Below are 102,507 nucleotides of genomic sequence, written 5' to 3' on the forward strand. Positions count from 1 at the left end.
GTGACGTGAACAATCACCAGCCTGCCATGACCGCCCCCTCTCAGCGAATTTGCAGAACTCTCAGCACACTACCGTCTCGAATGCCTCTCCACAGGCCCGACCGACCCAAGAACTCCGCCACATTCCTGCCCGGTTCCGGACACAATCGATTAATACGCTGATAAACAATTCCTGCGCACAAGGGATGGGGATTGGCGCGTCGCAGGCATTGCTCATCTGGCTCCGCCGAAATTCTAGAAGCGGCGCCTGTGTCGAGACGGTAGGGACATCGGAAAACATGCAGACCACGACGCATCGGCGTCTTCGTCGCGCTCCTGCTTTGGTGTTGTGCGCTCTTTCGGCTGCGTTGCTGGCCGCGTGCGCGTCGCCGCAGTCCGAGCCGAAAGCCATGGTCTACAAGAAGCCTCGCTCGAAGGAATATTTTGCCGAGACCGAATACGGCGTGAAGGCCAGCCCGCGCGTTCAGTACATGCGGCGCGGCGGCGGCCGCGACCAGTTGGGCAAACCCTATCAGGTGCGCGGCAAGTGGTATTACCCCAAGGAAGACAAGCGCTACGCCAAGGTCGGTCTCGCCTCCTGGTATGGCGATGCCTTCCACGGTCGTCTCACAGCCAATGGCGAAGTCTACGACATGACCCATCTGACCGCGGCGCATCCGACCATGCCGCTGCCGAGCTATGCCCGTGTCACCAACACCGAGACCGGAAGCTCGGTCATCGTGCGCGTCAACGACCGCGGCCCCTATCACGAGGGACGCATCATCGATGTCTCGGAACGCGCCGCGCAAATGCTCGACTATGCCAAGGTCGGCACGGCCAGGGTCAAAGTGGAATATATCGGCCGCGCGCCGCTCGACGGCGACGACGACCAATATCTGGTCGCCTCCTATCGCCCGGGCAACAACCGCCCGGACCCGTCCGATGGCTTGCCGACCGGCGTCATGGTGGCGATGAACGGACCTTCGCCGAGCCTATCTGTTGGCGCACCACCTGCCGCAGTGCCGTTTCCTGGTCAGTTGACGAATTCCGACACACAGCCAGTGATGTCGATGCAGGCACCGGGCTCAAGCGATGTGACGCTGCCGGAATTCGGGCCGATCGTGCCTCAGCGCCCGGAATCGCCCTTTGCCGTGGCTTCGCTCTCCTATGCGGATGCACGCGTGCAGCGCGCCGACGTCTTTGCAGCACTCGATGACCAGGGCATGTCACCAGCCGACATCCTGCAATCGTGGAAGAAATCCAACCCGCAGGCGGCGCCTGCCGTTTCCGACTATGTCGCCGCCGGCTCCTTCGACGATGCCGCCGAGGCAAAGCGGGTGGCTGCGGCCCTAAAACCCTTCGGCAGGACGGAAATCCAGAGCACCGAGCTCGACGGCAATGACTGGTACGCGGTCAATCTCTATCCGGATGGCCACGGCAATGTCGACGACCTCTTGCGCGCGGCATGGTCGCATGGCGCGCCGGACGCGCTGGCTGTGCGCAACTGACCAACAAAGGCACGCCGGTTTTGTGATTGCGCGGTTGATCCGCCGGGAAGAAGCCTGATAGCGTTGCGGCAAGTTTCTGCCGGCTAACAGGTCGAGCCTCTTCATGCGATTTCGCCTTTTCCACCCTTTTGCCGGGCTTTTTGGCCTTGGCTTCTTGCTTGCCGCGCTGGTTCCGGCCAACGCGCAGCTTTTCGAGACCAAGGCCACGCAGGCTTTCATGATCGATGCCGAAACCGGCACGGTGCTGTTTTCCAAGGATGCCGACCAACCGATCCCGCCGGCCTCGATGGCCAAGCTGATGACCATGGAGATGGTCTTCAACGCCATCAAGTCGAAGCGCATGAGCCTCGACGACACCTTCGTGGTCTCGGAGAATGCCTGGCGCAAGGGCGGCGCCCCGTCGGGAACGTCGACCATGTTCGCCAAGCTTAAATCGGCGGTGCGGGTCGAGGACCTGATCCAGGGGGTCACCATACAGGCCGCCAATGACGGCTGCATGGTGCTGGCCGAAGGCATGGCCGGCTCGGAAGAGAATTTCGCCGCTCAGATGAACGATCGCGCGCGCCAGATCGGGCTGCCGAAATCGACATTTGTCAATTCCACCGGCCTGCCGGCCGACGGCCAGCAGACGACAGTGCGCGAACTGGCGCAGCTTGGCCTGCATATATGGCGCGAATATCCGGATCTCTATCTCTATTACGGCCGGGCCGATTTCACCTGGAACAAGATCTCGCAAAAGAACCGCAACCCGTTGCTGGCCATGGGCATCGGCGCCGATGGGCTGGCGGTCGGGTCGAGCGAGGCGGGCGGTTTCGGCATTGTCGGCTCGGTCAGCCATGACCGAACCAGGGTGTTCGCGGCGATGAGCGGATTGGCCAATGATCGCGAGCGCGCCGAGGAAGCTCGCAAGCTGCTCGAATGGGGCGTCCGCTCCTTCGAGAAGACCGAGATTTTCGCTGGCAACGAAGTCGTCGGCGAGGCCCAGGTGTTCGGCGGCGCCAAATCCAGCGTAGCGCTGAAGGCAAAGGCGCCGATCGACGTCCTGCTGCCGATCGCCAACCGCGACAAGCTGACCGCCAGGATCGTCTATCAGGGGCCGGTATCGGCGCCGGTGGAGGAGGGGCAACCCGTCGGCGCGCTGCGCGTCTGGATCGGCGATACGCTGAGCCAGGAAACGCCGCTTTTCGCCGCCGAATCGGTCGGCGTCGGCACACTGCCGCAACGCGCGTTTGATGCCGCCAGGGAACTGGCCGTAGGCTGGCTGCGTTGAGTTCCTGCGGCGTGGACCTTTTCTCGGGCGCGGACTAAGACACCAGCGCAAAGCAGGACAAAGGCCTTTCGATTGGCAAGCGGATTTTTCATCACCTTCGAAGGCGGCGAGGGCGCCGGCAAGTCGACGCAGATCGAGCGGCTGGCCCAGAAGATGCGCGCCAAGAAATACGATGTCCTCCTCACCCGCGAACCCGGGGGGTCACCCGGCGCCGAGGCGGTCAGGCACGTGCTCCTGTCCGGCGCCGCCGAGCCTTTCGGGCCGAAGATGGAGGCGCTGCTGTTTGCCGCCGCACGCTCCGACCATGTCGAGCAGGTCATCCGGCCGGCGGTGGAGCGCGGCTCCATCGTGCTTTGCGACCGTTTCCTGGATTCGTCGCGCGTCTATCAGGGCGTCACCGGCGGCCTCGATCCGGCTTTCATGGAAGCTCTGGAGGAGGTCGCGGTCAACGGCATGATGCCGGACATGACGCTGATCCTTGACATTGACCCCGCCGAGGGCTTGCGGCGCGCCGCCGCGCGGCGTGGCGCCGAGGACGGTCCGGACCGCTTCGAAAAGGAGACGCTGGACATCCACCAGCGCCGCCGTGACGCCTTCCTGGCGATCGCAGCCGCCGAGCCGGACCGCTGCATCGTGATCGACGCGTCGGCGCCTCCCGCTGCGGTGGAGGATGTCATCACCGCGGTGGTGTTCGCCGCACTTGAGGCGAGGGCGCCCGCGCGCAACCGACAGGCGGCGCCCGCATGATCTTCGAACGCATCGCTCCCGAGCAGCACGACACACTGGACGGTGTACCGGAGCCGTCCGAGACGCTGCGCCTGGTCGGCCATGAGCAGGCGGCCGCGATGCTCGCTGCCGCCTATCGCTCGGGAAAACTGCCGCATGCGTTGATCTTTGCCGGGCCGGTCGGCATCGGCAAGGCGACGCTTGCCTTTCACCTGGCGCACCATCTGTTGAAGCATCCGGCCTTCGACCAGGCGCCGGATGTGTTTGCCGTTCCCGATCCGGCCTCACCGCTGTTTCGCCAGATCGCCACCGGGGCGCATCCCGGCGTGCTGCACCTGACCCGGCCGCTGAACGACAAGACCAAGAGTTTCAAGACCGTCGTCACCGTCGACGAGATCCGCAAGGTCAACCGCTTCCTGTCGCTGACCTCGCATGACGGCAGCTACCGGGTGGTGATCGTCGATCCGGCCGACGACATGAACACCAACGCCGCCAATGCCTTGCTGAAGAACCTCGAGGAGCCGCCGAGCCGCACGCTGTTCATCCTCATCGTGCATGCGCCGGGCAGCCTTTTGCCGACCATCCGTTCGCGCTGCCAGATGGTGCGGCTGACGCCGCTCGATGCCGGCAGCCTGATGAGTGTTCTGGAGACCGTCGAGCCGCCGCCACCTTCCGATCCTGCCGCGCGCGCGGCACTGGCGGAACGGGCAGGGGGCAGCGCCCGCAATGCGATCCTTCTGACCCAATATGGCGGGCTGGAGATTGCCGGCACGCTCGACGCCCTGGTCACGTCGGGCAAGAGCGACATCGCCGGAGCCTATCGGCTTGCCGATGCCGTCGCCGGCCGCGACCAGGCGATCCAGTTCGACATCTTCAACCGCCGCGCGCTCGATCTGCTCTCCACTGGCGCCAGTGAAGCCGCGCTGGCCGGGGATCTCGCGCGGGCGAAAACGCTGTCCGACACTTGGCACGAGGCGCTGAACGCCATATCTGAGACCGATACCTACAATCTTGACAAGAAGCAGCACGCCTTGACCATGATCGACCGCCTGAATTCCGCAATGCGAATGTGACCGGTTTCGGCATTGGGTCGGGATGGCAATCGCCGTCTCGATGCGATATCCACCGCTCACACTCAATTCGGACATTCATGACGGTTCATTCATGTCACGCGACACATTCTACATCACGACACCGATTTTCTATCCGAACGGCAAGCCGCATATCGGCCACGCCTATACGGTCATTGCGACCGACGCGCTGGCCCGCTTCCAGCGCCTGGACGGCAAGGACGTGCTCTTCCTCACCGGCACTGACGAACACGGCCTCAAGATGCAGCAGACGGCCGAGAAGGAAGGCATAACGCCACTCGCGCTTGCCGACCGCAACTCGGCGATCTTCCGTTCGATGACAGAGGTCCTGGGCGGCTCGAATGATGATTACATCCGCACGACGGAACCACGCCACTACGAGTCGTGCCAGGCGATCTGGAAGGCGATGGCGGCCAATGGCGACATCTATCTCGACCGCTACAGTGGCTGGTATTCGGTCCGCCAGGAAGCCTATTTCGAAGAGAGCGAAACCACGCTCGGCGACGACGGCGTGCGCCGCGAGCCGCTTGGCTCGCCGGTCGAATGGAATGAGGAGGAAAGCTACTTCTTCAGGCTTTCCGCCTATCAGGACAAATTGCTTGCGCTGTACGAAAGCCAGCCCGATTTCGTCGGTCCGGCCGAGCGCCGAAATGAGGTGATGAGCTTCGTCAGGTCCGGCCTCAAGGACATCTCGGTCTCGCGCACGACCTTCAATTGGGGCGTGCCGGTGCCCGGCGACGACAAGCATGTGATGTATGTCTGGGTCGATGCCTTGACCAACTACATCACCGCTGCCGGCTATCCCGACACCAAGGCCGAGCAATGGCGCTACTGGCCGGCCACGCACATTATCGGCAAGGACATCGTCCGCTTCCATGCCGTCTACTGGCCGGCTTTCCTGATGTCGGCCGGCATCGAACTGCCGAAGCGCGTCTTCGCGCATGGCTTCCTGTTCAACCGCGGCGAGAAAATGTCGAAGTCGGTCGGCAATGTCGTAGACCCCTTCACCATGGTCGAGCATTACGGCCTCGACCAGGTGCGCTATTTCTTCTTGCGTGAGGTGCCATTCGGCCAGGACGGCAGCTACAGCCATGACGCGATCGTCAACCGCACAAATGCCGATCTCGCCAACGGTCTCGGCAATCTGGCGCAGCGCTCGCTGTCGATGATCGCCAAGAACTGCGGCGGCGTGGTGCCGCATCGCGGCGAGCTGACCGAAGCCGACAGCGCGATCCTCGACCAGGCGGTGGAAGCGCTGGGTACCGCGCGCCAGGCGATGGCGGAACAGGGCATCCATCTCGCGTTGGCGGCGATCTTCGGCGTTGTGGCGGAAGCGGATCGCTACTTCGCCTCGCAGGCGCCCTGGGCGCTGAAGAAGACCGATCCGGCGCGCATGGAAACAGTGCTGTGGACGACCGCCGAACTGGTGCGGCGCGTGGCATTGCTGTGCCAGCCCTACATTCCGGGGTCGGCCGGCAAGCTGCTGGACCTGCTGGCGGTGCCGGCGGACAAGCGTGACTTCGCGCATGTCCATGCCGACTATGCGCTGGTGCCCGGCACGGCGCTGCCCGCGCCGGAGGGCGTGTTTCCGCGTTATGTCGAAAACCCTGAGGCGAGCGCCTGATGCTCGTCGACAGCCATTGCCATCTCGACTTTCCGGATTTCACCGAGGAGCGGGCGGCCATCGTCGCCCGCGCAAAGGCTGCCGGTATAGGTCACATGGTGACCATCTCGACACGCGTGAAGCGGTTTGCGCAAGTGCTTGAGATTGCCGAGAGTTTCGACGAAATCTATTGCTCGGTCGGCACCCATCCTCACAATGCCGGCGAAGAACTGGATGTGACGGCTGAGGACCTTGTGCGCCTGTCCGCGCACCCGAAGGTGGTGGCGATCGGCGAGGCCGGGCTCGACTATTTTTACGACAAGGCGCCACGCGATGCGCAGGCGCAGGGCTTTCGCACTCACATAGCGGCCGCGCGCGAGACCGGCTTGCCGCTGGTGATCCATTCGCGCGATGCCGATGACGACATGGCTGCCATCCTCGAAGACGAAACAGGGAAGGGCGCCTTCCCCTTCATCCTGCATTGTTTTTCGTCGGGGCGACGGCTGGCAGAGGTCGGCGTGGCGCTTGGTGGCTATGTGTCCTTCTCGGGCATACTGACCTTCAAGAACTCCGCCGATTTACGCGCCATCGCAGCCGATGTGCCGCATGACCGGCTGCTGGTCGAGACCGACGCACCGTATCTGGCGCCGGTGCCGTTCCGCGGCAAACGCAACGAGCCGGCCTATATCGCGCATACAGCCAAGGTGCTGGCGGAGACGGTCGGCGTTGGCGAAGCCGAGATCGCGACGCTGACGACGGCGAACTTCTTCCGGCTGTTCGGCAAGATGCCGCGGCCCGCCGGGCTCTGACGCATGAGCGACCGGCTGCGCCTCACCATCCTCGGCTGCGGCTCGTCACCTGGCACGCCGCGGATCACCGGCGATTGGGGCAATTGCGACCCGGCCAATCCGAAAAACCGGCGTACACGCTCAGCCGCGCTCGTCGAGCGGATAGCAGCCAACGGCGCCAGAACCACGGTCGTCATCGACACCGGGCCTGATTTCCGTGAGCAGATGCTGATGGCGGCCGTCCGGCGCATCGACGCCGTCGTCTATACGCATCCGCACGCCGACCACATCCACGGCATCGACGATCTGCGCGGCTACGTGCTGGAGCAGCGCCATTTGATCGATGTCCATGCCGACCAGCCGACCATGCTCAGGCTGCGCGAAGCGTTCGGCTATTGCTTCGAGACGCCGTTTGGCAGTTCCTATCCGCCGATCGTCAGGCCGCACATCATCGATCACGTAAGGGCGGTGACGATCGAAGGCGAGGGCGGTGCCCTCACCCTCGAGCCGCTGCCGCAGATCCATGGCGACATCATTTCGCTCGGCTTCCGCATCGGCGGGCTGGCCTACTGCCCCGATATAAGCGACTTCCCGGATGCCACCGCCGAGCGGCTGCGCGGCCTGGAAATGCTGGTCATCGATGCCTTGCAGTACCATACCCATCCCAGTCATCTGTCGCTCGGTCAGGCGCTTGGCTGGATTGAAAAACTGGCGCCGAAACAGGCCGTGCTGACGCATATGCATGTGCCGCTCGACTATGCCACGGTGAAGGCCGAGGTGCCGGCCAACGTCACTCCGGCCTATGACGGCATGGTGATCGAAATTCCTTTATGAGACAGCATGATACGAGCAGATCTTTATAAGGACGTTCGGTTCTTCGGCGCGAAGATCAGCAGCGTTCCAATCCGCTCATAGCCCATGCGGGGATAAAGCAGCGCTCCGGCACGCGTCGCCAACAGCATCGAGCACCGCGACCCATGCGCTTTGTCGTCATGCAGCATTTTGGCCATCAGCGCCTGGCCGATGCCTCGACGCCGGTGCGAAGGCTCGACAAACATTGCCGAGCACCATGTGGCGCCGACGGCGTCTATGCTGCGCACACGCCCGACGATGGCGTCGCCATCGAGCGCCACATACTGGCGAAACGGCGCATCGTCGCCGAGTTGATCGTCTGGAAGTGGCCGCCTGCGTATGACCTTTCCCAGTTGTGCAGCGCGTTCAGCCGTCCTCACCCGTTCGATAGAGACGATTGCTGGCGGGTCTGGAATTTGGCGCAGCGACTGGATGAAAAAGCCTTCCGTCCGCAGCAGCCGGTAGCCGAGCGCCTTGTAGGCCGTTCGCGTTGGTTCGTCCGGGCCGTCATTCGCGATCACGACCGAAACGGCAAAGCCCGGCCGCGCATGCTGCCGCACGATGGCATCGGCTTCCTCGGCGGCGACGTCATGGACGATCCATTCTTCGCCACGGTAGTCGCGTGCATTCTTGCGCTCGGCATCGCGCATCAGCCACAAGGGTCCGACGCGGCTGGCTTCGTATGGAAAGGTGCGGCTCTTATCGGTACTGAAGCCGTGCACGAACACTTCGATCGCCGCTTCGATGTCACGCGTTGCTGTCGTCATCGACACAGCGTAGCGTTGGCCATCGGCTCAAGGCAACACGCGTCGATCATGCCAAACCCGTGAAAATCGCAGCAATTTCCAGCTTCAGTCTAATGCACAAGTTCCATAATCTATCTTATGCGACTTTCATATGTGGCTGCTGCTTCCATTAGCGGCGTGCCAATATACGCCCTGCTGACTGAGATGCAGGCCGGCGGCTCTGATTGCTTGGCGGGAGGAACGTTGACGAAGCAGTGGCGAAATGAGTTGGCGTGGTCTTCATTTCTCAAGGGATGGCGCCTTTCGCAAAGGCCTCGACTTCCTGCTCGACGGGCTGGCACCAGGATAACGAACAGGAGCGTCATCCCGAAAAGCTTTCCAGGAGGCCGCTGAAGGCTGCTGCGATTGCAACAAGATGGAAGACGCCAAGGGCCAGCCATCTGGAGCCGCCGGCGCCCGCAACAAATGCCCCATAGGCAGGAAACTGCAGCGCAGCCAATCCGATGGAAAGGCCGGTGATCGTTGTGTTGGTCAACAGCGTTGCCAGCATGGGGACCGGATAGAGAAGTCGCGCCAGCCCATAGTCGCCATGCCCGGCTCCGGCCGAATAGAGCGCCAGGAAAAAGGCGACGGGCGTGATGCCGAGGCCGACAAGGAACCCTGCCCGCGAGGAGAATTTTGGCGACGTCATCTGGCCATGGCCATGGCGGCCGGTGGGTCGCGGTCGTCAGGCGCGAGCTTGGACGAAGTGACAAGCAGATTCTCCTGATCGGCCCGCGACTTCGGCTCGATCGCGATTTGCAGCAGAGCCCAGGGCGCGGCAGACTTCTCCATCATGACGCCATGGTTGCAGATTGATCGGGTGGCCGCAACGGAGGGGTCTACGCCCGGCCGGCCGCCCGGCCCGTCCCTTTCGCTTCCTGACTGTGGACGCGCGCCAGAAAATCGCGCACCAGGGGAAGCGCCTCATCGAAATGGGTTTCGAGCAGCCAGTGGCCGGCGCCGCCGATGAGATGAAGTTCTGCTTCCGGCAAATCGCGGTGGTAGGCATGCGCCGATTGTGCCGGCATGTAACCATCCTCGGGGCCCCAGACAATGAGCGTCTGCGGTTGGTGCTCGCGCAGATAGCTCTGATAGCGCGGGAACCAGCCGAGGTTCGCCTCCAGCTTCTCCATCAGGCCGACCGCGAGCCGCCGGCGGATCGGCGTGTCCATCAAAGGCCAGTGGAGTTTCCAAAGATCGGGAGGCACGCGCTCGGCTACAGCGTAATCCACCTCTCCGACAAACTCGTGCCGGAACCCCTCCTCGCTCACCGCCTCTTCCAACGGCCGGTGCTTTTCGGGCGTCTTTTCCTTCCAATAGGCTTTTATCCCAGCGTATTTCGGCCCGAGAACATCCTGGTATATATCGCCGTTCTGGATGATGAGTGCCGCGATGCGCTCGGGATGTGCGATGGCGTGGCGCAGTCCGATCTGCGAGCCATAATCGTGCAGCCAGAGAGCATAGCGCGACATGCCGAGCGCATCGGCGAAAGCTGTCAGAAACTCGGCATAGGCATCGAAATCATAGCCAAAAACCAACATTTCGGGCGTGGCGCTATAGCCAAAGCCGGGAAAGTCCGGCGCGAATGTATGCCAGCGATCGGCAAGTGCCGGCATCAACCGTCGGAATTGATAGGACGAGCACGGATAGCCGTGCGGCAGGAGAAGGACGGGAGCATCAGGCGGGCCGTCTTCGCGATAGAAGATGCTGTTTCCGTCAATGTCGATCCGGCGATGTTGCAATTCTACCTCCTTGCTCAAAGCTTGCCCGCCACTTTGTTTACGGTGCTCCGGCAAGAAGGTTCCCTTGAAGTCAGGGCGTGACGGCTTCCGGCTGTCCATTCCCCGACAGGATCTGCAGCGTTCCGCGCGTGGCGTTGCGGAACGCATCGTCGAAACTGACGCCACGTACCTGCCAGCGATAGTCCTTATCCTTGAAGCTGAGCCGCCAGTCGCCGACCCAGCCCAGCGCTTCCTGGCGCCATACCAAAGTGCCGGCAAGCAGGGCGTCCCCATCCAGCGTGTTGGCCACGTCGGCGAGCGCGACGTCGGACGGCCGAGGCAACTCCAGCGGCAAACCGGTCCGGTGCGCCGCGTCCGCCAGCGCAACGCGCATATCCGCCGCAAGCTCGCCGCCGCCATCGCGCACCAGCGTGAAGCCGTCGCCTTTCATCGGCCTTACATCCAGCAGTGCGACGATTTTTGGCCGCGGCACCGCCCACGGTTTGCGCCCGAGCGACGCCAGCAAGGCATCGATCTTGTCCGGGTCGAAATCGGCGGTGATGTAATGCGGCCGGTCGTGGGTGCCCTGCTCGTCATGCGGCGGGCGGTTGTTGAGCAGGTCGCGGTAGCCGACACCAGTGACATAGTCGGCCGCGTGCCGGCTCATGTCCGCAACACGCGGGTCGCCGATCAGCCGCGGGTCGCCGGAAACCTTGACCAGCACCTCTTCAAGGCACGGCGCCAGGCCCCACGCCCGGTTCTCCTCGCCAGTGCCGCTGGTCACCGACTGCGCGCGGTAGATGCTGGCGCGGTCGATGTCGGCGGCAGCGACCGGAAAGACAATCAGCACAGCCAGCGCCGCTGCCACAAAGCCCAATTTCAAGCATCCAGGCACCCGCCGACCCTCCCGAAACGGTCCGGAACATCCGTTGGAGCCATACTCCTGATCATCAGGGAACTTCAAGGTGCCGCCCATCAAGGCGTATCGCCGACGATGCGCCGGTGTACGCCGTCCAGGCTCTCGGTGAGCGCCTCGAACACGTTTCGCGCCGTCAGTTCGCGAAGAACCTGTTCGTTGATGCCGCCGCGCGTCGCATAGTCCTGCGCCAGATGCATGAAGTCGGCATCCGGCGACATATCAGGAGCGCTTCCCAAGGCTTTGAAAAGCGAGGCGATGTAATCGCGCCCCTTCCCTTCCTCCACGCCATTCCTCTTGAGCCAGCTGTTGATCGTATCGAGATATCTGAAGTAGCTGGCATAGGTTGCGGTGGCCACGCTCAACGCGTTGAATTCGGCTGAGTTCTCGACCTCGATCACTTTCCCCAGATTGCCGAACAAGGCAGCGACAGTGGCATCCGGCGGGCAGATGATCGTTGCCCCCAGCCGGTGGGCGATCATCGGCATGGGCAGCGCTTTCGTCACCTGGTGCGCGGGTGCGGTCAAGCGGGCAATCTCCTCGCGCGGCAGCGTGGCGATCAAGCTGATGAGGTGATGCTCGCGCCGAAACCGCAAACCCGGCAGGACGTCATGCGCAATTTGCGGCCGGACAGCCAGCATGACCAGGTCGCATTGATCGAGAACCGCCTGATTGTCATCAGCGATACGCACATCCGGATAACGGGCTGCCAGCTCTGCGGCGATCTCTTCATTGCGCGGCGACAGCAGCACGGAGACGGAGTTATCCGCGACGGATTTGAGCCCGCTGACAATGGCCGCTGTAAGGGCACCCGTGCCGATGAAGCCAGTTTCATCGCGCCTGTCTCTGGTTCATCGGTCACAGCGGCGCATGCTCGAGCCGTACCTGATAGCTCAGCACGCGCTTTTCACCGGGCGCGATCAGCATCACGCCCGGCTTGTCCGCGAACTCGCCATCGAAATCCACGGGGCTGGCAAGCCCGTGCCAGGGTTCGATACACAGGAACGGAGCGCCGCCCGGCTTCGACCAGATGCCCAATTCCTTAAAACCCTGCCACGACATCTCGATCGCCGCACCGTTCGCGGCGGCATAGCGCACGCTGGTGCTGGCCGGCCGGTCGAGGATCACGGCGTCTGCCTCGAACAGCTGTTCGGAAAGCGCCAGCGTTTTGCCTTCGATGGGCGTCGGCCGCGGTGCAGCCAGCACCAGGCCATCCTTCAGCCGGCGGATCGGCGCCGGCTCGTCCTGGGCAAAGGTCAGGTGGTAGTCGGTCTTGGCGAGCCCCGGCTGCAATGGCCAATTGAAAGCCGGATGTGCACCGATGGAGGCTGGCAGCGTCTCGTCGCCGGTGTTGGCAATCTCGAAGCTCACACCAAGTTCGCGACGCTCGAGCGTATAGGTGATGGCAAGGCGAAAGGCGAACGGATAGCGCGTGCGTGTATCGGCATCGTCGGTCAACACCAGCGTGCAAGATCGGGGACTCGTCTCAGCAGCCCACACAAATGGCTTGTCGCGCGCAAATCCGTGCTGCGTCAGGGGATAGACCCGGCCCCCATGGCGGAGCTGGTCGCCCTTCAGCCGGCCGACGATCGGAAACAGCACCGGCGAATGCCGCCGCCATTCCGGCCCGGCCTGCCACAAAAACTCCAGACCCTCGGCATTGCGCAAGGAGACGAGCTCGGCCCCCTGCCCGACAATGGTTGCCGAGATGCCGTCGCCGTGAAGCGTCACTTGTTCCATGCGTTCTCGCGGAAAGCTGCGTGCGAGCGGCAGGTTAGCAAAAGCCCGCATGGACTCAAGGGCGCAGCGACATCGCGCTGATAGAGGAGCGATGTCTCGACGGCAAAAACGACAGTGGCCGGAGATTCTCCTCCGGCCACTGCGAGATCGAGATTGTTGCCCTGCTACGGTTCGACTATTCGCGTTCGCCGGTGAAGTTCAGCAGCAGCTGGAAGATGTTGACGAAGTTCAGGTAGAGCGACAGCGCGCCGAAGACGGCGAGCTTCTGCTGCGATTCCGCGTCGAAATTCTCCGCATACTGTTCCTTGATCGTCTGCGTGTCCCAGGCGGTCAGGCCAACGAACACCGCGATGCCGATCACCGAAATGGCGAACTGCAGCGCGGTCGAGCCAAGGAAGATGTTGACGACGCTGGCGATCACCACACCGATCAGGCCCATGATCAGGAAGGACGAGAACTGGGTCAGGTCGCGCTTGGTCGTGTAGCCGTAGAGGCTGGTGGCGCCGAACATCGTGGCGGTGATGAAGAAGGTGCGCGCGATGCTGGTGCCGGTGAAGACCAGGAACACCGAAGCCAGCGACAGCCCCATCACCGCGCAGAAGGCCCAGAACATCAACTGGGCGCTCGCCGCCGACATCGTCTGCATCTTGAACGAGAACAGCAGCACGAAGGCGAGCGGCGCCAGCATCACCACCCATTTCAGCGGGCTGGAAAAGATCGGCACGTAGAGGGCCGGCGTCGAAGCGACCACCATGGCGACGATGCCGGTGACGACGAGGCCGATGCCCATATAGTTATAGACACGCAGCATGTGGCTGCGCAGGCCCTCGTCATAGACGGCGCCGGCGCGCGCGCCAGTGCCCATGCGGTATCCGAGGTCAGGGGTATTCATGCGGGTTCTCCTTATGTGGTCTCAGTAAAGTGTCCTGATCAGTAAAGTGTCTTGGCAAGCGTCTCGGCCGCGCGGTCGAGGTCGTGGACATCGCTGCGCGCGACGACCGCGTACGCGACCTCGCCGATCTGGAAATAGGCAGAGGAGATGTCGCCGGAGGGCGCGATGGCAGGCTTGACCACGTCGAAGGTTCCGGGCCGGATCGCAAACAGCGAGACCAGCCCCATATCCTTCGTCTCCAGCGCCACTTCGACGCTCGGCCCGAAGCGCGACGGATAGATCTGCACGTCGCGGACCTTCCAGTCCTTGGGCAGCGATGGCATGACGATTGCGGTGGCGGCGCGGATTTCGTCGCCATTGTAGTTGGGCGCCTCCAGCTGCGAGGGCATCGCCTCGCGCATGAGCGTCGTCTTGTGCGCCCGGATCGCTTCTTCGACATAGGCGGGCGGCGGCGGCGAAGCCACGACCTTGGTCACCAGCAGCGGCCCGAAGAGGCCGTTCGCCAGCCAGCCGGCAGCGACAAAGACGGCGACCGCGGCCACCCGCTGCAGCACGGCGAAGACGCGGCGACTGGCCAGTCCCCTGCCCAGCCGGCGCGCGACTTCAGTCGTCGCCGGCCGCGCCATGCCTGTGGAAGCAGCCAGCGCCAGGCGCAGTTCGTCGCGCGTCCTCAAGTCGGACATCACCCGCGCCGCAGCCTCCGGACGAACCGAGAGGAACGCCTCGACCTCGATGCGGCGCGCGACATCCAGCTGGTCGTCGACATAAGAATCGAGATCGGTATCGGTCACCGGGTCCCGCAACAGGTCGGTCATGACGGGTCTCCCACGATCCTCAGATGGCTTTTGGCCGGCGAAGGTGCAGCGTTTTCCATCTCGCGCAGTGCTGCGCGCGCCCTGCCGATGCGCGACATCAGCGTGCCCAGCGGCACCCCGCTGGCGTCGGCGGCCTGCTGGTAGGAAAGGCCCTCGATGGCGACCAGATGCAGCGCCGAACGCTGCTCCTCCGGCAGACTGAAAAAGGCCTCGCGCACCTGCGCCAGTCGCACGGAATGTTCCTGAGGCGCCGGCGTGCTGGCATCGGTGAGATAGCCGGCCTGCTCGACACGCGCTGCTTCCGACCGGCGCGAGCGCATCTTGTCGATGAAAGCGTTGTGGACGATCGACAGCAACCATGCCCCCAGATTGCCGCCCGAGCGGAATGTGTCGCGCCGCTCGTAGGCGCGCACCAGCGCATCGTGCACCAGATCCTCGGCGTCAGTGCCGTCGCGCGTCAGCGAGCGTGCGTAGCGCCTGAGCGAACCCAGCTGTCCGACAATATCGAAGCGTGGCATCGACCGTTTCATGCCCCGTTTACGAAACAGGCGGGGATCTTAATCCATCGCCACCAAAACTTTTTTGCGTCGCCACAATAGGCATCATGCAATCAGAAGTCCGCTGCGCACTTACCCATCTCCCGTGCGGCAGATGTTTGCTTTATGGATGAAGTCTAGCCTTATCCGTCTGTCCCAGGAGCAAAAGATGGCCAATGGTAGTCGTGTAACGGGTTTTGCAGCGTTGCCGATCGTCGGCAGGGTGTTCATCATCTTTGGCATTGTCGGACTGATCGCTTCCGGCGTGCTGGCCATCGTCGAGATGTACGGCCCTCGTACCGCTTCGGCGACAGGCAGGATTGTCGCCGCCGAATACAATCCCCGCATCGAGTTCTCGACCGCCGACGGCACCGTCATCCGCTTCAACAATGCCGTCCACAGCTCGTTCTGGGGTGATGGCGACAGCGTCCCTGTCGCTTACGACCCAACCAATCCGCAAAATGCCTCCGTCGACAGCTTCGCCGGACGCTGGTTCCTTGCCGGGCTGGCCGGCATGCTCGGCGGTTTCTCCCTGCTGACCGGCATCGGTCTCGCCGTGATTGGACGGGTGCTTATCCGGCGGATTGGAATGAACCCGTCGCCATAGCCGCCGACCCCTGCCGTACAGACAAAGCTTGGCGTAACGGTCCAGTACGCTAGCGGACTGGCGCAGATGGAAGCACTGGCGAAACGCGGCCGCTTTGCGTATTACTCCGCCGCCATTGGAGCCGTATTGATGTTCGAGACCCTGCAACCTGCCCCGGCCGACAAGATCATCGCCTTGATCGGCCTCTATCGCGCCGATCCGCGCCCCGGCAAGATCGATCTCGGCGTCGGCGTCTACAAGGACCGCGACGGCAGGACGCCGGTCATGCGCGCCCTGCGCGAGGCCGAGAAGCGGTTGCTGCAGGACCAGGACACCAAGACCTATCTCGGCCTTGCCGGCGACACCGGCTTCAACACGGCGATGGTCAAGCTGGCCTTCGGCCCCGCTGCCGACATGACGCGCATCCGCGCCGCGCAAGCGCCTGGCGGTTCCGGCGCGCTGCGGCTGGTGGCGGAGCTGTTGAAGCGGACCCGCCCCGACGCAACCGTCTGGCTGTCGGACCCGACATGGCCGAACCACCCGCCGGTGATGCGCGGGGCCGGCCTCAAGGTGCGCGATTATCCCTATTTCGATGCCGTTTCCGGCGCGGTGCGCTTCCACGAGATGCTGGCAACGCTTGGCGCAGCCGAGCCCGGCGATATCGTGCTGCTGCATGGCTGCTGCCATAACCCGACCGGCGCCAATCTCGATATCGCGCAATGGGCCAGCGTCACCGATCTTGTCGTCGAGCGCGGGCTGTTGCCCTTTGTCGACATTGCCTATCAGGGCTTTGGCGAAGGCCTGGACGCCGATGCGGCCGGCTTGCGCCTTCTCGCGGGCAAGGTGCCTGAAATGGTCGTTGCCTCGAGCTGCTCGAAGAACTTTGCCGTCTACCGCGACCGCGTCGGCGCGGCGATGATCCTGGCGAAGGATAGCGCGCAAGCCGATGTCGCGATGAGCCAGATGCTGGCGGCGGCGCGCGCCATGTATTCGATGCCGCCGGACCACGGCGCCGCCGCCGTGCGCACGGTGCTGGAAGATGATGGCCTTCGCGCCGACTGGGAGGCGGAGCTGGAGGAGATGCGGCTGCGCATGCTGAGGCTGCGGGTCCAGTTCGCCGACGCGCTGCGCCGGCAGTCCAACTCCGACCGCTTCGACTTCATCGCCAGCCATCGCGGCATGTTTTCCAGGCTTGGCCTGACCGAGGCGCAAGTCGAGCGGCTGCGTGCCGAGTGTGGCGTCTACATGGTCGGCGACAGCCGCATCAACGTCGCCGGCCTGCCCGAGGACGGCATGGATGACCTCGCCAAGGCGGTTGTGTCGGTACTCGGCTGAAGCTCGCTGTGGACAATCTCCCCTCTCCGGCTGACGCCGTTGGCCGCACGACAGGCAGCGGGATAGCATTCGCCGCATGAAACCTTCGCGCGACATTTCCCGGCTGATCGAGATCATGGCGGCGCTCAGGGCGCCGAAGACCGGCTGTCCCTGGGACATCGAGCAGGATTTCTCGACCATCGCGCCCTATACGATCGAGGAAGCCTATGAGGTGGCGGACGCCATTGCGCGCGGCGATCTCGACGATCTGCGCGACGAACTCGGCGATCTCCTGCTGCAGGTCGTCTACCACGCGCAGATGGCTGAGGAAGCCGGCGATTTTGCCTTCGGTGATGTGGTCGAGGCCATCACCACCAAGATGATCCGGCGCCATCCGCATGTCTTCGGCGACGAGAAGGCGCGCAGCGCCGGCATGGCAAAGGGCATGTGGGAAAAGATCAAGGCTGAGGAAAAAGCCGAAAAGCGAAGTGCGCGCCTCGCCCGCGGCCTCGACCCCGAAGACCATGGCAAGGGTTTCCTGGACAGCGTGCCCGTCGCCCTGCCCGCTTTGACGCGGGCGCTAAAGCTGCAGGAAAAGGCAGCGCGTGTCGGTTTCGACTGGAGCGAGGCAGCACCCATCCTCGACAAGATCGAGGAAGAGATCGGCGAGCTGCGCGAGGCACTGGCTAAGGGCGAAACGGCTGAGATCAAGGACGAATTCGGCGACATGCTGTTTGCCGTCGTCAATCTGGGGCGTCACCTCAAGCTCGATTCGGAAGCGGCGCTTAGCGGCACCAACGAAAAGTTCCGCTCGCGCTTCCACTATGTCGAGCGCGCGATCGATGCATCGGGAAGCACGCTCGAAAAAGCCACGCTGGACGAGATGGAAGTGCTCTGGCAGCAGGCCAAGGGCGTGAAATAATCAGGCTTACTGCCTGTTTTTGCGGTGCAATCGGCTTTCGATCTCTTGCCGGGCGGTGTGCGTGGCCTTGAGTGCGATGGTCGCGCTGCCATCCTCATTGTCTACCCGCGAAACGACGTCGCCATTGCGGTATAGCCAGTCGACAAGGCCGAACTGCGGCGGTTCGATCGTCACCGTCAATTCCTCGAGTTCGCCCGACATCCTGGTCTCGATCAGCGCCTTCAGCGCATCGATGCCTTCGCCGGTGACCGCCGAGATGGCGATCGGCGGCGCCTTGTTGGCGTCAGTGCCGTCGGCGAGCAGGCGCTCCCGGTTGCCGTCGTCGAGAAGGTCGACCTTGTTCCACACTTCGACGACGCGCTTGGCATCGCCGGCATCGACGCCGAGATCGGCGAGAATGCGCTCGACGTCCTCGGCTTGCGCTGCGGTATCCGGATCCGAGATATCGCGCAGGTGGATGACCAGATCGGCCTCGACGACCTCTTCCAGTGTGGCCCGGAAGGCGGCGACCAGATGCGTCGGCAGGTCCGAAATGAAGCCGACTGTGTCCGACAGGATGATCGGCGTGCCGTGCGGCAGGCGCACGCGGCGCAGCGTCGGGTCGAGCGTTGCAAACAGCATGTCTTCGGCCAGCACGTCGGCCCCGGTCAGCCGGTTGAACAGCGTCGACTTTCCGGCATTGGTGTAGCCGACGATCGCCACCACCGGGAACGGCACCTTCTTGCGCTTGGCGCGGTGCAGGTCGCGGGTGCGGCGCACCGTTTCCAGCTCATGCTTGAGCTTGATGATTTTTTCCTGCAGCTGCCGCCGGTCCGACTCGATCTGGGTTTCGCCGGGGCCGCCGAGGAAGCCGGCGCCGCCGCGCTGGCGTTCAAGGTGGGTCCAGCTCCGCACCAGGCGGCCCTTCTGGTAGTTGAGATGGGCAAGTTCGACCTGCAGCGTGCCCTCCTTGGTCCGCGCGCGCTCGCCAAAAATCTCCAGGATCAATCCGGTGCGGTCGAGCACCTTGGCATCCATTTCTTTTTCGAGATTGCGCTGCTGCACCGGCGTCAGCGGATGGTCGACGATGACCACCTCCGCGTGACCCTCTTTGACGATCTCGGCGAATTCCGCGACCTTGCCACTGCCGAGCAAGGTTGCCGGGCGTGGATCGTTGACGGTGACCACCGCCGTGTGGATCAGATCCAGGTTGATGGCGCGGGCAAGGCCGACAGCTTCGTCGTGGCGCGCATCCGCCGAACGCGTCAGCCGTGGACGGTTCGTTTCGTCATCGTTGCGCTGATGCCGGGTAAGCACCGGCACAATGACAACCGCCCGGGTCGGACCTGTGGCTTCCGTCCCGGAATTATGTGCTGGTTTCCCGCGGACGCCGCGGTCCGCGTCTTTTTCACGTGCCAATCAGGCGCCCTGGCTTTCCTCGCCATCGAACATCTGAACCGGCTGGCTCGGCATGATCGTGGAAATGGCATGCTTGTAGACGAGCTGGGAGTGGCCGTCACGGCGCAGCAAAACACAAAAATTGTCGAAGGAAGTGACCACGCCGGTCAGCTTGACGCCGTTGATGAGAAAGATGGTGAGTGGATTTTTGCTCTTGCGAACAGAATTCAGGAACAGGTCCTGAAGGTTTTGCGATCGTTCCGCCATTGTTCTTGTCTTTCGCCGATCCCCTTCGGTTTGCAGGCTAATGCGCCAAATTAGCGGGCACATGTCAAGCTTGCAAACACCCCCTTGCCGTCAGTAACGACAAGCAGAACGAGATATATTGATGTGCAGTCCGTCTGTGCGGTTATCAGGCTGGACTTTTTTCCGCAACGTCAAAAAAGGCTTGCCGCAATGAAAGTGTTATCGAACCGGGGTGCCCATTGGCGACCGCGGCACCGTCGATTGCCACGACCGGCATGGCGATTGTCGTTGCCGAACTGATGAAAGCTTCTCGCGCCGCCTTGGCTTCAGTGACTGAAAACCCGCGCTCCTCGATCGTCAACCCGAGCTTTGCCGCCACTTCGAACATGGTCGTGCGGGTGATGCCGCGAAGGATGCCATGCTCCGCCGGCCGGGTGACCAGAACGCCGTCCCTTGTAACGATCCAGGCGTTGGACGAGCCGCCCTCCTTGACGTTGCCATCGGTGTCGACGAACCAGGCTTCCTGGGCGCCGGCCTCCTTGGCCTTCTGCTTGGCCAGCACGTTGGGCAGCAGGCCGGTGCTCTTGATGTCGACCCGGTCCCAACGGTTTTCCGGCACGGTGATGACCTTGATGCCCGCCTCGGCTCGCTTGGCGGCCGCCACCGGGTCGGCCTTTCTGGCCGTAATCACCAGCGATGACGGTGTATCGGCCGGGAAAACGAAGTCGCGGCTGGCAACACCGCGCGTAACCTGGACATAGACCAGGCCGTTGACGACGTGGTTGCGCCGGACGATTTCGCGCAGAAGAAGCGGCAGCACGCCCTTGGTGACCGGCCAGTCGATCGACAATTCGCTAAGCGAGCGGTTCAGCCGGGCAAGATGGCGCGGCATGTCGACGACAAAGCCCTGCGCCACCTCGCAGACCTCGTAGACGCCGTCGGCGAACTGATAGCCGCGATCCTCGATATGCACGGCAGCGTCGGCATGGGCGACATAGCGCCCGTTCACATAGGCAATGCGCGGCATGGGTTATCCCTCAGAACAGTCTCGCTATTTCTAGGCGATTCCGCCGCTGCCGTAACCGGCAATTGCACGGGCCACGGCCCGCTGGACCAACAACAATGGGGATCAGACCCCCAGCGACTTCAGTTTCCGGTGCAGCGCCGAGCGCTCCATGCCAATGAATTCCGCCGTCTTCGAGATGTTGCCGCCGAAACGGTTGATCTGGGCGATCAGATAGTCCTTCTCGAACTGTTCGCGCGCCTCGCGCAGCGGCAGCGCCATGATGTGCTGGTCGGACTGGTTCGGCGTGCGCGGCATGACATCGCCGATCTCCGACGGCAACAGGTCGGCGGTGATCGGCGCATCGATATCGTCGCCACGCGCCAGGATCATCAGCCGTTCGACATTGTTGCGCAGCTGGCGGACATTGCCCGGCCAGTTGTGCGCCTGCAGCACGGCAAGCGCATCGTCGCCGATGCGGCGCGGCTTGATACCGGCCTGGCGCGCGATCTGCTTCATGAAATTGTCGACGAGGTAGGGAATGTCCTCGCGTCGCTCGGCCAGTCCCGGCACCATGACCGGAACCACCGCCAGGCGGTGATAGAGGTCTTCGCGAAAACGGCCGTCGGCGATCATCGCCTCCAGGTTCTGCGAGGTCGAGGAGATGATGCGGACGTCGACCTTGACCCGCTTGGTGCCGCCGACCCGCTCGAACTGCTGTTCGACCAGCACGCGCAAAATCTTGTTCTGCGTCTCGCGCGGCATGTCGGCCACTTCGTCGATGTAGAGAATGCCGCGGTGCGCCTCTTCAAGCGCGCCGACCTTGCGCTCGGTGCCGTTCGATTCGGTGCCGAACAGCTCGATCTCCATGCGCTCGGGCGTGATGTTGGCCGCGCTCAGCGTCACGAACGGCGCGCCCTTGCGCGTCGACAGCGTGTGGATGGCGCGCGCGGCGAGCTCCTTGCCCGAACCGGACGGACCGATGATCATGACGCGGCTGTTGGTCGGCGCAACGCGCTCGATGGTCTGGCGCAGCTGGCTCATCGCCGACGACATGCCGATCAAGTCGAAAGTTTCGCCGCTGCGCTGCTTGAGGTCGGACACCTCGCGCCGTAATTTCGAGGTTTCGAGCGCCCGCTCGGCGATCAGGATCAGCCTGTCGGCCTTGAACGGCTTCTCGATGAAATCATAGGCGCCGCGGCGGATGGCCGACACCGCTGTCTCGATATTGCCGTGGCCGGAGATCATCACCACCGGCAGGCTCGGATGCATCGTCTTGATCTCGTCGAGCAGCGCCAGCCCGTCGAGGCGCGAGCCCTGCAACCAGATGTCGAGGAAAATCAGCCGCGGCGCCCGGTCGGCGATTGCCGCGAGCGCGCTGTCGGCATCGAATGCCGTGCGGGTTTCATGCCCTTCGTCGCTCAATATGCCCGCGACGAGTTCACGGATGTCTTCCTCGTCATCGACGATGAGAATATCAGACGCCATTACCGACCTTTTCAGTTTCTCGTTCGTGTTCCGTTTCGCCTTGACCGCGTGGCGGCGCGGTTGCGGCAGCTGGCGGCAGGATGATCGAGATCATCGCGCCGCGTCCACCGTGGAAATCCGCGGGCGCATCGTGCAATTCGAGCCGCCCGCCATGGTCCTCCACGATCTTCTTGACGATGGCGAGACCGAGCCCGGTGCCCTTCTCGCGCGTCGTCATGTAGGGCTCGAGCAGCCTTTGGCGGTTCTCGCGCGGCAAGCCTTTGCCATTGTCGATGACGTCGATTCTGATCGCGCCATTCTGCCGGGCAGCTTGAATCCGGATTATGCCGTGCGAACCGTCCTTTTGTTCCAGCCCGTCAATCGCCTCGGCCGCGTTCTTGATGACGTTGCCGAAAGCCTGCGCCATCAATCGGCTATCGAACGTGCCCTTGAGCGGCTCGTTGCCGAACACGCGTTCGAAAGCAATGTCGGCGCGGCTGACTTCGACCAGGAACGACGCCTCGCGCAGCGATTCACGCAGATCGATGGCTTTCATCTCGGGCTTGGGCATGCGGGCGAAAGCCGAGAACTCGTCGACCATGCGGCCGATATCCTCGACCTGCCGGATGATCGTGTCGGTGCACTGGTCGAAAATCTCGCGGTCCTCGGTGATGACCTTGCCGAAGCGTCGCTTGATGCGCTCGGCCGAGAGCTGGATCGGCGTCAGCGGGTTCTTGATTTCATGTGCGATACGCCGCGCCACATCCGCCCAGGCCGACGAGCGCTGTGCCTGGACCAGATCGGTGATGTCGTCGACAGTCACGACGTAGGATTTCTCCTCCTCGCCGTCGTCGCCGGCCTCGATGGTGATCTGCACGTTGAAGGTACGCTCGGCGCCGGTGCGATAGAAGGTGACCTGCTCGCGATAGACCGGCTTGCCGGATTTGCGGCCGATCTCGAAGACACGGCCGACATGCGGTAGCACGGCGGACAGGTTCTGCCCCAGCGCCGCCGTGGCCGATATGGCCAGCATCGTTTCGGCCGATTTGTTGACGATGGAGACGATGCCGTAGGGATCGACGCCGATGACGCCGGCGGTGACGCCGGCCAGCACCGCTTCCGAGAAACGACGCCGTTCGTCGATCAAATCCTTGGCCGACAGGATCTCGTTGCGTTGCGATTTAAGCTCCAGCAGCATCTTGTTGAACGTATCGCCAAGCGAGGCGACATCGCCGTCGGAAGGCCGTACCGGCACGGCGACATCGAGATTGCCGGTCGCAACCTCGTCAGCCGCGCCGATGAGCTGACGGATGGGCCGCACCAGACGGTCGGCCACCGCTATGCCGGTCCAGATGGCCGACAGGATGATGATCAGCGTCAGCGACAGATAGGGCAGCGCGAACGCCACCTGCGACGTCCGCCTGTTGTCTTCCAGGCCGCGATATTCGGCGGTGTTGGACTGGACGATCGCCCTCGCCTTGATCACTTCGGGGTCGACCAGGCGATTGGTGTAGAGGTAGAGGCCTTCGATCTCCCGCAGCTTGATGATGGCGCCCATGATGTTGCGCGTCTTCGGCTCGATCAGCACCGGCTTGCCGTCGGCCGCACTTGCCACCGCGCCCTCGGGCGGTGCCGGCATGGCGAAATTGGCATCGGTCTGGGCACTCACGACAAAAGAGCCGTCTTCCCTGACCAGCGCCGCATGCACCAGGCTTCTGCCGACGGCTTCCTTGTTCATCAGGTCGAGAAAGCCGGTTCGATCGAGGCCGTAAAGCGTGCGCGAGGCGTCGAGATCGTAGGCCATCGACAGCGTCGTGCCCTGAAGATTGCGAGCGTTTTCCTGCACATAGGCGTCGGCGATCGACAGCGACGAGTTGACGATCGCCTTGGTGCGGATCTCGAACCAGCGGTCGAGGCCGATATCGAGCGTGATCGACGCGATGATGGCCACCATGATGGCGGGGATGGCCGCGACCAGCGCAAACATCGTCACGATGCGCACATGCAGCCGCGAAGCCGCCTTGCCGTGCCGGCGCGCCATGGTGATGCGATGCACCTCTCGGCCGACCAGGGCGATCAGCGCCAGCACAAATAAGGCATTGGCCGCAATCAGCGTCAGCGTTGTGTTTGCGTCTGGCGTGATCGGCGTGGCGCCGACAAGAATCGCAAACGAGATTGCCGCCGTAACCAGCGCGCCGGCAATTGCCACAACGCCAGGCAACGCAAGCAGCCGCCGTCCATCCCTCTGGCCGGGTCTGCTGAAAAGCGGTTCGTTTGATGTGAGAGCTTGCGAAGCCATGTCGCCGTCTAAGAGCCAGTGATTGCGTCGGATGTATGCAACGCATTGTGGCGATTATGCAACAAGTGTGGCCGTGACGGAAATCTTTCGGCCGCCGATCCCCTGAAAAGGGGACGACCTCGCGTCACTTCGGGCGCCAGGCGCTCATGATCTCGACGATTTGTAGACGTTGACGCCCAGTTCGCGAATCTTCTTGCGCAGCGTGTTGCGATTCAAGCCGAGCAATTCGGCCGCCTTGATCTGGTTGCCGCGCGTTGCCGTCATGGAAGCGAGCACCAGCGGATATTCGACCTCGGACAAGATGCGCTGATAGAGACCTGCCGGCGGCAACTCACCGGCGAAAGAGGCAAAATAGCGCTGCAGGAAGTGCTCCACCGCCTGGCCGATGGATAGATCGTCCGGGATCAAACTGCCGCCGCCGGGAACGACCGGTCTTTCGCCTGTCTTCAGCTCGGCTTCAATGATCTCGGCTGATATTTCGTCCTGCGAATAGAGCGCCGCAAGCCGGCGCACCAGGTTTTCCAACTCGCGCACGTTTCCCGGCCACGGATAGCGCTTCATCAATTCGATGCCGCCGGTCGAAATTCGCTTGGTCTGCAAGCCTTCGCTGGCGCCGATCTTGAAGAAATGCCGCACCAGATCGGGAATGTCTTCCGATCTCTCACGCAAACCCGGCAGCCGAAGCGGCACGACATTCAGGCGATAGAACAGATCCTCGCGGAAAAGCCCCTGGTTGATCAGCGTGCGCAGATCCTTGTTGGTGGCGGCGACGATGCGCACATCGGTCTTGATCGGGGTGCGCCCGCCGACCGTTGTGTATTCGCCCTGCTGCAGCACGCGCAGCAGCCGCGTCTGCGCCTCCATCGGCATGTCGCCGATCTCGTCGAGGAAAAGCGTGCCGCCCTCGGCCTGCTCGAAGCGGCCGGTCGAGCGGTTCTGTGCGCCGGTGAAGGCGCCCTTCTCGTGGCCGAACAGCTCCGATTCGATCAAATCGCGCGGGATCGCCGCCATGTTGATGGCGACGAACGGACCGCCGCGGCGACGGCCATATTCGTGCAACGCGCGCGCCACCAATTCCTTGCCGGTGCCGGACTCGCCCGAGATCATCACCGTCAGGTCGGTCTGCATCATGCGCGCCAGCATGCGGTAGATGTCCTGCATGGCGGCCGACCGGCCGACCAGCGGCATCGCGTCAGGCTGTTCTTCCGGTCGCGTATCGATCTTCGGTCGGCGCGGCTCTGACAGTGCCCGGTTGACGATGTTGAGCAGTTCGGTCAGGTCGAACGGCTTCGGCAGATACTCGTAAGCACCTGTTTCGGAAGCACGGATCGCCGTCATGAAAGTGTTTTGCGCGCTCATCACGATGACCGGCAGCTCGGGCCGCGCCTTCTTGATGCGCGGCAGCATGTCGAAGGCGTTCTCGTCCGGCATGACAACGTCGGTGATCACCAGATCGCCCTCGCCCGCCGCCACCCAGCGCCACAGCGTCGAGGCGTTGGAGGTCACGCGCACCTCATGGCCGACGCGCGACAGCGCCTGATTGAGCACGGTGCGGATGGCCGCATCGTCGTCGGCGACGAGAATATTGCCGCGAACCGTCATTTGCGGTCTCCTTCGCCTTCATCATCGGCAGTGTCGATGGGTGTTTCTTTCCAGGCCGGCATCAGGATTCGGAAGGTGGTGCCGCGCGGCGTCGAATCGCATTCGATGATGCCGCCATGCTCGCCGACGATTTTCGCCACCAGCGCCAGGCCGAGCCCCGACCCGTTCGGCTTGGTGGTGATGAACGGATCGAACAGGATCGGCAGAATGTCTTCCGAAACGCCGGACCCATTGTCGCGCACGCAGAATTCAAGCGGTAGCGACACGCGGTCCTGGGTTCCGGGAACGGAAACGCGGATGCCCGGCCTGAACGCGGTCGACAGCACGATCTCGCCCTGCGGGTCGCCGCCGATCGCCTCGGCAGCGTTCTTGACCAGGTTGAGAAACACCTGGATCAGTTGGTCGCGGTTGGCGAAAACCGGAGGCAATGATGGATCATAGTCCTCCAATATCCTGATTCTCTTGGCAAAACCGTTCTTCGCGATTGCCTTCACATGGTCCAGCACGACATGGATGTTGACAGGATAGCGGTCAATCGGCCGCTCGTCGGAAAACACTTCCATGCGGTCGACGAGGGAGACGATACGATCGGTCTCGTCGGTGATGAGGCGGGTCAGCGCGCGATCCTCGTCGGACGCCGAGAGTTCGAGCAGCTGTGCGGCGCCACGTATGCCGGACAGCGGGTTCTTGATCTCATGTGCCAGCATGGCGGCAAGGCCGGTGACCGAACGCGCGGCACCCCTGTGTGTCATCTGCCGGTCGATCTTGTCGGCCATCGAGCGTTCCTGGAACATCACCACGATCGAGCCTGGGAATTCCGGCACCGGCGCGACATAGAGATCGACGACCTTCTCGATGCCGAGACGCGGCGACGACACGTCGACACGGTATTCGTTGACCGGCGCACGGCGCTCGCGCACCTGGTCGACCAGTTGCAACAGCGGGCTGCCGAACGGGATCAGCTTGGACAGTGTGTTGCGTGCCAGCATGTTGGCGCTGGAGCGGAAGAAGTCTTCCGCGTCGGCATTGGCGTAGGTGATGAACCCATCGGGATCGACCATGATCACCGGACGGCGGATGGTGTTGAGCACGATATGGGCAGCATTTGCCATCTCGGTGCCCGGTGCAGCAGGCGCGTTCATGCAGCGCTCCGCATGGATGCGGCCTCGCCCCCGCCGGAAAACACCTCACGCAGCACGGCCATGACGCGGGCGGGCTCGAACGAGGTGAGGATGGCTTTGCGCCCTTCATTGGTGACGCCCACAGCGTGGCGATCGAGATACCAGCCGAGATGCTTGCGCGCCTGGCGCAAGCCACTTTCGACGCCGTAAAGCGTCAGCATGTCTTCGTAGTGGGAAACGATGTAGTCCGCCATGGCTTGCGGGCTTTCCGGCACGCCGGAGGGCGCGTTGCCCGCAGCCGTTGCCGCGATGTGGCCCGCCGTCCATGGCGCGCCATAATGCGCGCGGCCGATCATCACCGCGTCGGCGCCCGACTGTTCAAGGATTTCGGCGGCCTCCGCGGGCGAGCCCACATCGCCATTGGCGACGACCGGGATCGAGACGACGTCCTTGATGCGGGCGATGGCGCCCCAATCGGCCTTGCCTTGATAAAACTGGCAGCGCGTGCGCCCATGCACGGTCACCATTTTAACACCGGCCTCTTCGGCGCGGCGCGCCAAGACGGGTGCATTGAGCGCATTGTCGTCCCAGCCGAGCCGCATCTTGACCGTGACCGGCACCTGGACCGCGCCGATCACCGCTTCGATCAGCGACAGCGCGTGGTCGAGATCGCGCATCAGCGCCGAGCCGGCATAGCCGCCGGTCACCTTCTTGGCCGGGCAGCCCATATTGATGTCGATGATGTCAGCGCCCTCGCCGGCAGCGATGCGCGCGCCCTCGGCCATGTGCTCGGCCTCGCGGCCGGCAAGCTGGACCATATGGACGGGCAGCCCGGAATGACGGATGCGCAGGTCGCAGCCGGCCCTGCCCTTGGCAAGCTCGCCGCTCGCCACCATTTCCGACACGACCAGGCCCGCGCCATGCGCGTAGGCGCGCTGCCGGAACGGCCCGTCCGTTATTCCCGACATGGGCGCGAGGAAGACGCGGTTGGGGATCGTCACGCCGCCAATGTCGAGCGGCGAAGCCAATTTTGTCACTTCAGGCATGCACAAAAACCAAGCATATCGGATTGCTGCACATTCTCTAGCCATAAGAAAGGCATTGTGCAACGCGCAATGACGTCACATTGCGGCGCATTTGGGAAAATGCTGGCCTTCGCCATAAGCCGCGACTAAGCCTCTCGGCATGACAGACGCAAGCGAAAAACCGGCCGAGGCGACGACCGACAAGGTCGGCGTGGTCATCGTTGCAGCCGGCCGCGGCGCGCGCGCCGGACAGGCCGACGGGCCGAAGCAATATCAGCGCGTCGGTGGCCGTGCCGTCATCGCGCGCACGCTGGAGACATTCCTGGCGCATCCCGAAATTGGTCCCGTCGTCGTCGCCATCCATGCCGATGACCGCGCGCTTTTCGACAAGGCAGCCGGCCTGTATGCCGAGCGGGTTACCGCCGTGGTCGGTGGCGAGTCGCGCCAGGCCTCGGTCCGGCTCGGCCTGCTGGCGCTGAGGGATCGTACGCCCGGCCGTGTCCTTGTCCATGACGCGGTGCGGCCGTTTGTCGACGCGGCCCTGATCGACCGCACCATTGCGGCCATTGGCGAGCGCCAGGGCGCGCTGCCCGCTTTGCCCGTCGCCGATACGCTGAAGCGCGAGTCGGCGACCGGCATGATCGAGGAGACGGTGCCAAGGGCCGGCCTTCATGCCGCGCAGACGCCGCAAGGCTTTCCGTTCTGGCCGTTGCTCGCCGCGCACGAAAAGGCCCATCATCTCGGCAAGACAGATTTTACCGACGATGCCGCGATCGCCGAATGGGCGCATATTCCGGTGAAAATCATTCAGGGGTCGCCGGACAATGTCAAACTGACCTGGGCAAGGGATATTGCGATGGCGGATCAGCGGCTTACTGGCGAGCGTTTTCCAGACATTCGCACCGGCAATGGCTATGACGTGCACGCCTTCGAGGCCGGCGACCATGTCACTCTGTGCGGCGTCGCCATTCCGCACGGCAAGAAGCTTTCCGGCCATTCGGATGCCGATGTCGGCCTGCACGCGCTGACCGATGCGCTGCTCGCCACTTGCGGCGCCGGCGACATCGGCACGCATTTCCCGCCTTCCGATCCGCAATGGAAGGGCGCGGCGTCAAAGATCTTCGTCGAGCATGCGGCCAGGTTGGTGCGCGAACGCGGCGGCCGCATCGCCAATGCCGACATCACGCTGATCTGCGAGGCGCCGCGCGTCGGCCCGCATCGCGAGGCGATGACCAACGCGTTGTCGGCAATGCTGGGCATTTCCAGCGATCGCATCTCGATCAAGGCGACGACCAACGAAAAGCTCGGCTTTGTCGGCCGCGAGGAAGGCATCGCCGCCATTGCCACCGCCAGTGTCGTCTTCCCCGGGGAGGTTCCCGCATGAACAACAGCGACCTCGCCAATGCCCTGCTCCAGGTCTGCCAGCAACGCGGCATCATGCTGGCGACGGCCGAGAGCTGCACCGGCGGCATGATCATCTCGGCACTGACCGACATTGCCGGCTCGTCCGCTGTCGTCGATCGCGGCCTCATCACCTATTCCGATGAAGCAAAGATGGAGATGCTCGGCGTCTCGCCCGCCACACTCGAGGCGCATGGCGCCGTCTCGCGCGAAACGGTTCTGGAGATGGCGGAGGGCGCTCTGGCGCGCTCGCGCGCCGGGCTGGCGCTTGCCGTCACAGGCATTGCCGGCCCAGGCGGCGGTTCGCCGGAAAAACCGGTCGGCCTCGTCTGGTTCGGAGTTGCCCTAAGAGGTGGGCCGGTGGCTGCCGAGCTCAATATGTTTGCCGACAATGGCCGCGACTTCATCCGCCGTGAGACCGTCAAGCATGCGCTGGAGATCGGCCTGCGCGCGCTCGGCGACACTCATGAGATGGGCGTCGTTCCGTAGATGACGTCCGCACGTTTTTCGAAGGCTTCGGAAAACATGCGGAAGGCGCGATCGAACATGGTGCCCATCAACACGCCGAGGATACGGCTCTTGAACTCGTAGTCGATGAAGAAGCGAACGTTGCAGCCGCCGCCGTCGGCCGGCTCGAAGCGCCAGATATTGCTGAGATATTTGAACGGCCCATCGATGTATTTGACGTCGATTGTGTTCTCGTCCGGCTTCAGCAGCACCTGCGTCGTAAAGGTCTCGCGGATCGCCTTGTAGCCGATGCTCATATCGGCGAGGAGAATGGTGCGGCGATCACGCTCCTTGCGAGAGCGCACCGTCAGCGCCTCGCACAGCGGCAGAAATTCAGGATAGGCCTCGATATCGGCGACCAGCGCAAACATCTGCTCCGGCGTGTGGGCAACGCGGCGTGTGGCTTCGAATTTCGGCATTGAAGCAGGATCTAACTGGCTTTTTTGAACTGCGCCTCACGCGCCGCCCGCAGCCTGGCGAAATCGTCACCGGCATGATGCGAGGAGCGCGTCAGCGGGCTCGACGCCACCAGCAGGAAACCCTTGGTCTTGCCGATCGTCGCGAAGGAGTTGAACTCCTCCGGCGTGACGAAGCGGATCACCGGGTGGTGTTTCTTCGACGGCTGCAGATACTGGCCAATGGTCATGAAGTCGACATTGGCCGAGCGCAGGTCGTCCATCAGTTGCAGGATCTCGTTGCGCTCTTCGCCGAGGCCGACCATGATGCCGGACTTCGTGAAGATCGACGGGTCGAGCTCCTTGACCCGCTGCAACAGCCGGATCGAGTGGAAATAGCGAGCACCCGGCCGCACCGTCAGGTAGTTCGACGGCACGGTTTCGAGATTGTGGTTGAAGACATCGGGCTTGGCCGCCACGACGATCTCCAGCGCGCCCTCCTTGCGCAGGAAATCGGGCGTCAGGATTTCGATCGTGGTCAAGGGCGTCGCTGCTCGGATCGCCCGGATAACCTCGGCGAAATGCTGCGCGCCGCCATCGGCGAGATCGTCGCGGTCGACCGAGGTGATGACGACATGGGTCAGCCCCATCTGCTTGACGGCATGCGCGACACGCGCCGGCTCATCGGCATCGAGCGCGGTGGGAATGCCGGTGGCGACATTGCAGAAGGCGCAAGCGCGCGTGCAGATCTCGCCCATGATCATGAAGGTGGCGTGCTTCTTTTCCCAGCACTCGCCGATATTGGGGCAGCCGGCCTCTTCGCACACGGTGACCAGCTTGTGCGACTTCACGATCTCGCGCGTTTCGGCATAGCCCTTCGACATCGGCGCCTTGACGCGGATCCAGTCGGGTTTGCGCAGCACGTCCTGATCAGGCTTGTGCGCCTTCTCGGGGTGCCGCAGGCGCGGCGCGTTGGCGATCGTGTCGAGAACAGTGACCATCTCAAACCTGACTTGTTGGCGTCTGCCCGTCGGCATTCGCCCTTCTGGCGTCATCTAGGACTTTTCGGTGCAAAGAAAAAGGCTGCGGCGGCGCATGCCGCCACAGCCTTTTTCGCATAGCGGGGATCCGGAGCAATTCCAGGAAAGTGTGACACGGTTTTCCGTCCGGAATTGCGTCAGAAGAACGAGATAAAACGGCGAGCCGTTTTATCGGCGAATGAGCCGCCCGGCAAAGATCAGCAGGCAGGCGCCGATGAAGCCGGTGATCAGGTAGGCGAGCCAGCCGACTCCGAAGGGTTCGATGTTGAGCGCCCTGAGAATTGCGTTCAGCACCACCGCGCCGACAATGCCCATAATGATGTTCATCAAGACGCCGGTATTGCTCTTCATGACCATCTCGGCCAGCCACCCGGCCAAACCGCCGATGATGATGGCCGCAATCCAGCCCACGCCATTCACGTCCATATGCCAACTCCTCCAGTGTCAGGTGAAAATGCATCCGGAAACGAACTGTCTTGCCGTAAGGTTCCTCCGGCGCATGTGTCTGAGTCTCGCGGCACCAATTTATCACGCGTTGAGCGCACGGCCATAGGCATCAAGCACGCTTTCCTTCATCATCTCCGACAGCGTCGGATGCGGGAAGATGGTGTGCATCAGTTCTTCCTCGGTGGTCTCCAGGTTCATCGCCACGACAAAGCCCTGGATCAGCTCCGTCACCTCGGCGCCGACCATATGCGCGCCGAGCAGCTGGCCGGTCTTCTTGTCGAAAATGGTCTTGATGAAGCCCTGGTCCTCGCCAAGCGCGATCGCCTTGCCGTTGGCGCCGAACTGGAAACGGCCGACGCGGATGTCCTTGCCTTCCGCCTTGGCCTTGGCTTCGGTGAGCCCGACCGAGGCGACCTGCGGGTTGCAATAGGTGCAGCCCGGGATCTTCAGCTTGTCTGTCGCATGCACGCCGGGGAAACTGGCGATCTTCTCGATGCAGACCACGCCCTCATGCTCAGCCTTGTGAGCCAGCATAGGCGGCCCGGCGACATCGCCGATGGCGTAGATGCCGGGCACATTGGTCTTGCCGTAACCGTCAATGACGACACAGCCGCGATCCGTCTTCACGCCGAGCGTCTCGAGGCCGAGATTCTCGATATTGCCTTGCACGCCGACGGCCGAGATCATGCGGTCGGCGGTGATCTTCTCGACCTTGCCGTCCTTCATCTCGACATGTGCGGTAACCGAGTTGGTGCCCTTCTCGACCTTGGTCACCTTGGCCTCGAGGATGATTTTCATGCCCTGCTTCTCGAACTGCTTCTGCGCGAATTTCGAGACCTCGGCATCCTCGACCGGCATCACCTCCGGCAAAAGCTCGACCACCGTCACCTCGGCGCCCATGGTGCGGTAGAAGGAGGCGAACTCGATGCCGATGGCGCCCGAACCCATGACCAGCAGCGATTTCGGCATCTCCTTCGGCACCATCGCTTCAAAATAGGTCCAGATCAGCTTGCCGTCCGGCTCGATGCCGGGCAGCGCGCGCGGCCGGGCGCCGGTGGCGAGAATGATGTGCTTGGCGGTATAGGTCCCCTCGCCCTTGACGCCCTTCGGCACCGGCGGCTGCGGCTCCATCGGCTTCTTCGCCGTCTTGGAGACGACGATTTCACCTGGCATTGAAAGCTTGGCCTCGCCCCAGATGACGTCGACCTTGTTCTTCTTCATCAGGAAGGCGACGCCGCCATTGAGCCTCAACGACACTTTGCGCGAGCGGTCGACGACAGCGGCCGTGTCGGCGCTGACCTTGCCGCCTTCGAGCTTCAGGCCGTAGTCCTTCAGATGGTCGGAATAGTGCATGATCTCGGCCGAGCGCAGTAGCGCCTTGGTCGGGATGCAGCCCCAGTTGAGGCAGATGCCGCCGAGATGCTCGCGCTCGACGATGGCAGTCTTGAAGCCGAGCTGGGCGGAGCGCACCGCCGTGACATAGCCGCCGGGGCCTGAGCCGATGATGATCACGTCGTAGGATTCAGCCACGGGGTTTCTCCCTGATTTTTCTCTAGAGTTCCAGCATCACGCGCACCAATGGCGCCAATGCCTCACCTATATTGCGCGTGTTTTCGGCATCGAGATGGACGCCGTCGATCGGTGTGGTCTCGGCCACCGTGCCGGCATCGAAAAAGCCGCAGCCGGCCTCGTCGGCGAGCGCGGAATATTGCGGCGCCAGCCGCTTCGAGGCCTCGTCGCCGCCGGCAAACATTTCCTTGAATTCGGCATTGTCGGTGCGGCTGACCGCGGGTGGCGCAACGATCAGGATTTGCGGCGCGGCCCAGTCGAACGGATAATCGTGGCCGCGTACGATGTCGATCAGCCGCTGCACGCCTTGCTTGGCCGCGACCGGATTGCCGTGGATCCAGGGCTTCATGTCGTTGGCGCCAAGCATGATGATGATCAGGTCGAGCGGCGCATGGCTGGTCAGGATCGTCGGCAGCACCTTGGCGCCATTGCGGTCGGCACCAGCCAGGTGATCGTCGAAAGCCGTGGTGCGGCCGTTCAGACCTTCGGCAATGACTTCGATATCATCGTCGCCCAGCGCCGCCTTGAGCACGCTCGGCCAGCGATCCTCCAGCGCATGGCGCCCGAGGCTTGCCGCGTCATAGCCCCAGGTCAGGGAATCGCCGTAGCAGAGGATCGTCTTCATGCACCCGCACCCGCCTCCGCCTTAAGCCCGCGCCGCACGCGCCATCCCACGAACAGCCACTGCACGATGACCGTGGCGATGCTTGGCAAAATCAGACCGGCGACAACGGGGAGATCGCCCGACCACTGGGCTTTGCCCGGCGGCTGAGAGAAGGTCCAGGCAATCAGCCCGATCCCGGCCAGCACGAACAACGCAACCCCAACAAGCCCCGTCAGATTGATCGCCCTTTGTAGGTTTGGCACCAATTGCGCGATGAAAAACGCCACCGTCGCAACGATAGAGACCAGCGCCGAGGCCATGAAGACAAGGATGAATTCCGAGTTCGCATTGGTGGCGATTGCCAGCCACAGCGCCACCAGCCCGCCGGCCAGGCCGGAAAGGATCAGGGCGAAAAGGCTGGTGACGAATTTCCGCACAGCCTTTCCTTCCTAGACCAGCATGCCCATCGGGTTTTCGATCATGCGCTTGAAGGCGACCAGAAGTTCGGCGCCGAGCGCACCGTCGACGGCGCGGTGATCGGTCGACAGCGTCACCGACATGATATTGGCGATTTTGATCTCGCCATTCTTGACCACCGGCCGCTGCTCGCCCGCACCCACCGCCAGGATCGTCGCATGCGGCGGGTTGATGACGGCGGCAAAGTCCTTGATGCCGAACATGCCGAGATTGGAGACAGCCGTCGTGCCGCCTTGATATTCCTCAGGCTTCAGCTTGCGGCTGCGGGCACGGCTCGCCAGATCCTTCATCTCGTTGGAGATAGTGGACAGCGTCTTTTCGTCGGCGTGGCGGATGATCGGCGTGATCAGGCCGCCGGGGATCGACACGGCAACGCCGACATCGGCGTGCTTGTGCTTGACCATGGCGCTTTCGGTCCACGATGCATTGGCATCCGGCACCGCCATCAGCGCCATCGCCATCGCCTTGATCACCATGTCGTTGACCGAGAGTTTGTAGACGGGAGCCTCGCCCTTGTCGGTCTTCTTCGTCGGAGCAGCCGCATTGATCTGTGTGCGCAGCGCCAGCAGCGCATCGAGCTCGCAGTCGAGCGTCAGGTAGAAATGCGGGATGGTTGTCTTGGCCTCGACCAGGCGGCGCGCAATGGTCTTGCGCATATTGTCGTGCGGGACGAGCTCATAGGACCCTTCGGCAAACAGCTTCAGCACCTGTTCGTCCGACATCGCCTTGGGTGCCGCAGCCGGAGCCGCAGGTGCCGGAGCGCCGGCAGGTGCGGCTTTCGCGGCCGGTGCAGCCTTGGCGCCACCGCCGGCAATCGCCGCCTCGACATCGGCCTTGACGACACGGCCATGCGGGCCGGTGCCGGTTACGGCGGACACGTCGACTCCGGCATCCTTGGCGATGCGACGAGCCAGCGGCGAAGCGAAGGTGCGCTCGCCTGACGATTGGCTGATCTCCCCCCTTGTGGGGGAGATGGCCGGCAGGCCAGAGGGGGGCGCCGTCCCGCTGGCCTGCCAATTACATGNGGCGAAGCGAAGGTGCGCTCGCCTGACGATTGGCTGATCTCCCCCCTTGTGGGGGAGATGGCCGGCAGGCCAGAGGGGGGCGCGACAGACTGAGAGGTCGGCGGGGCAGCGCCCCCCTCTGTCGACTTCGTCGACATCTCCCCCACGGGTGGGGAGATTGACGCCTTATCCTGCTTGGCATCGGCTTTCGCGGGCGCGGCATCGCCACCACCCTTTGCCGCCGCCCCTGCATCCTCGCCTTCGCCGGCGAGAATGGCGATCAGCGCATTGACCTTGACGCCTTCGGTGCCGGCCGGAACGACCAGCTTGGCGACCGTGCCCTCATCGACGGCCTCGACTTCCATCGTCGCCTTGTCGGTCTCGATCTCGGCGATCACGTCGCCCGGCGAAACCTTGTCGCCTTCCTTGACCAGCCACTTGGAAAGATTGCCCTCTTCCATCGTGGGCGACAGCGCCGGCATGGTGATGTTGATTGGCATGATGTCCTCCCGACCGGCTCAGCGATACGTGACGGCTTTGACGGCCTCGATGACCTCGCCGACATTGGGCAAGGCCAGCTTTTCGAGGTTCGCCGCATAAGGCATCGGCACGTCCTTGCCGGCGATGGTGATGACCGGCGCATCGAGGAAGTCAAAGGCGCGCTGCGAAACCTGGTTGGCGATGTGGTCGCCGACCGAACTTTGCGGGAAACCTTCTTCGACCACGATCAAGCGGTTGGTCTTCTTCACCGAGGCAATGACGGTGTCGAGGTCGAGCGGACGGATGGTCCTGAGATCGATGATCTCGGCATCGATGCCCATGCCGCGCAGTTCGGCTTCCGCCTTGATGGCGTAGGTCATGCCGATGCCGAACGAGACGATGGTGACGTCCTTGCCCTGCTTGTGAATGCGCGCCTTGCCGATCGGCAGCACGAAATCATCGAGCTTCGGCACGTCGAAGGACTGGCCGTAGAGGATTTCGTTTTCAAGGAAGATGACCGGGTTCGGATCGCGGATCGCCGCCTTGAGCAGGCCCTTGGCGTCGGCAGCCGTGTACGGCATCACCACCTTTAGCCCGGGAATATGGCTGTACCAGGCGGCATAGCACTGCGAATGCTGGGCGCCGACGCGGGCGGCCGCACCGTTCGGTCCGCGGAACACGATCGGTGCGCCCATCTGGCCGCCCGACATATAGAGCGTCTTGGCCGCGGAGTTGATGATCTGGTCGATCGCCTGCATGGCGAAGTTGAAGGTCATGAACTCGACGATCGGCTTCAGGCCGGCCATCGCCGCACCGACGCCGACGCCGGCAAAGCCGTGCTCGGTGATCGGCGTGTCGACGACGCGGCGCGGCCCGAATTCCTGCAGCAGCCCTTGCGTGATCTTGTAGGCGCCCTGGTATTCCGCGACCTCCTCGCCCATGACGAAGACATCGCCGTCGCGGCGCATTTCCTCGGCCATGGCATCGCGCAAGGCCTCGCGCACCGTAGTCGAGATCATCTCGGTGCCGGCGGGAATATCCGGATCGGCGGCAGGTTTGGCTGCCGGAGCGGCGGGAACTGCCTTCGGAGCCTCGCCGGCATCCTGGGGAGCCGCCTTTGAGCCTTCCTCGGCTGCATCGGTCCGCTGACCGCCAGCGGAAATGGCATCCTGGGTGGAGGCAGGCTTGCCGCTCTTTTCGACGTCGCCTGCACTTTCCCCGTCCTGCAGCAACACGGCGATCACCGCATTGACCTTGACGCCTTCGGTGCCGGCGGGAACCACGATCTTGCCGATCGTGCCTTCATCGACGGCTTCGACTTCCATGGTCGCCTTGTCGGTTTCGATCTCGGCGATGACATCGCCGGCGACGACCTTGTCGCCCTCGTTCTTCAACCACTTGGAAAGATTGCCCTCTTCCATGGTCGGCGAGAGAGCGGGCATGAGAATTTCGATCGGCATGTCCTTGCCCTCCCGTTACAATACGATGTCGGTCCAGAGCTCGGACGGATCCGGCTCTGCGTCGTGCTGGGCAAATTCGGCGGCGTCGGCGACGATGTCGCGGACTTCCTTGTCGATGTTCTTGAGTTCGTCCTCGGTCGCCCACTTCTTGGCCGTCAGCCGCACCTTGACCTGCTCGATCGGATCATGATCCGAGCGCATCTTCTGCACTTCTTCCTTGGAGCGGTATTTTGCCGGATCCGACATCGAGTGACCGCGATAGCGATAGGTCTGCATCTCGAGGATGATCGGACCGTTGCCGGCACGGCACCATTCGGTCGCCTGATCGCCGGCGGATTTGACCGCACGCACATCCATGCCGTCGACCTGAATGCCGGGAATCTTGAACGAGGCGCCGCGATGCGAAAAATTGGTTTCGGCCGACGAGCGCGACACCGAAGTGCCCATGGCGTAGCGGTTGTTCTCGATGATGTAGATCACCGGCAGCTTCCACAGCGAGGCCATGTTGAAGCTTTCATAGACCTGACCCTGATTGGCAGCGCCATCGCCGAAATAGGTCAGCGACACATTGTTGTTGTCGCGGTAGCGGTTGGCGAAGGCGAGACCGGTGCCGAGCGAGACCTGCGCGCCGACAATGCCGTGGCCGCCGTAAAAATGCTTCTCCTTGGAGAACATGTGCATGGAGCCGCCCTTGCCCCTCGACAGGCCACCACGGCGTCCGGTCAGCTCTGCCATGACGCCCCGCGGTGACAGTTCCATCGCCAGCATGTGGCCATGGTCGCGATAGGCGGTGATCATCTGGTCGCCGTTGATCAGCGACATCTTCATGCCGGTGACGACCGCTTCCTGGCCGATATAGAGGTGGCAGAAGCCGCCGATAAAGCCCATGCCGTAGAGCTGGCCGGCCTTTTCCTCGAAGCGACGGATAAGCAGCATGTGCCGGTAGGCGGCAAGCTCCTCGTCCTTGGTGAAGTCGGCCGGCTTGGGGGCGGAAAGCCCCGTTGATTTGGCGGATGTCGATTTAACGGATTTGGCAGGCGCTTTTTTGGCGGCGGTGGCCATGCATCACTCCCTGTTGGCGTCTCTTCGCGGACACTAAAGCAGACCATGTCTGCTCCGGGGAGGATCAGCTCCTCCCCACCGATTGGAAGGAAGCTAACATGCGAGACCGCGTTTCGCCATGCAGAAAAACGCATGGCTGGCATGCGCCTAAACGCCCAGAATCGTTAGAGATAACAGCGATTAACCGAAATTCGATTATTTCGAATTGGCCGGCAGCATGATGGTGATTTCATCGGGCTGGGACAGATTGAGCGCCCGGCGTGCCTGCTCGTCGAGCATATCCTTTTCAAGCGTGCCCTCATGCATCAGTTGGACGCGCCGCTCCAGATCGACCCGGCGCGCCTTGATGGCATCGTACTTGGCCTGCAATTCGATGCTCTGCGCTTCGAGCTGATATTTGGAATTGATGCCGAACTCGCCATGATAGGCATGGAAGCCGAAATAGGCCAGGAACGCCACGCAAAGCGACGGGATGATCAGCCGGCCGGTGTTTCTCTGCTTGTGCTGGCGTGTCCACATGGTCGCAATCCTCTGACCTGTCTATCTCGCCCGATTGTGCTTAATGGACGGTTACGGACAGGTGCATTAGCCAGCGCCCGCAACGAAAAAGGGCGGGAAAATCCCGCCCTTCGTCGTTTTCGCCAGTTCGGCAGAATTTAAGCTTTGATTACCGACTTGCCGGCGTAGCGCGCCTGCTTGCCGAGCTCTTCCTCGATGCGGATCAGCTGGTTGTACTTGGCCATGCGATCCGAGCGCGACAGCGAACCGGTCTTGATCTGCCCGCAATTGGTGGCGACGGCGAGGTCGGCGATGGTCGAATCCTCGGTTTCGCCCGAACGGTGCGACATGACGGCTGTGTAGCCTGCCTTGTGCGCGGTCTCGACAGCGTCGAGCGTTTCGGTGAGCGAGCCGATCTGGTTGACCTTGACCAGGATCGAATTGGCGACACCCATGCGGATGCCGTCGCGCAGCCGCGCCGTGTTGGTGACGAAGAGGTCGTCGCCAACCAGCTGCGTCTTGTTGCCGATCAAATCGGTCAGGTACTTCCAACCCTCCCAGTCGTCCTCGGCCAGGCCGTCCTCGATCGAGATGATCGGATAGTCGGCGGCGAGCTTGGCCAGGTACTTGGCCTGCGCCTTGGGATCGCGGGTCTTCTTCTCGCCCTCATAGACGTAATTGCCGTCCTTGAAGAATTCGGTCGCCGCACAGTCGAGACCGAGCGCGATCTCTTCGCCCGGCTTGAAGCCGGCCTTCTCGATCGATTCCATGATGAAATCGAGCGCCACCGGCGCACTCTTCAGATTGGGCGCGAAGCCGCCTTCGTCGCCGACATTGGTGTTGTGGCCGGCATCCTTGAGCTTCTTGCGCAGCGTGTGGAAGATTTCCGAGCCCCAGCGCACGCCTTCGCGCAAAGTCGGCGCGCCGACCGGCAGGATCATGAATTCCTGGAAATCGATCGGATTGTCGGCATGCGCTCCGCCATTGATGATGTTCATCATGGGCACCGGCAGCAAATGCGCCTTGGTGCCGCCGACATAGCGGTAAAGCGGCAGTCCGGCGGCTTCCGCCGCGGCCTTGGCGACCGCCAGCGAGACGCCGAGGATGGCGTTGGCGCCGAGCCGGCTCTTGTTGGGCGTGCCGTCGAGCTCGATCATGGTCTGATCGATGTGGATCTGGTTTTCGGCTTCCATGCCGCCGATCGCCTCGAACAGCTCGCCATTGACGGCCTCGACCGCCTTGAGCACGCCCTTGCCGAGATAGCGGGCGCCACCGTCGCGCAGTTCGACGGCCTCATGCGCGCCGGTCGACGCGCCCGACGGCACCGCGGCGCGGCCCATTGAGCCGTCTTCGAGAACGACGTCGACCTCGACGGTCGGATTTCCACGGCTGTCCAGGATTTCACGCCCGACAATGTCGATGATGGCGGTCATTGCGATGTCCCCGATTGATCGATTGAAAGCGTCGCGCCCCTCTTAGCCAAAGTGCCGCAAAAGGCAATCAGGAATGGCATGAAATAATGGTGACGGTCGCCCCATGCGCTCAGGCCGTGGGGCATGGGCGACGCCATCTGAACGCAAACAGCCCGCCCTGACGTCATATGTCTGGCGCCGCATGGGGCGGCTGCCCCTCCCCTTTTATCGCGGCAATGCCTTATCACGAAATACCAGGCGGCGCACAAACTCCAGCCGATGCTTCAAAAGAGGCTACCGCCAACGTGACAAACTTCACAATGCAGAGAATTCGAAGATGTTAGGGTCACATCTACAACGCGAACTATTTGGCGACCACAGTGAAATGAACAAGCTTGAACTCTTTGGGGAGGCGGCAATGGCAGCGATTTCAGGCACTGGCTGGGAACTTCTTATTAGCCGCAAAGTCGAGCATATGAGGGGCACCAGACGCAGGACAGTTGGTACCTATAAAGTCTTTCACAACGGCACGGCAGTAACGGGTCTATCGGGGTTCGTGTGTGAATCTCGCGGCCCAGGCGATAATTCCAAAGAAGACAATGGCAGGCGCATCGAGCCCGGCACCTATCCGCTGGCGACACAGGCCGGAGGCAAATATGTGACGATCGGCTACACTGGCGCCAAGACGCCACCCAAACCTGGACTCGAACTGCTGAAGACCAACGAGCGCACCGAAATCCTGATCCATCCGGGCGTCAATTTCCTGTCCAGCGTCGGATGCATCAACCCGACGAAGAAGGTGAGTGGTCCGCTTTCCGACATGGATTTCACGGAGAGCCGGACACGCGTAATCGCCCTCATCGACGATCTGAAAACCTTTGCCGGCGGTGGCTTCCCGAAAAGCAACGGCAAGCGAATACCCAATGCTTCGGTGGTCGTCGAAGGCGAACCGGTGCTGTCGACCGAGAGTGTCGAGAGCGTGCTCGAAGCCGTTGCGGGCGATCCGAACAAGGGTTTGCCGGCAGCGGTCTTCCAGAAATTCGCCCCGAGACCGGCAAGCGGTTCCAAGCGAACAATCTATGACGGTTACATCGGCGCCTTTACCTCCGACAAGGGCCTCAAGACACTTGGCGATCATGGCGTGTGCAACAACTATGATCGGCTGATGCATTTCTTCGCTCAAGCGGCGATGGAAACCGGTGGCTTCACCCTCATTCGCGAATCCCTGACCTACACGACCGTGGCGGCAATCCGGAACGCATGGAGGTCGCGAGCCGCGGGCAAGACCGATCAGTGGATCGAGGACAACCTGCTGCGCAAGCCGCAAGCCCTGGGCGACTGGGCCTATGGCGGGCGGATGGGCAATGTGAAAGGAACGTTGGACGGCTTCAATTTCCGCGGCGGCGGTACGTTCCAGACCACCGGGCGCGACGCGTACACGGCCAAGGGCAAGCTCGCCAAGGTTGACCTCGCCAATCATCCTGAACTGATCGAGGATCCGCAGACTTCGCTGCTCGCAGCTTGCGCCGAATGGAAAGGGTCAGGCTGCAATGCCTTTCCGATGCCGGCCTGATCAAAAAGATCTCGCGCGCGATCAACGTCGGCAACGCCAATTCCGCCACGCAGGCCAATGGCGAAGCGGATCGGATCGCCTGGCACGAAAAGGTTTTCAAGGCGGTGAAGAATGCCGGACTCCTCGGCTGAGCATGCCTCGGATCACGTTCGACAACACCACGTCATCATAATTCAGAGATAACAATCTCTGTGTCGACTAGGATGGTGATGCGCGGGGCGAAACAGGAGGAGTTTCGCCATGTCCGAGTTGAGCGGTATCGTGAGTTTGTTCCTGATCGCGGCGGCGTTCCTGACGTCCTGCGATACGCAGCAGCCGCCAAGGGCGGCGACGCAGCTGTCCACGCTTTACGCAGCAGAATAGAAACTGTCGGGTTACACTGAAAAGGCCCCCGTTTCGGAATTCGGGGGCCTTTTCACGTCAGGCGTCAGCGCAGCTGATCAATGCCAATACGGCGTGACCTTGTAGTAATCATAGGAAGCATCACGTGCGGCCTCGCCATCGGCGCCGGCCAGTTCATTGATCGAATAGGCAGGTGCTGCCTTCAGCTGCTCCTTCGAGAACGGCACGACATAGCCGCCCTTGTCCTCGTCATAGTCGAGGCTCGCCCACGGAATGGCGTGATACTTCTCGCCAATGCCGAGAAATCCACCGAACCCGATCACCGCGAACATGATGCCGTTCGACGTCTTGTCGAGCATGATGTCCTCGATGCTGCCGATGCTCGTGCCTTCGGTGTTGTAGACCGACGTGCCGATGACGCGCGAAGCGGCGATGGCTTCGGTGTGGCCTGTCTGGGTGGTCATGGCTGCTGCTCCTCATGTCATTGATCGATACTTTGACAATGAGGGGCGCGGGCGAAAGTTCCCGTTTTTTCGAGCGGCGGGCGGTTACTCCGCGAGGATGAACGTCACCTTCATGTTGACGCGATAGGCCGCGATCCTGCCGTCCTCGACGACGATCTTCTGGTCCTGGATCCAGGCGCCTTCCACGTTCTTCAGGGTCTTTGAGGCGCGCTCAATCCCCTTCTCGATGGCGTCCTGAAAGCTCTTTTTCGACGACGACGTGATTTCGGTGACGCGGGCGACGGACATGGCTTCCTCCTGCCAAGACGCTCATTTGCAGCAGCGAGCCTACAGCCGGCTTATGCCTTCCACACGCAGGGCAGCGCGCGCGCCATCGCCGAACCCATCAGCCTCGGTTCAGGTCAGCAGCATTCTTGGCGATGCGGTCGAATGCCATCAGTCTTTCGAGCAGCGCCGGCATGTCCTTCAGCGGCAGCATGTTGGGCCCGTCGGAGGAGGTCGAATTGTCGGGATCCTGGTGGGTCTCTATGAACACGCCGGCGACGCCGACGGCAACGGCAGCCCGCGCCAGCGTCTCGACAAAGCGGCGCTCGCCACCGGAGGAACCGCCCTGCCCGCCCGGCTGCTGCACCGAATGGGTGGCGTCGAAAATCACCGGCGCGCCGATCTCGGCCATCACGGGCAAAGCCCGCATGTCCGACACCAGCGTGTTGTAGCCGAAGGAAGCGCCGCGCTCGGTGGTCAGCACATTGGGGTTGCCGGAGCCGGTGATCTTGGCCACCACGTTCTTCATGTCCCAGGGCGCCAGGAACTGCCCCTTCTTGACGTTGATCACCTTGCCGGTCTTGGCCGCGGCGACCAGCATGTCGGTCTGGCGCGACAGGAAGGCCGGGATCTGCAGCACATCGACATGGTGCGCTACGATCGCGCACTGCTCCTCGGTGTGGACATCGGTCAGAATGGGAAGCGAAAACGCCTTGCGCAACTCGTCGAACACCGGAAGCGCCGCGTCCATGCCGGCGCCGCGCGTTGCCGACAGCGAGGTGCGGTTGGCCTTGTCGTAGCTGGTCTTGTAGACGAGGCCGATGCCGAGCTTGCCGGTCAGTTCCTTCAGCGCGCCGGCCATGTCGAAAGCGTGCTGGCGCGATTCGAACTGGCACGGGCCGGCGATCAACGCCAGGGGCCCGCTGTTGTCGAAGACGACGTTGCCGATGGTTACCGACGAATTCGGCGCCAGCGAATTGGGCCCTTGCGGCTTGCTCATGGGGTCTCCCGGAAGATGAAAGCCGCGCCCTGTCCGGATGCCGGCTGCACGACGATTTCGTTGCCCGCTATATCGTGCCCGACGGCGTTGTCTGCAAGCAGCCTCGCGACAGCGCCGACACTGCGGACTGAAAAGACAATCGCGGCGAAGCGAACTCTTGTCGGCGCACCGGCCGGAATGTCGAAGCGCGCGGTGAAAGCCGCAGGATCCAGAACGGTCAGACGCGCATTCGGCAGGTCGAAGACCGCGCTGCTCTGCTGCTCCGAGCCAACCACTGTCGAGATCAGGCTGATCTGTGTGGAAGGCACATCGCTGACCGCAACGACTTCGGCAATGCCGGTCACGCCATTGGCATGAGCCTGCAGCGCCGTACGGTCGATTTGAGGGGCGTTGATCCGCTCGCAAGCGAACAGAAAGGCGTCCATCGTCTCGGCGCCGGCGGCGAAAGCCAGTTTGAACGAGGCCATGTCGCTCTTTCCGGCCGTGTCGGTGAAGGCGCGGGAAAAGCTCAGTACGTCTCCCGCCGACAGGCCGGCTTTGATAAAGCGCGCATGGTCCGCATCGGCATCGTCGGTGGCCAGCACCACGGCGGAAAAGCCCTCATCGCCCAGCCTGGCGCGATAGAGCCGGTCGCGGGCGACAAAGACATTGCCGCCGGCGATCGCACTCGCTGCCACCTGTTCATTCCCAACCGCCAGCGGTTCGAGATAGGTGCCGTCGGCAAGGAAGACGCAGCAATTTTCGGTGCCGAAGGGATGAATGCCGGTTGGCGCGACGATGAAGCCAAGCGATGTCAGCCGCGCCCGCGCCACAGCGAGGCTCGCCGTCGGCAGCACCAGATGGTCAAGCGGATGGGTCGTGCTGGTCATGCCGGCGCGGTGTGCATCATTCCCGAAATTGGTTCAAGGCCTCTTGCCGGCCCGATCAGGCCGTCGCCACGATATCGGCCGAATAGCGCAATTCGCGCAATGGTTTGACCCGACTGGTCGTCTCGGCATAGAGCGGGTGCGCCTTGTAGGCGGCAAGCGCGGCATCATCCTCGAACTCGGCATAGACGACCACGTCGATCGCATCCGACAGCGGATCGACCTTGGTGTTGAGCGTCACCTCGAAGAGGCTTGAATGCGGGATCTTGCCCAGCGCGAGCAAGCCCGTGCGCACGGCCTCGACATCGTCCTTGCGCCGCGCGCTGAAGAAAACGATATGCCGGATCACGCCTGCCTCCACGTTCGATTTGCGGCATGTTTTGTGTGAGCGGGACCGTCGCGTCAACCGCCACGATGTCGCGCCCGGCAATGTCGGCAGGCGACTTTGCAGAGGCGCAAAAGCTAGGCTTTGCCGGTGACGTAGCGCACGACGCGCGACATTTCCCTGACCGTCGTGTCGAGATAGCGGCCCTGATTATAGAGGCCATCCCAGATCAGGAAAAAGGCGATGGCGACGATGACGATGACGTAACGCATGGCTGAAACTAACGTATGTGGCTGTTCCTAACCATAGCGATTTCACCGGCGGTCGCTCGCCCTCACCGATTCTGGCCCCAGGCACGCCACCTGGGCCAGTGCCGGGCACGGCTTGCCTCTTGAAGTTCCGGTCGATGCGGTGGAAGATTGTGGCGAAAATTTAAGCAGGCTACGGCGTTCGCGCCTGGCGAATGAAAGTGGAGGATGTGGAGGCCGGCAGATCTTGCGCCGCCCCCGCGGAAGTCCAGGGGGGTGTGAGATGGCTGTCAGGGAATACAAAGGCATCGGCGACGCCATCAGGCTGGACGAACTCAATTTCGCCGAGATCGTCAAGGGCCTGCCGGCCAAGGCGCGCATGGTGCTGTCGGCGGCGATGAAATTGCCGCGCGGTTCGCTGAAGGTGAGGATGCCGGATGGCCGGGCGGTGCTTGTCGGCGGCAACGGACCCGGGCCGGATGCCGAGCTGGTGTTGAAGAACTGGCGCCTGCCCGGCCGTGCCTTTTCCGGCGGCACCATCGGCGTTGCCGAATCCTACATGGACGGCGACTGGGAAAGCCCTGATGTAACCAGCTTCCTCGAACTGTTCGTCGTCAACTCGGCCGTTGGGGAACGCATTGCCGGCGGCGCCAACTGGCTCATCAACACGGTCCAGCGCATCCGCCACTGGTTCAACGAAAACACCCGCACCGGCTCGAAGCGCAACATCTCGGCGCATTACGATCTCGGCAACGCCTTCTACAAGCAATGGCTCGATCCCAGCATGACCTATTCGTCGGCGCTCTATGCGACCGGCGCCAACGACCTGGAAAGCGCTCAGGCCGCCAAATACCGCGCGCTGGCCAAGGATACCGGCATCGGCAAGAAGGACCATGTGCTCGAGATCGGCTGCGGCTGGGGCGGTTTTGCCGAATTTGCCGCGCGCGAGATCGGCTGCCGCGTCACCGGCCTGACCATCAGCCGCGAACAGCACGATTTCGCCAAGGCGCGCATCCAGAAGGCGGGACTGTCTGACAAGGTCGACATCAAGCTGCAGGATTACCGAGACGAAACGGGCACTTACGACCGCATCGCCTCGATCGAGATGTTCGAGGCGGTCGGCGAAAAATATTGGCCGGTATTTTTCGGCAAGATGAAGGCGTGCTTGAGGCCCGGCGGCACCGCCGGCCTGCAGATCATCACCATCAACGAGGCCGCCTACGACACCTATCGGGCGAGGCCGGATTTCATCCAGCGCTATGTCTTCCCAGGCGGCATGCTGCCGACGCCGTCGATCCTGAAGACGCTGGGCAGCGACCATGGCCTTGCCCATCTGCGCGAGCGCGTCTTTCCGGACGACTATGCCCGCACGCTTGCCGAATGGCGCAACCGCTTCTGGGCGTCGTGGGAAAAGATCGTCCCGCTCGGCTTCGACGACCGCTTCAAGAAGCTTTGGGAATTGTATCTCCACTATTGCGAAGCCGGCTTTAGAGCCAGCTACATCGACGTGCGCCAAGTGGTCTACAAAGCCTGATCCGAAGCGTGATTGAGCGGGCGTATGCCCGCTCGTTTTCCCTGTTAGCTGCACGATGCCTCAAAGCAGGATGCGATACTTCGCAAACCCGGATTCGCCCTCGCCGGCCGGCTCGATCTTGAGCGATTTCACTCCCGATATAAAATCCTTCGCTTTGGGGCCGGTCTCGAACACGACGCTGGTGCCGGGCAGCGGCGTGAACGACCAATTGTCGTCGGCCGAGGGATTGATCGTGCCTTCGCTGACGACGTAGCGCACGATCACGTCGCGGTTGGTGTCCGGCGCCTCGTAGATGATCTTCGAGGCATTGATGTCGGGGAAATTGCCGCCACCGCCGGCGCGGTAATTGTTGGTGGCGACGACGAATTTCGCTGCCGGATCAATAGGCTTGCCGTCGAAGCTGAGGCCGACGATGCGGTTCGAGCCGGCATTGGCGACGCCACCCTTGGCATCGTATTTCGGCAGCTGCGACAGGTCTATTCCGTAGCTGACGCCATCGATCACATCGAAATTGTAGGACGGGAATTCGGTGTCGATGAGCGCCTGGTCGGCCTTGCCCGGCTCGATCTTCCTGAAAATGCCGGCCGACATTTCCAGCCATTCCTTCACTTGCGCGCCGGTGATTTCGACGGCGCGCACCGTGTTCGGATAGAGATAGAGGTCGGCGACGTTCTTGATGGCGATGTCGCCCACCGGCACGTCGGTATAGTAGTCGGCGCCGTTGCGCCCGCCGGCCTTGAAGGGTGCTGCCGCCGACAGCAGCGGCACATCCTTCCACTGCGTGCTCTTCAATATGTCCTTGAGGTACCAGCTCTGCGCCTGGTTGACGATCTGCACCGACGGATCGTCGGCGACCAGCGCGAAATAGGAATAGAGCGGCGCCGAGGTCTTGCCGACCGGTCGGCGGACATAGGCAAGTGTCGCCTCATGGTCCGCCTTCAGCGCATCGACGACGCGCTGGTCGTCCGCCACCGTCGGCTTGTTTGCCTTGTCGACGCGCTGGTAGATCGGCCTTGCCTCCGATGTGGCCGAGGCTACGCGCCATTTCGATCCGTCCCGTTCCAGAAGCAGATCGATCAGTCCCATATGCGAGCCCCAGAAACCGCCCATCACGGCGGGCTTGCCCTGCAGCGTGCCTTTCTCGGTGTCGACGCCTTCGAGCGCCTGAAAATCCTTCTTGCCGGGGAAGACGAGATGCTGATGGCCGGTGAACACCGCATCGATGCCTTCGACGCCGGCGACGAAGAAGGAGGCGTTCTCCATGCCGTCGCCCTGCTTGATATCGATGCCGGAATGCGAGAGCGCGATGACGATGTCGGCGCCCTCCTCCTTGATCTGCGGCACCCATGCCCTGGCCGCCTCGACGATGTCGCGCGTCCTGACATTGCCTTCCAGGTTCTTCAGGTCCCAGACCATGATCTGCGGCGGCACAAAGCCGATGATGCCGATCTTGATCGGCTGCTCGGCGCCCGACCCGTCCTTGATCTTCTTGTCGAGGATGACATAGGGCTTGAGGTAGAGCTTGTCGTCGCGCGGTTTGGCGGCAAGCTCGGTGCCGCGGATCAGATTGGCGCAGACGAAGGGGAAATTGGCTCCGGCCAGCACCTTGTCGAGGAACGACAGGCCGTAATTGAACTCGTGATTGCCGAGCGTCGAGCATTCATAGCCCAGCAGGTTCATGCCCTTCATGATCGGATGCAGATCGCCTTCCTTGAGGCCCTTCTCATAGGCGATGTAATCGCCCATCGGATTGCCCTGCAAAAGATCGCCATTGTCGATCAGCATCGCATTGGTGGCTTCCTTGCGCACCGCCGCGATCAGTGAGGCCGTCCGTGACAGGCCCATCGTGTCGTTGGCTTTGTCGGCGTAGTAGTCGTAAGGCAGCACATTCACATGGATGTCGGTGGTCTCCATGATCCTCAGATGCGCCTGATTGGCCTGCGCGCGGGCGGAAAACGGATGGAGCATGATCAGCGCCCCGCTGGCGGCCGTACCGGCAAGAAAACTACGGCGGGAGACGGGGTAATTGAGATGCGGCATTGGTTTTCCCTCCCAGCGACGTGACAAGATCCCAGCCCCGGGCGGAAGCTTCGCGCCGAAAACCGGCCATGTCCATCGGGAAGTCAGTCGATCAGCAAAAGGTGACGGCTGGATGAATATCCTTGGCCGCGGTTGAGAACCTCAGCCCTTGTCATCGTCGCCCTGGGTGATCAGCCGCGCGCTGCGCTGGCCGGTGAAATAGATCCATAGCCAGCTAAGCGACACCGAGAGCCGGTTGCGGAAACCGATCAGGAAGTAGATATGCGCCACGCCCCACAGCCACCAGGCAAGCCATCCCGTGAGCTTGATCGAGCCGAAATCGATCGCGGCTGCCCACTTGCCGATCGTCGCCAGGTCGCCGGCATGTTTGTAGCGGAAAGGCCGCGGCGCGCCATCGCCGGCCAGCCGCGCCCTGATCGTCGCGGCGACATGCTTGCCCTCCTGCTTGGCCGAGGGCGCCACGCCGGGCACCGGTTTGCCGTCCGGCCGCAAGACATGCGCGGTGTCGCCGATGACGAAGATTTCAGGACTGTTCGGCACGGTCAGATCGGGCTCGACCATTACCCTGCCCGCCCGGTCCACCGGCGCGCCCAGCCACTCTCCCGCGGGCGAAGCCGCCACGCCGGCGGCCCACAGGATGGTTCGCGCCGGCAGATGCGTATCGCCAAAGACGACGCCTTCGGCATCGAGGCGCGTGACGGCGCGGCCAAGCTCGACCGTGACGCCCCGCCGCTCCAGCGCCTTGCGCGCATAGTCGGACAGCTTTGGCGCGAAATTGGCTAGGATCCTGTCTCCGGCCTCGACCAGCACCACACGCGCCTCACGCGTGTCGATGTTGCGGAATTCGCCGCGCAGCGTTTCATGCGCGAGTTCGACAATGGTGCCGGCAAGCTCCACGCCGGTCGGGCCGCCGCCGACGATGACCAGTGTCAGCAGTGCCTGGCGCTTGGCCGGATCGGTCTCGCGCTCGGCCTGCTCGAAGGCGAGCAGGATGCGCCGCCGAATGGTGGTTGCGTCTTCAAGCGTCTTCAGCCCGGGCGCGAAAGGCTCCCATTCGTCGTGGCCGAAATAAGCATGACGCGCGCCGGTGGCGAGCACCAGCGTGTCGTAGGGAACAGAACTGCCGTCCTCAAGCAGCACGCGTTTGCCTGGACGGTCGACGCCGGTGACGTTGCCGAGCAGGGTCGTCACGTCCTCGCGCTTGCGCAGCAGATGACGGATCGGCCAGGCAACTTCCGAGGTCGCCAGCGAGGTGGTCGCCACCTGGTAAAGCAGCGGCTGGAAAAGGTGATGGTTGCGCTTGTCGATCATGGTGATGCGCACGGGTGCGCCGGCCAGCGCCCGGGTGAGTTCGAGACCGCCGAACCCTGCGCCGACGACAACGACATGATGGCTGGTTTCACTCATCGCATTCACCCCTGTTTGTCTCTCTTTATCTAGTGATTTTTGTGCACCGCAACAATGTCGCGGCGCGCTAGACTGCCGCGCGTAAGGCTGCCCAGGACTCGTCGCCGGATGTCGCGAATGCCTATGTCGGCAAGCCTGGACGGGTATAGCCTTGCAGGGGCTGGAACCACGGGAGTGAAGCATGGCCAACGACGATGACAAAGATCGCAAAGGGCGGGCGCAATATTCTTCGCCGCCTTGCTTCATGCACGAACTCGATCCGGAATTTCGCGCGCCATTGACCGACTGGACCGATGTGCGCCGTTGGCGCAAGGCCGAGCGCGAGCGTCTGATCGCGGCACGGTTGGCGGTTTCCGCCGATGCGCGGGTGGCGATGTCGCGGGCTATCGCCGAAGGGCTCGACGCGACCATCGGCGACATTGCCGGCCGCATGGTCAGCCTCTATTGGCCGTTTCGCGGCGAGCCGGACCTGCGGCCGTGGATGGCGTCGATCAACGAACGCGGCGGCCGCACGGCGCTGCCCATCGTGATCGAGAAGGGCCAGCCGCTGATCTTCCGCGCTTATGTGCCTGGCGACCGGCTGGAAAAAGGCGTCTGGAACATCCCTATCCCCGCCGAAGGCGACCCGGTGCTGCCCGACATCGTCATCTCGCCGATCGTCGGCATCGACCCGCGAAACTACCGCCTGGGCTATGGCGGTGGCTTCTTCGACCGCACGCTGGCTGCCATGCCGTTCAAGCCATTGGTCATCGGAGTCGGCTACGAACTGCAGCGCATAGCCACCATCTACCCGCAGCCGCACGACATCCCAATGGATAGGCTGGTGACCGAGACTGCTCAGGGCTAGGCCAGTTCCGGCTTCATGCCCATCGCCGTGCGATCGACGATCTCGCGCAGGGCAAACGACGAATTGATCTTGGTCACGTGCGGCATCGCCGACAGCCATTCCTTGTGGATGCGCTCATAGTCGACCAGGTCCTTGGCGGCGATGCGCAGGATATAGTCATATTCGCCCGACATCAGGTGGCAGGACAGCACATTGGGGCAGCGCTTGATCGCCGCCTCGAAATCCGACAGCGTCTTTTCGAATTGTCCCGACAGCGATATGTGCACGATCGCCGTCATCTGGTGGCCGAGCGCTGCATTCGAAAGCCGGGCGTGATAGCCGCGGATGGTGCCGGATTTCTCCAGATTGTCGAGCCGGCGCGAACAGGCCGACTGCGACAGGCCGACCCTTTCGGCGAGCGCCGCATTGGGTATGCGGCCATCCTTCTGCAGTGCCTCGAGAATGGCGATATCGATCCTGTCGAGCGGCATTTCTCGTGATTCCTGCGAAATTTCCTTGATTTCGCGCAACGATTATCGAAACGCGTGACCCCGCGCAAGCGCATTCGCAAACACCTGCGCAACGATTCGTGGTTCACTCGGTTGATACAGGGAACGAGCCCGAAGGGCCGGATCAGGAGAAGACTATGCGCGTCGGTTGCCCCAAGGAAATCAAGAACCACGAATACCGCGTCGGCCTGACGCCGGGCTCCGTCCGCGAATATGTCGCGCATGGCCATGAAGTGCTGGTCGAAAGCGGCGCTGGCGCCGGCATCGGCGCCGATGACAATGCCTACCGCGCCGCCGGCGCCACCATCGCCAGGACCGCCGCCGACGTGTTCGCCAAGTCGGACATGATCGTCAAGGTCAAGGAGCCGCAGCCCAACGAATGGGCGCAGCTGCGCGACGGCCAGATCCTCTACACCTATCTGCACCTGGCCCCGGATCCGGAGCAGACCAAGGGCCTGCTCGCGTCCGGCGTCACCGCAATCGCCTATGAGACCGTAACCGACGACCGCGGCGGCCTGCCGCTCTTGGCGCCGATGTCGGAAGTTGCCGGCCGCCTGTCGATCCAAGCCGGCGCGACCGCGCTGCAGAAGGCCAATGGTGGCCGCGGCGTGCTGCTCGGCGGCGTGCCCGGCGTACTGCCCGGCAAGGTCACCGTGCTCGGCGGCGGCGTCGTCGGCCTGCATGCAGCCCGCATGGCGGTCGGCCTCGGCGCCGACGTCACCATCATCGACCGCTCGATCCCGCGCCTGCGCCAGCTGGACGACCTCTTTACCGGCCGCGTCCACACCCGCTACTCCACAGTCGAGGCGCTTGAGGAAGAATGCTTCTCGGCCGACATCGTCGTCGGCGCCGTGCTCATCCCGGGTGCTGCTGCACCCAAGCTGGTGACTCGCGAAATGCTGTCGGGCATGAAGAAGGGCTCGGTGCTGGTCGACGTCGCCATCGACCAGGGCGGCTGTTTCGAGACCTCGCACGCCACCACCCACGCCGAGCCGACCTATGAGGTCGATGGCGTGATCCACTACTGCGTCGCCAACATGCCGGGCGCCGTGCCGGTGACCTCGGCCCACGCGCTCAACAACGCGACGCTGCATTATGGTCTGCAGCTGGCCGATAAGGGCCTGAAGGCGCTGGTCGACGACCACCATTTGCGCAACGGCGTCAATGTCCACAGGGGCAAGATCACCAATCGCGCCGTCGCCGAAGCACTCGGCTATGAGCTGGTCGAACCGAAAGTGGTTCTGGCTGCCTGACCCCACCTAAATCCTGATCTCACCTAAATTGGGAAGACTTGCTCCCGTCAGCCCGCCGGCTCATCCCGGTGGGTTTTTTCTTGCGGGCAAAACGCCGGCAACAAAAAAGCGGAGCCAAAGCCCCGCTTCCTCGATATCGAGATCCCCGCCGGTTCATCCGCGGTCGGCAATCCATCGACACTCACCTTTTAACGTATGAATGCGACGGCAGTACGACAGTTCGCCGCCAGTCGGCGCGCCACCGTGTGCCGGCGATAGTCGCGGGCGCTGTGTGAAGCGTTTCACATCAGCCATCCGAAAAACCTGCACAGACAGGGGTGCCAACTTGACGGATCGAGCCGTCACACGGTTCCCAACTGCCCGCCAGACCAACGGCGGGCATTTTTTTGTCAGGCACGTTCGATTCGGCACTGATAGCAATTGTTGCGTGCCGAGCGGACATGGACGTAGGCGATATCGTCGCGTTCGAGCAGGGTTTCGGCCCGCGCCGTGATTGCTGAGGTCAGGATGACGCCGCCACTGCCGTAGACGATGCGATTATCCCCGTCATAGCCACGCACGATGTAGTCGGGGCTTTCGAGCACCTCTGGCAGCTGCTCGGTCTCGGGGGCGCGTTCGCATTCTTCCGCATGCAGGAAGATCGGACCAGTTTCAGCGTAAGGCTGCAGATCCGGGAATGGGCGATAGGCCAGAACGAGATAGACGTCGCCCGCGGCGATGTTCTTCAGACAGTGCCGGCAAGGGATGCCGTCGCCGTCGGAAATCTTTCGCTCGGGCGTGTGGCCGTAGGCATCCGGGCCTCCAAACTGCAAGGCTCTGACCTCCTGGGTTGGCAGGGCTTTGAACTGAATGGTCATGGCAGAAATCTCCGGTGTCGTTGACCAGAAATCATGCATCCAAGCCGATGCTTCCCACCCGATTCCTGCCAAGTATCGAAGCGTCAATTGGGTATCATCAGCCGGTGCTATCGAAATCTCGATGAATCTGCGATGGCGGTCGGTCTCGCAAACAAGCCGGCTAATTAGGATGTCATGGCCTCATGACGCTGGCCGAGCGCTCGGAGAACGACAGCGGATGCACGATCTCCTTCTTTTGCGCCACCGGCGCAAAACCTAGCTTCTGGTAGAGCGGCAAGGCCGCCGGATGGTCGAGCGTGCAGGTCTGCACCGTCACCCGCTTCGGCTGATACGACCAGGCGGCGGCGATCGCCGCGCCCAGGAACCAGCGGCCGATGCCTAGCCCGGTCGCATGCTCCATCATGCCGAAATAAGCGAGCTCGACCTCTTCCGGCAGATGCGGCTTGAGGTCGAAGAACCCGGCCGGCGCGCCGTCAAGATAAAGCACCCGGATGTCGCGGTCCTCGCGGTGAATGCCGGCCGCAAGCTCTTCATCGTGCAACCGCAGCACATTGACCCAATGCCATTTGCGCCCCACCCGATCCATCAGATAGCGGTAGAAATGCAGCGGAATGTCCTTGGTCTTCAACAGCGCGATCTGCCTGTTGTAGGGCAGCGGCGGTGAATAGGCCGGCGGCACATGCATTTCCAGAAACGTCACCGTGACTTCGATGTCTTCCAGCACACCGTTTTCCATCGCCGTCATTCCTTGCCCGTTGCAACGGGCGTATCTGATAGCCCGCCCCATTCCGTCCATGAGCCGTCATAGAGCCGGTTGTCGGTGTGACCGAGCGTCTCCAGCGCCAGCGTGATGACCGCCGCCGTCACGCCGGAACCGCACGAGGTCACGATCGGTTTCGACAGATCGATGCCGGCATCTTCAATGGCCTTGCGCAACTGGTCCTTCGACAGCAGCGCGCCGTCCTGCGACAGCGCCGAATAAGGCAGGTTGCGCGCACCAGGCATGTGACCGGAGCGAACGCCGGCGCGAGGCTCAGGCTCGGTGCCGGCGAAACGGCCGGCGCCACGGGCGTCGGCAATCTGGCTTTCTTTCGTTTCGACGATGCGACGCATGTCGGCTAGGCTGGCGAGGCGGGCGGCGTCGAAATCTGCGTGGAACACGTTTGGCGCGATCTTGGTCGGCTCCGCCGTCACCGGCCGGCCGGCCGCCTTCCAGCGGTCGAAGCCGCCATCCAGCACATAGGCCTGGAACACGCCCATGACACGGAACATCCACCAGGCGCGCGGCGCCGAGAAGAAGCCCGGACCGTCATAGACGACGATGGTGTCGTCGGCCGAAATACCCATGGCGCCGACATATTGCGCGAAATGCTGCGGCGAAGGCAGCGTGTGCGGCAGCTTGGCATCTGGGTCCGAGGCCGCATCCTGATCGAAGAAGCGCGCACCCGGAATATGCGCGGCCTCATATTCGGCGCGTGCATCGCGCTTCTGCGCCGGCAGGTACCAGGACGCATCGACGATCGTCAGGCCGGGCTCGCCAAGACGGCTCTGCAACCAGTCCGCATCGACTGTGAAAGGGCTGTCATCGGCCATCGTTGTTCTCCTGCCTTGTTGGCCGACTACTATATTTTGGCGGCCATTCGGTTCCGGATCCTGTTTGGCCCGACAATCTGAATGCGCAGCGAGCGCACGACGTAGTCAGCCGCAGCAGGTGTGTTGATTCTGATTGTTTTCGTGTTTCGTGGCGAGTACGGAGTGATGGTTATGATCTGGGATGGGCGGGGTCAATAAAATCTCGACATGAGCAATCTCTTGTTTTCCCGAACTCCGAGCAATCCGGCTTCGCTCGGGCTTGTTTGCAATTTTCTTGCACACTATCCGCCTTTCGATGGTTACGAGTTCGGCTTGATGGTGAAGACGCTACGCTATCAAATGGATCAGCAGACACATATGATCGGCTCGATCGACGACGTTATCGTGGCCTACGTTGGATGGATCCAGACCAGTCGCGAGATAGCGGAGGCATGGGCGAAGAATGGCGGTCCGCTCAATCCTTTTCCCGGCGGCGACGCTACCGCCGTCACGGTGCTGGCGACGCGGTCTTCGTCCCATATCCTGCCACTTATCAAGAACGCCAAGCTCATAAACCTTGACAAGTCGGTGTTCTGGAAACGCGACTTCATTGACAACCGCGGCTCGGTCAAGCGTGCCGTCCGCAAGCGCGACATCTGATGAGTTCGGCCAAGCCTGCCGAGGCACTGACGCAAGAAATACTTATCCGGCTGGATGACCGGTATGCCGCAATGTTCGTGCGCATCTGGCGGCCAGCCGGCACGCCTCACGCCACAGTTTTCTGCCTTCACGGCTTCACCGGCAATGGTGCCGATTTTAACTACCTCGCCACATTCTTGTGCCGCAATGGTTTCCTGGTTGTCTGCCCAGACCTGTTGGGGCGCGGGCGTAGCGCCTATCTGGGCTCCGGCTACGACATCAACGTCTATTCCAAGTGCCTGCGCGCGCTTGGCGAGTTCGCCGGCACGGAGAACCACTTCATCGGCACTTCGTGGGGCGGCACGATCTTGCTGTTGTTTCTGCACATGACTCGCTCCAAGGCCACGAAAATCGTTCTCAACGACGTTCCAATGCTCGGCGGGCCTAAGGTCGACGCTATGAGAGACGCCGTCATGAAGGAAAGTGCGCTTAAATTTGAGAGCCGTGCGGCTGCCAAGGACTATCTGGCCACCACCAGATCCCTCATGGGGCCGGTCGAGGACGCAGTGTTCAATCGCTATGTGGAGAACCGGATCGCAGCCGGTCCCGAGGGCTTCCGGCTCGCCTATGACCCCGCAACGACGGGAAATTTTGGCGCACTGACCGGCCGCCAATACGATCTTTTCCCAATCGCTGCCAAGATCGACGCCCGCGTTCTGTTGATGTACGGCCGCGACAGCCAATTCGTCGACCGGCAGGCCATCGAGCGCACACGGCTCGCACGGCCTGATCTGTGGCTTGTCGACAACATCGATGCTGGCGATCCGCCATCGCTGATGACGCTGGACCAGGCTCTGCTCATCCTGGGGTTCCTGTCTGCGGCCTAAATCTGGCGTGTGATTGTGGGTTGGTTCCGGATATGCATTTCGACGATTTGTACAGTGAATACATCTCGGCGACCTATGATCGCCAAAGCTCAACCGAAAATCCCGCCAAGATCCTGATTTGCACCACTCCGCGAACGGCCGGGCATTCCTATTGCCAAACCTTGCAACAGTTCGGCTTGGGAATCCCAACCGAGTATTTTCAGTGGCAGTATGCCTTGCCGCTGATGATACGCTGGTCGGCCGACAACACAATTGATCTTGAAAAACTCAACGAGCGGGCAATGGCCTATGGTCGCCAGCTCCTGGCGAAAAGGACTGAGAACGGTGTGTTCGCCGCCAAGATTTTTTTTGAAAACCTGCCATTCGCACGCAATTCAATCGGCAACGACGACGGCAACTCGTTCTATGTCTTCCTCTCAAGAAGAAACAAGGTGGATCAAACCATAAGCCTGCTTTCGATGCTCCATACTGGCCAGCCGTTCGACAGTCGGGAGACGCTGCCTGGAATCCCCAAGGTGACAATTTTGACCGAGAGGGTTGCCAGGGATACCGCCCAACATATTTTCGACAGCGAAATCAGGTGGAAAAATTACCTGAACACCCTTGATCAGAGCAGAGTGGCTGAGGTCTGCTACGAGGACTTCATCGCCAACCAGCAGGAAAACGTTTCCGCCACGATGAGCAACTGGTTCCCAGGTTTCGAGTTGAAATCAAAAGCCGTATCGACGGGTGCGCGCTATGCGCATGATGCCGAACTCAAGGCGATGATCAAAAGGCAATTTGGGGACTATGTCGCTCGGTTTTGGCAGGACCATGCCTGACCCTGCGTTTCATCGACGCGAAACACTGACGGAGGCACCCTGCGCCGGGCGCAGTGCCAGCGCATAGTCGAACCGGATGACATCGTCGGCCCGGCTAAAAGCAAACTGGCGCACAATGGCAAGGACTGCCTCCCGAACTTCCAGCCGGCCGAGACGTGCGCCACCGCACATGCGCGGTCCGGTGAGGAAAGGAATGAAGGCCCTCCGATCAAAGCTGTTGTCGAGGAACTCCTTCCGGCTGGCATTGAAGACACGCGGGTTTGACCAGAAAGCCGGGTTCTGGTGCACGCCGACGATCGACACCATGATCAATTGTCCGGCGTAGAGACGCCGACCTTCGAGAACCGTATCGGCACCGACTTCCCGGGTCAGGAACGGAATCGGAGGGAAAAAGCGCATCGTCTCGTTGATCATGCAATCGGTATACGGCGTCTGCGCATCGCCCGAGAGAACCTCGGCATGGATACGGTCTTGCACCTGCTGGTTTGCCCCCAGTCGATCGATCACCCAAAGTGCGGTCGTCACCGATGTCTCGACGCCTGCGAAGAAGTTCATGACAAACTCCTCCACCGGCGAGAAGCCTTCGATATCTGTGGCTTCGCTTCTAAAGCGGTCCATCTCCGCAGCGGCGCGGGGATCCGCCATCAGCAGCGATGCGAAATCGGCGACCACCGCGCGAGCGTCCTGGATAGCGTTCCCACGTTCGGCGGTCGTCGGCGTNGCAGCGATGCGAAATCGGCGACCACCGCGCGAGCGTCCTGGATAGCGTTCCCACGTTCGGCGGTCGTCGGCGTCACCCAGGAATAATATTGGAGACGCCTCAGAACGTCGCGGACCCTGTCGAGCAGCAACAGCGTCGCCGCCATATCGGGAACAAGGCCGAAAGCCCTGTAAAATATGGTCATCGACGCGGCGAACAACGATTGCTGGATGGCTGGTAGCGTGGCGTCGCTACTGGACAGACAGGTGGCGAAGATTTCCGCAACGGGGTGCTGCTGCGCCGGCTTGGCGGCCGCCAAATAGACGTCCTGGGTGATGGTACGCCGGACCGACCAATCCTGATCGTTCGTGTTGAAACGGCTGAAACCGAGCGCCGAGATCAGGGAGAAGTTCTTCCGAAAGAGCTCCGGCGCCTTGACGATTGTGTCGACGGCTTCCGGATTGTCAAAGACAACCATGTTGCCGAAGTCGCTGGGCCGACCACTCGTTTCCGCCTGCCCGCCATGAGCAAAAAGCGCATAGACGAGGTTGTTGAGAACGCTTTCGATTTGTATCCGGTCGTCCATCGATGCCCCCCGCGCAGCCGTAGACACCAGGCGGCCAGCGCCGACATCTCGACCAGAAACTCCTACGCTATCACATTCGATTCGCAGAGATAAAACGGGTTCTGTGGCAAACGCGTAACACTGCCCGATAAATGATTATGGCAGCTATGACGAAAGGTGCCGCTGCGGTAGTGTGCGAGTGGGCTAATATCAATTCAGATCGATTCCAGGCGGGGAAAAATGCGAAATCAGGTTTCAAGTAAGCTTCTTGCTACGGTTGCAGCGTCTGCCGCTTCGGTGACATCAGTTGGTGTGGTCGCGGCTCATGCCGCCGATGCACAGGTAACCGATCCTGCAGTGGTCGATTCCCGCATCAAGATTGCCTTCGAAGGCGCGGTCTATCAATCCAACGTCGACAAGCTTGGCGATACCAGCGACAAGCTCGGCAGTGGCAATGATTTCGGCGATCTCTACGGATCAGTGGCGCTCACCAAAGCGATTTCTTCGGATGTGGACTGGAGGCTCGCTGGTACTTTTCACGCCGGCCAGGACAACGACTTTAGTCTGAATGTCCCGCAAAGTGGCGGCGTCATCGGCCTGTCGTTCGGCAACAGCTACAATTTCCAGACGCTCGACTTCGATATCGGCAAGCATGTCGAGGCGCAGGGCGCCGACATCCGGTTCTTCGGCGGTCTGCGCTTGCTGCACTCCAAGGAGAAGCTGAATTTCAATGTGAGCGCCACTCCCAATGATCCGGCCGACAAGGGCGGCAACGCTGACAAGCTTGGCTCATCCGAGTTCTACGGCATCGGTCCGCGCCTCGGCGCCGAAGTCTACTATCCGCTGGGTGAGACGTGGGGTCTTACCGGTGCGGTTTCGGGCTCGGCTATGTGGGGCCGACGGACGGACAAGTTTAGCCTCCACGAACATGAGAGCGATCCAAGCGATCCTACTCCTGATCCAGATATCAACGTCAGCGAAAGCCAGCATTCCAACAAGGTTGTTACCAGCATAGACCTTTCCGGTGGCGTGACTTTCAAACCGTGGGAAGATACCACGTTCACCGCAGGCTATCGGGTCGAACAGTGGCACAATCTGCTTGAGATGGCGGACAAGAGCACCCAGACATTCAACGGCCCGTTCCTGCGCCTCGAAGTCAAGATGTAGGCCGGCGGTTCGAGCCTCCCAACTCGGTCTACTGCTTCGAATGGATTGCAATTGACGGAACAGGAAGTGGCGTTTGAATCTAGGGTTGCCGTCAATGGCAACGTCAAACTGCACTACACAGCGGCGGGCTCAGGCCCGCCGATTGTGTTTCTGCATGGCATTCCGGATCACGGAATGGGCTGGCGCCGGCAGATGCAAGCGCTCTGCGACCGATATCGGGTGATCGCGCCGGACCTGAGGGGCTTCGGACAAAGCGATGGACCACAAGGCCATGGCAACTATGCGCTGACCCACCTGGTCAACGACGTGCTGGCTGTTCTTGCAGCGGAAAAGCTGACCCAGGCCGCTATTGTCGGCCATGACTGGGGTGGCATCATCGCATGGTGGCTGGCCGTACGCGTGCCGCAGGTCGTGCGCCATCTCATCCTGCTGTCGGCACCGCACCCCCGCAACTATCTGCGTGCGGTCGCCGATCCGGCCAATGCCGAGATCATCGGATATGTACGTGGCTTCCAGGTCCCGGGCGCCACCCAGATGCTGGACATCGACAAACTCGCCACCTGGGTCGCCGATCCGCAGGACAGGCAGGCCCTGACAGATTCGCTCAGGCGATCCGATCCGGAAGCGATGCTGGGCTACTACAGGGCCAACATACCGCTTGGCAGGGTGCCGGATCTGGGCCAGCTGCCTTTGGTCAAGGCGCCGACCCTTGTGCTGTTTGGCTCCGACGATCCCTATGTGCCGTCAAGCGCTTTTGACGGGACCTTCCGAGAAGTCGACAACGTTACCGCCGTGATTGCTTTGCCCGGGGCTGGCCACTTCATCCACCATCAAGCAGCCAAGTTTGTCACCGAGCAGATCGAAGCATGGGTTGAGCGATCACCGTCCAGTTTCCGACACCTTGGTTAAGCCAAGGTGTCTCAGACCGGCTGAGCAACATAGAGGCCACGTGCTATTTGACCCTAATTCGCCGGCATTGGTCCGAAGCGAATGCGAAAACGCCGGTTTTCGCGGCCCTTCTTCTCGATCTTGCCGATATGGATTTCACCGACTTCGCCGGTGCTTTTGACATGGGTGCCGCCGCAGGGCTGGCTGTCGATCGAAGCGTTGTCGCCGATGCAGACCAGGCGGATCTTGCCGGTGCCGGCGGGCGGCCGGACATTCTTGGATTTCACCAGGCCAGGATTGGCTGCCAGATCCTCGTCGGTGATCAGCCTGATGAAGATCGGATGATCGGCTCGCACCAGCTCCATCAGCCCGGCGGTGACGTCTTCCCTCGTGAAGCCGGCATCGGGAGCGTCGAAGTCGACGCGGCTGTCATCTTCGGAAACCGCAGCACCGGTAATCGGAAACGGACAGACTACGGTGAGCAAATGGCAAGCTGCGTGCATGCGCATCAGGAGATGCCGCCGCTCCCAGTCGATGGCGAGTTTCACCCGCTCGCCGACCTCGGGTGCCGGCTGCTCCGGCGCCGGTACATGGATGATCTCGTCCTTGGTCTCGCCGGTGATGGTGGCGGCAATGGCGATGCGGCTGCCGTCGGCGCGCTCTAATGTGCCGGTATCGCCAGGCTGGCCGCCCGATGTGGCATAGAAGATGGTCCGGTCGAGAATGATGCCGCCGCGCTCGTTGATGGCGACAACAGTGGCGTCAGCCGCTCTGAGATAGGCGTCGTCGCGAAACAGCGCTTCTGTTCTGTGCGCCATCAGGCGACCTTCTCATACGGCACCGAAATTGCGCTGCGCTCATCCATCCAGCCCGGCACCGGCAGGTTCTTCTCGCGCAGGAATTCCGGGTTGAACAGCTTCGACTGGTAGCGCGTGCCATAGTCGGCAAGGATGGTCACGATGGTGTGGCCGGGGCCAAGCTCGCGCGCCAGCCGTATCGCGCCGGCAATGTTGATGCCGGTCGAACCGCCGACGCACAGGCCTTCTTCCTGGATCAGCTCGAAGACGATCGGCAGCGCTTCCTCGTCCGGCACCTGGAACGAGAAGTCCGGCGTGAACCCATCGAGATTTGCCGTGATGCGCCCCTGCCCTATCCCTTCGGTGATCGAGCTGCCGTCGGACTTCAATTCGCCACTGGTGTAGAAGGAATAGAGCGCCGCACCTAGCGGATCGGCGAGCGCGATCTTGACGTTGCTGCTCCTGGCCTTCAGCCCGAAGGCGACGCCGGCCAGCGTTCCGCCCGAACCCACCGCCGAGACGAAACCATCGACCTTGCCGCCGGTCTGCGTCCAGATTTCTTCCGCCGTGGTGCGGATATGGCCGTCGCGATTGGCAACGTTGTCGAACTGGTTGGCCCAGATCGCGCCGTTCGGCTCCGACCTCGCCATCTGCTCGGCTAGCCGCCCCGACAGTTTCACGTAGTTGTTGGGGTTCTTGTAAGGCACCGCCGGCACTTCGATCAGCTCGGCGCCAAGCAGCTTGATCGTGTCCTTCTTTTCCTGGCTCTGGGTGTCGGGAATGACGATCACTGTGCGATAGCCCAGCGCCTTGGCAACCAGCGTCAGGCCAATGCCGGTATTGCCTGCCGTGCCTTCGACGATGACCCCGCCCGGCTTCAACAGCCCGCGCTGTTCGGCGTCGCGGATGATGAACAGGCCTGCGCGATCCTTGACCGACTGGCCGGGGTTCATGAACTCGGCCTTGCCCAGGATCTCGCAGCCGGTCTGCTCCGAGGCCTTGTTGAGGCGGATCAGGGGCGTGTTGCCGATCGCTTCGATCACAGAACGGGGCATCCGGGATTCCTTATGTAGCTGCGGCGAGACCCTAGAAACCCGAAGCGTGCGTTTCAAGGTAAGAATTCGCCTGGTCCAGTCGCATTTCGGGCACTGCAATCTCCCGCGGCCGGACAACGCGCGATGACGATCATTTCAACCAGGACGGAAAAGCGCTCTTTTCATTCGATTTTTTCACCGCTAGAGCACTAATGACAGATCGGCAGGGCGCAGAATGACACTTTACCGGGCCAACCCGAAGCACGGCGTCGCCTGGATAACCGGCGGCAGCAGCGGCATCGGCCGTGCGCTGGCAAAGGACCTCGCGGCAAAGGGCTTTGTCGTCGCGGTCACCGCACTCGACGGCGACCCACTCGACGCGCTCATCGTCGAGACTGCGCAGATGCCGGGACGTGTCGTCGCCTACCCTTGCGACGTCACCGATGAGCCGCGCATGGCAAGCACGGTGGCGGCGATCGAAAAGGAGCTCGGCCCGATCGTGCTCGCCGTCTTCAACGCCGGCAACTACATCGCCACGCCCGGCGAAGACCTCAGGGTCCGCGACTTTCGCCAGACCTTCGAGGTCAACTATTTCGGTATCATCAATGGCATCGTCCCGCTCATGGAGCGCATGCGCATCCGTGCGCGCGGCCATATCGTGCTTGTCGGGTCGGTCACCGCCTATTTCGGCTGGCCGACCACGGCGGCCTATGGCGGCTCGAAGGCGGCGATCAACATCTTGGCCGAGTCGCTGAAATACGATTTCGACAAGATGAATGTACGCATCCAGGTGATGAACCCGGGCTTCATCGACACGCCGCTGACCGAAAAGAACATGCTGCCGATGCCGGGACTGATGCCGGTCAACCGCGCCTCGCGCCGCATGCTGCGCGGCATCGAGCATGGCGGCTTCGAGGTCACCTTCCCTCACCGGCTGAGCTGGGGGCTGAAGCTGCTGGCACTGCTGCCAAGGCCAGTCTGCCGGTGGTTCATCAGCACGGCGACCCGCTGGACAGGGCGGCCGCTGAATTTCGACCGCAAGCCGCCGAACGAATAGCTGTCCACAGCCCGGCTGTTGCCTGACTGCACCGGCCGCCATAGGCTTTAGAATTGTTGTGGAGTCTGAGATGGGGCGACGGATCGTGCTTGCGGTGCTGGGCGTCGTCATCATCCTTGTCCTGGCCCTCCTGCTTGGTCCGCGCGTTCCCGTCGACACAACAATCAGCTTCGACCCCAAGGTGATCGGCGACGATCCGCAAGCGTATATCGCGCGTGAAGAGGCTACCGTGCCCAACGTCCGCGACGCCCTCGAGAAAGAAATCATCTGGGCCGATCCGATGGTTCACGCCAGGACGCCATTGGCGATCGTCTATATCCATGGCTTTTCGGCATCGAAGGGCGAGGTTCGCCCGCTGGCCGACGAGGTCGCCGACCAACTCGACGCCAACCTTTTCTACACCCGCCTCACCGGTCATGGTCAGGACGGCGCTGCTATGGCGCAAGGCAGCGTCAATGCCTGGATCAACGACTATGAGGAGGCGCTCGCCATCGGCCGGGCCATCGGTGACAAAGTCATCGTCGTCGGCACCTCGACCGGTGGCTCGCTGGCGGCATGGGCGGCGACCGAGCCTGGCGCATCGGACGGCGTCGCTGCAATCGCATTCATCTCGCCGAATTTCGGCATCAGGGCTTCAGGCGCCGAGCTGCTGACCATGCCCTGGGGCAGGCAGATCGCCGAGTTCGTCGGCGGCAAGGAGCGCAGCTTTCCGACCCGCAACGCGCTGCACGAGAAACTCTGGACGCACACATATCCAATGGCAGCCGTGCTACCGATGGCGGCGCTGACCAACCTTGCCTACGCAGCGCCTGTGGAGAAGGCAACCATACCGGCGCTGTTCATCTTCTCGGATTCCGACAAGGTGGTGCGCCAGGATCGCACCCGCGAAATCGCCGGCCGCTGGGGCGCACCGCATGAACTGGTGCCCGTCGACGACAATGGCGATCCCGACGACCACGTCATTGCCGGCGACGCGCTGTCGCCCTCGACCACGGCTTTCCTGGCGCAGCGGATCGTCGTGTGGGTGAAGGCAATTACCGCGCAGCCCTAAACGAAAAGGACGGCCGAAGCATTGCCCCGGCCGTCCTCATATACAATCGTCAGCAATCAAGCCAGGCTCGACGAGCCTGACCGGTTCGTCTGATCACGCAGCCCGCGCCGCGGGCCGCTTGCCGCCGAAGCGGCGCTTGTTGTTGCCCTTGAAGGCCTTGGCGCCTTCCGGCTTGCGCTCGCTTGCACCCGCAAAAGCCGGCTTGTCACCAAAACGCTTCTTGGCGAAGCCGTTGTTCTGGCCACCGGGCCGCCTGCCGTCGCGACGGCCATTGCGGTCGTTGCGATCATTGGCGGGCTCGAAGCGCTCGTTCTTTTCGGCCGGATTGCGCACCGGATCGGGGCTGCCGAGATGGTCGGCAACGATCGGCAGCTTGCTGCGGATGATGCGCTCGACCTGACGCAGCTTGCTGTTTTCGGAAGGATCGCAAAGCGTGATGGCGATGCCGTCCATGCCGTTACGGCCGGTACGGCCGATGCGGTGGACATAGCTTTCGGCCTCATCCGGCAGATCGAAATTCACCACATGGCTGATGCCGGGGACGTCGATGCCGCGCGCCGCGATGTCGGTAGCCACGAGAATGCGCACCGAGCCCTCGCGGAAATCGTTGAGCGCCTTCTGGCGGGCGTTCTGCGACTTGTTGCCGTGGATGACGGCGGCCTTGAAGCCGTCGCGTTCGAGGTCCTTGGTCACCCGGTCGGCGCCATGTTTGGTGCGCGAAAAGATGATGACGGACTTCATCGCTTCGTCGGCGAGCATCGTCGACAGCACCTGGCGCTTCTGCCTTGTGCGGGCAAAGACAACGCCCTGCACGATTTCGGCAGCAGCGGTGCTCTGCGGCGCGACTTCGACGCGGATCGGGTTCTTCAACAGGCCCTTCGCCAGCTCGGCGATTTCGTTGGGCATGGTGGCCGAGAACAGCACCGTCTGACGGTCGGGCGCGGTCGCCTTGGCGATCCGCTTGACGTCGTTGATGAAGCCCATATCGAGCATGCGGTCGCCCTCGTCCAGCACCAGCCATTTGGTGTCGGAGAGAATCAAGTCGCCCTCGCGCACCAGGTCGGTCAGGCGGCCGGGCGTGGCGATCAGGATGTCGACGCCGGGAGCGACCTTCTTCACCTGGCTGAAGCGCGAGACGCCGCCAAGCACGAGAGCGGTCGAGACATGCGCGCCCTTGGCGAGGATCTTGATGGTGTCCTCGATCTGGACGGCGAGTTCGCGCGTCGGCGCCAGGATCAGCGCACGCGTGGTCTTGGCTCGGCGCTTGGTGCCGAGCGCGATGATCTTCGACAGGATCGGCAGCGCGAAGGCAGCGGTCTTGCCGGAGCCGGTCTGGGCGATGCCGAAGATATCACGGCCTTCCATCTGCGGCGGGATCGCCTGCGTCTGGATCGGCTTCGGCTCGGTGAAGCCGGCGCCATGCGTCGCCTTGAGCAGCGCGCCCGTAATTCCAAGGGCTGCGAAACCGGTGAGCTCCGCAGTGTTGCCGGTCGAGATAGCGTTACCGGCTGAGGTGTTTTCGTTGGTCAAAATAGTCTTCTTTCACGCGGTCTTGGCCGCAAATATCGATGGCGGCAGGGCGCAACCTGCCGTCGAAAATTTGATATGAAACGACAAGGCGGGCGGACGGAAACGTCCACTCGGCTGCGCTGTCGTGCCCGCAGGCGTCATGCCACGGGACTCTTTCGCCACTTCGTGATGTATCGGAAAGAGGGGCCGATATACCGGAAAGAGGGAAAACAGACGCAACCAGTCTCATTTGTCGAGAAGGCCGGAATCTCCGGCCCAAGCGCCTATGGGCTGCATATGGCTGAGTTCGCTCCGGAATACAAGGGGCCACATGTTGCAGCGCAATAATCGAGGCCGAAAGCGGCGCTTGCACACGCCTGCAGGCATCATTACCACAAATGCAGCTTCCATTTCTGGAGACCGAGCGATGAAGGATGTGCTGAAGGAACTCGAGCGCCGCCGCGAGATCGCCCGCATGGGCGGCGGCCAGACCCGCATCGACGCCCAGCACAAGAAGGGCAAGCTGACGGCGCGCGAACGTATCGAGGTCTTTCTCGACGAAGGCTCGTTCGAGGAGTTCGACATGTATGTCGAGCATCGCTCGACCGATTTCGGCATGGAGAAGACCAAGATCGCAGGCGATGGCGTCGTCACCGGCTGGGGCACGGTCAATGGCCGTCCGGTCTATCTCTTCGCCAAGGACTTTACCGTCTTCGGCGGCTCGCTGTCGGAGGCGCATGCCGAAAAGGTCATCAAGGTGCAAGAGATGGCGTTGCGCAATCGCGCGCCGATCATCGGTCTCTACGATGCCGGAGGCGCCCGCATCCAGGAAGGCGTGGCGGCGCTTGGCGGCTATGCCGAGATCTTTCAGCGCAACGTGCTGGCCTCCGGCGTCATACCGCAGATTTCCGTGATCATGGGGCCGTGCGCCGGCGGCGACGTCTATTCGCCTGCGATGACCGACTTCATCTTCATGGTGCGCGACACCTCTTATATGTTCGTCACCGGGCCGGATGTGGTGAAGACCGTAACCAACGAGACGGTGACGGCCGAGAGCCTTGGCGGCGCGTCCGTCCACACGACCAAATCCTCGATCGCCGATGGCGCCTACGACAATGACGTCGAGGCGCTGTTGCAGATGCGCCGGCTGGTCGATCTGCTGCCGGCGTCCAACACGTCGGAGCTTCCGGAGGTCGAATGCTATCAGTCGGTCACCGACCATGATCTGTCGCTCGACCGGCTGATCCCGGACAACGCCAACAAGCCCTATGATATCAAGGAGTTGATCCTCAAAGTTGCCGACGAAGGCGACTTCTTCGAGATCCAGCAGAACTTCGCCAAGAACATCGTCACCGGGTTTGGCCGCGTCGAGGGCCGTACCGTCGGCTTCGTCGCCAACCAGCCGATGGTGCTGGCCGGCGTGCTCGATTCCGACGCAAGCCGCAAGGCGGCGCGCTTCGTGCGCTTCTGCGACTGTTTTTCCATTCCCATCGTCACCTTCGTCGACGTGCCGGGCTTCCTGCCCGGCACCGCGCAGGAATATGGCGGCCTGATCAAGCATGGCGCGAAACTCCTGTTTGCCTACGCCGAGGCGACCGTGCCGAAAATCACGGTCATCACCCGCAAAGCCTATGGCGGCGCCTATGACGTGATGGCCTCAAAGCACCTGCGTGGCGACATGAACTATGCCTGGCCGACGGCGCAGATCGCGGTGATGGGGGCGAGAGGCGCGGTCGAGATCATCTACCGTAAGGATATCGGCGACGCCGAAAAGATCGCAGCCCACACAAAGTCTTACGAAGACCGCTTCCTGTCGCCCTTCGTCGCCGCCGAACGCGGCTATGTCGACGAGGTGATCATGCCGCATTCGACCCGCCGCCGCATCGCGCGGGCGCTGCGCATGCTGCGCAACAAGGACATGCAGAATCCCTGGAAGAAGCACGACAACATCCCGTTGTAACATCCAATGTCGCGACTGATCATCAGCGCCGGTCGGCGGTTTGGCAGGTTCACGGTCCTGTTTTTCGTTGTTCCCGCTCTCATCATCTTCTGCGTCTGGATGTCCCTGCTCGACAACCATCCAATCTGGTTTATCGCCAGCGGCTTCGTCGTCATGCCGATCGCCACCACGGCCTTGGCATTTCTGTTCGGCACATTGTTTGCGGGCTTCCGACGCAGCAAGATCAAAGGCGTCAGTGAAGCAGAAGCGCCCGGCCTGTGGGCGCTGTGGCGGAGCGTCGCCGGACCGCGCCGTGCTGCGCGCACGGTTGTCATACTAGAGGGCAACCTGAACGCCAGCGTGCGCGAAGAGCGCACGCTTCTCGGCCTTCTCGGCAATCGGCTGTTTCTAACCATTGGCATCCCTCTCCTCGCAGTGACCGATGAAAGAGCGCTTGCCGCGATCCTTGCCCATGAGGACGCGCATGTGCGCAACAAGGATACCAATGGCAGCCTCAATCTCGCTGAGTTCGAAAACGGTTTCGGATTTGTCTTCGAGTATGCCCCGCCCGGAACCACGATCACAGGCAGCCTGCTCCACGCCGCTATCGGCTGGCTGTCGCAATCGTTCGAGCGGGAAGAAATCCGGCTTTCGCGCGAAGCGGAGATCAAGGCAGATCGACACACGGCATCCTCCGGCGACGCCGAGCACGCCGCACGCGCGCTGTTGCTTCTTGCCACGGCAGACGTGCATTTCACGGAGACGGTCTATGACCCTTTGCAGCATGAATTGCGAGGTGCTTTGCGTCCGCCGCGACCGCCGCTCGAGCGCATGCTGGAAGCTGCCGGCCAGCTGCGAGAACCCATTTGCCTCGATGTTTGCGCCCGCAAGGCGTGGGCAAGCCCGGATGATGCAAAGTCCACCCATCCATCATGGGCTCAACGGCTGGCGGCGCTTGGCTACACGGAGCCGCCCGACCTGGACCCGATCGCCGTGACCGCGCTCTCGACGCTGCTGAACTCGAGCGTAGCACAGCGCCACATTTCGGAATTCGACACCAAATGGACTGCGCGGATGGAAGACTATCTCCAGCGCTGAACTGGTGGTCGCCCAACTCGCAGGCTCACTCCTCTTCCGCCGCCCCGAACCCCGCATCCCTGGGGGCGCTGGTCGCGCTCGCCCAGGGCGTCGCGTGATTATCGATGCGCATCTGGAAGATGAAATAAGTCGGCGAGCAGTAGCCGATGCCTTTCACCTTGGCGGCGCCCGGCGTGTCCGGCGGCAGCGACTGGCACATATAATCCTCGCGGCAGAAATGATCGGCCGAACATGCGGGACGGTTGCCGCGGTTGACCGCGCCGCCGAGGCACTGGTCGAAATTGTTGGTGGCGACGCAGGTGTCGAATTTCTTGCCGCCGACCATGCCGCAAATTTCCGATGGCATCGGCTTGCCCGTCTTGAAGGCGGCGAAGCTGCGGTCCTTGTCGTCGCAGGCGCGATAAGCGATGCCTGCCGGTACGCCGATTTTCGGTGGCCGGCAGGTGTAGGCGGTCCGCGAAAAGGTCGGCGCAAAAGCGGCGAACTGGCCGGTGATCTTGTAGCGGTCGTTGAACGGCTGAGACGGGTTGCTGGAGATCGACCCGGTCAGGCAGGGATGGCCCGAAAACATCTTTGGACTGTCCTTGGGCAACAGACATTGCGCCAGCGTGGTGCGCACGCCTGAGGCCGTCGCCAGCGGCGTGCAGACGGTGCCGCCACCGCATTGCCAAGTCGCGCCGAAGCGTTTTGCATCATCCGGCATCAGGCACGGCATCGCGATCTCGGCCGGGGCGTAGCCGACATCGCCGGCATCGGTCCATGTCGCCGGCGGCGCGAAGGACAGCGGCCGGTAGCGGTTCGGCTCCTTGCCTTCTTCCGTCGCGCGCAGCCAGGCCTCACGTCGCGCAATCTCGGCATGGAGATGCGGCGAGATGCCGACCTCGATCCGGTTGAGAGGCGACGTCGTTTTGTCGTCGAGGCCGATGAAGTGAAAGCCGGCCGTCGAGCCCGCCTGGTGGCAGCCCTGGCAGGCGCCATTGTCCAGCCGCTCGACCAGCGCCTCCGGTGTCCGCACCAGCTTCAGCGCCGCATAGTCCAAGCCGGCGAAATCCGCTGGCTGGAACAGCGGCGTGAACGGATGGTTGGCCCGTCTCGCGCTGCCGAAGGTCGACCACGAGATGATTTTCTTGGCCAGGAATTCGTCGGGGATTTCGTAGACGCCGAGATCGACGGCCGCGACATTGGCGCTGACGTAGTCGGCGAGCCCTTTCTTCAGTGCGGCATCATCCGAGAGCCGCGCAACGTCAGGCGTATTCTCCAGCGGCTTCTCGCTGATGGCAGCGCCATCGATACCGAAGATCCGCATCAGATAGGCCGCCTGCCCGCCGAATTCGGTCTCCTGTCCCGAGGGAAAACGCACCACCTGCGCATTGAGTTCAAGCTGCTTGAACGTCAGTTCCTCCGGTGCCAGCGAACCGCCGGCCAGCCAGCCGGCATCGACGTTTTCGTCGATCTGCGGTGTCCAGCGCCCGGCAACGCCGACGCAGCCGCCATCGGCATCCGGCGCCACGCTGTAGACGGCGTTGAAATTGAATGGCAGCCGCGATGCCAGAACCTTGCCGTTCTTGCGGAAACTGTAGGCCAGGCGATAGACAAAGCGCACCTCGCCACAGCTCTTGTCACCTTGCAGCGCGGTGAAGTCACGCCGGTCCAGCCGGTTGACGACGCCGACCAGGCGGAAGCGCGCGGCCTCGGTCTTCAGCCAGCGCATATCCATGATGCGGCCGACATTGCCGTCGGTCACCTCGTAGAGCGTGCGCCCGCCGGCCTTTATCTCGGCCCGTAGCGTGGCAATATCGGCCGCAACCATGTCGACAACAGCACGATAGGCCGGCACCTCGCTGTAGAGCGTCTTCAGATCGTCCGCGCCGTCGACGGCGAAAATGCCGGCGAAGCCAAACCCCTTGGCATCGAGGGCGGCGAGCACCGCCGGATCGTCGACGATGGTCACCGGCTGCTCAGCGCGCACGCCATGCGAGGCGAACAGCGCGATGATGGCTGCAATGGCGAGCGCGAAACGCTTCATCCGATCGGCACCTTCTGCCGTGCCTCGACAAGTTCACGCAGCACCGGCACCAGCGCCAGCGGCAGATCCTCGGCGATCAGACCCGGTCCGAAGCGGCTGCCGGCCTCGGCATGGATCCAGACCGCTGCGCAGGCGGCCTCGAATGCCTGCATGCCCTGCGCCAGCAGCGCGGCGACAATGCCCGCCAGCACGTCGCCGGAACCGGCGGTGGCGAGCCATGGTGCACCATTGGCGTTGATCACCGCGCGGCCGTCCGGCGCCGCGATGACGGTGTCGGCGCCCTTGTAGACCATGATGGCGTTGGCTCGTTCAGCGGCTGCGCGCGCCTTGGCGAGCTTGGACAGACTTTTGTCGTCGGCGATGTCGGGAAACAGTCGGCCGAACTCGCCCTCATGCGGCGTCATGACCAATGCTGGCGCATCCGGCCTGCCGGCCGCCTCGAACAGCGTTGAGACCGCGTTGCGGAAAGACGTGATGCCGTCGGCATCGAGCNGGCATCGAGCACCAACCCTTCAACACCACCCTCTTGCCGTGCTCTGCCGAGCACGGCGAGGGCGAAATCGCGCGCCTTGTCACCAACACCAAAGCCCGGGCCGAGGACAAAGCTCGACGACCGGCGATCGCCGAGAAAGTCTTGCACGTCCTCGATAGCGTCGGCCTTGCGCAGCATGATCGCGGTCAGATGCGTGGCGTTCACCTGCATGGCATTGGCGGGAGACAGCACGGTCACGGCCCCTGCCCCGCTTCTTGCAGCGGCAAGTGCGGCCAACCGCGCCGCACCCGTCGCCGACGGTCCGCCGGAGAAGACGCCGACATGGCCGCGTTTGTATTTGTGTGCATCGACGGCCGGCACCGGCAACGCGTCGAGCCAGAACGCCGGCTTGTTTTCGAATGCGCGCGGCGCGACCTGGGCGATGATGTCGTCGCCAATGCCGATACCGGCAACGACGATCTCGCCGCATCGGTCCCGGCCGGGCAACAGCAGATGCCCCGGTTTCTTGCGCGCGAAGGTGACGGTGATGTCGGCACGAAATGCCGTGCCGAGAATGTTGCCGCTGTCACCTGAGACACCTGAAGGCAAATCGACGGCAACAACAGACTGGCGGGCGGCACTGTCCACCGCGCGTGCGGCATCTCCCGAAATGTCCTTGGACAATCCCGCGCCATAGAGAGCATCGACAATCAACGAGCCTGGCTCGGCGGCAAAAGCCGCTAGCGGCTTGCGCTCCAGCAGGCATTGGGCCGCGGCGATCGCGGCATCGCTGCCTGCCCTCGGTTCGCCTGACGCCCACAGCGCGACATCGACACCCGTCTCCGCCAACAGCCGCGCCACGACAAAGCCGTCGCCGCCATTATTGCCGGGGCCGCACAGCACATGCACCCTAGTGGCTGAAGGATAGCGCGCCAACACCACCGCCGCGACCGCTTCGCCGGCGCGCTTCATCAGGCCATAGCCGTCCAGTGGACCGGCCGCGATTGCCAACCGGTCGGCATCCGCCATCTCGGTCGGCGACAGCAGTTCCAATTTGGCGCCGGCTGGCAAACCCATCGCTGGTACGTCCTTCGGTTCATCCGCCTTGCGTGGCAGCGTCGGGAGCTCCGCCGGACACGAGGCCCGGATCGAGCTTTGAGGCATAGATCGCCGATTCCATGACGATGGTGAGACCCAGCTTCGGGTCAAGCAAATCCTTGGCCTGACCGAGAATCAATGCCGCCACATTGGCGGTGATGGCCGGCCAATTGATCACATCGGCCTCGCCATAGACAATTGTCGCATTCGGCAGACGGCCGGTCAGACACGTCACCGCCACTGGCCATGCAAATCCAAGCAGCTTCCTGACCGGGAAATGCGGATGATGATTTTTGCCGAACGACGGCAGCCCCTCCAGTGGGCCGCCCAGCGTCTGCGAGACATGGGCGAACATGGCCTCCAGCGAAGGCATACCATTCGGCGGCAGGCCGTTGTTGATCGCCGTTCCGGCAGCGAGGTTCCAGAGCCGCTCCGGAGCCTTCTTGTCGTCGCGGGCAAAGAGCATCTCGTTCAGCGGCTCGCCGAACAGGAAACGCGACCCGTCCTTGGTCGTCACGATGTCTAGCTCGGGTGTGCGGCCGCTGAGCAGAGCGCACTGCGCGGCAAAACCGGCAATCGCTCCCGCAGCCGAAACGATGGTCTCGGCATGGATGCGTCCATTCACCGCCAAAAGCTGCGGAAGGTTGTCGCGCAAATGCCCGAATGCAAAGTTGCAGGCGGCGCTGTCAGGTTTGTCGCGCCATGGAAAATCCACGGCGCGCGGTGGTCCGCCACCAGTCGAACCGCCACCGGCGCCGGCAGAGCCACGTGAAGACTGCCCGCGCCCAGATACACCCTTCATTCGTCCACCTTTCACTGCGTCGTTGACGCGGATATGCCCACACCGGGAATGATGGGTCAAATCTGCCAGGCCGCCCAACTGCACGGATCCGCGCGGGCCTGCAAAATGCGCAATCTGCCTAATTATCGTGCAGACGCCCGAAGCGGCAATGTGTAGGCTTCGGGCAGCTTTGCCGCAGCCGAAGCAGAGGATGACGCGAATGTGCATCCCGGCGCGGCGCGGCATTGGAATTGCGCGAAACCGCTTCGCGTGGGCTGAAATTGGCACAGTTCGTGCTTGATGGAGGCGCAAGCGGGGCGCACAACCCGTTTTTTTGCCAGTGGAGGCCACTTTTTACATGAAAAAGATCGAAGCGATCATCAAGCCGTTCAAGCTAGACGAAGTGAAGGAAGCGCTTCAGGAGGCCGGTCTGCAAGGCATAACCGTGACCGAGGCCAAGGGCTTTGGCCGCCAGAAAGGCCATACCGAACTCTATCGCGGCGCCGAATATGTCGTCGACTTCCTGCCCAAGGTGAAGATCGAAGTGGTGCTGGGCGACGACGCCGTCGAAGGCGCCATCGAAGCCATCCGCAAGGCGGCGCAGACCGGCCGCATCGGCGACGGCAAGATCTTCGTCTCCAACATCGAGGAGGTCGTTCGCATCCGCACCGGCGAAACGGGGATGGACGCCGTCTGAGCTTTCTGATTTCAGATTAACGTCTCCTCGAAACGTCATCCACACAGGGAAGAAACGACATGACGACAGCCAAAGACATCATGAAGCAGATCAAGGACAACGACGTGAAATTCGTCGACCTGCGCTTCACCGATCCGAAGGGCAAGCTGCAGCACGTGACGATGGATGTCATCGAGGTCGAGGAAGACATGTTCGCCGACGGCGTCATGTTCGACGGCTCCTCGATCGCCGGCTGGAAGGCGATCAACGAGTCCGACATGGTGCTGATGCCCGATGCGGACACCGTCCACATGGATCCGTTCTTCGCCCAGTCGACCATGGTCATCCTGTGCGACATTCTCGATCCGGTCTCCGGCGAATCCTACAACCGCGATCCGCGCGGCACTGCAAAGAAGGCCGAGGCCTACATGAAGGCCGAAGGCATCGGCGACACCATCTATGTCGGCCCCGAAGCCGAGTTCTTCGTCTTCGACGACGTCAAGTACAAGGCCGATCCCTACAACACCGGCTTCAAGCTGGACTCGACCGAACTGCCGTCCAACGACGACACCGATTACGAGACCGGCAATCTCGGCCACCGCCCGCGCGTCAAGGGCGGCTATTTCCCTGTGCCGCCGATCGACAGCGCGCAGGACATGCGCTCCGAAATGCTGACCGTGCTCGCCGAAATGGGCGTGCGCGTCGAAAAGCACCATCACGAGGTTGCCGCTGCCCAGCACGAGCTCGGCATCAAGTTCGACACGCTGGTCCGCAACGCCGACAAGATGCTGATCTACAAATATGTCGTGCACCAGGTCGCCAACGCCTATGGCAAGACGGCCACCTTCATGCCGAAGCCGATTTTCGGCGACAACGGCTCGGGCATGCACGTCCACCAGTCGATCTGGAAGAACGGCAAGCCGACCTTCGCCGGCAATGAATATGCCGGCCTGTCGGAGTCGTGCCTGTTCTACATCGGCGGCATCATCAAGCACGCCAAGGCGATCAACGCCTTCACCAACCCGCTGACCAACTCCTACAAGCGCCTTGTGCCTGGCTATGAAGCCCCGGTGCTGCTCGCCTACTCCGCGCGCAACCGTTCGGCCTCCTGCCGCATTCCGTTCGGCTCGTCCCCGAAAGCCAAGCGCGTCGAGGTCCGCTTCCCCGATCCAGGCGCGAACCCCTACCTCGCTTTCGCCGCCATGCTGATGGCCGGCCTCGACGGCATCAAGAACAAGATCCACCCGGGACAGCCGATGGACAAGGATCTTTACGATCTGCCGCCGAAGGAACTGAAGAAGATTCCGACCGTCTGCGGTTCGCTGCGCGAAGCGCTGCAGAGCCTCGACAAGGACCGCGGCTTCCTGAAGGCCGGCGGCGTCTTCGACGACGACCAGATCGACTCCTACATCGAGCTCAAGATGGCCGAAGTGATGCGCTTCGAAATGACCCCGCATCCGGTCGAATACGACATGTACTATTCGGTCTGAACGATAAGCCTCAGCGACAAGGAAAAACCCCGGCGTCAGTTCAGACGCCGGGGTTTTTGTTTGACCAATAGCAGACCGTAGACGTGATAGCAGCAGGCTACGGCGCAGGCTTACGAAGCCTGCGCCGCTATAGATGCTTAGGCGGCCGCCGAAACCTGCGCGCTGGTCGCAACCTCCGCGATGGTCTTCAGGATCTGCGAAGCGATCTGGTAGGGGTCGCCTTGCGAATTCGGGCGGCGGTCTTCCAGGTAGCCCTTGTAGTCATTGTTGACGAAGGAATGCGGCACGCGGATCGAGGCGCCGCGGTCGGCGATGCCGTAGCTGAAGCGGTTCCACGGCGCGGTCTCATGCTTGCCGGTCAGGCGCTTGTCGTTGTCCGGGCCGTAGACGGCGATGTGGTCCATCAGGTTCTTGTCGAATTGAGCCATCAGCGCTTCGAAATAGGCCTTGCCGCCGACTTCGCGCATATAGGCGGTCGAGAAGTTAGCGTGCATGCCCGAGCCGTTCCAGTCGGTGTCGCCGAGCGGCTTGCAGTGATACTCGATGTCGATCTCGTATTTTTCGGTCAGGCGCTGCAAGAGATAGCGGGCCATCCACATCTGGTCGGCGGCCTTCTTGGAGCCTTTGCCGAAAATCTGGAATTCCCACTGGCCCTTGGCCACTTCGGCGTTGATGCCTTCATGGTTGATGCCTGCTGCGAGGCAGAGGTCGAGATGCTCCTCGACGATCTGGCGCGCGATCGGGCCGACATTCGAATAGCCGACGCCGGTGTAGTACGGACCCTGCGGCGCCGGATAGCCGCTCTCGGGGAAGCCGAGCGGACGGCCGTCCTTGTAGAAGAAATACTCCTGCTCGAAGCCGAACCAGGCGCCCTCGTCGTCGAGGATGGTGGCGCGCTTGTTGGACACATGCGGCGTCACGCCATCTGGCATCATCACTTCGCACATCACCAGCACGCCATTGGTGCGGGCCGGATCGGGGAACACGGCAACCGGCTTCAGCACGCAATCGGAGCTATGGCCTTCGGCCTGCTGCGTCGAGGAACCGTCAAAGCCCCACAGCGGCAGCTGCTCGAGCGTCGGGAACTCGGCGAACTCCTTGACCTGGGTCTTGCCGCGAAGATTGGGGACCGGCGTGTAACCATCGAGCCAGATATACTCGAGCTTGTATTTCGTCATTCTAGAGCCTCTCGTTGCTTGATCACCGAACCTGGATGACGCCGGCGCGCCGAGCCATCCAGCAGCCCAGCTGCCAAGCCAATAAAATGCAAATCGTGTGCCACTTCAGTTGGTCAGGGTGCGGCAAAAATGCCCTTTCATGCCGGTGACGAAGGCAAGCCGCCTAAGCAATGCGCCCGGATCGATCAAAGGCAGAATTTGCTTAAATAACAGGCAAATGCCGATCTTTCTTTAGGCATCTTGCCTAAATGGATTGCAGGACTTACCTTGATGGAAAGATGAATCGAAGAGCCTCTCCAGAAGAAAGGAGACCGACCATGGAAATCACCTCAGCCCGTCCGTCGGCCAAAATCCTGATGTTCCCGGTGGCAGCGCGTGCGGGTGCCTCAAATTTAGGCGTAAAGGCCAAGTTTGCGGCAGAGCTTGCTTCGCTGCGCGATCAGCCGCTTGACCATGGCGAGGCTTGGTATCATGAGGCCGCCATTGCGGACGCCGAACAGCCTCGCAAGAGCTAGGCGTCTTCCGCGCTGATAGATCGAACAGGCCCACAAATGAAAAACCCGGCGCGATCGCTCGCGCCGGGTTTTTTGTATGACACAGACCTGTCGGCTACTGTTTGGTATGCAGGTCGGTGCCGAGCGTATCCCTGACGAAGATCATGCCGATGATCAGCGACATTGCCGCGATCACCACCGGATACCAGAGCCCGTAGTAGATATCGCCCTTGTAGGCACTGAGCGCGAACACGATCGCCGGGAGGAAGCCGCCGAACCAGCCATTGCCGATGTGGTAGGGCAGCGACATGCCGGTGTAGCGGATGCGGGTCGGGAACATCTCAACCAGGATCGCCGCGATCGGCCCGTAGACCATGGTCACGTAGAGGACCAGGATGAACAGGATGCCGATGACCTTGGCCCAGTTGACCTGTGCCGGGTCGGCAAACATCGCAAACGCACCCGCTGCCGGAATGCTGTAGACGGTCACCTCGGTGGCGCCGGCTGCCTCATCCTTGGTCAGCACCTTGTCCTTGATCGCCTGCTCGGTCGGGACTGCGGTCTTTTCGCCTGCGCGGATGGCTGCCGCGTCGAGCTTCAGTTCGGGGTTGGCCGCGACAAAGGCGTCGAGCTTCTGGTCGGCAACCTTGGCGGCAGCGCGCTTCAGCGGATAACCACCATCCTGCAAGGCAATATTGATTGCCTTGCCGAAGGCTGCCTCTTTGGCCTTCAATTGATCGCCAGCCGCGACCGCGTCATAGGATTCAGCTGTCTCGTTGCCGATCTTGACTGTAGCAGGCGTTCCAGCCGCTGCCGTCGTCACGACGTCATAAGGCACCGAGTTCTTGCTGAGAAAGGCGGTCGCGATATCGCATGACGTCGTGTATTTGAAAGTGCCCGTGGGGTTGAACTGGAATTTGCAGTCGCCAGGCGCGGCGGTCACAGTCGCACGCGTTGTCTGTTGTGCCGTTGCCAGAGCTGGATTAGCCGCCCAGGTCAGCGCCTTAAACAGCGGGAAAGTGGTGACGATCGCCAGCGCAAGACCGGCCATGATAATCGGCTTGCGGCCGATCTTGTCGGAAAGCCAACCGAACACGACGAAGAAGATCGCGCCTACCGCCAGCGCGATGGCGACCATGATGTTGACCGACTGCGCGTCCACCTTGAGCACATTGGTGAGGAAGAACAGTGCGTAGAACTGGCCGTTGTACCAGACCACGGCCTGGCCGGCGGTGAGGCCGAAAAGCGCCAGCAGCGCAATTTTTGCATTCTTCCATTGGCCGAAGGCTTCCGACAAAGGCGCCTTGGAGCCCTTGCCCTCTTCCTTCATACGGACGAAGGCCGGCGATTCCGAAAGCGTCAGGCGAATCCAGACCGATATTGCGAGCAGGATGGCCGAGAGTAGGAATGGAATGCGCCAGCCCCAGGCCGCGAAATCCTCCTTGCTCAACGAATTCTGCACGGCCAGGATGATGATCAGCGACAGGAAAAGGCCAAGCGTCGCTGTCGTCTGAATCCACGACGTATAGAAGCCACGGCGATCGTCGGGTGCATGTTCGGCGACATAGGTCGCGGCACCGCCATACTCACCGCCGAGCGCCAGGCCCTGCAGCATGCGCAGCCCAACCAGGATGATGGGCGCCGCGATGCCCCAGCTCGCCGAACCGGGAAGCAGGCCGACCAGGAAGGTCGACAGGCCCATGATCGTGATGGTGACGAGGAATGTGTATTTGCGGCCGACGAGATCGCCGATACGGCCGAACACCAGCGCGCCGAACGGCCGCACGAGGAAGCCGGCAGCGAAAACCAGCAGCGTGAAGATGTTGCGCGTCCCCTCCGGATAAGAGGCGAAGAATGTGGTGCCGATTGCGGCCGCCAATGCGCCGTAGAGATAGAAATCATACCATTCGAAAACCGTGCCGAGCGAGGAAGCGAAGATGACTTTCTTCTCCTCCCGCGTCATGCCGCGGCTGCTTCCGCCGGCGGTCGATGCCAATGCCATTGAACTGTCCTCCCGTGAAATCCGTCTGCTTTCGATTCTGGGCGTCATCGTCGGCGTTCCCTCTGAACGCGACTCGAACCAGCCATCGGCATAAAAAATGACAGAAAGCGACCGCCGGAGGCAGACAGACCTTGGATTTATGACTTTGGTATTAGGTGCAGTGCGGCAAAGGCCGAGGATCAGGTCTTCAGCGCATCGAGCAGGCCGACGGCCGCCATCATGTCGCGTTTGCGAGCCGAGCGGCGTGCGACAGCCTCGGCATCCTGGCCCCAATGCTCGATCTGCCAGTCCTCGTCGACATGGCCGGCGGCCCAAGCCGCATCGCCATCGAGCGCACCGTAATCGACCGCCAGCGCCAGCAGCGCCGACCCGGTCAGCGAAGTCATGACATGGATTGCGGCCAGCCGCAGCGGCTCGGCACGCTGGGCAAGATGGGCGCCGAGGATGGCGATGCTTTCGCGCGGCTGCTCGACATGGATGATGCCCTCGGCGAGATTGAACCGAGCCCCTAATGTCACCCTCGCCCAGTCGATCACCGGATCCCAATGCTGGTTCTGCCGCTCGACCAGCCCCTGCGGGGCGTCGGCGCGGTAGCAGGTCAGATCGGACGAGGCGAAGCGCAAGACGTCCTCCAGCACCGCCTGCGGGTCGCTGGCGACGCCGTCGATGGCGGTGTTGACCAGACGCAACACCGGCATCGTGACCGGGTCGATGGTCTCGCCCTGTGCAGCGAACTCATTGGCGACCAGGGCGCCGGCCTTCTCGGTCGGCAGCGCCAGCAGCGCCTTGCCCGGCGTGCGCACCGGCTTGCCATCGAGGTGGACGGCAAAACCGTCCTCCACAGCTACGACCGACACGTCCTTGTAGAAGCGCTTCGGCAGGTGCGTCTTCATCTGGATCTGCGCGCGGCGCACCGGATCCGGATCGGACAGATGCTTTCCCGCTTCGAGATCGTTGAGGATGTCACGCATGGTCGAACTTTCTATCCAGGTACCTGCTTGCGCGCCGGCCGGTTGACGATGATCAGGCCGACAGCGATCAGCCCAAGCGCCACAAAGATCCTGGTCGTCGGCGCCTCGCCCAGAATGATAGCGCCGCAGAGGACGCCGAACACCGGCGACAGGAAGGCGAAGCTCGACAGGCCCGATGCCGGATAGCGCCTGAGCAGCCAGAACCACAGCACATAGGTGAAGGCAACTATATAGAGCGACTGGAACAGCAGCGCCAATGTCGGCAAGGCACTGACCGCGCGGATCGGCGGGCCGGCGAAAGGCAGAACCAGGACACCGACAATGGCCGCACCGGCCAGCTGATAAAGCAGCAATTTCTCGGCACTGGTCTCGACCAGTTTCGAACGCTTGATGACGATGCTGGTCGCCGCCCACAGGATGCCCGAGCCGAGGCTGAGCAGATCGCCCATCAAGGTCACGTCGGTGCCGCCGGCAATCCCGTCGGAAAACACCGCCACAAGGCCACAGAAGGCAAGCACGAGCCCGCCAAGCTTGCGCGCGTTGATACGCTCACCGAGCAGGAAATGGCCGCCGATCAGGACCCAGAACGGCATGGTGTTGACCAGCAGTGTGTTGCGGGCAACGGTCGTGTATTCCAGCCCGATATAGAGGCACAGGAACTCGACGCCGAACAGCACGCCGACGATGATGCCGGCGACAAGCGACCCGTCGGCCTTAAACAGCCTGATGCCGCGCAGCCAGCACCAGCCGAGCACACAGAGCCCGCCGATGATCGAACGTGCGATCGAGACGAAAACCGGATCGAAGCCGGCATAGGAGATCTTGGCGGCGACGTAGTTCAGCCCCCAGGAAAAGGTCAACCCGACCATGATGGAAGCAGCCGCCAGATCGACCGCATCGCGGCGATCCAATGCCGAGGCGACGGCCAATGTCAGTCCTCCGCGCTGGCGTCGTCGAAGCCGATCAGGTTCCAGCTCTGGCGCATATGCGGCGGCATCGGCGCGGTGACGTCGATGACGCCCTTGTCCGGGTGCGGAATGACGATGCGGCGCGCATGCAGATGCAGGCGGTTCTGAATGCCGCCCGGAAAGTCCCAGTTGGTGTCGGCCTCGAAATATTTGGGGTCGCCAAGGATCGGGCAGCCGATATAGGCGGCATGAACGCGCAGCTGGTGGGTGCGGCCAGTGTACGGCTCCATTTCCAGCCAGGTCATCGTCTGAGCCGCCTGCTCGATGATGCGGTAGTAGGACACGGCGTGGTCGGCGCCCTTTTCGCCATGGGCTGCCACGCGCACGCGGTCGCCGTCCTCGGTCGGTTCCTTGATCAGCCAGGTCGAGATCTTGTCCTCACGCTTGGGCGGGACGCCCTTGACCAGCGCCCAATAGGTCTTCTTGGTCTCGCGCGCCCGGAATGACTCGGAAAGCTTCATCGCCGCAAGCCTGGTGCGGGCAACCACCAGCACGCCCGACGTGTCGCGGTCGAGCCGGTGCACCAGGCGCGGCTTCTCGCCCTTCTGGCTGCGCCAGGCCTCCAGCATGTCGTCGACATTGCGGGTGACGCCCGAGCCGCCTTGCACCGCCAGGCCCGCCGGCTTGTTGAAGACGAAGACTTTTGGATCTTCGTGGATCAGCATCTTGGCCAGCACATCGGCGTCGCCCTGGTTGCGGATCGAGTAACCCGTAAGCGCACTCTCGCCCTTCTTGTCGACCTCGAGCGGCGGCACACGCACCACCTGGCCGGGCTCGACACGGCTGTCGGCCTTGACCCGGCCGCCATCGACGCGGATCTGGCCCGAGCGCAGCAACTTCTGCAGATGGCCAAAGCCGAGACCGGGGAAATGGGTCTTGAACCAGCGATCGAGCCGCATGCCCGCCTCGCCGGCCTCCACCGTGATCTGTTCTACGCCTGCCATGATTTTCGCTTTATCCGTTTCTAGCGCGTGACCCCGAAAATCTACTCCGGCTTTCGGAAAGGATCATGCGCAAGATCAAAGTTTCTGCAGCGCGTCCAGAGGATGCGGCGTGCTCCAGGTCGGGGAATAACACTATGAAACGGTTCTTGCGAGCCAAAGTCCCAGAAACAGGGCGATAATGGCGCCAACGACGCTGGCCAGCGCATATCCCAACGCCGGCAGCGTCGCTCCGCGCTCCCACAGGGTCGCGAAATCGAGCGAAAAGGCGGAGAAGGTGGTGAAGCCGCCAAGGATGCCGGTGGCGACGAACAGCCGGAGCTCATTGGAACCGCCGCGCCGCATCAGCGCGGCGATGAACAGCCCCATGGCAAAGGAGCCGACGATGTTGATCGCCATCGTCCCCCAGGGGTAGTTGGGGCCGACGAGGCGCAAGGCGCCGATGTTGGTAAGGTGGCGGATGCCGGCGCCGATGCCGCCGCCGACCACAACGAGAAGCAGATTGAACATGCCCAATCCCTTCAGGCCAACGCCTCAGGTCGTCTCGACCTTCTTTGCCTTGCTCGAGCCGATCATCTTCCAGTTCTTGTAGAACATGGAATTGATGCGCTCGACGGTTACCGAAACGATGGCCAGAAGTCCGGCGATGAAGCCGGGGAACGGCGACGGGCGGATGATGTCCATGAACACGCAGTAGCGGCGTCCGTCATACTCGTTGACCGAGCGGTGCAGCAGCGTGTCGTCGAAAATATAGAGCGGGTTGTCGTGCCAGTAATTCCTCGCGCCGTTGCATTCGACGAAAACCTCTGCCTTCACCGGCAAGAGATTGTAGAGGATGCGCAGGCTGAGCCGCAGCGGTCCGAAATGCCAGGAAGTCGATTCCTTGCCTCTGAAGACAGATACGGCAATGGTCTTGATGTATTTGAAATCCTTGTTGAACTCCGCGACATTGTCGATCCGGTGCTTGCCGTACCACTGATAGACATACATGCCGCGACGACCGGTGCCGAAATTGGCGTCGATATCGGCGATGATCTCGTCCTTGCGCGCCTTGAAGACGTCAAGAACCTCGTTGACCTCGCGCTGATAATCGGCAGGAAACTGCTCCAGCTTCCACACACCCGGGTTGCGGTAGCAAACGAGGTCCACCAGCAGATTGAAGGGCGACAGCAGCCAGGTGAAGATGCCATTGCCGAGGAAATAGCCGCGCAACAGCGACAGATCCTTGCTGGCGTTGCGCAGCACATCGATCAGGCCGCAGACGATCCAGATCGTGGTCAGGATCGGAATGAAATAGAAGCCGAGCGCGAGCAGCGGGACAGCAATCACAGCCTGGCGAAGCGTTTTGCGAAGGGATTTTGTCATTTCTGTTCGCGCGGCGCGCTGTCCCCGTTCCGAATTATCGCCCGTCCTGGCAGCCTCCCGGCCGAGTCATGCGACGTGATAGGGCTTTTTGTCATGCGGTACAATCACACTGCTGTGACTGGCGGGGACAGAATTTCAGTTCATCGCGGGCAGGCCGAGTTCGTCCCGTTTGTCCCGCGCGCCTATTTTTCCCGCTCGCTGCGCAGCTTTGCCCAATAGTCCAGCCGTTTCTTGATATCGCGCTCGAAGCCGCGTTCGGGCGGATCGTAAAAGATCTGCCGGCCCATCTTTTCGGGGAAATAGTCCTGGCCGGAAAAGGCATCGGGCTGGTCGTGATCGTAGCGGTAGCCGGCGCCGTAATCCCCCTCTTTCATCAGCTTGGTCGGCGCGTTGAGGATGTGCTTGGGCGGCAGCAGCGAACCGAACTCCTTCGCCGCCCGCGTGGCTGCCTTGAAGGCGGTATAGACGGCGTTGGATTTGGGCGCGGTGGCGAGATAGACGGTGGCCTCGGCGAAGGCCAGTTCGCCTTCGGGCGAGCCGAGGTAGTCGTATGCGTCCTTGGCGGCGTTGGCGATAACCAGCGCCTGCGGGTCGGCCAGCCCGATATCCTCCATCGCCATGCGCACCAGCCGGCGGCCGAGATAGAGCGGATCCTCGCCGGCGTCGAACATGCGGGCAAGATAATAAAGCGCCGCGTCCGGATCGGACCCGCGCACCGACTTGTGCAGCGCCGAGATCAGATTGTAGTGGCCGTCCTGGCCCTTGTCATAGATCGGCGCGCGGCGCTGCACGATGCGCTGCAACCCTTCGGGATCAAAAACCTCGCCGGGTTTGGCGGCGCGCCAGACTTCCTCGGCCAGCGTCAGCGAGGCCCGGCCGTCGCCATCGCTCATGCGGATGAGCATCGCCCGCGCCTCGTCGTCGAGCGGCAGCGCCCTGCCCTCCGTCTCCTCCGCCCGCGTCATCAGTTTGGCGATGCTGTCCTCGCCCAGCGAGTGAAACACCAGCACCCGCGCTCGCGACAGAAGCGCGGCGTTCAGCTCGAACGATGGATTTTCGGTGGTGGCGCCGACCAGAACAACTGTTCCATCCTCCATGACCGGGAGGAAAGAGTCCTGCTGGGCACGGTTGAAGCGATGGATCTCGTCGACGAACAGCAGCGTCTGGCGGCCATTGGTGCGGCGCAGCTTCGCTGCTTCGAACACTTTCTTCAGGTCGGCGACGCCGGAAAACACCGCCGATATCTGCTCGAAAGCAAGACGGGTCTCGCCGGCCAGCAGCCGCGCAACGGTAGTCTTGCCGGTGCCGGGTGGCCCCCAGAAAATCATCGAGCCGAGCGAACCGGAGTTGATGAGCCGCGTCAGTGCGCCGTCGGGGCCGGTCAGATGCTCCTGGCCGACGACCTCGCCAAGGTTTTTCGGGCGCAGCCGATCGGCCAAAGGCCGGCCGGGCGGCGCTCTTTCCGGTTCATCGACGCTGAACAGATCGGCCATCTAGGTCTTCTGGTTGGAGCACGATCCTCAGAAATGGGAAGATCGCCTCAGTAACGCAACACCTGGCGCAGTATCTGCCCGCCGCGCTCGACGGTAAAGCGCCACCAGCGCGTATCCTGCTGGGCAAGCTGCGCCAGTGTCGCCGCCGTATCGACGGTGGTGCCGTTCACCTCGCGCACGATGTCGCCGGGCTGGAAGCCGAAATCGGCAGCCGGCGAATCGCGGTTGATGTCGACCACGGTGACGCCCTTGAGGTCGGTGCGCAGGCCAAGCCGCTGGGCGAGCCTGGGCGACAGTTCCGCGACCTTGGCGCCGGAGAACGGGCTGCGGCCATGCAGCGTCACTTCCGACGCCTTGGCGCCTTCCGGCGCGCGCTCCAGTGCAATCTCCATCGTCGCCTGCTGGCCCTTGCTCAGGATGGCGAAGCTCGCCTTGGTGCCGATCGACAGGGTCGCCATGCGGTAGTCCAGCGCCTCGATGCCTTCGACGGTCGTGCCATTGAGCTGCAGCACGACGTCGCCGGGCTTCAGCCCTGCCTTGGCCGCCGGTCCGGCTTCCTCGACCGACGACACCAGCGCGCCGGTCGGCTTCTCCATGCCAAGCGATTCGGCGATCTGAGGTGTGACCGCTTCGAACTCGGCGCCTATATAGGGCCGCTCGAAGAAATCGAGCCCGGCCTTGGCCGCATCGGCGAAGGCGCGCACCATGTTGGCCGGGATGGCAAAGCCGATGCCGATCGAGCCGCCGCTGCGGCTGTAGATAGCAGTGTTGATGCCGACCAGCTGGCCGCCCATGTTGATCAGCGCGCCGCCGGAATTGCCGGGATTGATGGCGGCGTCGGTCTGGATGAAATAGCCCGAATCCGAAACGCCGATATGGCTGCGGGCAAGCGCCGAAACGATGCCGCTGGTGGTGGTCTGGCCGACGCCGAACGGATTGCCGATGGCCAGCACCAGGTCGCCGACCTCGAGGGCGTCGGAATCGCCGATGGCGATCACCGGAAACGGCTTGTCGGAGGTGATCTTGAGCACGGCGAGGTCGAGCGTCTCGTCCTTGAGCATGACCTTCGAGGTGAATTCGCGCCCGTCCGCGGTCGCGACCTTGACCTCGTCGGCATCCTTGATCACGTGGAAATTGGTGACGACGACGCCGCTCGGGTCGACCAACACGCCCGAGCCGAGCGAGGATTGCGCGCGCGGCTGTGCGCGGCCGAAGAATTCCTCGAAGAAAGGATCGCCGTCAAAGGGCGACGTGACCTTCGCCGTCTGCGAGGCATAGACATTGACCACGGCCGGCGCCGTCTGCTTGACCAGGGGGGCAAACGACAGCTGCACCTCTTCACGGCCGAACGGCACGCGCTTGTCGGGACCGGAGGTGCCGTTCTCGCCCTCGACGCCATGCAAGAGATCGGTCAGCACATCGGAGAGCCCCGGATCGGCTGGCTTGGCGGCGTCCTCGGCCAGCGCCTGCCTGACTGTCGGCGCGGCTGCGAACGCCATCATAGCGAAGAGCAGAACAAGAGACAGTCGGTTGGCGCGCATTCGCGAATCCTCCAAGGCAAGTTCGGGGGCATTGTCCCGACGATTGTGCAAAATGAAAGGCTAATGCACTGAAATGCGGCGATTGTCGTGCAAAAGCACTTGGCCGGCAGGCAAAAAAAGCCCGGCGAAGCATGCCCTTGCGACAATGCAAAAAGGGGCCCGAAGGCCCCTTGAAAGTCATTTGCGAAAACCGAGCCTTATGCGGCAGTGGCTTCCTCGTTGGCGCCTTCGGCTTCGAGGCGGGCGCGGTCGCCGGCGCCCTTGGCGTCGGTGTCGCGGTCGACGAACTCGATGACCGCCATGGCGGCATTGTCGCCGTGGCGGAAGCCCGCCTTCATGATGCGCAGATAGCCGCCGTTGCGGTCGGCGTAGCGCGGCGCAATCGTGTCGAACAAACGCTTGACGACGCCTTCATTGCCGATCTGGGCAATGACCTGGCGGCGCGCATGCAAGTCGCCGCGCTTGCCGAGCGTCACCAGCTTCTCGACGATTGGACGCAAATCCTTCGCCTTCGGCAGGGTGGTGACGATCTGCTCATGTTCGAGCAGCGACACGGCGAGGTTGGCGAACATCGACTTGCGATGGCTAATGCTTCGGGCGAAGCGGCGGCCTTTAAAACCGTGGCGCATGGCTCTTTTCCTTCAGTTGTTCAAGAGGCCACGGCCTCTGATGGTTTTCCGCATGACCGTCGGATCGAGCGGCCCACGCCGCCGATCCTTGGAAATTCATGCTCAATATTGGTCTTCGTAACGCTTGGCGAGGTCTTCGATGTTTTCCGGCGGCCAGTCCGGCACTTCCATGCCGAGGTGCAGGCCCATCGCCGCGAGCACTTCCTTGATCTCGTTCAGCGACTTGCGGCCGAAGTTCGGGGTGCGCAGCATCTCGGCTTCGGTTTTCTGGATAAGATCGCCGATATAGACGATGTTGTCGTTCTTCAGGCAGTTGGCCGAACGCACCGAAAGCTCGAGTTCGTCCACCTTCTTGAGCAGCGCCGGGTTGAAGGCGAGCTCGGTGACGGCCTCGGTGGCGACTTCCTTCTGCGGCTCGTCGAAATTGACGAACAGGCCAAGCTGGTCCTGCAGGATGCGGGCAGCGAAAGCCACCGCGTCCTCCCCCGAGATCGAACCGTCGGTCTCGATAGTCATGGTCAGCTTGTCATAGTCGAGAACCTGGCCCTCGCGGGTGTTCTCGACCTTGTAGGAGACCTTCTTGACCGGCGAATACAGGCTGTCGACCGGGATCAGGCCGATCGGCGCGTCTTCGGCGCGGTTGCGGTCGGCCGGCACGTAACCCTTGCCGGTGTCGACGGTGAATTCCATGCGGATTTCAGCGCCCTCGTCCAGCGTGCAGATGACGTGGTCGGGGTTGAGGATCTCGACGTCGCCAACCGTCTGGATGTCGCCAGCCAGAACCGCACCCGGGCCCTGCTTGCGAACGACCATGCGCTTGGGACCATCGCCTTCCATGCGGATGGCGATTTCCTTGATGTTGAGGACGATGTCGGTCACGTCCTCACGCACCCCGGCAATCGACGAGAATTCATGCAGAACGCCGTCGATCTGCACGGCGGTGACAGCCGCACCGCGCAGCGAAGACAAAAGCACGCGGCGCAGCGCGTTGCCGAGCGTCAGGCCGAAGCCACGCTCGAGCGGCTCGGCGACCAGCGTGGTCAGCGTCTTCTTCTTCGACGAGAACTCGATCTTGTTCGGCTTGATCAGTTCCTGCCAATTTTTCTGGATCATGATGCTTTCCTTCCGTTGACCCGCCACCATCCAATCGTGGCGGGCGACCTGGAGTGCCGTGGAGGAGCGCCTTGAGGCGCTCACGCGGCGTTCGGTAATGTCTTAGACGCGGCGCTTCTTGCGCGGGCGGCAGCCATTGTGCGGGATCGGCGTCACATCACGGATCGAGGTGATGGTGAAGCCGGCCGCCTGCAGGGCGCGAAGCGCCGATTCACGACCGGAGCCGGGTCCGCAGACCTCGACTTCGAGCATGCGCATGCCGTGTTCCTGGGCCTTCTTGGCGACGTCTTCGGCAGCCATCTGGGCGGCGAACGGGGTCGACTTGCGCGAACCCTTGAAGCCCTGGGCACCGGCCGACGACCAGGCAATGGAATTGCCCTGCGCGTCGGTGATGGTGATCATCGTGTTGTTGAAGGTCGAATTGACGTGGGCAACGCCCGACGAGATGTTCTTGCGTTCGCGACGGCGAACACGAGCGGCTTCCTTGGCCATGATAGTCCTTTCAGTTGATCTCTACACCGCCGTAATGCCAGCGGCTCCACCTTTGAAAGCGAGTAGTGAGCAGGGACCAGCGAATAGGGAACCCCTACTCGCTAATGGCTACTCGCTATTCGCTCACTTACTTCTTCTTGCCTGCAATCGACTTGGCCGGGCCCTTGCGGGTGCGTGCATTGGTGTGCGTGCGCTGGCCGCGAACCGGCAGCGAACGGCGGTGACGCAGACCGCGGTAGCAGCCGAGGTCCATGAGACGCTTGATGTTCATCGACACTTCGCGGCGCAGGTCGCCTTCGACCTGGTAGTCGCGGTCGATGGTCTCGCGGATCTGCAGCACTTCCGCGTCGGTCAGCTGGTTGACGCGGCGCTCGGCCGGGATGCCGACCTTGTCGACGATCTCCTGGGCGAACTTCTTGCCAATGCCGTGAATGTACTGAAGCGCAATGACGACGCGCTTGTTGGTCGGAATGTTGACGCCGGCTATACGAGCCATATTCTTCTCTTCTCCATGTGGGACCGGCCGGCCTTCAAAAAAAGGGGCATGCGCGGCGCTGTTCAAATTACCCGCGTCCGGTGGAGGCCGGCCCTTGCGGGAGTTCCCTAGTTTCAATGCGGCTGCCTTGCCCTTGCGGACAAGCAAGCCTCATGCCTGATAGGAAGACGGGCCGCCATAACCCAGCGAACCGTTCCAGTCAAGCGCAATCTTTACTTTACCGTAACGGTCTCCCGCGTCACCGCCGCGAGCAGCGCTTCAATCTCCGCCGTCACGGTGTCGACAGGGGCCATGCCGTCGACACTCCTAAGCGAGCGTTTGGCATAATAATAGCCGATCAGAGGCGCGGTCTTCTTGTAATATTCCCGCAGGCGCTCTTCGAACACCACCGGATTGTCGTCCTTGCGCACCGGCTGTCCGGCGGCCTTGGCGTCGTCGGCGCGCTTGACGATGCGGCCGACCAGCGCTTTGTCGTCGACGACGAACTCGATCACGGCATCGAGGCCAATGCCGCGCTCGGCGAGCATCGATTCAACCGCATCAGCCTGCACCAGCGTGCGCGGATAGCCGTCGAGAATGAAACCGTTGGTGCAATCGGGCTGATCGATGCGCTCGGCCACGATGGCGTTGACGATGGCGTCGGAAACCAGCTCGCCGGCATCCATCACCGCCTTGGCGCGCTTGCCGACTTCGGTGCCGGCCTGCACGGCCGCCCGCAGCATGTCACCCGTCGACAGCTGCGGTATGCCGTATTTTTCTACCAGTCTTTGTGCTTGCGTCCCCTTGCCCGCTCCTGGCGGCCCAAGCAATATCAATCTCATCTGGCCTTCTTCCCCCCGCGCAGCTTCGACTTCTTGATCAGGCCCTCATACTGGTGCGCGATCAGGTGACCCTGGATCTGCGCCACCGTATCGAGGGTTACACTGACCACGATCAGAAGCGATGTGCCACCGAGGTAGAATGGTACGCCAGTCGCCGAAATCAGGAACTCGGGCAGCAGGCACACCAGCACCAGATAGATGGCGCCGACGACGGTGATGCGCGTCAGGACATAGTCGATGTAATCGGCGGTGCGCTCACCCGGACGGTAGCCCGGAATGAAGCCGGAATGCTTCTTGAGCTGGTCGGCGGTGTCCTTCGGATTGAACACGATGGCCGTGTAGAAGAAGGCGAAGAACACGATCATTGCCGCATAGAACAGCATGTAGAGCGGCTGGCCGTGGCCGAGCGAGGCGAGCACGGTGCTTGCCCAGGCCGGCAGGTTTGTCGTCTGCGAGAAGCCGGCGACCGTTGCCGGCAGCAAAAGCAGCGACGACGCGAAGATCGGCGGAATGACGCCCGACGTGTTGAGCTTCAGCGGCAGATGCGAGGTATCGCCCTGGAACATGCGGTTGCCGACCTGGCGCTTCGGATACTGGATCAGCAGGCGGCGCTGCGCGCGCTCGAAGAACACGATCAGCGCGATGACGATGATAGCCAGCACGATGATCGCGAGTATCAGCCCGGTCGATAGGGCGCCGGTGCGGCCGAGCTCCAGCGTGCCGGAGATGGCGCGCGGCAGGCCGGCGACGATGCCGGAAAAGATGATCAGCGAAATGCCGTTGCCGATGCCGCGGGCGGTGATCTGCTCGCCCAGCCACATCAGGAACATGGTTCCGCCAACCAGCGTGACGACGGTCGAGATGCGGAAGAACATGCCGGGATCATTGACGATGCCGTTGCCGCCTTCCAGGCCCACCGAAATGCCGTAGGCCTGCACCAGCGCCAGGAGTACCGTGCCGTAGCGCGTGTACTGGTTGATGACCTTGCGGCCCTGCTCGCCTTCCTTTTTCAGCGCTTCCAGCGACGGAATGACCGAGGTCATCAGCTGCATGATGATGGAGGCTGAGATGTAAGGCATGATGCCGAGCGCGAAGATCGCCATGCGCTGCACGGCGCCGCCGGCGAACATGTTGAACATGCCGAGCACGCCCTTGGCCTGCGAAGAGAAGGCCTGCGCGAATGCATCCGGATTGATGCCGGGCAGCGGGATATAGGTGCCGAGGCGATAGACGAGCAGCGCGCCGACGGTGAACCAGATTCGCTTCTTCAGGTCCTCCGCCTTGGCGAAAGCCGCAAAATTCAGATTCGAGGCTAGTTGTTCAGCAGCCGAAGCCATGCCTGATTCTCCGCTAGAGCATGATGCCGAAAAGTGTGAAGCGGTTTTCGGACAACGTCATGCGCTACTTCTTTGATTTGTATGTCACGCTCGATGCCCGCAGCTCAGGCGGCGCGTGGCACCGAAGCTCACGAGATAAGCTCCGGGCTCTAAACATGCAAGCGGCCGCGTTGACGCGGCCGCCTAATTGATTGGATCAAAGCGCAATCGTGAACAAAAACGGATACCGTTCCTGCCGGCCGCGCTTCAAATTGCCGTTACTCCGCTGCCGCTTCCGGCAGCTTGACCGAACCGCCGGCCTTTTCGATCTTCTCGATCGCGGCCTTGGAGGCGCCCGCGACGTCGAAGGCAAGCTTTGCCTTGAGCTCGCCGTCCGAGAGGATGCGCACGCCGTCCTTGACGCGGCGGATGACGCCGGCGGCAACGAGCGCCTCGGCCGTCACGGTCGCCTTGGCGTCAAGCTTCTTGGCATCGAGCGCCGTCTGGATACGAGCCAGCGACACGACGACAAAGCTCTTGGCGAAGATGTTATTGAAGCCACGCTTCGGCAGGCGCCGATAGAGCGGCATCTGGCCGCCCTCGAAGCCGTTGATGGCAACGCCGGAGCGCGCCTTCTGGCCCTTGACGCCGCGACCGCCGGTCTTGCCCGAGCCGGAGCCGATGCCACGGCCGAGACGCTTCTTGGAGTGCGTCGCGCCGTCCTTGTCACGCAGATCGTTGAGTTTCATCTGGGTTCTCCTGCGCTTTTGCTCAGCCCTCGTCCACGACGCGGACGAGATGCTGGACGGCAGCGATCATGCCGCGCACCGAGGGAGTGTCCTCCAGAGTGCGCTGCTTGTGCATCTTGTTGAGGCCGAGGCCGACCAGCGTCGCGCGCTGTTCCTTCGGGCGGCGGATCGGCGAACCGATCTGCTCAACGGTGATGGTCTTGGTTGCTTTCTTGGCCATGGTCAAAATCCCTGGTCAGATCGACTATTCTTCAGCCGCAACGGCGGTGCCGCGGCGGGCCTGAAGGGTCGAATACTTGATGCCGCGTGCAGCAGCCACATCCTTGGGATGCATCTGGCTCTTCAGCGCGTCGAATGTGGCACGAACCATGTTGTAGGGGTTCGACGAACCCATCGACTTGGCGACCACGTCATGCATGCCGAGCGTCTCGAAGACAGCGCGCATCGGGCCGCCGGCGATGATGCCGGTACCCTGCTTGGCAGCGCGCAGCAGCACGCGTCCGGCGCCCCAGCGTCCTTCGACGTCGTGGTGCAGCGTGCGGCCCGAGCGCAGCGGCACGAAAATCATGTCGCGCTTGGCCGACTCAGTTGCCTTGCGGATCGCTTCCGGCACTTCGCGCGCCTTGCCGTGACCGAAGCCGACGCGGCCCTTCTGGTCGCCGACGACGACGAGTGCTGCAAAACCGAAGCGACGGCCGCCCTTGACGACCTTGGCGACACGGTTGATGTGGACGAGCTTGTCCACCATGCCGTCATCGCGTTCTTCACGATCGCGGCCGCGGCCGCCATCCCTACGTTCCTGTGCCATATCCTGTTCCTTGTTTTTTTCCGGAAGCACGGTTGCTGATAAGATCCGGTGCGCCTCTTTGGGTCACCGGGGGCGAATTATTTTTCCTTGCATGATCTTGTCCGAAAAGTCTGCAACTTTTTGCTGCGCTGACCTTCGGTTCGGGATCAGGCAATTAGAAGCTCAGACCGCCTTCACGGGCAGCCTCGGCCAGCGCCTTGACGCGGCCGTGATAGATATAGGCGCCGCGGTCAAAGACGACTTCCTTGACGCCGGCCTTCGAAGCACGCTCGGCGATCAGCTTGCCAACAGCGGCTGCTGCCTCGGTGTCGGCGCCGGTCTTGAGCGAACCCTTGAGGTCCTTCTCGAGTGTCGATGCAGCCGCGATGGTATGGCCCTTGGCATCGTCGATGACCTGCACGTAGATGTTCTTCGACGTGCGGTGAACCGAGAGACGCGGACGTTCGCCGGCGACCTTCTTGATCTGGCGGCGGACGCGCTGCGCGCGGCGCTGGATGGATTCCTTGGTAGCCATGATAGTCTTCCTTGCCTTCAAAAAACGGGGGCCGCCATGTGCGGTAGGCGAAAGCGCCTCCCGCGACCGCTCCCCGCGGCGTTGCACTTCTTTGGCTTGGCCTTTTCCGAAAAGTCTGCAACTTTTCGGGGCCAGGCCTACTACTTCTTCTTGCCTTCCTTGCGGACGATCTTCTCGCCGGCATAGCGGACACCCTTGCCCTTGTAGGGCTCGGGACCGCGATACTCGCGGATCTCGGCTGCAACCTGGCCGACCTGCTGCTTGTCGATGCCGGTCACGGTGATTTCCGTCGGCTTCGGCACGGTGATCGTGATGCCGGCCGGCGTCTCGTAAACGACGTCGTGGCTGAAGCCAAGCGCCAGCTGCAGGTTCTTGCCCTGGAGTGCCGCGCGATAGCCGACGCCGGTGATCTCGAGCTTCTTCTCGAAACCGTCCTTGACGCCCTGCAGGATGTTGACGATCTGCGTGCGCGACATGCCCCACTTGGAGCGGGCGGTCTTGGTCTGGTCACGCGGCTGGACAGCGATTTCGCTGCCTTCCATCTTGACCAGCACTTCGTCGTTCACCACGAACTTCAGCTCGCCCTTGGGGCCCTTCGCCGTCACGGTCTGGCCGTTGACGGTCGCGGTCACGCCCTGCGGCAGCGAAACGGGTTTCTTTCCAATACGAGACATTTGGTTGTCCTCGTCACTTCTCTTGTTTCAGGTCTGCCGAATTAGAAAATCTGGCAGAGGATTTCGCCGCCGACATTCTGTTCGCGTGCTTCGTGATCGGCCATCACGCCCTTCGGCGTCGAAAGGATGGCGATGCCGAGGCCGTTGGCGACGTGCGGGATCGACTTGGCCGAAACGTAAACGCGGCGGCCAGGCTTCGAGACGCGGGCGATTTCGCGCACGACCGGAGCACCGTCGAAATACTTCAGCTCGATTTCGATTTCGGACTTGCCGTTGTCGAAGTCGGTCTGGCTGTAGTCGCGGATATAGCCTTCAGCCTTCAGCACGTCGAGGACGCGGGTACGCAGGCGCGACGCCGGCGTCGAAACGCTCGACTTCTTACGGCCATACGCGTTGCGGATGCGGGTCAGCATATCGCCGAGAGGATCGCTCAATGACATGTTATGTCCTCCTTACCAGCTCGACTTGACCAGGCCCGGGATCTGGCCGTTATTGCCGAGATCACGAAGCGCGATGCGCGATACTTTGAGCTTGCGATAATAGGCGCGCGGACGGCCGGTAACTTCGCAGCGGTTGCGGATGCGGATCTTGGCCGAGTTGCGCGGCAGGGCAGCAAGCTTCAGCTGAGCGCGGAAACGCTCTTCCATCGGCTTGGACTGGTCCATGATGATCGCCTTGAGCGCTGCGCGCTTGGGACCGTACTGGTCGGCAAGCTTGCGGCGCCTGTTGTTCTTCTCGACTGAGCTGGTCTTTGCCATTTCAGATTTTTCCTTTTCTCGCTGCCGTTACTGGCGGAAGGGGAAGTTGAAGGCCTTGAGCAATGCCCTGGCTTCGTCGTCCGTCTTCGCAGTCGTACAAACGATGACGTCCATGCCCCAGATCTGATCAACCTTGTCGTAGTTGATCTCCGGGAACACGATGTGTTCCTTGATGCCCATGGCGTAGTTGCCACGGCCATCGAAGCTCTTCGGATTCAGTCCGCGAAAGTCGCGGACGCGCGGCAGTGCGATGTTCACGAGACGGTCGAGGAACTCGTACATGCGTTCCTTGCGCAGCGTGACCTTGGCGCCGATCGGCATCTTCTCGCGGACCTTGAAGCCGGCGATCGAATTACGGGCGCGGGTGACGACGGCCTTCTGGCCGGCGATCATCGCCAGGTCTTCGGCCGCGATCGAAGGCTTCTTCGAATCCGCGGTCGCTTCGCCGACGCCCATGTTCAGCACGATCTTGTCGATGCGCGGAACCTGCATCTCGTTCTCGTAGCCGAACTGCTCCTGCAGCGCCTTGCGGATGGTCTCGTTGTAGACCTGCTTGAGGCGCGGCGTGTTCTGGGCCTTGGACTGTTTGCTTTCAGCCTTGGGCTTCGTGGTTTGAGCCTTAGCCATTGATGACTTCTCCCGAGCGCTTGGCGACGCGCACCTTCTTGCCGTCCTTCTGGAAGATGAAGCCGACGCGGGTCGGCCTGCCATCCTTGGGGTCGGCGAGCGCGATGTTCGACAGCTGGATCGGCGCTTCCTTGGTGATGATCCCGCCCTCTTGGGACTGGGACTGCTTCTGGTGACGACGGATCATGTTGACGCCGCGCACCAGCGCGGTGTCTTCCTTCGGCTGAACCGAGAGGACTTCGCCCGAACGGCCCTTGTCCTTGCCGGCCAGCACGACGACCTTGTCGCCTTTTCTAATCTTTTGCATTGGTCCGGCTCCTTACAGCACTTCAGGCGCGAGCGAGATGATCTTCATGTGGTTCTTGGCGCGGAGTTCGCGCGGAACCGGTCCGAAGATACGCGTGCCGATCGGCTCTTTCTTGTTGTCGACGAGAACGGCCGCGTTCTTGTCGAAACGGATCACGCTGCCGTCCGGGCGGCGGATGTCCTTGGCCGTGCGAACCACGACCGCCTTCATCACATCGCCCTTCTTAACGCGGCCGCGCGGAATGGCTTCCTTGATCGACACCACGATGATGTCGCCTACGGAAGCGTATTTCCGCTTCGAGCCGCCCAGCACCTTGATGCACATGACACGACGGGCGCCGGAATTATCCGCGACGTCGAGGTTTGTTTGCATCTGAATCATGACTGGCCGCCTTCTTCTCTTCTAACGGGACGGGCTCAAAGCCCCTCCCCGGTCTGTCCAAAATTCGGTTTGTTACGCCTGGTCCGAAGACACGACGATCCAGCGCTTGTCCTTGGAAATCGGCTTCGATTCCTGGATGAACACCTGATCGCCGACCTTGTGGGCGTTGTTCTCGTCGTGCGCCTTGTACTTCTTGGTCATGCGCACGGTCTTCTTCATCACGGGATGCGTGAAGCGCCGTTCGACCTTGACGACTACCGTCTTCTCGTTCTTGTCGCTGACGACAGTGCCCTGCAGAATGCGCTTTGGCATGATTTTCGTCCTTAAGCCTTCTTGGCCGCGGACTTTTCCGCAGCGATGGTCTTGATACGCGCAATGTCCTTGCGAACCTGCCGCACGCGCGCGGTCTTCTCGAGCTGGCCGGTGGCCTTCTGGAAGCGCAGGTTGAACTGCTCCTTCTTCAGGCTGGCCAGATCGTCGGTCAGCTGGTCCTGGGTCTTGGTCCGGATGTCTTCGGCTTTCATGATCAGCCCGTCCTTATTCTGCGATGCGCTGTACGAAGCGCGTCCTGACCGAGAGCTTGGCCGCGCCGAGACGCAGCGCCTCACGGGCGGTTTCTTCGTTGACGCCGTCGATCTCGAACATGATGCGGCCCGGCTTTACGCGCGCCGCCCAGTAATCGACAGCGCCCTTGCCCTTGCCCATGCGCACTTCAGTCGGCTTCGACGTCACCGGCACATCAGGGAAAATACGGATCCACACGCGGCCGGCACGCTTCATCTCACGAGTGATCGCGCGGCGGGCCGCCTCGATCTCACGCGCGGTGACGCGGTTCGGCTCAAGCGCCTTCAGCCCGAAACCACCGAAATCCAGGTTGGTGCCGCCCTTTGCGGTACCATGGATACGGCCCTTGAACTGCTTGCGGAACTTTGTGCGCTTTGGCTGCAGCATCGTTCTAACTCCAAATTCCTAAATAATCAGGCGTTTTCGCGACGACGACCGCGTTCGCGATCACCACCACCGCCATGCGCAGCATCACCCTCGGTCGCGCGACGCTCCGAAGCCATCGGATCGTGCTCGAGGATTTCGCCCTTGAACACCCAGACCTTGACGCCGCAGATGCCGTAAGCCGTATGCGCTTCGGCCGTGCCATAGTCGACATCGGCGCGCAGCGTATGCAGCGGCACGCGGCCTTCGCGGTACCATTCCATGCGTGCAATCTCTGCGCCGCCGAGACGGCCGGCGCAGTTGATGCGGATGCCTTCGGCGCCCAGGCGCATCGCCGACTGAACGGCGCGCTTCATGGCGCGGCGGAACGCGATACGACGCTCGAGCTGCTGGGCGATCGACTGGGCGACCAGGGTTGCGTCGATTTCCGGCTTGCGCACTTCAACGATGTTCAAGTGCGTCTCGGACTTCGTCATCTCCATCAGCTTCTTGCGAAGCTTTTCGATGTCGGCGCCCTTCTTGCCGATGATCAGGCCCGGGCGCGCCGCATGGATGGTGACGCGGCACTTCTTGTGCGGGCGCTCGATCACGACCTTGGAAATCGCAGCCTGCTTGAGTTCCTTTTCAAGATATTTGCGGATCTTGATGTCCTCATGCAGCAGCTTGCCGTACTCGCCGGTGTTCGCGAACCAGCGCGAATCCCAGGTGCGGTTGATGCCGAGGCGCAGACCGATCGGATTGACTTTCTGACCCATTATGCGGCCTCCCCTTTTTCTTCGACTTCACGAACGACGATCGTGAGGTGCGAGAACGGCTTTTCTATACGGCTGGCGCGACCGCGGCCACGAGCATGGAACCGCTTCATGACGATCGACTTGCCGACATAGGCTTCCGCCACGATCAGTGCATCGACGTCGAGGTCGTGGTTGTTTTCCGCGTTGGCGATCGCCGATTCCAGCGTCTTCTTGACCGTGCCGGAAATCCGCTTGGCCGAGAATTCGAGATCGGAAAGCGCTGTCGCGACCTTCTTGCCGCGGATCAGCGCGGCAACCAGGTTCAGCTTCTGCGGGCTGATACGGATCGTGCGCAGAACGGCGCGCGCTTCGTTGTCAGCAAGCCTGCGCGGAGCTTTGGCCTTGCCCATGATTATTTCCTCTTCGCCTTCTTATCCGCGCCGTGACCGTAATAGGTCCGGGTCGGAGCGAATTCACCGAACTTGTGACCGACCATGTCCTCGTTCACCGAGACGGGAACATGCTTCTGGCCGTTGTAGACACCGAAGGTGAAGCCGACGAACTGCGGCAGGATGGTGGAGCGACGGCTCCACATCTTGATCACCTCATTGCGACCACCTTCACGAACCTTGTCCACCTTCTTGAGAAGGTAGCCGTCGATGAAGGGGCCTTTCCAAATAGAACGAGTCACTTGGCGTTACCTCTTCTTAGCTCTTGCGCTGATGGCGCGAGCGCAGGATGAACTTGTCGGTCGCCTTGTTGGACCGCGTCTTCTTGCCCTTGGTCGGCTTTCCCCACGGGCTGACCGGATGACGGCCACCGGAGGTGCGGCCTTCACCACCGCCATGCGGATGGTCGACCGGGTTCATGGTCACGCCGCGATTGTGCGGGCGCTTGCCGCGCCAGACCGTGCGGCCGGCCTTGCCGTCGTTGATGTTGCCGTGGTCGGGGTTCGACACGGCGCCGACGGTGGCCATGCAGGAGCCGTGAACGACCCGCTGCTCGCCCGAGTTGAGGCGCAGGATCGCCATGCCCTGGTCGCGACCGACCAGCTGTCCGTAGCCACCTGCCGAGCGGGCAACCTGGGCGCCCTTGCCCGGCTTCAGCTCGATGTTATGGACGATCGTGCCGACCGGCATCGAGGCCAGCGGCATCGCATTGCCTGGCTTCACGTCGACCGATTCACCGGCCACGATCTTGTCGCCGGCGGCAAGGCGCTGCGGAGCGATGATGTAGGACAGCTCGCCATCGTCATACTTGATCAGCGCGATGAAGGCGGTGCGGTTCGGATCGTATTCAATGCGCTCGACCGTGCCGACGACGTCGAACTTGCGGCGCTTGAAGTCGATGATGCGGTACGAACGCTTATGACCGCCGCCGATGAAGCGGGCCGTGATGCGGCCGTGATTGTTGCGGCCGCCCGACTTGGTCAGGCCTTCGGTCAGTCCCTTGACGGGCTTGCCCTTGTAGAGGCCCGAGCGGTCGACGATGACCAACTGGCGGGTGCTCGGCGTTACCGGGTTGAATTTTTTAAGTGCCATGTTTGTTGTCCTCGCGGCCTAGCTCAGAGACCCGTCGCGACGTCGATCGACTGGCCGTCGGCCAGTGTCACAATCGCCTTCTTGACGTCGCTCTGGCGGCCGATCGTGCCGCGGAAGCGCTTGATCTTGCCCTTGCGGACAAGCGTGTTCACGGCCGTAACCTTGACGCCAAACAGCGCTTCGACAGCGGCCTTGATTTCCGGCTTCGACGCCTTCTTGGCGACGTTGAAAACAACCTGGTTGTTCTCGGAAGCCATGGTCGACTTTTCCGTGATCGCCGGCGAGACGATCACGTCGTAATGACGGAGGTCGGTCATTTAAAGCGCTCCTCGAGAGCCTCGACGGCGGCCTTCGAAAGGACCAGCGTGCCGCGGCGCAGAATGTCGTAGACGTTGATGCCCTGGATGGGCAGCACGTCGATGTTCGGGATGTTGGTCGCCGCCAGCTTGAAGTTCTGGTCAAGCTCGGCACCGCCGATCACCAAGGCGTTGGTCAGGCCCAGTGTCGCGAAATTCGCGATCAGCGCCTTCGTCTTGGCCTCGGTCAGCTTCAGCTCGTCGATGATGATGATCGACGCGCTCTTGGCCTTGGCCGAGAGAGCATGCCGCAAGCCCAGAGCGCGCACCTTCTTCGGCAGATCGTGCTCGTGGCTGCGAACGACCGGGCCGTGGGCCTTGCCGCCGCCGCGGAACTGCGGAGCGCGTGCCGAATGGTGACGGGCGCGGCCCGTACCCTTCTGCTTGTACATCTTGGCGCCGGTGCGCGCGATTTCGGCGCGGCCCTTGGCCTTGTGCGTGCCCTGCTGCCGTTTGGCCAGCTGCCAGCGCACGACGCGCTGCAGGATGTCCTCGCGCGGATCAAGGCCGAAAATCTCCTCGGAGAGTTTCACCTTGCCGGCGTCCTTGCCGCCAAGCGTTGTGATCTTGAGATCCATTATTCTGCTCCCTCTGCGGCCGGAGCCTCGTTCTTGGCGCCACTCTCGGCGGCAACGGCGCGGATCGCGGCAGGCTTCGGCGCGTTGGCCGGCAGTGCCACCTTGGCCGCATCGCGGACCAGGATCCAGGCGCCCTTCGATCCGGGAACCGCACCGCGGATCAGGATCAGGCCGCGGTCGGCGTCGGTCGAAACGATCTCGACATTCTGTGTGGTGACGCGGGTGTCGCCCATGTGGCCAGCCATATGCTTGCCCTTGAACACTTTGCCCGGGTCCTGACGCTGGCCGGTCGAACCGTGCGTACGGTGCGAAACCGAGTTACCGTGCGTCGCGCGGCCACCACCCATGTGATGGCGCTTGATGACGCCCTGGAAACCCTTGCCGATCGTCGTGCCCGTCACATCGACCTTCTGGCCGGCGACGAAGTGCTCGACGGTGATCTCGGCGCCGACATCGATCATGTTGTCGGCGGAGACGCGGAACTCGGCGACCTTCGCCTTCGGCTCGACGGAAGCGGTCGCGAAATGGCCGCGCATCGCCTTCGACGTGTTCTTCACCTTGGCAAGGCCAACGCCGAGCTGGACGGCGGTATAGCCGTTCTTCTCCTGCGTGCGCTGAGCCACGACCTGGCAGTTCTCCATCTGGAGAACGGTGACGGGAACATGTTCCCCGGCATCATTATAGATGCGGGTCATTCCCACCTTCTTTGCAATCACACCTGAACGCATCGGTTCAATTCCTTTAGAGTTCCGGGCCAGGGGCACCGCCCCTTACCGCGCTCTCATTCCCTTAGAGCTTGATCTCGACGTCGACACCGGCGGCCAGATCGAGCTTCATCAAAGCATCGACCGTCTGCGGGGTCGGATCGACGATGTCGAGCAGACGCTTGTGCGTGCGCATCTCGAACTGCTCGCGGCTCTTCTTGTCGACGTGAGGCGACCGGTTGACCGTGAACTTTTCGATCCGCGTCGGCAGCGGAATGGGGCCGCGGACGTTTGCTCCGGTGCGCTTGGCCGTCGACACGATTTCTTTCGTCGAGGCGTCAAGCACGCGGTGATCAAACGCCTTCAGGCGGATGCGGATATTCTGTCCGTTCATGCGTCACTTCCTTGTTCTGGCGCGGCGCGGGCAAATCCTGCGCCCGCGACAGATCGGTTTAAGTCCAAATTACTCTTTGATGGTGACGACGATGCCGGCACCGACGGTACGGCCGCCTTCACGGATGGCGAAGCGCAGCTTCTCTTCCATGGCGATCGGCACGATCAGCTCGACATCGACCGTGATGTTGTCGCCGGGCATAACCATTTCCGTGCCTTCCGGCAGCGACACGATGCCGGTCACGTCGGTCGTGCGGAAGTAGAACTGCGGACGGTAGTTGGTGAAGAACGGCGTGTG

General features: G+C 62.3%; 111 protein-coding genes and 3 pseudogenes. 30 read left to right on the top strand and 84 right to left on the bottom strand.

Annotated elements, in window-relative coordinates:
- Positions 1-277 precede the first annotated feature (277 nt).
- From X750_RS138205 to X750_RS138175, 7 genes are all read left to right on the top strand, one after another.
- A complete protein-coding gene (locus tag X750_RS138205; RefSeq protein ID WP_031243576.1) occupies positions 278-1,486 on the top strand; it encodes a septal ring lytic transglycosylase RlpA family protein in 1,209 nt (402 codons plus the stop codon).
- 103 nt (positions 1,487-1,589) lie between these two features.
- The gene (locus X750_RS138200; RefSeq protein ID WP_023748650.1) at positions 1,590-2,756 is read left to right on the top strand and encodes a D-alanyl-D-alanine carboxypeptidase family protein; all 1,167 of its coding nucleotides are present in this window, start codon (positions 1,590-1,592) and stop codon (positions 2,754-2,756) included.
- A gap of 72 nt (positions 2,757-2,828) precedes the next feature.
- Positions 2,829-3,503, top strand: a complete 675-nt coding sequence (gene tmk, locus X750_RS138195; protein WP_023748651.1) for a dTMP kinase — start codon at positions 2,829-2,831, stop codon at positions 3,501-3,503.
- On the top strand, positions 3,500-4,555 hold the full coding sequence (locus tag X750_RS138190) for a DNA polymerase III subunit delta' (protein ID WP_023748652.1): 1,056 nt from the start codon (positions 3,500-3,502) through the stop codon (positions 4,553-4,555). Before tmk ends, X750_RS138190 begins: the two co-directional genes overlap by 4 nt.
- 91 nt (positions 4,556-4,646) lie before the next feature.
- A complete protein-coding gene (metG, locus tag X750_RS138185) occupies positions 4,647-6,197 on the top strand; it encodes a methionine--tRNA ligase (RefSeq protein ID WP_023668947.1) in 1,551 nt (516 codons plus the stop codon).
- The gene (locus X750_RS138180) at positions 6,197-6,985 is read left to right on the top strand and encodes a TatD family hydrolase (RefSeq protein ID WP_023696113.1); all 789 of its coding nucleotides are present in this window, start codon (positions 6,197-6,199) and stop codon (positions 6,983-6,985) included. Before metG ends, X750_RS138180 begins: the two co-directional genes overlap by 1 nt.
- 3 nt (positions 6,986-6,988) lie before the next feature.
- Positions 6,989-7,798: an MBL fold metallo-hydrolase gene (locus tag X750_RS138175; RefSeq protein WP_023748654.1), complete on the top strand. Its 810-nt coding sequence runs from the start codon at positions 6,989-6,991 to the stop codon at positions 7,796-7,798.
- Positions 7,799-7,821: 23 nt separating this feature from the next.
- Here X750_RS138175 and X750_RS138170 read toward each other — a convergent pair whose 3' ends face one another.
- The 9 genes from X750_RS138170 to X750_RS138135 all read right to left on the bottom strand — a co-directional run bounded on the left by X750_RS138170 (position 7,822) and on the right by X750_RS138135 (position 15,206).
- On the bottom strand, positions 7,822-8,583 hold the full coding sequence (locus X750_RS138170) for a GNAT family N-acetyltransferase (RefSeq protein ID WP_023730624.1): 762 nt from the start codon (positions 8,581-8,583) through the stop codon (positions 7,822-7,824).
- Between the two features lie 340 nt (positions 8,584-8,923).
- The gene (locus X750_RS138165) at positions 8,924-9,253 is read right to left on the bottom strand and encodes a hypothetical protein (protein WP_023696110.1); all 330 of its coding nucleotides are present in this window, start codon (positions 9,251-9,253) and stop codon (positions 8,924-8,926) included.
- Positions 9,254-9,443: 190 nt separating this feature from the next.
- A complete protein-coding gene (locus tag X750_RS0133765) occupies positions 9,444-10,364 on the bottom strand; it encodes an alpha/beta hydrolase (protein ID WP_245263966.1) in 921 nt (306 codons plus the stop codon).
- Positions 10,365-10,416: 52 nt separating this feature from the next.
- The gene (locus tag X750_RS138160; protein WP_245260129.1) at positions 10,417-11,193 is read right to left on the bottom strand and encodes a DUF2066 domain-containing protein; all 777 of its coding nucleotides are present in this window, start codon (positions 11,191-11,193) and stop codon (positions 10,417-10,419) included.
- Between the two features lie 107 nt (positions 11,194-11,300).
- A complete protein-coding gene (locus X750_RS138155) occupies positions 11,301-12,062 on the bottom strand; it encodes a pyrroline-5-carboxylate reductase (protein WP_031243579.1) in 762 nt (253 codons plus the stop codon).
- A gap of 37 nt (positions 12,063-12,099) precedes the next feature.
- On the bottom strand, positions 12,100-12,981 hold the full coding sequence (locus X750_RS138150; protein WP_023710520.1) for an aldose 1-epimerase family protein: 882 nt from the start codon (positions 12,979-12,981) through the stop codon (positions 12,100-12,102).
- Positions 12,982-13,156: 175 nt separating this feature from the next.
- Positions 13,157-13,873 (bottom strand): Bax inhibitor-1/YccA family protein, encoded by a 717-nt coding sequence (locus X750_RS138145; RefSeq protein ID WP_023710521.1) that lies wholly within the window; start codon positions 13,871-13,873, stop codon positions 13,157-13,159.
- 38 nt (positions 13,874-13,911) lie between these two features.
- Positions 13,912-14,688, bottom strand: a complete 777-nt coding sequence (locus X750_RS138140) for an anti-sigma factor (RefSeq protein WP_023710522.1) — start codon at positions 14,686-14,688, stop codon at positions 13,912-13,914.
- A complete protein-coding gene (locus X750_RS138135) occupies positions 14,685-15,206 on the bottom strand; it encodes a sigma-70 family RNA polymerase sigma factor (protein WP_198021012.1) in 522 nt (173 codons plus the stop codon). Before X750_RS138135 ends, X750_RS138140 begins: the two co-directional genes overlap by 4 nt.
- A 187-nt stretch (positions 15,207-15,393) precedes the next feature.
- On the opposite strand from X750_RS138135, the gene X750_RS138130 reads away from it, so the two are divergent.
- The 3 genes from X750_RS138130 (at position 15,394) to mazG (ending at position 18,046) form a co-directional block, all read left to right on the top strand.
- Positions 15,394-15,831: a DUF3592 domain-containing protein gene (locus X750_RS138130; protein ID WP_023706554.1), complete on the top strand. Its 438-nt coding sequence runs from the start codon at positions 15,394-15,396 to the stop codon at positions 15,829-15,831.
- A gap of 129 nt (positions 15,832-15,960) precedes the next feature.
- Positions 15,961-17,145, top strand: coding sequence for an amino acid aminotransferase (locus tag X750_RS138125; RefSeq protein WP_023668933.1), 1,185 nt, complete (start codon positions 15,961-15,963; stop codon positions 17,143-17,145).
- 76 nt (positions 17,146-17,221) lie between these two features.
- The gene (mazG, locus tag X750_RS138120) at positions 17,222-18,046 is read left to right on the top strand and encodes a nucleoside triphosphate pyrophosphohydrolase (RefSeq protein WP_023688462.1); all 825 of its coding nucleotides are present in this window, start codon (positions 17,222-17,224) and stop codon (positions 18,044-18,046) included.
- Between the two features lie 6 nt (positions 18,047-18,052).
- On the opposite strand, the gene hflX is transcribed toward mazG, so the two are convergent.
- From hflX to dusB, 8 genes are all read right to left on the bottom strand, one after another.
- A complete protein-coding gene (gene hflX / locus X750_RS138115) occupies positions 18,053-19,444 on the bottom strand; it encodes a GTPase HflX (protein ID WP_031243582.1) in 1,392 nt (463 codons plus the stop codon).
- Positions 19,445-19,690 (bottom strand): RNA chaperone Hfq, encoded by a 246-nt coding sequence (gene hfq / locus X750_RS138110; protein WP_006202172.1) that lies wholly within the window; start codon positions 19,688-19,690, stop codon positions 19,445-19,447.
- A 145-nt stretch (positions 19,691-19,835) separates the two neighbouring features.
- Positions 19,836-20,696, bottom strand: a complete 861-nt coding sequence (locus tag X750_RS138105) for a D-amino-acid transaminase (protein ID WP_023748661.1) — start codon at positions 20,694-20,696, stop codon at positions 19,836-19,838.
- Between the two features lie 102 nt (positions 20,697-20,798).
- A complete protein-coding gene (locus tag X750_RS138100) occupies positions 20,799-22,160 on the bottom strand; it encodes a sigma-54 dependent transcriptional regulator (RefSeq protein ID WP_023668929.1) in 1,362 nt (453 codons plus the stop codon).
- Positions 22,150-24,438 (bottom strand): PAS domain-containing sensor histidine kinase, encoded by a 2,289-nt coding sequence (locus tag X750_RS138095; RefSeq protein WP_023682547.1) that lies wholly within the window; start codon positions 24,436-24,438, stop codon positions 22,150-22,152. The genes X750_RS138100 and X750_RS138095 overlap by 11 nt, the downstream gene beginning before the upstream one ends.
- A 144-nt stretch (positions 24,439-24,582) precedes the next feature.
- Complete coding sequence (ntrC, locus tag X750_RS138090; protein WP_023682548.1) at positions 24,583-26,040, bottom strand: nitrogen regulation protein NR(I); 1,458 nt, start codon at positions 26,038-26,040, stop codon at positions 24,583-24,585.
- Positions 26,037-27,182 carry a nitrogen regulation protein NR(II) gene (locus X750_RS138085; protein ID WP_023688458.1) on the bottom strand — a complete coding sequence of 382 codons (1,146 nt, stop codon included), beginning with the start codon at positions 27,180-27,182 and terminating at the stop codon, positions 26,037-26,039. Before X750_RS138085 ends, ntrC begins: the two co-directional genes overlap by 4 nt.
- Positions 27,179-28,207 carry a tRNA dihydrouridine synthase DusB gene (dusB, locus tag X750_RS138080; protein ID WP_023748663.1) on the bottom strand — a complete coding sequence of 343 codons (1,029 nt, stop codon included), beginning with the start codon at positions 28,205-28,207 and terminating at the stop codon, positions 27,179-27,181. Before dusB ends, X750_RS138085 begins: the two co-directional genes overlap by 4 nt.
- A 139-nt stretch (positions 28,208-28,346) precedes the next feature.
- On the opposite strand from dusB, the gene X750_RS138075 reads away from it, so the two are divergent.
- A complete protein-coding gene (locus X750_RS138075) occupies positions 28,347-29,570 on the top strand; it encodes a bifunctional 2-C-methyl-D-erythritol 4-phosphate cytidylyltransferase/2-C-methyl-D-erythritol 2,4-cyclodiphosphate synthase (RefSeq protein ID WP_023748664.1) in 1,224 nt (407 codons plus the stop codon).
- Positions 29,567-30,076 carry a CinA family protein gene (locus X750_RS138070; RefSeq protein WP_023696095.1) on the top strand — a complete coding sequence of 170 codons (510 nt, stop codon included), beginning with the start codon at positions 29,567-29,569 and terminating at the stop codon, positions 30,074-30,076. The genes X750_RS138075 and X750_RS138070 overlap by 4 nt, the downstream gene beginning before the upstream one ends.
- Here the strand turns inward: X750_RS138070 and X750_RS138065 are convergent.
- The 11 genes and pseudogenes from X750_RS138065 to eno all read right to left on the bottom strand — a co-directional run bounded on the left by X750_RS138065 (position 30,052) and on the right by eno (position 40,563).
- Positions 30,052-30,513, bottom strand: a complete 462-nt coding sequence (locus X750_RS138065) for a type II toxin-antitoxin system RatA family toxin (protein ID WP_023748665.1) — start codon at positions 30,511-30,513, stop codon at positions 30,052-30,054. The two genes, X750_RS138070 and X750_RS138065, sit on opposite strands and share 25 nt — an antisense overlap.
- Positions 30,514-30,524: 11 nt before the next feature.
- Entirely contained in the window at positions 30,525-31,490 is a 966-nt protein-coding gene (gene lipA, locus X750_RS138060; RefSeq protein ID WP_023748666.1) for a lipoyl synthase, read from the bottom strand.
- Between the two features lie 207 nt (positions 31,491-31,697).
- Complete coding sequence (locus tag X750_RS138055; RefSeq protein ID WP_023668920.1) at positions 31,698-31,955, bottom strand: GlsB/YeaQ/YmgE family stress response membrane protein; 258 nt, start codon at positions 31,953-31,955, stop codon at positions 31,698-31,700.
- Positions 31,956-32,057: 102 nt separating this feature from the next.
- Positions 32,058-33,506 carry a dihydrolipoyl dehydrogenase gene (gene lpdA / locus X750_RS138050; protein ID WP_023748667.1) on the bottom strand — a complete coding sequence of 483 codons (1,449 nt, stop codon included), beginning with the start codon at positions 33,504-33,506 and terminating at the stop codon, positions 32,058-32,060.
- A 22-nt stretch (positions 33,507-33,528) separates the two neighbouring features.
- A complete protein-coding gene (locus tag X750_RS138045; protein ID WP_023748668.1) occupies positions 33,529-34,170 on the bottom strand; it encodes an SGNH/GDSL hydrolase family protein in 642 nt (213 codons plus the stop codon).
- On the bottom strand, positions 34,167-34,586 hold the full coding sequence (locus X750_RS138040; RefSeq protein ID WP_023748669.1) for a hypothetical protein: 420 nt from the start codon (positions 34,584-34,586) through the stop codon (positions 34,167-34,169). Before X750_RS138040 ends, X750_RS138045 begins: the two co-directional genes overlap by 4 nt.
- 12 nt (positions 34,587-34,598) lie before the next feature.
- Positions 34,599-36,130: pseudogene (locus tag X750_RS1000000165175) on the bottom strand (pyruvate dehydrogenase complex dihydrolipoamide acetyltransferase).
- 18 nt (positions 36,131-36,148) lie between these two features.
- Entirely contained in the window at positions 36,149-37,570 is a 1,422-nt protein-coding gene (locus tag X750_RS138025) for a pyruvate dehydrogenase complex E1 component subunit beta (RefSeq protein ID WP_023668915.1), read from the bottom strand.
- A gap of 15 nt (positions 37,571-37,585) precedes the next feature.
- Positions 37,586-38,632, bottom strand: coding sequence for a pyruvate dehydrogenase (acetyl-transferring) E1 component subunit alpha (gene pdhA, locus X750_RS138020; RefSeq protein ID WP_023668914.1), 1,047 nt, complete (start codon positions 38,630-38,632; stop codon positions 37,586-37,588).
- A 195-nt stretch (positions 38,633-38,827) separates the two neighbouring features.
- On the bottom strand, positions 38,828-39,151 hold the full coding sequence (locus X750_RS138015) for a septum formation initiator family protein (RefSeq protein ID WP_023748672.1): 324 nt from the start codon (positions 39,149-39,151) through the stop codon (positions 38,828-38,830).
- Between the two features lie 137 nt (positions 39,152-39,288).
- Entirely contained in the window at positions 39,289-40,563 is a 1,275-nt protein-coding gene (gene eno / locus X750_RS138010; protein WP_023688446.1) for a phosphopyruvate hydratase, read from the bottom strand.
- Positions 40,564-40,666: 103 nt separating this feature from the next.
- On the opposite strand from eno, the gene X750_RS1000000166565 reads away from it, so the two are divergent.
- The 3 genes from X750_RS1000000166565 to X750_RS1000000167445 all read left to right on the top strand — a co-directional run bounded on the left by X750_RS1000000166565 (position 40,667) and on the right by X750_RS1000000167445 (position 42,478).
- Entirely contained in the window at positions 40,667-42,115 is a 1,449-nt protein-coding gene (locus X750_RS1000000166565) for a hypothetical protein (protein WP_198021013.1), read from the top strand.
- Entirely contained in the window at positions 42,073-42,246 is a 174-nt protein-coding gene (locus tag X750_RS1000000166080; RefSeq protein ID WP_023748674.1) for a hypothetical protein, read from the top strand. The genes X750_RS1000000166565 and X750_RS1000000166080 overlap by 43 nt, the downstream gene beginning before the upstream one ends.
- Before the next feature lie 109 nt (positions 42,247-42,355).
- Positions 42,356-42,478 (top strand): hypothetical protein, encoded by a 123-nt coding sequence (locus X750_RS1000000167445; RefSeq protein WP_023748675.1) that lies wholly within the window; start codon positions 42,356-42,358, stop codon positions 42,476-42,478.
- A 77-nt stretch (positions 42,479-42,555) separates the two neighbouring features.
- Here X750_RS1000000167445 and X750_RS138005 read toward each other — a convergent pair whose 3' ends face one another.
- From X750_RS138005 to X750_RS1000000167450, 6 genes are all read right to left on the bottom strand, one after another.
- Positions 42,556-42,921 (bottom strand): PRC-barrel domain-containing protein, encoded by a 366-nt coding sequence (locus X750_RS138005; protein WP_023668909.1) that lies wholly within the window; start codon positions 42,919-42,921, stop codon positions 42,556-42,558.
- 84 nt (positions 42,922-43,005) lie between these two features.
- The gene (locus X750_RS138000; protein WP_023668908.1) at positions 43,006-43,209 is read right to left on the bottom strand and encodes a dodecin family protein; all 204 of its coding nucleotides are present in this window, start codon (positions 43,207-43,209) and stop codon (positions 43,006-43,008) included.
- 97 nt (positions 43,210-43,306) lie between these two features.
- Positions 43,307-44,185, bottom strand: a complete 879-nt coding sequence (gene kdsA / locus X750_RS137995) for a 3-deoxy-8-phosphooctulonate synthase (RefSeq protein ID WP_023748676.1) — start codon at positions 44,183-44,185, stop codon at positions 43,307-43,309.
- Complete coding sequence (locus tag X750_RS137990; protein WP_023748677.1) at positions 44,182-45,054, bottom strand: VOC family protein; 873 nt, start codon at positions 45,052-45,054, stop codon at positions 44,182-44,184. Before X750_RS137990 ends, kdsA begins: the two co-directional genes overlap by 4 nt.
- Positions 45,055-45,109: 55 nt before the next feature.
- Positions 45,110-45,400: a Dabb family protein gene (locus X750_RS137985; RefSeq protein ID WP_031243590.1), complete on the bottom strand. Its 291-nt coding sequence runs from the start codon at positions 45,398-45,400 to the stop codon at positions 45,110-45,112.
- A gap of 113 nt (positions 45,401-45,513) precedes the next feature.
- On the bottom strand, positions 45,514-45,648 hold the full coding sequence (locus X750_RS1000000167450) for a hypothetical protein (protein ID WP_023688440.1): 135 nt from the start codon (positions 45,646-45,648) through the stop codon (positions 45,514-45,516).
- Between the two features lie 259 nt (positions 45,649-45,907).
- Here X750_RS1000000167450 and X750_RS137980 point away from each other — a divergent pair, with 259 nt between their 5' ends.
- On the top strand, positions 45,908-47,158 hold the full coding sequence (locus tag X750_RS137980) for a cyclopropane-fatty-acyl-phospholipid synthase family protein (RefSeq protein WP_023748679.1): 1,251 nt from the start codon (positions 45,908-45,910) through the stop codon (positions 47,156-47,158).
- A gap of 60 nt (positions 47,159-47,218) precedes the next feature.
- Here the strand turns inward: X750_RS137980 and X750_RS137975 are convergent, their stop codons facing one another.
- The gene (locus tag X750_RS137975) at positions 47,219-49,198 is read right to left on the bottom strand and encodes a bifunctional 2',3'-cyclic-nucleotide 2'-phosphodiesterase/3'-nucleotidase (protein ID WP_023668903.1); all 1,980 of its coding nucleotides are present in this window, start codon (positions 49,196-49,198) and stop codon (positions 47,219-47,221) included.
- A 141-nt stretch (positions 49,199-49,339) separates the two neighbouring features.
- Positions 49,340-50,605 carry an NAD(P)/FAD-dependent oxidoreductase gene (locus X750_RS137970; RefSeq protein WP_023668902.1) on the bottom strand — a complete coding sequence of 422 codons (1,266 nt, stop codon included), beginning with the start codon at positions 50,603-50,605 and terminating at the stop codon, positions 49,340-49,342.
- A gap of 181 nt (positions 50,606-50,786) precedes the next feature.
- Here X750_RS137970 and X750_RS137965 point away from each other — a divergent pair, with 181 nt between their 5' ends.
- Positions 50,787-51,452: a 5-formyltetrahydrofolate cyclo-ligase gene (locus X750_RS137965; RefSeq protein WP_023706536.1), complete on the top strand. Its 666-nt coding sequence runs from the start codon at positions 50,787-50,789 to the stop codon at positions 51,450-51,452.
- Here the strand turns inward: X750_RS137965 and X750_RS137960 are convergent.
- Positions 51,449-51,922 carry an Lrp/AsnC family transcriptional regulator gene (locus tag X750_RS137960; RefSeq protein ID WP_023668897.1) on the bottom strand — a complete coding sequence of 158 codons (474 nt, stop codon included), beginning with the start codon at positions 51,920-51,922 and terminating at the stop codon, positions 51,449-51,451. The two genes, X750_RS137965 and X750_RS137960, sit on opposite strands and share 4 nt — an antisense overlap.
- 155 nt (positions 51,923-52,077) lie before the next feature.
- Between X750_RS137960 and ald the strand changes: the two genes are divergently transcribed.
- Positions 52,078-53,193, top strand: coding sequence for an alanine dehydrogenase (gene ald, locus X750_RS137955; protein ID WP_023709343.1), 1,116 nt, complete (start codon positions 52,078-52,080; stop codon positions 53,191-53,193).
- A 389-nt stretch (positions 53,194-53,582) separates the two neighbouring features.
- Here the strand turns inward: ald and X750_RS137950 are convergent, their stop codons facing one another.
- The 3 genes from X750_RS137950 to sseA all read right to left on the bottom strand — a co-directional run bounded on the left by X750_RS137950 (position 53,583) and on the right by sseA (position 55,643).
- Positions 53,583-54,050 carry a DUF1203 domain-containing protein gene (locus X750_RS137950; RefSeq protein WP_023706533.1) on the bottom strand — a complete coding sequence of 156 codons (468 nt, stop codon included), beginning with the start codon at positions 54,048-54,050 and terminating at the stop codon, positions 53,583-53,585.
- A 172-nt stretch (positions 54,051-54,222) separates the two neighbouring features.
- Complete coding sequence (locus X750_RS137945; protein WP_023708492.1) at positions 54,223-54,786, bottom strand: GNAT family N-acetyltransferase; 564 nt, start codon at positions 54,784-54,786, stop codon at positions 54,223-54,225.
- Positions 54,787-54,791: 5 nt separating this feature from the next.
- Positions 54,792-55,643 carry a 3-mercaptopyruvate sulfurtransferase gene (sseA, locus tag X750_RS137940; protein WP_023706531.1) on the bottom strand — a complete coding sequence of 284 codons (852 nt, stop codon included), beginning with the start codon at positions 55,641-55,643 and terminating at the stop codon, positions 54,792-54,794.
- A gap of 207 nt (positions 55,644-55,850) precedes the next feature.
- On the opposite strand from sseA, the gene X750_RS137935 reads away from it, so the two are divergent.
- From X750_RS137935 to X750_RS137925, 3 genes are read left to right on the top strand one after another with little or no spacing between them, the layout of a single operon-like run.
- Positions 55,851-56,282 (top strand): hypothetical protein, encoded by a 432-nt coding sequence (locus X750_RS137935; protein WP_023672793.1) that lies wholly within the window; start codon positions 55,851-55,853, stop codon positions 56,280-56,282.
- Positions 56,282-57,148: an alpha/beta fold hydrolase gene (locus tag X750_RS137930; protein WP_023706530.1), complete on the top strand. Its 867-nt coding sequence runs from the start codon at positions 56,282-56,284 to the stop codon at positions 57,146-57,148. Before X750_RS137935 ends, X750_RS137930 begins: the two co-directional genes overlap by 1 nt.
- A gap of 32 nt (positions 57,149-57,180) precedes the next feature.
- Positions 57,181-57,969, top strand: a complete 789-nt coding sequence (locus X750_RS137925; RefSeq protein ID WP_023706529.1) for a Stf0 family sulfotransferase — start codon at positions 57,181-57,183, stop codon at positions 57,967-57,969.
- 9 nt (positions 57,970-57,978) lie between these two features.
- Here X750_RS137925 and X750_RS137920 read toward each other — a convergent pair whose 3' ends face one another.
- Positions 57,979-58,641: a cytochrome P450 gene (locus tag X750_RS137920; RefSeq protein WP_023748680.1), complete on the bottom strand. Its 663-nt coding sequence runs from the start codon at positions 58,639-58,641 to the stop codon at positions 57,979-57,981.
- An 833-nt stretch (positions 58,642-59,474) separates the two neighbouring features.
- Between X750_RS137920 and X750_RS137910 the strand changes: the two genes are divergently transcribed.
- Complete coding sequence (locus X750_RS137910) at positions 59,475-60,401, top strand: Lpg1974 family pore-forming outer membrane protein (RefSeq protein ID WP_156932460.1); 927 nt, start codon at positions 59,475-59,477, stop codon at positions 60,399-60,401.
- A gap of 51 nt (positions 60,402-60,452) precedes the next feature.
- Entirely contained in the window at positions 60,453-61,310 is an 858-nt protein-coding gene (locus tag X750_RS137905) for an alpha/beta hydrolase (protein WP_023708490.1), read from the top strand.
- Between the two features lie 53 nt (positions 61,311-61,363).
- Here X750_RS137905 and X750_RS137900 read toward each other — a convergent pair whose 3' ends face one another.
- Both X750_RS137900 and X750_RS137895 read right to left on the bottom strand, forming a co-directional pair.
- Positions 61,364-62,107, bottom strand: a complete 744-nt coding sequence (locus tag X750_RS137900; protein WP_023748682.1) for an alanyl-tRNA editing protein — start codon at positions 62,105-62,107, stop codon at positions 61,364-61,366.
- Positions 62,107-63,141, bottom strand: a complete 1,035-nt coding sequence (locus tag X750_RS137895; protein WP_023688429.1) for a cysteine synthase A — start codon at positions 63,139-63,141, stop codon at positions 62,107-62,109. The genes X750_RS137900 and X750_RS137895 overlap by 1 nt, the downstream gene beginning before the upstream one ends.
- A gap of 214 nt (positions 63,142-63,355) precedes the next feature.
- Here X750_RS137895 and X750_RS137890 point away from each other — a divergent pair, with 214 nt between their 5' ends.
- Both X750_RS137890 and X750_RS137885 read left to right on the top strand, forming a co-directional pair.
- Positions 63,356-64,177, top strand: coding sequence for an SDR family oxidoreductase (locus X750_RS137890; protein WP_023748683.1), 822 nt, complete (start codon positions 63,356-63,358; stop codon positions 64,175-64,177).
- Between the two features lie 70 nt (positions 64,178-64,247).
- Positions 64,248-65,228, top strand: coding sequence for an alpha/beta fold hydrolase (locus tag X750_RS137885; protein WP_023748684.1), 981 nt, complete (start codon positions 64,248-64,250; stop codon positions 65,226-65,228).
- Positions 65,229-65,321: 93 nt separating this feature from the next.
- Here the strand turns inward: X750_RS137885 and X750_RS137880 are convergent, their stop codons facing one another.
- Positions 65,322-66,725, bottom strand: coding sequence for a DEAD/DEAH box helicase (locus tag X750_RS137880; protein WP_348524493.1), 1,404 nt, complete (start codon positions 66,723-66,725; stop codon positions 65,322-65,324).
- Positions 66,726-67,164: 439 nt separating this feature from the next.
- Here X750_RS137880 and X750_RS137875 point away from each other — a divergent pair, with 439 nt between their 5' ends.
- Positions 67,165-68,697: an acyl-CoA carboxylase subunit beta gene (locus tag X750_RS137875; protein WP_023743038.1), complete on the top strand. Its 1,533-nt coding sequence runs from the start codon at positions 67,165-67,167 to the stop codon at positions 68,695-68,697.
- A 153-nt stretch (positions 68,698-68,850) separates the two neighbouring features.
- Entirely contained in the window at positions 68,851-69,774 is a 924-nt protein-coding gene (locus X750_RS137870; protein WP_198021014.1) for a M48 family metallopeptidase, read from the top strand.
- A 25-nt stretch (positions 69,775-69,799) separates the two neighbouring features.
- On the opposite strand, the gene X750_RS137865 is transcribed toward X750_RS137870, so the two are convergent.
- The 3 genes and pseudogenes from X750_RS137865 to X750_RS1000000166085 form a co-directional block, all read right to left on the bottom strand.
- Positions 69,800-71,800: a hypothetical protein gene (locus X750_RS137865; RefSeq protein WP_023748687.1), complete on the bottom strand. Its 2,001-nt coding sequence runs from the start codon at positions 71,798-71,800 to the stop codon at positions 69,800-69,802.
- Positions 71,797-73,349: pseudogene (locus tag X750_RS01000000163390) on the bottom strand (NAD(P)H-hydrate dehydratase). The gene X750_RS137865 and the pseudogene X750_RS01000000163390 overlap by 4 nt, the downstream one beginning before the upstream one ends.
- 19 nt (positions 73,350-73,368) lie before the next feature.
- Entirely contained in the window at positions 73,369-74,502 is a 1,134-nt protein-coding gene (locus tag X750_RS1000000166085; RefSeq protein WP_156932461.1) for a hypothetical protein, read from the bottom strand.
- A 7-nt stretch (positions 74,503-74,509) separates the two neighbouring features.
- Between X750_RS1000000166085 and X750_RS137855 the strand changes: the two genes are divergently transcribed.
- Positions 74,510-74,848 (top strand): P-II family nitrogen regulator, encoded by a 339-nt coding sequence (locus X750_RS137855; protein WP_006205430.1) that lies wholly within the window; start codon positions 74,510-74,512, stop codon positions 74,846-74,848.
- Positions 74,849-74,907: 59 nt separating this feature from the next.
- On the top strand, positions 74,908-76,317 hold the full coding sequence (gene glnA, locus X750_RS137850) for a type I glutamate--ammonia ligase (RefSeq protein ID WP_023672775.1): 1,410 nt from the start codon (positions 74,908-74,910) through the stop codon (positions 76,315-76,317).
- A gap of 137 nt (positions 76,318-76,454) precedes the next feature.
- On the opposite strand, the gene X750_RS137845 is transcribed toward glnA, so the two are convergent.
- A complete protein-coding gene (locus tag X750_RS137845) occupies positions 76,455-77,495 on the bottom strand; it encodes a glutamine synthetase beta-grasp domain-containing protein (protein ID WP_023748691.1) in 1,041 nt (346 codons plus the stop codon).
- Positions 77,496-77,812: 317 nt separating this feature from the next.
- Here X750_RS137845 and X750_RS137840 point away from each other — a divergent pair, with 317 nt between their 5' ends.
- A complete protein-coding gene (locus X750_RS137840; RefSeq protein ID WP_023672773.1) occupies positions 77,813-78,010 on the top strand; it encodes a DUF2735 domain-containing protein in 198 nt (65 codons plus the stop codon).
- 94 nt (positions 78,011-78,104) lie between these two features.
- Here the strand turns inward: X750_RS137840 and X750_RS137835 are convergent, their stop codons facing one another.
- The 36 genes and pseudogenes from X750_RS137835 to tuf all read right to left on the bottom strand — a co-directional run.
- Entirely contained in the window at positions 78,105-79,991 is a 1,887-nt protein-coding gene (locus X750_RS137835) for an MFS transporter (protein WP_023743043.1), read from the bottom strand.
- A gap of 179 nt (positions 79,992-80,170) precedes the next feature.
- Positions 80,171-80,962 carry an ATP12 family chaperone protein gene (locus X750_RS137830; RefSeq protein WP_023748694.1) on the bottom strand — a complete coding sequence of 264 codons (792 nt, stop codon included), beginning with the start codon at positions 80,960-80,962 and terminating at the stop codon, positions 80,171-80,173.
- 11 nt (positions 80,963-80,973) lie between these two features.
- A complete protein-coding gene (locus tag X750_RS137825; RefSeq protein WP_023682592.1) occupies positions 80,974-81,891 on the bottom strand; it encodes a DMT family transporter in 918 nt (305 codons plus the stop codon).
- Positions 81,892-81,893: 2 nt separating this feature from the next.
- Positions 81,894-82,874, bottom strand: a complete 981-nt coding sequence (locus tag X750_RS137820) for an RluA family pseudouridine synthase (protein ID WP_023672769.1) — start codon at positions 82,872-82,874, stop codon at positions 81,894-81,896.
- A 132-nt stretch (positions 82,875-83,006) separates the two neighbouring features.
- A complete protein-coding gene (crcB, locus tag X750_RS137815; RefSeq protein ID WP_023688419.1) occupies positions 83,007-83,381 on the bottom strand; it encodes a fluoride efflux transporter CrcB in 375 nt (124 codons plus the stop codon).
- A gap of 24 nt (positions 83,382-83,405) precedes the next feature.
- Positions 83,406-84,236 carry an aspartyl/asparaginyl beta-hydroxylase domain-containing protein gene (locus X750_RS137810; RefSeq protein WP_023682594.1) on the bottom strand — a complete coding sequence of 277 codons (831 nt, stop codon included), beginning with the start codon at positions 84,234-84,236 and terminating at the stop codon, positions 83,406-83,408.
- A gap of 182 nt (positions 84,237-84,418) precedes the next feature.
- Positions 84,419-85,729: a replication-associated recombination protein A gene (locus X750_RS137805; protein WP_023714163.1), complete on the bottom strand. Its 1,311-nt coding sequence runs from the start codon at positions 85,727-85,729 to the stop codon at positions 84,419-84,421.
- Between the two features lie 47 nt (positions 85,730-85,776).
- Complete coding sequence (locus tag X750_RS137800; RefSeq protein WP_023748695.1) at positions 85,777-87,270, bottom strand: DegQ family serine endoprotease; 1,494 nt, start codon at positions 87,268-87,270, stop codon at positions 85,777-85,779.
- A gap of 197 nt (positions 87,271-87,467) precedes the next feature.
- Positions 87,468-87,899, bottom strand: coding sequence for a 50S ribosomal protein L17 (rplQ, locus tag X750_RS137795; RefSeq protein ID WP_023691248.1), 432 nt, complete (start codon positions 87,897-87,899; stop codon positions 87,468-87,470).
- 102 nt (positions 87,900-88,001) lie between these two features.
- Complete coding sequence (locus X750_RS137790; RefSeq protein ID WP_023682599.1) at positions 88,002-89,012, bottom strand: DNA-directed RNA polymerase subunit alpha; 1,011 nt, start codon at positions 89,010-89,012, stop codon at positions 88,002-88,004.
- 102 nt (positions 89,013-89,114) lie between these two features.
- Positions 89,115-89,504 (bottom strand): 30S ribosomal protein S11, encoded by a 390-nt coding sequence (gene rpsK, locus X750_RS137785; protein WP_006205444.1) that lies wholly within the window; start codon positions 89,502-89,504, stop codon positions 89,115-89,117.
- Positions 89,505-89,631: 127 nt separating this feature from the next.
- The gene (rpsM, locus tag X750_RS137780; protein ID WP_006205445.1) at positions 89,632-90,000 is read right to left on the bottom strand and encodes a 30S ribosomal protein S13; all 369 of its coding nucleotides are present in this window, start codon (positions 89,998-90,000) and stop codon (positions 89,632-89,634) included.
- A gap of 212 nt (positions 90,001-90,212) precedes the next feature.
- Positions 90,213-90,821, bottom strand: a complete 609-nt coding sequence (locus tag X750_RS137775; RefSeq protein ID WP_023701778.1) for an adenylate kinase — start codon at positions 90,819-90,821, stop codon at positions 90,213-90,215.
- Positions 90,818-92,158, bottom strand: a complete 1,341-nt coding sequence (secY, locus tag X750_RS137770) for a preprotein translocase subunit SecY (RefSeq protein ID WP_023672761.1) — start codon at positions 92,156-92,158, stop codon at positions 90,818-90,820. The genes X750_RS137775 and secY overlap by 4 nt, the downstream gene beginning before the upstream one ends.
- Positions 92,159-92,415: 257 nt before the next feature.
- Positions 92,416-92,886 (bottom strand): 50S ribosomal protein L15, encoded by a 471-nt coding sequence (rplO, locus tag X750_RS137765; RefSeq protein WP_023672760.1) that lies wholly within the window; start codon positions 92,884-92,886, stop codon positions 92,416-92,418.
- Between the two features lie 22 nt (positions 92,887-92,908).
- Entirely contained in the window at positions 92,909-93,106 is a 198-nt protein-coding gene (gene rpmD, locus X750_RS137760) for a 50S ribosomal protein L30 (protein ID WP_006205449.1), read from the bottom strand.
- Between the two features lie 24 nt (positions 93,107-93,130).
- Positions 93,131-93,694, bottom strand: coding sequence for a 30S ribosomal protein S5 (gene rpsE / locus X750_RS137755; RefSeq protein WP_006333394.1), 564 nt, complete (start codon positions 93,692-93,694; stop codon positions 93,131-93,133).
- A gap of 154 nt (positions 93,695-93,848) precedes the next feature.
- Positions 93,849-94,208: a 50S ribosomal protein L18 gene (gene rplR, locus X750_RS137750; protein WP_023682602.1), complete on the bottom strand. Its 360-nt coding sequence runs from the start codon at positions 94,206-94,208 to the stop codon at positions 93,849-93,851.
- A gap of 140 nt (positions 94,209-94,348) precedes the next feature.
- A complete protein-coding gene (gene rplF / locus X750_RS137745; RefSeq protein WP_023682603.1) occupies positions 94,349-94,882 on the bottom strand; it encodes a 50S ribosomal protein L6 in 534 nt (177 codons plus the stop codon).
- Positions 94,883-94,923: 41 nt separating this feature from the next.
- On the bottom strand, positions 94,924-95,322 hold the full coding sequence (gene rpsH / locus X750_RS137740; RefSeq protein ID WP_006205453.1) for a 30S ribosomal protein S8: 399 nt from the start codon (positions 95,320-95,322) through the stop codon (positions 94,924-94,926).
- 12 nt (positions 95,323-95,334) lie between these two features.
- Positions 95,335-95,640: a 30S ribosomal protein S14 gene (rpsN, locus tag X750_RS137735; RefSeq protein WP_010909282.1), complete on the bottom strand. Its 306-nt coding sequence runs from the start codon at positions 95,638-95,640 to the stop codon at positions 95,335-95,337.
- Between the two features lie 27 nt (positions 95,641-95,667).
- Positions 95,668-96,267 carry a 50S ribosomal protein L5 gene (gene rplE, locus X750_RS137730; protein ID WP_023672755.1) on the bottom strand — a complete coding sequence of 200 codons (600 nt, stop codon included), beginning with the start codon at positions 96,265-96,267 and terminating at the stop codon, positions 95,668-95,670.
- Positions 96,260-96,574 carry a 50S ribosomal protein L24 gene (rplX, locus tag X750_RS137725; RefSeq protein WP_023691245.1) on the bottom strand — a complete coding sequence of 105 codons (315 nt, stop codon included), beginning with the start codon at positions 96,572-96,574 and terminating at the stop codon, positions 96,260-96,262. Before rplX ends, rplE begins: the two co-directional genes overlap by 8 nt.
- A 12-nt stretch (positions 96,575-96,586) precedes the next feature.
- A complete protein-coding gene (rplN, locus tag X750_RS137720) occupies positions 96,587-96,955 on the bottom strand; it encodes a 50S ribosomal protein L14 (protein WP_006205457.1) in 369 nt (122 codons plus the stop codon).
- Positions 96,956-97,027: 72 nt separating this feature from the next.
- Positions 97,028-97,267, bottom strand: coding sequence for a 30S ribosomal protein S17 (rpsQ, locus tag X750_RS137715; RefSeq protein WP_010909280.1), 240 nt, complete (start codon positions 97,265-97,267; stop codon positions 97,028-97,030).
- A gap of 11 nt (positions 97,268-97,278) precedes the next feature.
- Positions 97,279-97,479 carry a 50S ribosomal protein L29 gene (gene rpmC, locus X750_RS137710; RefSeq protein ID WP_006205459.1) on the bottom strand — a complete coding sequence of 67 codons (201 nt, stop codon included), beginning with the start codon at positions 97,477-97,479 and terminating at the stop codon, positions 97,279-97,281.
- A gap of 13 nt (positions 97,480-97,492) precedes the next feature.
- Positions 97,493-97,906 carry a 50S ribosomal protein L16 gene (rplP, locus tag X750_RS137705; RefSeq protein WP_006205460.1) on the bottom strand — a complete coding sequence of 138 codons (414 nt, stop codon included), beginning with the start codon at positions 97,904-97,906 and terminating at the stop codon, positions 97,493-97,495.
- A 26-nt stretch (positions 97,907-97,932) separates the two neighbouring features.
- Positions 97,933-98,658 carry a 30S ribosomal protein S3 gene (gene rpsC / locus X750_RS137700; RefSeq protein WP_023672753.1) on the bottom strand — a complete coding sequence of 242 codons (726 nt, stop codon included), beginning with the start codon at positions 98,656-98,658 and terminating at the stop codon, positions 97,933-97,935.
- Positions 98,658-99,047 carry a 50S ribosomal protein L22 gene (rplV, locus tag X750_RS137695; protein WP_006205462.1) on the bottom strand — a complete coding sequence of 130 codons (390 nt, stop codon included), beginning with the start codon at positions 99,045-99,047 and terminating at the stop codon, positions 98,658-98,660. The genes rpsC and rplV overlap by 1 nt, the downstream gene beginning before the upstream one ends.
- Positions 99,048-99,049: 2 nt before the next feature.
- Entirely contained in the window at positions 99,050-99,328 is a 279-nt protein-coding gene (gene rpsS / locus X750_RS137690; protein ID WP_006205463.1) for a 30S ribosomal protein S19, read from the bottom strand.
- 16 nt (positions 99,329-99,344) lie between these two features.
- A complete protein-coding gene (rplB, locus tag X750_RS137685) occupies positions 99,345-100,178 on the bottom strand; it encodes a 50S ribosomal protein L2 (RefSeq protein WP_023706515.1) in 834 nt (277 codons plus the stop codon).
- 23 nt (positions 100,179-100,201) lie between these two features.
- The gene (locus X750_RS137680) at positions 100,202-100,495 is read right to left on the bottom strand and encodes a 50S ribosomal protein L23 (protein ID WP_023672751.1); all 294 of its coding nucleotides are present in this window, start codon (positions 100,493-100,495) and stop codon (positions 100,202-100,204) included.
- A complete protein-coding gene (rplD, locus tag X750_RS137675) occupies positions 100,492-101,112 on the bottom strand; it encodes a 50S ribosomal protein L4 (RefSeq protein WP_023672750.1) in 621 nt (206 codons plus the stop codon). The genes X750_RS137680 and rplD overlap by 4 nt, the downstream gene beginning before the upstream one ends.
- Positions 101,112-101,840 carry a 50S ribosomal protein L3 gene (gene rplC, locus X750_RS137670; RefSeq protein ID WP_023682606.1) on the bottom strand — a complete coding sequence of 243 codons (729 nt, stop codon included), beginning with the start codon at positions 101,838-101,840 and terminating at the stop codon, positions 101,112-101,114. Before rplC ends, rplD begins: the two co-directional genes overlap by 1 nt.
- Positions 101,841-101,901: 61 nt before the next feature.
- Positions 101,902-102,210, bottom strand: coding sequence for a 30S ribosomal protein S10 (gene rpsJ, locus X750_RS137665; protein WP_010909272.1), 309 nt, complete (start codon positions 102,208-102,210; stop codon positions 101,902-101,904).
- 69 nt (positions 102,211-102,279) lie between these two features.
- Positions 102,280-102,507: pseudogene (tuf, locus tag X750_RS137660) on the bottom strand (elongation factor Tu); the annotation flags it as partial.

Source organism: Mesorhizobium sp. LNJC391B00, from assembly GCF_000502535.1.
Lineage (GTDB): Bacteria > Pseudomonadota > Alphaproteobacteria > Rhizobiales > Rhizobiaceae > Mesorhizobium.

What these genes read in the sequence shown, in the direction of transcription:
- rpsC (WP_023672753.1), bottom strand. Translation starts at nt 98,658, where the DNA reads ATGGGTCAGAAAGTCAATCCGATCGGTCTGCGCCTCGGCATCAACCGC.
- X750_RS138100 (WP_023668929.1), bottom strand. Translation starts at nt 22,160, where the DNA reads ATGGCGTCTGATATTCTCATCGTCGATGACGAGGAAGACATCCGTGAA.
- X750_RS137990 (WP_023748677.1), bottom strand. Translation starts at nt 45,054, where the DNA reads ATGACCAGCACGACCCATCCGCTTGACCATCTGGTGCTGCCGACGGCG.
- X750_RS137945 (WP_023708492.1), bottom strand. Translation starts at nt 54,786, where the DNA reads ATGGAAAACGGTGTGCTGGAAGACATCGAAGTCACGGTGACGTTTCTG.
- metG (WP_023668947.1), top strand. Translation starts at nt 4,647, where the DNA reads ATGTCACGCGACACATTCTACATCACGACACCGATTTTCTATCCGAAC.
- X750_RS138140 (WP_023710522.1), bottom strand. Translation starts at nt 14,688, where the DNA reads ATGACCGACCTGTTGCGGGACCCGGTGACCGATACCGATCTCGATTCT.
- X750_RS138105 (WP_023748661.1), bottom strand. Translation starts at nt 20,696, where the DNA reads ATGCCGCGCATTGCCTATGTGAACGGGCGCTATGTCGCCCATGCCGAC.
- X750_RS137900 (WP_023748682.1), bottom strand. Translation starts at nt 62,107, where the DNA reads ATGGCGCACAGAACAGAAGCGCTGTTTCGCGACGACGCCTATCTCAGA.
- X750_RS137835 (WP_023743043.1), bottom strand. Translation starts at nt 79,991, where the DNA reads ATGGCATTGGCATCGACCGCCGGCGGAAGCAGCCGCGGCATGACGCGG.
- X750_RS137970 (WP_023668902.1), bottom strand. Translation starts at nt 50,605, where the DNA reads ATGAGTGAAACCAGCCATCATGTCGTTGTCGTCGGCGCAGGGTTCGGC.
- rplD (WP_023672750.1), bottom strand. Translation starts at nt 101,112, where the DNA reads ATGGATCTCAAGATCACAACGCTTGGCGGCAAGGACGCCGGCAAGGTG.
- X750_RS138180 (WP_023696113.1), top strand. Translation starts at nt 6,197, where the DNA reads ATGCTCGTCGACAGCCATTGCCATCTCGACTTTCCGGATTTCACCGAG.
- ntrC (WP_023682548.1), bottom strand. Translation starts at nt 26,040, where the DNA reads ATGACGGTTCGCGGCAATATTCTCGTCGCCGACGACGATGCGGCCATC.
- X750_RS137935 (WP_023672793.1), top strand. Translation starts at nt 55,851, where the DNA reads ATGAGCAATCTCTTGTTTTCCCGAACTCCGAGCAATCCGGCTTCGCTC.
- X750_RS138015 (WP_023748672.1), bottom strand. Translation starts at nt 39,151, where the DNA reads ATGTGGACACGCCAGCACAAGCAGAGAAACACCGGCCGGCTGATCATC.
- hfq (WP_006202172.1), bottom strand. Translation starts at nt 19,690, where the DNA reads ATGGCGGAACGATCGCAAAACCTTCAGGACCTGTTCCTGAATTCTGTT.
- X750_RS1000000167445 (WP_023748675.1), top strand. Translation starts at nt 42,356, where the DNA reads ATGTCCGAGTTGAGCGGTATCGTGAGTTTGTTCCTGATCGCGGCGGCG.
- dusB (WP_023748663.1), bottom strand. Translation starts at nt 28,207, where the DNA reads ATGCCTGAAGTGACAAAATTGGCTTCGCCGCTCGACATTGGCGGCGTG.
- X750_RS138150 (WP_023710520.1), bottom strand. Translation starts at nt 12,981, where the DNA reads ATGGAACAAGTGACGCTTCACGGCGACGGCATCTCGGCAACCATTGTC.
- X750_RS137865 (WP_023748687.1), bottom strand. Translation starts at nt 71,800, where the DNA reads ATGAAGCGTTTCGCGCTCGCCATTGCAGCCATCATCGCGCTGTTCGCC.
- X750_RS138125 (WP_023668933.1), top strand. Translation starts at nt 15,961, where the DNA reads ATGTTCGAGACCCTGCAACCTGCCCCGGCCGACAAGATCATCGCCTTG.
- rplE (WP_023672755.1), bottom strand. Translation starts at nt 96,267, where the DNA reads ATGGCTAAGGCTCAAACCACGAAGCCCAAGGCTGAAAGCAAACAGTCC.
- eno (WP_023688446.1), bottom strand. Translation starts at nt 40,563, where the DNA reads ATGACCGCCATCATCGACATTGTCGGGCGTGAAATCCTGGACAGCCGT.
- X750_RS138005 (WP_023668909.1), bottom strand. Translation starts at nt 42,921, where the DNA reads ATGACCACCCAGACAGGCCACACCGAAGCCATCGCCGCTTCGCGCGTC.
- X750_RS137810 (WP_023682594.1), bottom strand. Translation starts at nt 84,236, where the DNA reads ATGACAAAATCCCTTCGCAAAACGCTTCGCCAGGCTGTGATTGCTGTC.
- rpsM (WP_006205445.1), bottom strand. Translation starts at nt 90,000, where the DNA reads ATGGCTCGTATAGCCGGCGTCAACATTCCGACCAACAAGCGCGTCGTC.
- X750_RS138135 (WP_198021012.1), bottom strand. Translation starts at nt 15,206, where the DNA reads ATGCCACGCTTCGATATTGTCGGACAGCTGGGTTCGCTCAGGCGCTAC.
- X750_RS138000 (WP_023668908.1), bottom strand. Translation starts at nt 43,209, where the DNA reads ATGTCCGTCGCCCGCGTCACCGAAATCACGTCGTCGTCGAAAAAGAGC.
- X750_RS137895 (WP_023688429.1), bottom strand. Translation starts at nt 63,141, where the DNA reads ATGCCCCGTTCTGTGATCGAAGCGATCGGCAACACGCCCCTGATCCGC.
- mazG (WP_023688462.1), top strand. Translation starts at nt 17,222, where the DNA reads ATGAAACCTTCGCGCGACATTTCCCGGCTGATCGAGATCATGGCGGCG.
- X750_RS137830 (WP_023748694.1), bottom strand. Translation starts at nt 80,962, where the DNA reads ATGCGTGACATCCTCAACGATCTCGAAGCGGGAAAGCATCTGTCCGAT.
- rpmD (WP_006205449.1), bottom strand. Translation starts at nt 93,106, where the DNA reads ATGGCCAAGAAAGCAACCAAGACCATCACCGTTGAGCAGATCGGTTCG.
- X750_RS137870 (WP_198021014.1), top strand. Translation starts at nt 68,851, where the DNA reads ATGCCGATCGCCACCACGGCCTTGGCATTTCTGTTCGGCACATTGTTT.
- X750_RS137960 (WP_023668897.1), bottom strand. Translation starts at nt 51,922, where the DNA reads ATGCCGCTCGACAGGATCGATATCGCCATTCTCGAGGCACTGCAGAAG.
- X750_RS137845 (WP_023748691.1), bottom strand. Translation starts at nt 77,495, where the DNA reads ATGACGAAATACAAGCTCGAGTATATCTGGCTCGATGGTTACACGCCG.
- rpmC (WP_006205459.1), bottom strand. Translation starts at nt 97,479, where the DNA reads ATGAAAGCCGAAGACATCCGGACCAAGACCCAGGACCAGCTGACCGAC.
- rplQ (WP_023691248.1), bottom strand. Translation starts at nt 87,899, where the DNA reads ATGCGCCACGGTTTTAAAGGCCGCCGCTTCGCCCGAAGCATTAGCCAT.
- X750_RS138045 (WP_023748668.1), bottom strand. Translation starts at nt 34,170, where the DNA reads ATGAAGACGATCCTCTGCTACGGCGATTCCCTGACCTGGGGCTATGAC.
- X750_RS137980 (WP_023748679.1), top strand. Translation starts at nt 45,908, where the DNA reads ATGGCTGTCAGGGAATACAAAGGCATCGGCGACGCCATCAGGCTGGAC.
- rplR (WP_023682602.1), bottom strand. Translation starts at nt 94,208, where the DNA reads ATGGCTACCAAGGAATCCATCCAGCGCCGCGCGCAGCGCGTCCGCCGC.
- X750_RS137790 (WP_023682599.1), bottom strand. Translation starts at nt 89,012, where the DNA reads ATGATCCAGAAAAATTGGCAGGAACTGATCAAGCCGAACAAGATCGAG.
- X750_RS138170 (WP_023730624.1), bottom strand. Translation starts at nt 8,583, where the DNA reads ATGACGACAGCAACGCGTGACATCGAAGCGGCGATCGAAGTGTTCGTG.
- X750_RS138205 (WP_031243576.1), top strand. Translation starts at nt 278, where the DNA reads ATGCAGACCACGACGCATCGGCGTCTTCGTCGCGCTCCTGCTTTGGTG.
- X750_RS137805 (WP_023714163.1), bottom strand. Translation starts at nt 85,729, where the DNA reads ATGGCCGATCTGTTCAGCGTCGATGAACCGGAAAGAGCGCCGCCCGGC.
- rplB (WP_023706515.1), bottom strand. Translation starts at nt 100,178, where the DNA reads ATGGCACTTAAAAAATTCAACCCGGTAACGCCGAGCACCCGCCAGTTG.
- X750_RS138075 (WP_023748664.1), top strand. Translation starts at nt 28,347, where the DNA reads ATGACAGACGCAAGCGAAAAACCGGCCGAGGCGACGACCGACAAGGTC.
- X750_RS137800 (WP_023748695.1), bottom strand. Translation starts at nt 87,270, where the DNA reads ATGCGCGCCAACCGACTGTCTCTTGTTCTGCTCTTCGCTATGATGGCG.
- sseA (WP_023706531.1), bottom strand. Translation starts at nt 55,643, where the DNA reads ATGGCCGATGACAGCCCTTTCACAGTCGATGCGGACTGGTTGCAGAGC.
- X750_RS138145 (WP_023710521.1), bottom strand. Translation starts at nt 13,873, where the DNA reads ATGAATACCCCTGACCTCGGATACCGCATGGGCACTGGCGCGCGCGCC.
- X750_RS138025 (WP_023668915.1), bottom strand. Translation starts at nt 37,570, where the DNA reads ATGCCGATCGAAATTCTCATGCCCGCTCTCTCGCCGACCATGGAAGAG.
- rpsE (WP_006333394.1), bottom strand. Translation starts at nt 93,694, where the DNA reads ATGGCACAGGAACGTAGGGATGGCGGCCGCGGCCGCGATCGTGAAGAA.
- rpsH (WP_006205453.1), bottom strand. Translation starts at nt 95,322, where the DNA reads ATGTCATTGAGCGATCCTCTCGGCGATATGCTGACCCGCATCCGCAAC.
- X750_RS137820 (WP_023672769.1), bottom strand. Translation starts at nt 82,874, where the DNA reads ATGGCAGGCGTAGAACAGATCACGGTGGAGGCCGGCGAGGCGGGCATG.
- glnA (WP_023672775.1), top strand. Translation starts at nt 74,908, where the DNA reads ATGACGACAGCCAAAGACATCATGAAGCAGATCAAGGACAACGACGTG.
- X750_RS138190 (WP_023748652.1), top strand. Translation starts at nt 3,500, where the DNA reads ATGATCTTCGAACGCATCGCTCCCGAGCAGCACGACACACTGGACGGT.
- X750_RS137875 (WP_023743038.1), top strand. Translation starts at nt 67,165, where the DNA reads ATGAAGGATGTGCTGAAGGAACTCGAGCGCCGCCGCGAGATCGCCCGC.
- lipA (WP_023748666.1), bottom strand. Translation starts at nt 31,490, where the DNA reads ATGGTCACTGTTCTCGACACGATCGCCAACGCGCCGCGCCTGCGGCAC.
- secY (WP_023672761.1), bottom strand. Translation starts at nt 92,158, where the DNA reads ATGGCTTCGGCTGCTGAACAACTAGCCTCGAATCTGAATTTTGCGGCT.
- X750_RS137840 (WP_023672773.1), top strand. Translation starts at nt 77,813, where the DNA reads ATGGAAATCACCTCAGCCCGTCCGTCGGCCAAAATCCTGATGTTCCCG.
- rpsN (WP_010909282.1), bottom strand. Translation starts at nt 95,640, where the DNA reads ATGGCAAAGACCAGCTCAGTCGAGAAGAACAACAGGCGCCGCAAGCTT.
- X750_RS138085 (WP_023688458.1), bottom strand. Translation starts at nt 27,182, where the DNA reads ATGAACGCGCCTGCTGCACCGGGCACCGAGATGGCAAATGCTGCCCAT.
- X750_RS137975 (WP_023668903.1), bottom strand. Translation starts at nt 49,198, where the DNA reads ATGCCGCATCTCAATTACCCCGTCTCCCGCCGTAGTTTTCTTGCCGGT.
- X750_RS137890 (WP_023748683.1), top strand. Translation starts at nt 63,356, where the DNA reads ATGACACTTTACCGGGCCAACCCGAAGCACGGCGTCGCCTGGATAACC.
- rplV (WP_006205462.1), bottom strand. Translation starts at nt 99,047, where the DNA reads ATGGGCAAGGCCAAAGCTCCGCGCAGGCTTGCTGACAACGAAGCGCGC.
- rpsJ (WP_010909272.1), bottom strand. Translation starts at nt 102,210, where the DNA reads ATGAACGGACAGAATATCCGCATCCGCCTGAAGGCGTTTGATCACCGC.
- X750_RS138095 (WP_023682547.1), bottom strand. Translation starts at nt 24,438, where the DNA reads ATGGCTTCGCAAGCTCTCACATCAAACGAACCGCTTTTCAGCAGACCC.
- X750_RS137680 (WP_023672751.1), bottom strand. Translation starts at nt 100,495, where the DNA reads ATGACCGACCTCCGTCATTACGACGTGATCGTCTCGCCGGCGATCACG.
- X750_RS138165 (WP_023696110.1), bottom strand. Translation starts at nt 9,253, where the DNA reads ATGACGTCGCCAAAATTCTCCTCGCGGGCAGGGTTCCTTGTCGGCCTC.
- rplP (WP_006205460.1), bottom strand. Translation starts at nt 97,906, where the DNA reads ATGCTGCAGCCAAAGCGCACAAAGTTCCGCAAGCAGTTCAAGGGCCGT.
- rplN (WP_006205457.1), bottom strand. Translation starts at nt 96,955, where the DNA reads ATGATTCAGATGCAAACAAACCTCGACGTCGCGGATAATTCCGGCGCC.
- X750_RS137930 (WP_023706530.1), top strand. Translation starts at nt 56,282, where the DNA reads ATGAGTTCGGCCAAGCCTGCCGAGGCACTGACGCAAGAAATACTTATC.
- rplX (WP_023691245.1), bottom strand. Translation starts at nt 96,574, where the DNA reads ATGCAAAAGATTAGAAAAGGCGACAAGGTCGTCGTGCTGGCCGGCAAG.
- kdsA (WP_023748676.1), bottom strand. Translation starts at nt 44,185, where the DNA reads ATGAGCAAGCCGCAAGGGCCCAATTCGCTGGCGCCGAATTCGTCGGTA.
- X750_RS138200 (WP_023748650.1), top strand. Translation starts at nt 1,590, where the DNA reads ATGCGATTTCGCCTTTTCCACCCTTTTGCCGGGCTTTTTGGCCTTGGC.
- ald (WP_023709343.1), top strand. Translation starts at nt 52,078, where the DNA reads ATGCGCGTCGGTTGCCCCAAGGAAATCAAGAACCACGAATACCGCGTC.
- X750_RS137925 (WP_023706529.1), top strand. Translation starts at nt 57,181, where the DNA reads ATGCATTTCGACGATTTGTACAGTGAATACATCTCGGCGACCTATGAT.
- X750_RS137775 (WP_023701778.1), bottom strand. Translation starts at nt 90,821, where the DNA reads ATGAGATTGATATTGCTTGGGCCGCCAGGAGCGGGCAAGGGGACGCAA.
- X750_RS138070 (WP_023696095.1), top strand. Translation starts at nt 29,567, where the DNA reads ATGAACAACAGCGACCTCGCCAATGCCCTGCTCCAGGTCTGCCAGCAA.
- rpsK (WP_006205444.1), bottom strand. Translation starts at nt 89,504, where the DNA reads ATGGCCAAGGAAGCCGCTCGTGTTCGCCGTCGCGAACGCAAGAACATC.
- X750_RS137910 (WP_156932460.1), top strand. Translation starts at nt 59,475, where the DNA reads ATGCGAAATCAGGTTTCAAGTAAGCTTCTTGCTACGGTTGCAGCGTCT.
- X750_RS137855 (WP_006205430.1), top strand. Translation starts at nt 74,510, where the DNA reads ATGAAAAAGATCGAAGCGATCATCAAGCCGTTCAAGCTAGACGAAGTG.
- X750_RS137885 (WP_023748684.1), top strand. Translation starts at nt 64,248, where the DNA reads ATGGGGCGACGGATCGTGCTTGCGGTGCTGGGCGTCGTCATCATCCTT.
- X750_RS138175 (WP_023748654.1), top strand. Translation starts at nt 6,989, where the DNA reads ATGAGCGACCGGCTGCGCCTCACCATCCTCGGCTGCGGCTCGTCACCT.
- rplF (WP_023682603.1), bottom strand. Translation starts at nt 94,882, where the DNA reads ATGTCTCGTATTGGAAAGAAACCCGTTTCGCTGCCGCAGGGCGTGACC.
- X750_RS1000000167450 (WP_023688440.1), bottom strand. Translation starts at nt 45,648, where the DNA reads ATGCGTTACGTCATCGTCATCGTCGCCATCGCCTTTTTCCTGATCTGG.
- X750_RS137965 (WP_023706536.1), top strand. Translation starts at nt 50,787, where the DNA reads ATGGCCAACGACGATGACAAAGATCGCAAAGGGCGGGCGCAATATTCT.
- X750_RS137950 (WP_023706533.1), bottom strand. Translation starts at nt 54,050, where the DNA reads ATGACCATTCAGTTCAAAGCCCTGCCAACCCAGGAGGTCAGAGCCTTG.
- X750_RS138130 (WP_023706554.1), top strand. Translation starts at nt 15,394, where the DNA reads ATGGCCAATGGTAGTCGTGTAACGGGTTTTGCAGCGTTGCCGATCGTC.
- crcB (WP_023688419.1), bottom strand. Translation starts at nt 83,381, where the DNA reads ATGTTCAATCTGCTTCTCGTTGTGGTCGGCGGCGGCATCGGCGCCGGC.
- X750_RS138065 (WP_023748665.1), bottom strand. Translation starts at nt 30,513, where the DNA reads ATGCCGAAATTCGAAGCCACACGCCGCGTTGCCCACACGCCGGAGCAG.
- X750_RS1000000166565 (WP_198021013.1), top strand. Translation starts at nt 40,667, where the DNA reads ATGCGCTCAGGCCGTGGGGCATGGGCGACGCCATCTGAACGCAAACAG.
- rplO (WP_023672760.1), bottom strand. Translation starts at nt 92,886, where the DNA reads ATGAAACTCAACGATCTGCGTGACAAGGACGGCGCGACGCACTCCAAG.
- rplC (WP_023682606.1), bottom strand. Translation starts at nt 101,840, where the DNA reads ATGCGTTCAGGTGTGATTGCAAAGAAGGTGGGAATGACCCGCATCTAT.
- rpsQ (WP_010909280.1), bottom strand. Translation starts at nt 97,267, where the DNA reads ATGCCAAAGCGCATTCTGCAGGGCACTGTCGTCAGCGACAAGAACGAG.
- X750_RS1000000166080 (WP_023748674.1), top strand. Translation starts at nt 42,073, where the DNA reads ATGGAAAGGGTCAGGCTGCAATGCCTTTCCGATGCCGGCCTGATCAAA.
- X750_RS138055 (WP_023668920.1), bottom strand. Translation starts at nt 31,955, where the DNA reads ATGGACGTGAATGGCGTGGGCTGGATTGCGGCCATCATCATCGGCGGT.
- pdhA (WP_023668914.1), bottom strand. Translation starts at nt 38,632, where the DNA reads ATGGCCACCGCCGCCAAAAAAGCGCCTGCCAAATCCGTTAAATCGACA.